The sequence below is a fragment of the Rhizobium sp. R635 genome (assembly GCF_002211285.1).
Lineage (GTDB): Bacteria > Pseudomonadota > Alphaproteobacteria > Rhizobiales > Rhizobiaceae > Rhizobium.
On record NZ_LOKX01000006.1, the window covers coordinates 1 to 114168 of the forward strand.

105 protein-coding genes and 1 pseudogene (1 of these 106 only partly in view) are annotated in these 114168 nt (G+C 62.2%); 63 read left to right on the top strand and 43 right to left on the bottom strand.

The window, feature by feature from the left end:
- The 4 genes from ATY78_RS06850 to ATY78_RS06865 all read left to right on the top strand — a co-directional run.
- Positions 1-1077: ABC transporter substrate-binding protein (locus ATY78_RS06850; RefSeq protein WP_141105628.1), on the top strand; the 1077-nt coding region annotated here is incomplete at its 5' end.
- A 98-nt stretch (positions 1078-1175) separates the two neighbouring features.
- Positions 1176-2129 carry a sugar ABC transporter permease gene (locus tag ATY78_RS06855; protein ID WP_088681595.1) on the top strand — a complete coding sequence of 318 codons (954 nt, stop codon included), beginning with the start codon at positions 1176-1178 and terminating at the stop codon, positions 2127-2129.
- Positions 2126-3067: a carbohydrate ABC transporter permease gene (locus ATY78_RS06860; RefSeq protein WP_088681596.1), complete on the top strand. Its 942-nt coding sequence runs from the start codon at positions 2126-2128 to the stop codon at positions 3065-3067. Before ATY78_RS06855 ends, ATY78_RS06860 begins: the two co-directional genes overlap by 4 nt.
- Before the next feature lie 3 nt (positions 3068-3070).
- A complete protein-coding gene (locus ATY78_RS06865; RefSeq protein WP_088681597.1) occupies positions 3071-4186 on the top strand; it encodes an ABC transporter ATP-binding protein in 1116 nt (371 codons plus the stop codon).
- Between the two features lie 61 nt (positions 4187-4247).
- On the opposite strand, the gene ATY78_RS06870 is transcribed toward ATY78_RS06865, so the two are convergent.
- From ATY78_RS06870 to ATY78_RS06885, 4 genes are all read right to left on the bottom strand, one after another.
- On the bottom strand, positions 4248-6494 hold the full coding sequence (locus tag ATY78_RS06870) for a glycoside hydrolase family 2 TIM barrel-domain containing protein (protein ID WP_088681598.1): 2247 nt from the start codon (positions 6492-6494) through the stop codon (positions 4248-4250).
- Positions 6495-6734: 240 nt separating this feature from the next.
- Positions 6735-7646 (bottom strand): SMP-30/gluconolactonase/LRE family protein, encoded by a 912-nt coding sequence (locus ATY78_RS06875; RefSeq protein WP_088681599.1) that lies wholly within the window; start codon positions 7644-7646, stop codon positions 6735-6737.
- A gap of 95 nt (positions 7647-7741) precedes the next feature.
- Positions 7742-8563 carry an SDR family oxidoreductase gene (locus tag ATY78_RS06880; RefSeq protein WP_088681600.1) on the bottom strand — a complete coding sequence of 274 codons (822 nt, stop codon included), beginning with the start codon at positions 8561-8563 and terminating at the stop codon, positions 7742-7744.
- A gap of 170 nt (positions 8564-8733) precedes the next feature.
- On the bottom strand, positions 8734-9921 hold the full coding sequence (locus ATY78_RS06885; protein ID WP_088681601.1) for a phytanoyl-CoA dioxygenase family protein: 1188 nt from the start codon (positions 9919-9921) through the stop codon (positions 8734-8736).
- Positions 9922-10014: 93 nt separating this feature from the next.
- Here ATY78_RS06885 and ATY78_RS06890 point away from each other — a divergent pair, with 93 nt between their 5' ends.
- Both ATY78_RS06890 and ATY78_RS06895 read left to right on the top strand, forming a co-directional pair.
- A complete protein-coding gene (locus tag ATY78_RS06890) occupies positions 10015-11040 on the top strand; it encodes a LacI family DNA-binding transcriptional regulator (protein WP_088681602.1) in 1026 nt (341 codons plus the stop codon).
- A 64-nt stretch (positions 11041-11104) separates the two neighbouring features.
- Complete coding sequence (locus ATY78_RS06895; protein WP_088681603.1) at positions 11105-12322, top strand: adenylate/guanylate cyclase domain-containing protein; 1218 nt, start codon at positions 11105-11107, stop codon at positions 12320-12322.
- Between the two features lie 21 nt (positions 12323-12343).
- On the opposite strand, the gene ATY78_RS06900 is transcribed toward ATY78_RS06895, so the two are convergent.
- The 4 genes from ATY78_RS06900 to ATY78_RS06915 all read right to left on the bottom strand — a co-directional run bounded on the left by ATY78_RS06900 (position 12344) and on the right by ATY78_RS06915 (position 15661).
- Positions 12344-13123, bottom strand: coding sequence for an SDR family NAD(P)-dependent oxidoreductase (locus ATY78_RS06900; protein ID WP_088681604.1), 780 nt, complete (start codon positions 13121-13123; stop codon positions 12344-12346).
- A gap of 70 nt (positions 13124-13193) precedes the next feature.
- Positions 13194-13589: a DoxX family protein gene (locus ATY78_RS06905; RefSeq protein WP_088681605.1), complete on the bottom strand. Its 396-nt coding sequence runs from the start codon at positions 13587-13589 to the stop codon at positions 13194-13196.
- A 97-nt stretch (positions 13590-13686) separates the two neighbouring features.
- Complete coding sequence (dgoD, locus tag ATY78_RS06910) at positions 13687-14835, bottom strand: galactonate dehydratase (RefSeq protein ID WP_088681606.1); 1149 nt, start codon at positions 14833-14835, stop codon at positions 13687-13689.
- Positions 14836-14899: 64 nt separating this feature from the next.
- Positions 14900-15661 (bottom strand): FadR/GntR family transcriptional regulator, encoded by a 762-nt coding sequence (locus ATY78_RS06915; RefSeq protein ID WP_190237409.1) that lies wholly within the window; start codon positions 15659-15661, stop codon positions 14900-14902.
- 202 nt (positions 15662-15863) lie between these two features.
- Between ATY78_RS06915 and ATY78_RS06920 the strand changes: the two genes are divergently transcribed.
- The 10 genes from ATY78_RS06920 (at position 15864) to ATY78_RS06965 (ending at position 28930) form a co-directional block, all read left to right on the top strand.
- Positions 15864-16847, top strand: coding sequence for an arabinose ABC transporter substrate-binding protein (locus ATY78_RS06920; protein WP_088681608.1), 984 nt, complete (start codon positions 15864-15866; stop codon positions 16845-16847).
- 69 nt (positions 16848-16916) lie between these two features.
- Positions 16917-18422 carry an L-arabinose ABC transporter ATP-binding protein AraG gene (gene araG / locus ATY78_RS06925; RefSeq protein WP_088681724.1) on the top strand — a complete coding sequence of 502 codons (1506 nt, stop codon included), beginning with the start codon at positions 16917-16919 and terminating at the stop codon, positions 18420-18422.
- Positions 18423-18439: 17 nt separating this feature from the next.
- Positions 18440-19390 carry an L-arabinose ABC transporter permease AraH gene (gene araH, locus ATY78_RS06930; protein ID WP_088681609.1) on the top strand — a complete coding sequence of 317 codons (951 nt, stop codon included), beginning with the start codon at positions 18440-18442 and terminating at the stop codon, positions 19388-19390.
- The gene (locus tag ATY78_RS06935) at positions 19387-20277 is read left to right on the top strand and encodes an aldose 1-epimerase (protein ID WP_088681610.1); all 891 of its coding nucleotides are present in this window, start codon (positions 19387-19389) and stop codon (positions 20275-20277) included. Before araH ends, ATY78_RS06935 begins: the two co-directional genes overlap by 4 nt.
- Entirely contained in the window at positions 20278-21057 is a 780-nt protein-coding gene (locus tag ATY78_RS06940) for an SDR family oxidoreductase (protein WP_088681611.1), read from the top strand.
- 198 nt (positions 21058-21255) lie between these two features.
- Positions 21256-21687, top strand: coding sequence for an OsmC family protein (locus ATY78_RS06945; protein WP_088681612.1), 432 nt, complete (start codon positions 21256-21258; stop codon positions 21685-21687).
- A gap of 199 nt (positions 21688-21886) precedes the next feature.
- Positions 21887-22495 (top strand): TetR family transcriptional regulator, encoded by a 609-nt coding sequence (locus tag ATY78_RS06950; protein WP_064694220.1) that lies wholly within the window; start codon positions 21887-21889, stop codon positions 22493-22495.
- 47 nt (positions 22496-22542) lie between these two features.
- Entirely contained in the window at positions 22543-23682 is a 1140-nt protein-coding gene (locus tag ATY78_RS06955; protein WP_088681613.1) for an efflux RND transporter periplasmic adaptor subunit, read from the top strand.
- A gap of 25 nt (positions 23683-23707) precedes the next feature.
- Positions 23708-26851: an efflux RND transporter permease subunit gene (locus tag ATY78_RS06960; RefSeq protein ID WP_088681614.1), complete on the top strand. Its 3144-nt coding sequence runs from the start codon at positions 23708-23710 to the stop codon at positions 26849-26851.
- A gap of 168 nt (positions 26852-27019) precedes the next feature.
- A complete protein-coding gene (locus ATY78_RS06965) occupies positions 27020-28930 on the top strand; it encodes a family 20 glycosylhydrolase (RefSeq protein WP_088681615.1) in 1911 nt (636 codons plus the stop codon).
- Here the strand turns inward: ATY78_RS06965 and ATY78_RS06970 are convergent.
- On the bottom strand, positions 28927-29844 hold the full coding sequence (locus ATY78_RS06970; protein WP_088681616.1) for an ROK family protein: 918 nt from the start codon (positions 29842-29844) through the stop codon (positions 28927-28929). The two genes, ATY78_RS06965 and ATY78_RS06970, sit on opposite strands and share 4 nt — an antisense overlap.
- Before the next feature lie 282 nt (positions 29845-30126).
- Here ATY78_RS06970 and ATY78_RS06975 point away from each other — a divergent pair, with 282 nt between their 5' ends.
- The 9 genes from ATY78_RS06975 (at position 30127) to ATY78_RS07015 (ending at position 40014) form a co-directional block, all read left to right on the top strand.
- On the top strand, positions 30127-30705 hold the full coding sequence (locus tag ATY78_RS06975) for an exopolysaccharide biosynthesis protein (RefSeq protein WP_190237411.1): 579 nt from the start codon (positions 30127-30129) through the stop codon (positions 30703-30705).
- 114 nt (positions 30706-30819) lie between these two features.
- Positions 30820-31773: a sugar-binding transcriptional regulator gene (locus ATY78_RS06980; protein ID WP_088681618.1), complete on the top strand. Its 954-nt coding sequence runs from the start codon at positions 30820-30822 to the stop codon at positions 31771-31773.
- Between the two features lie 145 nt (positions 31774-31918).
- Positions 31919-33229: a sugar ABC transporter substrate-binding protein gene (locus tag ATY78_RS06985; RefSeq protein ID WP_088681619.1), complete on the top strand. Its 1311-nt coding sequence runs from the start codon at positions 31919-31921 to the stop codon at positions 33227-33229.
- 136 nt (positions 33230-33365) lie between these two features.
- The gene (locus ATY78_RS06990) at positions 33366-34238 is read left to right on the top strand and encodes a sugar ABC transporter permease (RefSeq protein WP_088681620.1); all 873 of its coding nucleotides are present in this window, start codon (positions 33366-33368) and stop codon (positions 34236-34238) included.
- 3 nt (positions 34239-34241) lie between these two features.
- On the top strand, positions 34242-35072 hold the full coding sequence (locus ATY78_RS06995; protein WP_088681621.1) for a carbohydrate ABC transporter permease: 831 nt from the start codon (positions 34242-34244) through the stop codon (positions 35070-35072).
- A 16-nt stretch (positions 35073-35088) separates the two neighbouring features.
- A complete protein-coding gene (locus ATY78_RS07000) occupies positions 35089-36087 on the top strand; it encodes an ABC transporter ATP-binding protein (RefSeq protein WP_088681622.1) in 999 nt (332 codons plus the stop codon).
- Positions 36088-36169: 82 nt separating this feature from the next.
- The gene (locus tag ATY78_RS07005; RefSeq protein ID WP_088681623.1) at positions 36170-37651 is read left to right on the top strand and encodes a mannitol dehydrogenase family protein; all 1482 of its coding nucleotides are present in this window, start codon (positions 36170-36172) and stop codon (positions 37649-37651) included.
- A 90-nt stretch (positions 37652-37741) separates the two neighbouring features.
- On the top strand, positions 37742-38431 hold the full coding sequence (locus ATY78_RS07010; RefSeq protein ID WP_088681624.1) for an HAD family hydrolase: 690 nt from the start codon (positions 37742-37744) through the stop codon (positions 38429-38431).
- Entirely contained in the window at positions 38431-40014 is a 1584-nt protein-coding gene (locus ATY78_RS07015; protein ID WP_088681625.1) for an FGGY-family carbohydrate kinase, read from the top strand. The genes ATY78_RS07010 and ATY78_RS07015 overlap by 1 nt, the downstream gene beginning before the upstream one ends.
- 2 nt (positions 40015-40016) lie before the next feature.
- Here the strand turns inward: ATY78_RS07015 and ATY78_RS07020 are convergent, their stop codons facing one another.
- Positions 40017-40871, bottom strand: a complete 855-nt coding sequence (locus ATY78_RS07020) for a MurR/RpiR family transcriptional regulator (RefSeq protein ID WP_088681626.1) — start codon at positions 40869-40871, stop codon at positions 40017-40019.
- A 237-nt stretch (positions 40872-41108) separates the two neighbouring features.
- On the opposite strand from ATY78_RS07020, the gene ATY78_RS07025 reads away from it, so the two are divergent.
- Positions 41109-41813, top strand: a complete 705-nt coding sequence (locus ATY78_RS07025) for a sulfate transporter family protein (RefSeq protein WP_088681627.1) — start codon at positions 41109-41111, stop codon at positions 41811-41813.
- A 3-nt stretch (positions 41814-41816) separates the two neighbouring features.
- Here ATY78_RS07025 and ATY78_RS07030 read toward each other — a convergent pair whose 3' ends face one another.
- The gene (locus ATY78_RS07030; RefSeq protein ID WP_088681628.1) at positions 41817-42242 is read right to left on the bottom strand and encodes a VOC family protein; all 426 of its coding nucleotides are present in this window, start codon (positions 42240-42242) and stop codon (positions 41817-41819) included.
- Between the two features lie 81 nt (positions 42243-42323).
- Here ATY78_RS07030 and ATY78_RS07035 point away from each other — a divergent pair, with 81 nt between their 5' ends.
- Positions 42324-42905 carry a TetR/AcrR family transcriptional regulator gene (locus tag ATY78_RS07035; protein WP_190237410.1) on the top strand — a complete coding sequence of 194 codons (582 nt, stop codon included), beginning with the start codon at positions 42324-42326 and terminating at the stop codon, positions 42903-42905.
- Here ATY78_RS07035 and nth read toward each other — a convergent pair.
- Positions 42870-43676: an endonuclease III gene (gene nth, locus ATY78_RS07040; RefSeq protein ID WP_190237412.1), complete on the bottom strand. Its 807-nt coding sequence runs from the start codon at positions 43674-43676 to the stop codon at positions 42870-42872. The two genes, ATY78_RS07035 and nth, sit on opposite strands and share 36 nt — an antisense overlap.
- Here nth and ATY78_RS07045 point away from each other — a divergent pair.
- Both ATY78_RS07045 and ATY78_RS07050 read left to right on the top strand, forming a co-directional pair.
- Complete coding sequence (locus ATY78_RS07045) at positions 43675-44172, top strand: DUF2244 domain-containing protein (protein ID WP_088681631.1); 498 nt, start codon at positions 43675-43677, stop codon at positions 44170-44172. The genes nth and ATY78_RS07045 overlap by 2 nt on opposite strands.
- An 83-nt stretch (positions 44173-44255) precedes the next feature.
- Positions 44256-45128: a bifunctional helix-turn-helix domain-containing protein/methylated-DNA--[protein]-cysteine S-methyltransferase gene (locus ATY78_RS07050; protein ID WP_088681632.1), complete on the top strand. Its 873-nt coding sequence runs from the start codon at positions 44256-44258 to the stop codon at positions 45126-45128.
- A gap of 20 nt (positions 45129-45148) precedes the next feature.
- Here the strand turns inward: ATY78_RS07050 and ATY78_RS07055 are convergent, their stop codons facing one another.
- Entirely contained in the window at positions 45149-46132 is a 984-nt protein-coding gene (locus tag ATY78_RS07055) for a sugar-binding transcriptional regulator (RefSeq protein ID WP_088681633.1), read from the bottom strand.
- Between the two features lie 420 nt (positions 46133-46552).
- On the opposite strand from ATY78_RS07055, the gene tal reads away from it, so the two are divergent.
- From tal to ATY78_RS07070, 3 genes are all read left to right on the top strand, one after another.
- Entirely contained in the window at positions 46553-47518 is a 966-nt protein-coding gene (gene tal / locus ATY78_RS07060) for a transaldolase (RefSeq protein WP_088681634.1), read from the top strand.
- A 75-nt stretch (positions 47519-47593) separates the two neighbouring features.
- Entirely contained in the window at positions 47594-48277 is a 684-nt protein-coding gene (locus tag ATY78_RS07065) for a DUF1345 domain-containing protein (RefSeq protein ID WP_088681635.1), read from the top strand.
- Positions 48278-48359: 82 nt separating this feature from the next.
- On the top strand, positions 48360-48806 hold the full coding sequence (locus ATY78_RS07070) for a DoxX family protein (protein WP_088681636.1): 447 nt from the start codon (positions 48360-48362) through the stop codon (positions 48804-48806).
- 20 nt (positions 48807-48826) lie between these two features.
- On the opposite strand, the gene ATY78_RS07075 is transcribed toward ATY78_RS07070, so the two are convergent.
- The 8 genes from ATY78_RS07075 to ATY78_RS07110 all read right to left on the bottom strand — a co-directional run bounded on the left by ATY78_RS07075 (position 48827) and on the right by ATY78_RS07110 (position 57004).
- Entirely contained in the window at positions 48827-49000 is a 174-nt protein-coding gene (locus tag ATY78_RS07075; RefSeq protein ID WP_003552965.1) for a DUF1328 domain-containing protein, read from the bottom strand.
- Positions 49001-49110: 110 nt separating this feature from the next.
- Entirely contained in the window at positions 49111-50217 is a 1107-nt protein-coding gene (locus ATY78_RS07080; protein WP_088681725.1) for a helix-turn-helix transcriptional regulator, read from the bottom strand.
- Between the two features lie 193 nt (positions 50218-50410).
- Positions 50411-51838, bottom strand: a complete 1428-nt coding sequence (locus ATY78_RS07085; RefSeq protein WP_088681637.1) for a gamma-aminobutyraldehyde dehydrogenase — start codon at positions 51836-51838, stop codon at positions 50411-50413.
- A gap of 13 nt (positions 51839-51851) precedes the next feature.
- Entirely contained in the window at positions 51852-52664 is an 813-nt protein-coding gene (locus ATY78_RS07090) for an ABC transporter permease (protein ID WP_088681638.1), read from the bottom strand.
- Positions 52654-53616: an ABC transporter permease gene (locus ATY78_RS07095; RefSeq protein ID WP_088681639.1), complete on the bottom strand. Its 963-nt coding sequence runs from the start codon at positions 53614-53616 to the stop codon at positions 52654-52656. The genes ATY78_RS07090 and ATY78_RS07095 overlap by 11 nt, the downstream gene beginning before the upstream one ends.
- On the bottom strand, positions 53613-54599 hold the full coding sequence (locus ATY78_RS07100) for an ABC transporter ATP-binding protein (protein WP_088681640.1): 987 nt from the start codon (positions 54597-54599) through the stop codon (positions 53613-53615). Before ATY78_RS07100 ends, ATY78_RS07095 begins: the two co-directional genes overlap by 4 nt.
- A gap of 216 nt (positions 54600-54815) precedes the next feature.
- Positions 54816-55976, bottom strand: a complete 1161-nt coding sequence (locus ATY78_RS07105) for an ABC transporter substrate-binding protein (protein ID WP_088681641.1) — start codon at positions 55974-55976, stop codon at positions 54816-54818.
- 119 nt (positions 55977-56095) lie between these two features.
- Positions 56096-57004, bottom strand: coding sequence for a LysR family transcriptional regulator (locus ATY78_RS07110; protein ID WP_088681642.1), 909 nt, complete (start codon positions 57002-57004; stop codon positions 56096-56098).
- A 178-nt stretch (positions 57005-57182) separates the two neighbouring features.
- On the opposite strand from ATY78_RS07110, the gene ATY78_RS07115 reads away from it, so the two are divergent.
- On the top strand, positions 57183-57929 hold the full coding sequence (locus ATY78_RS07115) for a hypothetical protein (protein WP_088681643.1): 747 nt from the start codon (positions 57183-57185) through the stop codon (positions 57927-57929).
- Between the two features lie 67 nt (positions 57930-57996).
- Here the strand turns inward: ATY78_RS07115 and lysS are convergent, their stop codons facing one another.
- From lysS to ATY78_RS07140, 5 genes are all read right to left on the bottom strand, one after another.
- Positions 57997-59490 (bottom strand): lysine--tRNA ligase, encoded by a 1494-nt coding sequence (lysS, locus tag ATY78_RS07120; RefSeq protein WP_088681644.1) that lies wholly within the window; start codon positions 59488-59490, stop codon positions 57997-57999.
- A 179-nt stretch (positions 59491-59669) separates the two neighbouring features.
- Positions 59670-61136 (bottom strand): glutamate--tRNA ligase, encoded by a 1467-nt coding sequence (gene gltX / locus ATY78_RS07125; RefSeq protein WP_088681645.1) that lies wholly within the window; start codon positions 61134-61136, stop codon positions 59670-59672.
- Between the two features lie 243 nt (positions 61137-61379).
- Positions 61380-62129 carry a TerC family protein gene (locus tag ATY78_RS07130; RefSeq protein WP_088681646.1) on the bottom strand — a complete coding sequence of 250 codons (750 nt, stop codon included), beginning with the start codon at positions 62127-62129 and terminating at the stop codon, positions 61380-61382.
- A gap of 218 nt (positions 62130-62347) precedes the next feature.
- The gene (locus ATY78_RS07135; protein WP_088681647.1) at positions 62348-63187 is read right to left on the bottom strand and encodes an AraC family transcriptional regulator; all 840 of its coding nucleotides are present in this window, start codon (positions 63185-63187) and stop codon (positions 62348-62350) included.
- A gap of 105 nt (positions 63188-63292) precedes the next feature.
- Positions 63293-63973, bottom strand: coding sequence for a TetR/AcrR family transcriptional regulator (locus ATY78_RS07140; RefSeq protein WP_088681648.1), 681 nt, complete (start codon positions 63971-63973; stop codon positions 63293-63295).
- Between the two features lie 150 nt (positions 63974-64123).
- Here ATY78_RS07140 and ATY78_RS07145 point away from each other — a divergent pair, with 150 nt between their 5' ends.
- The 5 genes from ATY78_RS07145 to xylA all read left to right on the top strand — a co-directional run bounded on the left by ATY78_RS07145 (position 64124) and on the right by xylA (position 71148).
- Positions 64124-65332 carry an HlyD family secretion protein gene (locus tag ATY78_RS07145; protein WP_088681649.1) on the top strand — a complete coding sequence of 403 codons (1209 nt, stop codon included), beginning with the start codon at positions 64124-64126 and terminating at the stop codon, positions 65330-65332.
- Between the two features lie 26 nt (positions 65333-65358).
- Complete coding sequence (locus ATY78_RS07150) at positions 65359-66960, top strand: DHA2 family efflux MFS transporter permease subunit (RefSeq protein WP_088681650.1); 1602 nt, start codon at positions 65359-65361, stop codon at positions 66958-66960.
- Between the two features lie 207 nt (positions 66961-67167).
- Complete coding sequence (locus ATY78_RS07155) at positions 67168-68193, top strand: LacI family DNA-binding transcriptional regulator (RefSeq protein ID WP_088681651.1); 1026 nt, start codon at positions 67168-67170, stop codon at positions 68191-68193.
- A gap of 19 nt (positions 68194-68212) precedes the next feature.
- A complete protein-coding gene (xylB, locus tag ATY78_RS07160; RefSeq protein WP_088681652.1) occupies positions 68213-69667 on the top strand; it encodes a xylulokinase in 1455 nt (484 codons plus the stop codon).
- 170 nt (positions 69668-69837) lie between these two features.
- A complete protein-coding gene (gene xylA, locus ATY78_RS07165) occupies positions 69838-71148 on the top strand; it encodes a xylose isomerase (RefSeq protein ID WP_088681653.1) in 1311 nt (436 codons plus the stop codon).
- Between the two features lie 63 nt (positions 71149-71211).
- Here xylA and ATY78_RS07170 read toward each other — a convergent pair whose 3' ends face one another.
- Positions 71212-72243 (bottom strand): LacI family DNA-binding transcriptional regulator, encoded by a 1032-nt coding sequence (locus ATY78_RS07170; RefSeq protein ID WP_088681654.1) that lies wholly within the window; start codon positions 72241-72243, stop codon positions 71212-71214.
- Between the two features lie 272 nt (positions 72244-72515).
- Between ATY78_RS07170 and ATY78_RS07175 the strand changes: the two genes are divergently transcribed.
- The 5 genes from ATY78_RS07175 (at position 72516) to ATY78_RS07195 (ending at position 78867) form a co-directional block, all read left to right on the top strand.
- Entirely contained in the window at positions 72516-74042 is a 1527-nt protein-coding gene (locus ATY78_RS07175; RefSeq protein WP_088681726.1) for a sugar ABC transporter ATP-binding protein, read from the top strand.
- A 77-nt stretch (positions 74043-74119) separates the two neighbouring features.
- The gene (locus ATY78_RS07180; RefSeq protein WP_088681655.1) at positions 74120-75124 is read left to right on the top strand and encodes an ABC transporter permease; all 1005 of its coding nucleotides are present in this window, start codon (positions 74120-74122) and stop codon (positions 75122-75124) included.
- 85 nt (positions 75125-75209) lie between these two features.
- A complete protein-coding gene (locus tag ATY78_RS07185) occupies positions 75210-76157 on the top strand; it encodes a substrate-binding domain-containing protein (RefSeq protein WP_088681656.1) in 948 nt (315 codons plus the stop codon).
- A gap of 247 nt (positions 76158-76404) precedes the next feature.
- Positions 76405-77457, top strand: a complete 1053-nt coding sequence (locus ATY78_RS07190) for a sugar phosphate isomerase/epimerase (protein ID WP_012759029.1) — start codon at positions 76405-76407, stop codon at positions 77455-77457.
- A gap of 222 nt (positions 77458-77679) precedes the next feature.
- Positions 77680-78867, top strand: coding sequence for a Gfo/Idh/MocA family oxidoreductase (locus tag ATY78_RS07195; RefSeq protein WP_088681657.1), 1188 nt, complete (start codon positions 77680-77682; stop codon positions 78865-78867).
- Between the two features lie 84 nt (positions 78868-78951).
- Here ATY78_RS07195 and ATY78_RS07200 read toward each other — a convergent pair whose 3' ends face one another.
- A complete protein-coding gene (locus tag ATY78_RS07200; protein WP_088681658.1) occupies positions 78952-79353 on the bottom strand; it encodes a DoxX family protein in 402 nt (133 codons plus the stop codon).
- A gap of 251 nt (positions 79354-79604) precedes the next feature.
- On the opposite strand from ATY78_RS07200, the gene ATY78_RS07205 reads away from it, so the two are divergent.
- Entirely contained in the window at positions 79605-80978 is a 1374-nt protein-coding gene (locus ATY78_RS07205; protein WP_088681659.1) for a GH1 family beta-glucosidase, read from the top strand.
- A 96-nt stretch (positions 80979-81074) separates the two neighbouring features.
- Positions 81075-83288 carry an EAL domain-containing protein gene (locus ATY78_RS07210; RefSeq protein ID WP_088681660.1) on the top strand — a complete coding sequence of 738 codons (2214 nt, stop codon included), beginning with the start codon at positions 81075-81077 and terminating at the stop codon, positions 83286-83288.
- A gap of 12 nt (positions 83289-83300) precedes the next feature.
- Here ATY78_RS07210 and ATY78_RS07215 read toward each other — a convergent pair whose 3' ends face one another.
- The 4 genes from ATY78_RS07215 to ATY78_RS07230 all read right to left on the bottom strand — a co-directional run bounded on the left by ATY78_RS07215 (position 83301) and on the right by ATY78_RS07230 (position 86257).
- Complete coding sequence (locus tag ATY78_RS07215) at positions 83301-84230, bottom strand: rhodanese-related sulfurtransferase (RefSeq protein WP_088681661.1); 930 nt, start codon at positions 84228-84230, stop codon at positions 83301-83303.
- 69 nt (positions 84231-84299) lie between these two features.
- Positions 84300-84776 (bottom strand): VOC family protein, encoded by a 477-nt coding sequence (locus ATY78_RS07220; protein WP_088681662.1) that lies wholly within the window; start codon positions 84774-84776, stop codon positions 84300-84302.
- Between the two features lie 106 nt (positions 84777-84882).
- A complete protein-coding gene (locus ATY78_RS07225) occupies positions 84883-85791 on the bottom strand; it encodes a CHAD domain-containing protein (protein WP_088681663.1) in 909 nt (302 codons plus the stop codon).
- Positions 85769-86257, bottom strand: coding sequence for a CYTH domain-containing protein (locus ATY78_RS07230; protein ID WP_088681664.1), 489 nt, complete (start codon positions 86255-86257; stop codon positions 85769-85771). Before ATY78_RS07230 ends, ATY78_RS07225 begins: the two co-directional genes overlap by 23 nt.
- 153 nt (positions 86258-86410) lie before the next feature.
- Between ATY78_RS07230 and ATY78_RS07235 the strand changes: the two genes are divergently transcribed.
- From ATY78_RS07235 to ATY78_RS07250, 4 genes are all read left to right on the top strand, one after another.
- Positions 86411-87049, top strand: a complete 639-nt coding sequence (locus ATY78_RS07235) for a 2-dehydro-3-deoxy-phosphogluconate aldolase (RefSeq protein ID WP_088681665.1) — start codon at positions 86411-86413, stop codon at positions 87047-87049.
- A 113-nt stretch (positions 87050-87162) separates the two neighbouring features.
- A complete protein-coding gene (locus ATY78_RS07240) occupies positions 87163-87882 on the top strand; it encodes a tellurite resistance TerB family protein (RefSeq protein WP_088681666.1) in 720 nt (239 codons plus the stop codon).
- 76 nt (positions 87883-87958) lie between these two features.
- Positions 87959-88654, top strand: a complete 696-nt coding sequence (locus tag ATY78_RS07245; RefSeq protein ID WP_088681727.1) for a GNAT family protein — start codon at positions 87959-87961, stop codon at positions 88652-88654.
- On the top strand, positions 88651-88857 hold the full coding sequence (locus ATY78_RS07250; RefSeq protein ID WP_088681667.1) for a hypothetical protein: 207 nt from the start codon (positions 88651-88653) through the stop codon (positions 88855-88857). Before ATY78_RS07245 ends, ATY78_RS07250 begins: the two co-directional genes overlap by 4 nt.
- A 1-nt stretch (position 88858) precedes the next feature.
- Here the strand turns inward: ATY78_RS07250 and ATY78_RS07255 are convergent, their stop codons facing one another.
- The 3 genes from ATY78_RS07255 to ATY78_RS07265 all read right to left on the bottom strand — a co-directional run bounded on the left by ATY78_RS07255 (position 88859) and on the right by ATY78_RS07265 (position 91554).
- Positions 88859-89935 carry a nickel/cobalt transporter gene (locus ATY78_RS07255; protein ID WP_088681668.1) on the bottom strand — a complete coding sequence of 359 codons (1077 nt, stop codon included), beginning with the start codon at positions 89933-89935 and terminating at the stop codon, positions 88859-88861.
- A complete protein-coding gene (locus ATY78_RS07260; protein WP_088681669.1) occupies positions 89929-90570 on the bottom strand; it encodes a DUF1007 family protein in 642 nt (213 codons plus the stop codon). Before ATY78_RS07260 ends, ATY78_RS07255 begins: the two co-directional genes overlap by 7 nt.
- A 90-nt stretch (positions 90571-90660) precedes the next feature.
- On the bottom strand, positions 90661-91554 hold the full coding sequence (locus ATY78_RS07265; protein ID WP_088681670.1) for a LysR family transcriptional regulator: 894 nt from the start codon (positions 91552-91554) through the stop codon (positions 90661-90663).
- Positions 91555-92083: 529 nt separating this feature from the next.
- Here ATY78_RS07265 and odc2 point away from each other — a divergent pair.
- The 5 genes from odc2 (at position 92084) to ATY78_RS07290 (ending at position 97539) form a co-directional block, all read left to right on the top strand.
- Positions 92084-93217, top strand: coding sequence for an ornithine/lysine decarboxylase (gene odc2, locus ATY78_RS07270; protein WP_088681671.1), 1134 nt, complete (start codon positions 92084-92086; stop codon positions 93215-93217).
- Between the two features lie 94 nt (positions 93218-93311).
- Positions 93312-93902 carry an N-acetyltransferase gene (locus tag ATY78_RS07275; RefSeq protein ID WP_088681672.1) on the top strand — a complete coding sequence of 197 codons (591 nt, stop codon included), beginning with the start codon at positions 93312-93314 and terminating at the stop codon, positions 93900-93902.
- 213 nt (positions 93903-94115) lie between these two features.
- Positions 94116-95141 (top strand): serine hydrolase, encoded by a 1026-nt coding sequence (locus ATY78_RS07280; RefSeq protein WP_088681673.1) that lies wholly within the window; start codon positions 94116-94118, stop codon positions 95139-95141.
- A gap of 121 nt (positions 95142-95262) precedes the next feature.
- On the top strand, positions 95263-96417 hold the full coding sequence (locus tag ATY78_RS07285) for a GGDEF domain-containing protein (RefSeq protein WP_088681674.1): 1155 nt from the start codon (positions 95263-95265) through the stop codon (positions 96415-96417).
- Positions 96418-96561: 144 nt separating this feature from the next.
- Complete coding sequence (locus ATY78_RS07290) at positions 96562-97539, top strand: phosphodiester glycosidase family protein (RefSeq protein ID WP_088681675.1); 978 nt, start codon at positions 96562-96564, stop codon at positions 97537-97539.
- Positions 97540-97635: 96 nt separating this feature from the next.
- Here the strand turns inward: ATY78_RS07290 and cysE are convergent, their stop codons facing one another.
- The 5 genes and pseudogenes from cysE to ATY78_RS07315 all read right to left on the bottom strand — a co-directional run bounded on the left by cysE (position 97636) and on the right by ATY78_RS07315 (position 101705).
- Positions 97636-98454: a serine O-acetyltransferase gene (gene cysE / locus ATY78_RS07295; protein ID WP_088681676.1), complete on the bottom strand. Its 819-nt coding sequence runs from the start codon at positions 98452-98454 to the stop codon at positions 97636-97638.
- An 87-nt stretch (positions 98455-98541) separates the two neighbouring features.
- A pseudogene (locus ATY78_RS07300) lies at positions 98542-98637 on the bottom strand (GNAT family N-acetyltransferase); the annotation flags it as partial.
- A 49-nt stretch (positions 98638-98686) separates the two neighbouring features.
- Entirely contained in the window at positions 98687-99676 is a 990-nt protein-coding gene (locus ATY78_RS07305) for a WD40 repeat domain-containing protein (RefSeq protein ID WP_088681677.1), read from the bottom strand.
- On the bottom strand, positions 99676-100776 hold the full coding sequence (locus ATY78_RS07310) for a GTP-binding protein (RefSeq protein ID WP_088681678.1): 1101 nt from the start codon (positions 100774-100776) through the stop codon (positions 99676-99678). The genes ATY78_RS07305 and ATY78_RS07310 overlap by 1 nt, the downstream gene beginning before the upstream one ends.
- A gap of 146 nt (positions 100777-100922) precedes the next feature.
- Positions 100923-101705, bottom strand: a complete 783-nt coding sequence (locus ATY78_RS07315) for a creatininase family protein (RefSeq protein WP_088681679.1) — start codon at positions 101703-101705, stop codon at positions 100923-100925.
- A gap of 85 nt (positions 101706-101790) precedes the next feature.
- Here ATY78_RS07315 and ATY78_RS07320 point away from each other — a divergent pair, with 85 nt between their 5' ends.
- The 3 genes from ATY78_RS07320 (at position 101791) to ATY78_RS07330 (ending at position 104432) form a co-directional block, all read left to right on the top strand.
- Positions 101791-102303 carry a MarR family transcriptional regulator gene (locus ATY78_RS07320; RefSeq protein ID WP_088681680.1) on the top strand — a complete coding sequence of 171 codons (513 nt, stop codon included), beginning with the start codon at positions 101791-101793 and terminating at the stop codon, positions 102301-102303.
- Between the two features lie 120 nt (positions 102304-102423).
- Positions 102424-103446, top strand: coding sequence for a LacI family DNA-binding transcriptional regulator (locus tag ATY78_RS07325; RefSeq protein ID WP_088681681.1), 1023 nt, complete (start codon positions 102424-102426; stop codon positions 103444-103446).
- Positions 103447-103475: 29 nt separating this feature from the next.
- Positions 103476-104432, top strand: coding sequence for a 2-hydroxyacid dehydrogenase (locus ATY78_RS07330; protein WP_088681682.1), 957 nt, complete (start codon positions 103476-103478; stop codon positions 104430-104432).
- A gap of 36 nt (positions 104433-104468) precedes the next feature.
- Here the strand turns inward: ATY78_RS07330 and ATY78_RS07335 are convergent, their stop codons facing one another.
- Complete coding sequence (locus ATY78_RS07335) at positions 104469-105248, bottom strand: gamma-glutamyl-gamma-aminobutyrate hydrolase family protein (protein WP_088681683.1); 780 nt, start codon at positions 105246-105248, stop codon at positions 104469-104471.
- A gap of 292 nt (positions 105249-105540) precedes the next feature.
- Here ATY78_RS07335 and ATY78_RS07340 point away from each other — a divergent pair, with 292 nt between their 5' ends.
- A complete protein-coding gene (locus ATY78_RS07340) occupies positions 105541-106647 on the top strand; it encodes a TRAP transporter substrate-binding protein (RefSeq protein WP_088681684.1) in 1107 nt (368 codons plus the stop codon).
- A gap of 103 nt (positions 106648-106750) precedes the next feature.
- Here the strand turns inward: ATY78_RS07340 and ATY78_RS07345 are convergent, their stop codons facing one another.
- Positions 106751-108241, bottom strand: a complete 1491-nt coding sequence (locus tag ATY78_RS07345) for a TRAP transporter large permease subunit (RefSeq protein WP_088681685.1) — start codon at positions 108239-108241, stop codon at positions 106751-106753.
- Between the two features lie 21 nt (positions 108242-108262).
- Positions 108263-108802, bottom strand: coding sequence for a TRAP transporter small permease subunit (locus ATY78_RS07350; protein WP_088681686.1), 540 nt, complete (start codon positions 108800-108802; stop codon positions 108263-108265).
- Positions 108803-109131: 329 nt separating this feature from the next.
- Between ATY78_RS07350 and ATY78_RS07355 the strand changes: the two genes are divergently transcribed.
- The 5 genes from ATY78_RS07355 to ATY78_RS07375 form a co-directional block, all read left to right on the top strand.
- Positions 109132-111435, top strand: coding sequence for an EAL domain-containing protein (locus ATY78_RS07355; protein ID WP_088681687.1), 2304 nt, complete (start codon positions 109132-109134; stop codon positions 111433-111435).
- Between the two features lie 144 nt (positions 111436-111579).
- Complete coding sequence (locus ATY78_RS07360) at positions 111580-112332, top strand: hypothetical protein (protein ID WP_088681688.1); 753 nt, start codon at positions 111580-111582, stop codon at positions 112330-112332.
- A gap of 222 nt (positions 112333-112554) precedes the next feature.
- Positions 112555-112779 (top strand): aa3-type cytochrome c oxidase subunit IV, encoded by a 225-nt coding sequence (locus ATY78_RS07365; RefSeq protein ID WP_088681689.1) that lies wholly within the window; start codon positions 112555-112557, stop codon positions 112777-112779.
- A gap of 150 nt (positions 112780-112929) precedes the next feature.
- Positions 112930-114078, top strand: a complete 1149-nt coding sequence (locus ATY78_RS07370; protein ID WP_088681690.1) for a Re/Si-specific NAD(P)(+) transhydrogenase subunit alpha — start codon at positions 112930-112932, stop codon at positions 114076-114078.
- Positions 114078-114168: the 5' end (the start) of a proton-translocating transhydrogenase family protein gene (locus tag ATY78_RS07375; protein WP_088681691.1), read on the top strand. 308 nt of this gene lie beyond the right edge of the window; 91 of the gene's 399 nt are visible here — the first part of the coding sequence; the start codon lies at positions 114078-114080; its stop codon lies off the right edge, out of view. The genes ATY78_RS07370 and ATY78_RS07375 overlap by 1 nt, the downstream gene beginning before the upstream one ends.

Genomic DNA, 114168 nt, shown 5'->3' on the forward strand with positions numbered 1-114168 from the left:
CCGGTTGCCGGCGGCGGCGGTGATGCGGCGATGACGGCGCTGAAGGCGATGGTGGCGGCGGGGACCTATCCGACGGCCTCGCAGATGCTGGGCTATACCGTGCTCGATTATGCCCAGGCCGGTGTCATGGGCGACCTGACCGAGACGGCGAAGAAGGAAGGCTGGGACAAGTCGGTGCCGGCCGCACTGCAGAAGTTCTCCGTCTATGACGGCAAGTGGGTCGCAGCCCCGGTCAACGTCCATTCGGTCAACTGGCTGTGGATCAACAAGGCCGTGATGGACAAGATCGGCGGCAGTGAGCCGAAGACCTTCGACGACCTGATCGCCCTGCTCGACAAGGCGAAGGCCGCAGGCGTCATCCCGCTGGCGCTCGGCGGCCAGAACTGGCAGGAAGCGACGATGTTCGATTCCATCGTGCTGTCGACCGGCGGACCGGAATTCTACAAGAAGGCCTTCAACGATCTCGACGAGGCGTCGCTGAAGTCGGACACGATGAAGAAGTCCTTCGACAACCTCGCCAAGATCGTCCAGTACGTCGATCCGAACTTCTCCGGCCGCGACTGGAACCTTGCGACCGCCATGGTCATCAAGGGTGACGCGCTGGTGCAGGTGATGGGCGACTGGGCCAAGGGCGAATTCGTCGCCGCCAAGAAGACGCCGGATACCGACTTCCTGTGCTACCGCTTCCCCGGCACCGACGGCAGCGTGATCTACAACTCCGACATGTTCGGCATGTTCAACGTTCCCGACGACCGGAAGGCCGCCCAGGTGGCGCTGGCGACGGCGACGCTGTCGAAGAGCTTCCAATCGGCCTTCAACGTCGTCAAGGGTTCGGTTCCCGCCCGCACCGACGTTCCCGATACCGACTTCGACGCCTGCGGCAAGAAGGGCATCGCCGACCTGAAGGCGGCCAACGAAGGCGGCACGCTGTTCGGCTCGCTCGCCCAGGGTTACGGCGCGCCTCCGGCGATCGCCAATGCCTATAAGGACGTCGTCTCGAAGTTCGTCCACGGCCAGATCAAGACCTCCGACGAGGCCGTCACCCAGCTCGTCCAGGCGATCGACGACGCCCGCTGAGACCGCTGCCGATGAACAAGGCTTCCCCGCGTTTTCGCGGGGAAGCATCAGACCCGCGACCATGCGGGCCTGACGATGCAGGGAGGAGATGACATTCCATGAGCACAGTTGCGACCACCGATCCGGCTCTGACGCCGGAGCAAGCGACGCGGGTCTCGCTCAGGGGCCGGCTGCAGGATGCGCTGCCGAAGATCGTGCTGGCGCCGAGCTTCGTCATCACGCTCGTCTTCGTCTACGGCTTCATCGTCTGGACGGCCTATCTCTCCTTCACCAATTCCAAGACCTTCCCCTCCTACCAGCTGACGGGGGCGCGCGCCTATCAGCGGCTGTGGCGCTGGACCTTCGAGAGCGACCCGCCGTCCTCGTGGTATACCTCGATCACCAACATGGCGATCTTCGGTTTCCTCTATGTCGGCATCTGCCTGGCGCTCGGCCTGCTGCTCGCCATCCTGCTCGACCAGAAGATCCGCGGCGAGGGGTTGCTGCGGCCGATCTTCCTCTATCCGATGGCGCTTTCCTTCATCGTCACCGGGGTCGCCTGGAAGTGGTTCCTCGACCCCGGCCTCGGGCTCGAACAGACGCTGCATCACTTCGGCTGGACGAGCTTCCACTTCGACTGGATCAAGAACAAGGACTTCGTCATCTACACCGTCGTCATCGCCGGTGTCTGGCAGGCGTCCGGCTTCGTCATGGCGATGTTCCTCGCCGGTCTGCGCGGCATCGACGGCGAGATCATGAAGGCGGCCCAGATCGACGGGGCCTCGCCCTTGCAGCTCTATCGCCGCATCATCATCCCGCTGCTGCGCCCGGTCTTCCTGTCGGCCTTCATCGTGCTCGCCCATATGGCGATCAAGTCCTATGACCTCGTCGTGGCGCTGACCTCGGGCGGGCCGGGCGGCTCGGCCTGGCTGCCGTCGAACTTCATGTATGAATATACCTTCAAGCGCAACGAGATGGCCGTCGGCTCGGCCAGCGCCATCATCATGCTGATGACGATCTCGGCGATCATCGTGCCCTATCTCTATTCCGAACTGAAGGAGAAGGCCCGATGAGCATCTCGGCTTCCTCTCCCTCCCACTCCCAGTCCAGCAATGCCCGCTGGATCGGCCGCATCGTCATCTACGGCCTGCTTGTCATCTTCGCCGTCCTCTATCTGATGCCGCTCTTCGTCATGCTCGTGACCTCGTTCAAGACGATGGACGAGATCCAGAGCGGCAACATGCTGGCGCTGCCGCAGGCGCCGACCTTCGATCCCTGGATCAAGGCCTGGGGCGAGACCTGCGTCGGGCTGACCTGCGCCGGCATCAAGGGCTACTTCTGGAACTCGATCAAGATGGTGGTGCCGGCCGTCGCCATCTCCACCATCTTCGGGGCGCTCAACGGCTATGTCCTGACCAAATGGCGTTTCCCCGGCCACACGCTGGTGTTCGGGCTGATGCTGTTTGCCTGCTTCATCCCGTTCCAGTCGGTGCTCTTGCCGATGGCGACCATCCTCGGCTCGTTCGGCCGCTTCGGCATGACGCTGCAGAACGCCACCGGCCTTACCTTCGGCTTCGGCAATCCGACGGTCAATCTGGTCTTCGTCCATGTCGTCTATGGCCTCGGCTTCACCACGCTGTTCTTCCGCAATTTCTACGAGGCGTTTCCGACCGAGCTGGTGCGGGCCGCCCAGGTCGACGGCGCCAGCTTCTTCCAGATCTTCCGCCGCATCATGCTGCCGAACTCGCTGCCGATCATCGTCGTCACCGTCATCTACCAGTTCACCAACATCTGGAACGACTTCCTGTTTGCCTCCGCTTACGCCGGCACCGGCGATTCCATGCCGATGACGGTGGCGCTGAACAACGTCGTCAACACCTCGACTGGGGTGGTCGAATACAATGTCAACATGGCGGCGGCGATGATCGCGGCCGTTCCGACGCTCATCGTCTATATCCTCGCCGGCCGCTACTTCGTGCGTGGCCTGATGGCGGGCGCAGTCAAAGGGTAAGTCATGGCCTTCCTGGAAATCTCCGGTCTCAGAAAGCGCTTCGGCGCCGTCGACATCCTCAAGGGGATCGATCTCGAACTCGAAAAGGGCGGCTTCCTGGTGCTGGTCGGCCCGTCCGGCTGCGGCAAGTCGACCCTGCTCAACACCATTGCCGGGCTGGAGACGATCACGTCCGGCGAGATCAGCATCGACGGGCGGGCCGTCAACGGCCTGCATCCTTCCAAGCGCGACATCGCCATGGTGTTCCAGTCCTATGCGCTCTATCCGAACATGACGGTGGCGGGCAACATCGCCTTCGGCATGGAGATGCGCGGCGTGCCGCCGGAAGAACGTAAGCAGGCGATCGACAAGGTCGCCAAGGTGCTGCAGATCGGCCATCTCCTCGACCGCAAGCCGTCGCAGCTGTCGGGCGGCCAGCGCCAGCGTGTTGCCATGGGCCGGGCGCTGGTGCGCGATCCCAAGCTCTTCCTGTTCGACGAGCCGCTTTCCAACCTCGACGCGAAACTGCGCGTCGACATGCGCATCGAGATCAAGCGGCTGCATCAGGCGACCGGCAAGACCATCGTCTACGTCACCCACGACCAGATCGAGGCGATGACGCTGGCGACCCGGATCGCTGTCATGAAGGACGGCATCGTCCAGCAGTTCGGCACGCCGGCGGAGATCTACAACAATCCCGCCAACATGTTCGTCGCCGACTTCATGGGCTCGCCGGCGATGAACCTGGTCAAGGCCTCGGTCGAAAACGGCGCAGGCGGCCTCGCGGTCTCGCTCGAACGGCCGAACGCCGCCCCGCTCAGGCTTCCCGTCGCAACGACCGGCAACGGCCTTTCCTCCTATGCCGGCCGGCAGGTGATCTTCGGCATCCGGCCGGAAGCGCTGACCGACCCCGACGGCGCCGACCGCAACGCCCGTTCGCTGACCGAAGGCGACTGCCTGATCGAAGTCGTCGAACCCGCCGGCTCCGACACCTTCGCCGTCACCAAGCTCGGCGGCAAGGAGGTCGTCGCCCGTCTGCGCGCCGATGCCGGCATCGCACCCGGCCAAAACACACGCCTCGCCTTCAATCTCGACAAGGCCGTCTTCTTCGATCCCGAAACGCAGGCGCGGATTTCGTAAGCTCATCAGAGCATCGCGCGTCTGATAAGGCGCGCGATGCTCCAACATTTTGAGTCATGCGTCAGGCGACGGCCGTTACGGCAAGTGTTACCGGCGCAAAACGCGAAGAGACCGCCTCGACGGTGATTTCGCCGGTCAGCCCCGTCGCTTCCAGCCAAAAGCCCGCGGTGCCACCCTGCAGCGGCACATTTGTCGGCCCGACGATTTTTGCCGGGCCATGCACCTTCAGCGAAATACTGTCGTTCATGAAGGGCAGGCGCTGGCCGCATTGATCCAGCGCGCGGATGATGACGCGGGTGCTGTCGCGTTCGCGGGCTTTCAGCGTGAGGCTGTCGGCAACGATCTCAAGCGTCGTCGGCAAGGGATCGGCCGCCAGTGTCAGGCTCGTCACCGGCTGGCCGCCGATATAGCCGATCAGGGTGCCGTCGATCCATTCGAGACCCCAGGTGCCGAGTTCATCGGCAGTGAAGTGCCGATGGTCGAGCACGACCGGCGGATGCGGCAGATGCGGATAGTTCTCGCGGTCCGGACCGATGCGCTTGGAAAGCGCGCCGTATTGCAGCTCGATCTCGTCACAATTGGTCAGGATGATCAGCGGCAGCACGCCGCCGATATTGCGCTCGCCGCGCGCCCAGAAGGTCGCCGGCTTCATGACTATCTCCTCGGAGGGATCGCACTGGCTGATATAGGCATAGGCGGCGAATTTCGGCTCGCGGAACATGTCCATGACGCCGTGATAGCAGATGCGGTCGCCGGAGCCGAAATCCTTGTGCGTGTTGTAATCGAACATGCACCAGCCGATGGCGCCCGAAATGTCGGGGTCGCCGTAGGCGGCGTTCAGCACATCAAGGTGTCGGCGCACATGCTCGGCCTGGCGCTGCTCCTGATCGTAGATCTTCGTCGGGTGCATATGGCCGTTGAACTCGGTGATGAGGTACGGCACCTTCTGCGACAGGCCGGTGTTTTCCTGCTGGCCGCGCAGTGCGGTGCGGGGGCGGTTGGAGCCCGGCAGCTCCTCGTTGCCGAGGATGAAGTCGTTCATCGTATAGACGTCTTCGAGCAGCTCGCTCTCGGTGATATAGCGCACGCCGCCGGTTTGGCGGGTGCTGTCGAGTTCGCGGGCCAGGCGGTTGGTCTCGACATAGAAGTCGTGGCTATCCTGGGACTCGTTGATGCGCACGCCCCAGATGATGATCGAGGGATGGTTCCAGTCACGCTCGATCATGCGGCGGACGTTTTCGATCGATTCCTTCTGCCAGTCTGCATCGCCGATATGCTGCCAGCCGGGGATTTCCTCGAAGACGAGCAGGCCGATCGCGTCGCAGCGGTCGAGGAACCATTTCGACTGCGGATAATGAGAGGTGCGGACGATATTGCACTTCAGTACCGTCTTCATGATGTCGGCGTCGCGCTCCTGGGCGGAGCGGCCGGCGGCGTAACCGACATAGGGGAAGGCCTGGTGGCGGTTGAGACCGCGCAGTTTCAGCGGCTTGCCGTTCAGCAGGAAGCCTTCCGGCGTGAATTCGGCGGTGCGGAAACCGAAGCGCGCGGAGAGACGGTCGGAACCGTGTGCGGTCCTCAGTTCGACCGTAACCTCGTAGAGGTTGGGATCGGTAATGTCCCAGAGGGCGATGCCGGTAAGGCCGCCGAAGGAAAGCCGGGTGCTGTCGCTGATGGTTTCGGTTGCGGCGGTGGCGATGACGGTACCGTCTGCCTGCTTCAGCGTGGCGGTGACGGTCGCCGCAAAGCTGCGGCTTTCCGGATTGGCGATATCGACGCGGATGCTTGCCGATTTCTCCAAGGCGAGAACGTCCGTGGTTTCGATCTTGAGATTGCGGATCGAGACCGGGTCGGTGACTTTCAGCCAGACGTCGCGATAGATGCCGGCATAAGTGAGATAGTCGATGCGGCCGCCGAAGGGTGGAATGGCGGGATTTTCACTGCCGTCGATCTTCACGGTCACAAGGTTTTCGCCCTTCACCAGCTTGCCGGTCAGGCGGGCCTCGAAGGGGGTATAGCCGTCCTTGTGGGCGATGATTTCCTCGCCGTTCAGATAGACCACGCTGTCGGCCATGGCGGCGTCGAAGATCAGTGAAACCTCGCGGCCCTCGAATTCCGGCAGCCAGCGCAGCATCTTCTGATAGGTGAAGGCGCGCTGATAGCTGGTCTCGTCGAAATAATTGAAGGGCAGCTCGACGGCGGTGTGCGGCAGACTGACCAACTTGGCGGCGTCGAAGCTTTCGAGCAGGCGCTGGCCGAAGCCTTCGTGAAAACTCCAGCCTTCGTTGAAGGAAACGACGGAACGCATTCAGGCTCTCCAGGTCATGGCATCAGGAGTGGTGCGGCGCCATTGAGCGCATGAAAATCGGGTCATCCTGTATTCCTCCTTGATGCAATAAGGCGCGGGCGGCTCGAGCGCTTCGCGTCAAATCTGATTCATGCGATGCGCTTTAGCTTTTTTCATGCATGCCGTCATCTGGAACCGCCTCACACTTCCTGATGGCATGCATCCGGCGGGCGTAATCCTGTGCGGGCCTTCGATCGATCCTTACGGATACTGCGCGCCGTTCGTCTTGATATAGATCGAATAGACCGAGCGCGTTGCGGTGATGAAGAGCCGGTTCTTCTTGGGGCCGCCGAAGGTGAGGTTGGACACCGTCTGCGGCACCTTGATCTTGCCGAGCAGTGTGCCATCAGGCGAAAAGCAGTGCACGCCGTCGCTGGCGCTCGTCCAGAGATTGCCGCTGACATCGAAGCGAAAGCCGTCGGGATTGCCGACGTCGAGGCTGCAGAAATAGCGGCTGTTCGTCAGCCTTCTGCCGTCGACGACGTCGAAAACTCTTATGTGGCGCGGCACTTCATGTTTTGCCGAGCCGGAGTCGGCGATATAGAGCCGCGTCTCGTCGGGCGAGAAGGCCAGGCCGTTCGGCTGGATGAAATCCTCGACGACGGCCTCGACCGCGCCGCTTGCGGGGTCGATACGGTAGACGTTGCGGGTCGCTTGTTCAGGCTCGGCCTTGTGGCCTTCGTAGTCCGAGAGGATGCCGTAGGTCGGGTCGGTGAACCAGACCGAGCCGTCGGAATGCACGACGACGTCGTTCGGCGAGTTCAGCCGCCTGCCCTTGTAGCTGTCGGCGAGAACCGTGATCGTGCCGTCCGGCTCGGTGCGGGTGACGCGGCGGCCGCCATGCTCGCAGGAGACGAGCCGGCCCTGCCTGTCGCGGGTATTGCCGTTGACGTAGTTGGAGGGCGAGCGGAAGACGGAGACCGTACCGTCAGGCGTCCAGCGCATGATGCGTTCATTCGGGATATCGCTCCAGAGCAGGCAGTTCAGGTCGGAAAACCAGACCGGGCCTTCCGTCCAGCGGCAGCCGGAATAAAGCTCCTCGAGCGCCGCGCTGCCGATGACCAGAGCGGCGAAACGTTCATCGCGGATGTCATAAAGCGGATTGTCGGCCACGCCAGTTTCCTCCCTGAATGCTGCCGCTCCTTCCTATCCACAAAAATCCGGTGGTGCCAGAGCCCGGCTGCCGGAATTGCCGGGCTCCGGGTTTCTCACAGCGCCGCGACCGGATGCGGCGAGCCGTCATAGGCGCCCCAGATCGACTGGTCGAAGCAGATGACCGAGCCGGTCATCAGGCCGGATTCGGAAGACGACAGGTAGGCGCAGGCGCGCGCCACTTCCTGCGGATCGACGAGACGGCCGAAGGGCTGGCTGGCGGCGGCCTGTTCCAGCCAGTCGGCGGGTGCACCGTGATATTCGCGCTGGATGCGGTCTTCGCCTTCGGAGGCCATCCAGCCGATGTTGAGGCCGTTGACGCGGATGCGGTTGCGCAGCAGTGCGTAGGCGGTGTTTTTCGTCAGCGTTTCCAGCGCGCCCTTGGAGGCGCAATAGGCGGCGATGAAGGGCTGGCCTGCCCTGGCCGACATCGAGCCGATGTTGACGATCGTGCCCTCGATCTTTTCACGTCGCATGACCTTCACCGTTTCCTGCATCAGGAAAAATGGGGCGCGCACGTTGACGGCGAACATCGCATCGAAGAGTTCGGGGCTGGTATCGAGGATGGTGCCGCGATCGGTGATGGCGGCGGCATTGACCAGTGCGTCGATGCGACCGAAGACCTCGTCGCAGGCGTGCACGACATTGCTCGCATCCTCGACCTTGGCGAGGTCGGCTTTGACGTAGACGACCTTCACGCCGGTCGCAGCCGAAATCTCTTCCGCCTTCGCCTTGCCCTTCGCTTCGTTGCGGCCGCAGATGACGATGCCTTCCGCGCCGCGTTCGGCGAAGAGGCGGGCAATGGTGGCGCCCAATCCCTGGGTGCCGCCGGTGACGATGGCGATCTTGCCGTCGAGGCGGCCGTGGTCTGTGCTCATGTGGTTCCTCCCTTATGATGATGTGTGAATTGCCTCCCGTGGGGCGCGGGAGGCTGTTAGATTGATGCCGTGTGGCCCCCTCATCCGCCCTACGAGCATCGACCGGGGTGAGACCCGTGGCTCACCCCGGTCGATGCCGGCAGGCGGATGAGGGGGCTCCGATTTCCAAGTCAGCTCAACTTCTTTCGGGCCTGTTCGGCAAGTGCTGCCACAAAGGTTTCGTCGCTCCAGCCCTCTTTCAACGCCTCATGCATCAGCTGTGCCTGTGTCTTCGGCGCCAGGCCGCCGAGTGGCGGGTCGCGGTCGAGATTGGTGGGGAAGGAATAGCCTTCGGCGCAGGCGGCGACGGCATTGGCGATTTCGCCGGGTGAGAGCCTGCCCTGCAATGTTTTCAGCGCGGGAAAGAGCGTCGCGCTCATCCGCTCGCGATTGACGGTTTCCATGGCGCGGCCGAAGGCGGAGGAGACCTGCAGGAGGTTGGCGACCCGCTTGATATCCGTGGAGCGGTTGGTGCCGGCGGCGTGGAAGAGCGCGGGGTTGAAGAAGACGACGTCGCCCTTTTCGAGCGGCAGCTGGACATGGTTGGCCTCGAAATAATCCCGGAACTCCTGGCGCTTCAGCGCGAGATAACCCGGCACATAGGTCTGGCTGTGCGGCAGGAAGAGCGTCGGTCCGCTCTCGAGCGGCATGTCGCAATGGGCAACCGCGCCCTGCAGCGTCAATACGGGCGACAGCCGGTGCACATGGGCCGGAAACTGTTCGATCACATCGGAGGACTGGAAGCCGAGATGGTAGTCGCGATGGGCCGATTGCGCCGCGCCGCCCGGATTGACGCGGTTGACTTGGGCCGTCATCTGGTAGCTCGGGCCGAGCCAGGCTTCGCTTGCCAGCGCGATGATGGCGTTGCCGTAATATTCGGCGAAATTCGCGGGATCGGCGAGGCAATGTTTTTCCAGCGAATTCCAAATGCGGTCGTTGGCGCCGGGCTTGGCGAAGTGATCGCCGCCGCCGGTCGCGGTGCGGTGCTGTTCTTCGATGATCCCGTCGAAGATGGCGCTGGCGCGGTCGATGATGCCGGTATCTTCGAAGGCATGCTTGAACACGACGACGCCCGGCCCTTCGCCGAAGGCCTCGCAGATCTCGGCCAGAACGGCACGCCGGCCTTCACAAGCTGCGGCCGCCTCCATGACCTTGCGGCTGTCATAGATCAGGATGTTTTTGTCGACCGCCGACGCCAAGGGATAATCGGAAAGCGCAGTCGTCTTTTCCGCAAGCCGGCGAAAATCGCCGAGATCGCAGGTCTCTTCGGTCAGCCACACGCGGTCGGCGCGTCGTTTCTGCTGGTTGTCGGTTTTCATAGCGGCTCCTCCCTGGTTCCGATGGAGGCACTATACGCCGGGCTGCCAGGTGATATAGATCAAGAATCCATCAAAAAACCATCAGGACGGCCAATGGCCCATACCTTTCTCGTCAAGGACATCGCCTTCCAGGCGGGGCTCAGCACCGCGACCGTCGACCGGGTGCTGAACGGCAGGCCGGGCGTGCGCCGGCAGACGGAAATGCGGGTAAGGGCGGCGATCGCGGAACTTGAGAAACAGCAGGCGGGTACGATGGGCAGCGGGCGCATGCTGGCGATCGATATCGTCATGGAGACGCCGCAGCGGTTCAGCGATGCGGTGCGCGCCGCTTTCGAAGCGGAGATGGCGGCTTTCCTGCCGGGCGTCTTCCGCTGCCGTTTTCATTTCGCCGAGGTGATGAGGCCGGCCGAGCTGGTGCAGCTCCTCGATCGCATCCGGCTGCGCGGCACGCATGGCATCGTGCTCAAGGCGCCTGACGTTGCGGAGGTGGCCGCCGCCGTTGCCCGGGCGGATGCGGCCGACATCCCCGTGGTGACGCTGGTGACGGACCTGCCGAATTCGGCACGCATTGCCTATGCCGGCGCCGACAACCGGACGGCGGGGGAGATGGCAGCCTATCTCATCGGCGAATTCCTCGGATCTGACGGCGGCAAGGTGCTGGTGACGCTGTCGAGCGGACGGTTCCGCGGCGAGGAAGAGCGCGAAATCGGCTTTCGCCGCGTCATCCGCGCCCATTATCCCGGGATCGGCATCACCGAAATCAGCGAGGGACACGGCACCGATGCCGCGACGGGAACGCTTGCGGCGGCTGCACTTGCGGCCGATCCTGCCATCAATGCCGTCTATTCGATCGGCGGCGGCAATCGCGCGGTGCTGGCGGCGTTCGATGCGGCCAGGCGTTCGGCTCGCGTCTTCGTCGCTCATGACCTGGATGCGGATAATCGAGCCCTGCTTGCCGCGCGCCGGATCGGCTTCGTGCTGCATCACGATCTCAGAACCGATGCGCGTTCGGCCTTCAGGGCGATCATGAGCCGGGCTGCGGCATCGGGGCGAGCGGTTTCGGCCTCGCTTTCATCGGTCGAAATCCTCACGCCTTACAATATGCCCGCGGGCGACTGAGGCATCGGCGTTCCTTCCGCGGTGAATTTGGGCTACAGCTTCGGAACGTACAAAGGTGAGCGGCATGGATTACAGCGACGTCAGCAGTATCGCGGCCTGGGTCACGGAGCAGGGACTGAAGGGCGCCTCGGAAGCCGAGCTCATGACCGGTTTCTGCGCGGCCTGTCGGGATGCCGGCCTGCCGCTCGACCGCGGCATGGCGCTGATGGACACGTTGCATCCCGTGCATGAGGGCCGCGCCTTCCGTTGGGACAGCGTGGAGGAAATAGAGACGGAATTCGAATATGGTCCGACGAGTTCGGGCGAAGCGGCGTCGAGTTGGCAGCGTTCGGCCTTCTACCATCTTTGGGCGGGCAACGAGCGGGAGGTGCGCCGACGCATCGGCTTTGGCGATCCAATCGATTTCACCATGCTCGACAAGATAGCGGAAGCGGGCCACACCGATTTCGTCGCAATGATGCATCGTTTCAGCGAAGCCGGTACGATCGGTGAAATGGATTGCTTTTTCTCGCATTTCGCAACCAAACATCCCGAGGGCTTTTCCGACCACGATCTCGCCATCCTGCGCAAGCTGGTGCCTGTTCTGGGGCTGGCGATCAAGTGCGTCGCGCTCGGGCGCATCGCCCGCACCATTGCCGAAGTCTATCTCGGCGAGGATGCGGCGCGCCAGGTGATGGAAGGCAAGATCAGCCGCGGCAAATCGGAGCGGATTTCGGCCGCACTCTGGTTTTCCGATCTCCTGAACTACACCAAGATTTCCGACCGTGTGCCGCCGGAGGAAATCATCCCGCTGCTCAACGATTACAGTGAGATGGCGATCTCGGCGATCCACGAGGCCGGCGGCAACGTGCTGAAGCTGATCGGCGACGGTGTGCTCGCCATCTTCAAGGGCGAGGTGCCGGCAGAAACCTGCCGGGCGGCGCTCAACGCCGAATCGTTGCTGCGCGAAAAGCTCATCAAGCTCAATGCCGCGCGCGCAGCCGACGGCCGGCCAACGACCGATGTCTATATCGGACTGCATATCGGCGATGTCTTCTACGGCAATATCGGCAGCCAGGACCGGCTGGACTTCACGGTCATCGGCCCCGCCGTCAACGAGGTCAGCCGCATTGCCTCCATGTGCCGTTCGGTCGATCTCAACCTGCTGATCTCCTCCGATTTCGCCGCTGTGATACCTGAGGAACAGCGATCGGCTCTCGCCTGTGTCGGACGTTATGCGCTGCGCGGTGTACAGCGCGCGCAGGAACTCTACACGCTCGACAGCGCCCGGCTGAGCGCCTGATCCGTCGAGGCAATTTCAGCTCTATCGCAGCAGGCCCTGGCCGCCGTCGATCCAGATCGGGGTGCCGGTAATGTGGCGGGCGCGTTCGGAGGCGAGGAAGAGGATGGTTTCGGCGACGTCCTCACTCTTGCCGGCCTTGCCGCCGGCGATCGGGATATCGCCCTCCGGCCAGATGACCGGGACCTCCGTCTCTTCGCGATGGCGGCTGTCGGTATTGGCGCTGATATTGGTTTCGATCTCGCCGGGGCAGACGGCATTGACGCGGATGCCGTGCCGGCCGAGTTCCAAGGCGAGTTGCTGGACCATGGCGACCTGACCTGCCTTGGTTGTGGTATAGGCGGTGGCGCCCGGCGTCGTGAAGGTGCGGGTGCCGTTGATCGAGGAGACGACGACGATCGAACCGCCGCGGCGCTTGAGATGCGGAACCGTCAGATGCAGGGTCAGATAGGTGCCGCGCAGATTGACGGCGATGGTCTTGTCCCATTCTTCCGGCGTCAGATCGTCGATCGGCGCCCAGACACCATTGATCCCGGCATTGGCGATAACGATGTCGAGGCCGCCGAAAGTCTCCGTCAGTTTCTGTACCGCGGCGCGCATTTGGGATTCGTCGCTGGTGTCGGCCGTCAGCGCGATCGACTCGCCGCCGGCGGCCCTGATCTCCGCGCAGGTCTTTTCGACCTCGTCTGCCGTGCGGCTCAGCACTGCGACCATCGCTCCTTCGGCGCCGAGCTTCAAAGCGGCTGCTTTGCCGATGCCGGAACCGGCGCCGGTGACCAGCGCGACCTTTCCCTTCAGTTCCATGGGCAACCCTCCATGACGTTCTGCCGATAGGCCAATGTTCGGCGCGGCAGTTGGTTCCGGAGGGAAAAGGCTAACGGAGGAGTGTGTGCCTCAAGGCCCATTTCTCCGGTCCGTGGACGGCGGCAAAGAGCAGGCCGGCGAGGAAGGTGAAGTGATCGACGAAAAAGCCGAACTCGGCTTGGTTCTGCTGCCAATGGGATGGCCCGTGGAAGGCAAAAGCGAGGAAGATCACATAGATGCCGGCGAGCAGACTGGCTTCGGAAAAGAAGGCGCCCGAGATGAAGGCGAGCGCGAGCGCAATCTCGAAGAAGGCTGCGACCCAAGCAAGGAAGGTCGCCATCGGAAAGCCGGCAGCGGTGATATAGCCCGCCGTCGCGCCCATATCGGCGAACTTGAAGCCGGCTGCCATGAAGAAGATGAAACTGAAGATGATACGGGCGACGATGATTGCGATTGCTTTGGCCATATCGAAACCTCCTGTTGAGCTTCCATTATGACGCATGAACTGCCAGCGATCCGACACCGCGAATGAAAAAAGGGCCGCTTGCGCGACCCTTCGATTTTCACCACTCGGCGAAGCTGCCGTCGGCATGGCGCCAGATCGGGTTGCGCCAGCGATGGCCCTCCTTGGCGCGCTCGATGACATAAGCCTCGTCGACCTCGATGCCGAGACCCGGCCCCTGGGGGATGGAAACGAAACCATCGGCATAGTGGAACACCTCCTTGTTGGAGATGTAGTCGAGGATGTCGTTGCCGGTGTTGTAGTGGATGCCGAGGCTCTGTTCCTGAATGAAGGCGTTGTAGCTGACCGCGTCGACCTGCAGGCAGGCGGCGAGCGCGATCGGGCCGAGCGGGCAATGCGGCGCCAGAGCGACGTCATAGGCTTCGGCCATGGCGGCGATCTTGCGGCATTCGGTGATGCCGCCGGCGTGGGAAAGATCCGGCTGGATGATGTCGACATAGCCGTCCGAAAGGACCTGCTTGAAGTCCCAGCGTGAATAGAGCCTTTCGCCGAGCGCGATCGGCGTCGAGGTATGGTTGACGATGTCGCGCAGCGCTTCCTTGTTTTCAGACAGCACCGGTTCCTCGATGAACATCAGCTTGTAAGGGTCGAGCTCCCTGGCGAGAACCTTGGCCATCGGTTTGTGGACGCGGCCGTGGAAATCGACGCCGATGCCGATATGCGGACCGATCGCCTCGCGGATGGCGGCGATGGTCTCGACTGCCCTTTCCACCTTCTCGTTGGTGTCGACGATCTGCATTTCCTCGCAGCCGTTGAGCTTGATCGCCTTGAAGCCGCGGGCGACCACCTCTCTGGCATTGTTGGCGACGTCAGAAGGACGGTCGCCGCCGATCCAGGAATAGACCTTGATGCGATCGCGCAGTTGGCCGCCGAGCAGGGAATGGATCGGCTGGCCGAGCGCCTTTCCCTTGATATCCCAGAGCGCCTGGTCGATGCCCGAGATCGCGCTCATATGGGTAGCGCCGCCGCGATAGAACCCGCCGCGATACATCACCGTCCAATGGTCCTCGATCAGGAAGGGGTCCTTGCCGATCAGGTAGTCCGCCAATTCGTGGACGGCGGCCTCGACGGTCAGTGCGCGGCCTTCGACGACCGGTTCGCCCCAGCCGACGATGCCTTCATCGGTCTCGACCTTCAGAAACAGCCAGCGCGGCGGAACGATATAGGTGGTGAGTTTGGTGATCTTCATCTCAGGTCTTAATCTCTTCTCGGATTTGCGATGGGACAGCGCGTCCACGGCCTCTCGTGATCGATCATTTCGTTCTGCCGATCGCCTTCTCGGCGGCGGCAAGGTCGCGAACCGCAAGGTCGAGCATGCGATTGGCGCATTCCCTGGCGCTTGCCTTGTCGCGCATGCGCAAGGCCTCGACGAGTTCGCCATGAACGAGCACCGCATCCTCCCGGTTTTCGACGGCGATATTGGAGGCATGCAACGCATATTTCAGCGCAGCATGGATGGCGCTGGACAGACGGCGGAACACCTGGTTGTGGCTGGCGGTGAGCAGCACCGTATGAAACATCACGTCGGCGTCGGTGAAGCTTTCCGGATCGCCTGCGCTATCGCGCATCTGCCGCCAGGCCTTGTCGAGATCGGCGATCTCCTGGGCGCTGGCGCGTTCGGCGGCATATTCGGCGGCTGCCGGCTCTATGGTGCGCCGGGCTTCGAGAATGCATCCCAAAAGGTCGAAGTCCTTGATGTAAGGCCCCATCCAGTCGAGCACCTCGGCATCCAGGATGTTCCAGTCGTCCCTGTCGCAGACGGTCGTTCCGACTCGCGGTTTACCGCGCACGAGCCCTTTGGATTCCAGCACTTTCAGCGATTCACGAATGACGGTGCGGCTGACGCCATAGAGGTCGCAAAGATCGTTCTCGCGGGGCAACGGCGAGCCCGAGGGATAGCGGTCCGCGCAGATATCCTGAGCGATTGCCGCCGTGACGTTGCGGCGTACCCGCGGCCGGCGTTCGCTGCCTGAGCTTTCCGTTCGGCCTTGTTCCTCAGTCGATTCCAACTTCACCTCTCCGCGCTCACTCCCGGGCAGCAACCGAACCTGATTATCCGAATTCGATCCGCTTTGCGACGGGTCCATCCGGCTCCCATGACTATCCTATTATCTAAATCATCATACATTGGCAATTGACTGGTATGATGATTTAACATAATTCATTGGACGCTGCCGGGGAGGCAGTTGCTCGATTTCAGAGTTTAGGGAGAGAGACATGCGCTTGTTCAAAGCAGCTATTCTGGCTGGCACTTTCGCCATTCTGACAGCCGGCTCGGCATTTTCCGCAGACGTCAAGATCGGTTTCATCGTCAAGCAGCCGGAGGAGCCGTGGTTCCAGGACGAATGGAAGTTCGCGGACCAGGCCGCCAAGGAAAAAGGTTTCACGGTCGTCAAGATCGGCGCGGAAGACGGCGAGAAGGTTCAGTCGGCGATCGACAATCTCGGAGCCCAGGGTGCGCAGGGCTTCATCATCTGCACGCCCGACGTCAAGCTCGGTCCCGGCATCGTCGCCAAGGCTGAAGCCAATCAGCTGAAGCTGATGACGGTCGACGACCGCCTCGTCAGTGCGGACGGCAAGCCGCTGGAAGATGTGCCGCATATGGGCATTTCGGCGACCAAGATCGGTGAGACCGTCGGCCAGGCGATCGTCGACGAAATCAAGAAGCGCGGCTGGGACATGAAGAATGTCGGCGCGATCCGGGTCTCCTACGACCAGTTGCCGACCGCTGTCGACCGCGTCGAAGGTGCGATCTCGGTACTGAAATCCGCAGGTTTCCCGGCCGAGAACATCTATGATGCGCCGCAGGCGAAGACGGATACGGAAGCAGCGCTCAACGCGGCGACCACCGTTCTCAACAAGCATGCCGACGTGAAATACTGGGTGGCTTTCGGACTCAACGACGAAGCCGTTCTCGGCGCCGTCCGCGCTTCGGAATCGGTCGGTATTCCAGCAGCCAACGTGATCGGTGTCGGCATCGGCGGCGCGGAATCGGCGATCAACGAGTTCAAGAAGCCGGCAGCGACGGGCTTCTTCGGCACGGTCATCATCTCTCCGAAGCGTCACGGCTATGAGACGGCGCTCAACATGTACGACTGGATCGCCAACGGCAAGGAGCCGGAAAAGCTGACCTTGACGTCAGGTTCGCTGGCGCTGCGCGGCGATTATGAGAAGGTCCGCAAGGAGCTCGGCATCGAATAACCATCGCCCGCGATGATGCATCTCCGGCGGCCGCTTGGGCATGCCGCCGGAACCTTCGGTGGAGCGACGATGGCTTTTCTCGAATTCAAACATATTTCCAAGGGCTATCCAGGCGTACAGGCGCTGTCGGGTGTTTCCTTCTCAGTGGAGAAGGGCGCCGTCCACGGGCTGATGGGTGAGAACGGCGCGGGTAAATCGACGCTGATCCGTGTGCTTTCGGGCGATCAGGCCGCCGATGCCGGCGACATTCTCATCGATGGCGAAGAACAGAAATATGCCTCGGTCCGTGACGCCTTCCACGCCGGCGTCATCGTCATCCATCAGGAACTGCAGCTCGTTCCGGAGCTGACGGTGGCAGAAAATCTCTGGCTTGGCCGTTTTCCCGCCAAAGGCGGCGTGATCCATGCCAAAACCCTGATCGAGACGGTGCGCTCGAAGCTCGAAGAGATCGGCATCGATGTCGATCCCTCGGCCAAGGTTGCTTCGCTTTCGATCGGCGCGCGGCAGATGGTCGAGATCGCCAAGGCCGTCATGCTCGAGGCGCGGGTGATCGCGCTCGATGAGCCGACCTCCTCGCTTTCCTCGCGCGAAAGCGAAATCCTGTTTTCACTCATCGAAAGGCTGAAGGCGAAGGGAACGGTCATTCTTTACGTCTCACATCGGCTCGATGAGATCTTCCGGCTTTGCGACAGCCTGAGCGTGCTGCGCGACGGCAAGCTTGCCGCCCATCATCCTCAGATTGCCGGCACGACACGCGAACAGGTCATCTCGGAAATGGTCGGCCGGGAGATCAGCGATATCTGGGGATGGCGCGAACGCCCGCTCGGCGACGTCAGGCTCGAGGTCAAGGACCTATCCGGATCACGATTGCGCAATCCCATCAGCTTTTCGGTCTGTCGGGGCGAGATCCTCGGCTTCTTCGGCCTGATCGGCGCCGGCCGCAGCGAGATGGCGCGGCTGCTCTACGGCGCCGATGCGAGGCATCAGGGCCAGGTAACGATCGACGGCGCCGCCGTTTCGCCGGACGATCCGAAAGCGGCGATCGATGCCGGCATGGTGCTCTGTCCGGAGGATCGCAAGTCCGACGGCATCGTCCAGGGACGGTCGATCGAAGAAAACATCGCCATCTCGTCGCGCCGGCATTTCTCTCCTTTCGGGATTTTGAACCCGAAAAGGGAGGCGGCGCTGGCGGATGAATTCATTTCCCGTCTGCGGGTGCGGACGCCCTCGCGCAAGCAGGACATCATCAATCTCTCCGGCGGCAACCAGCAGAAGGTCATTCTCGGCCGCTGGCTTTCCGAACAGGGCATCAAGGTTCTGGTGATCGACGAACCGACGCGCGGCATCGATGTCGGGGCGAAGTCGGAGATCTACGAAATCCTTTATGAGCTGGCGGCGGGCGGCATGGCGATCGTGGTGATCTCGAGCGAGCTGCCCGAAGTGATGGGCATTTCCGACCGCATCATCGTGATGTGCCAGGGCAGGGTGGCGGCCGATGTCGCCCGCCCGGATTTCGACGAGCGCAGCATTCTGACGGCGGCGCTTCCCGACAAGAATGCCGCAGGCACCATTTAAGACTGGGAACACCGACGATGAATTCGTTGAAAAAAATCCTTCTCGGCGAACAGGGGCTGGTGGTGATTTTCACTGCTGCCTTCGTGATCGTCTCGCTCTTCGTGCCGAACTTCCTGACCGAGCGGAACATGCTGGGGCTACTGCAATCGGTCGTCACGATCGGCATCGTCGCCTGCACGATGATGTTCTGCCTGGCCTCCCGCGACTTCGATCTTTCGGTTGGATCGATCGTCGCCTTCTCCGGCATGGCCGCCGTGATGGTCTCGAATGCGACCGGCTCCATTCCCGTCGGGCTGCTGGCAGCCCTGCTGTGCGGCGCCGTCGTCGGTTTCGTCAACGGCATCGTCATCGCCCGGTTCCGCATCAACGCGCTGATCACCACGCTTGCGACCATGCAGATCGTGCGCGGGCTGGCGCTGATCGCTTCGGACGGGCGCGCCGTCGGCATCAACGATCCTGCCTTCTACCAGCTTGCGCTCTCGCGTTTCCTCACCGTGCCGACACCGATCTGGATCATGCTCATCCTTTTCGTCTTCTTCGGCTTCGTGCTCAACCGCACCGTCTTCGGCAAGAACACGCTGGCGATCGGCGGCAATCCGGAAGCCTCGCGGCTTGCGGGCGTCAATGTCGTCAACATGCGCGTCTGGATCTTTGCGCTGCAGGGTCTCGTCTGCGGCATTGCCGGCATTCTGCTCGCCTCGCGCATCACTTCCGGCCAGCCGAATGCGGCGACCGGGCTCGAGCTCTCGGTGATCTCGGCCTGCGTTCTCGGCGGCGTTTCGCTTGCCGGCGGCCGGGCGGCGATGAGTGGCGTCATCGTCGGCGTGCTGATCATGGGCATTGCCGAAAACGTTATGAACCTCCTGAATATTCAGGCATTCTATCAGTATGTCGTGCGCGGGCTGATCCTGCTGATCGCGGTGCTGCTCGACAATTTGAGATCTTCGGCTGCGGGGCGACGCGGATGAACCAGGGACGAGCGGAGGACGAAATCGAGCTGAGGCGCGGTGATCTCGCCGTCCGGGTCAGCCGTCGGGGTGCAGCCGTTGCCGCCGCGACCTATCGGGAGACGCCCTTTCTCGTCGCGGCCGGCGGCCTGGATGGCACGATGGCGAATTTTGCGATGGTGCCGTTCGGCAATCGTGTGGAAGGCAATGCCATGTCCTTTGCCGGACGCGGCTATGCTTTCCAGTCGAATACGTCCGATCCGCTCTATCGGCACGGCGATGGCTGGCTCGGCCTCTGGGAGCTTGAAGAGGCCAGCACAGAGCATGCGCAGTTCTCCTTTTCCCGCAGCGCCGACAAGATTTCACCCTATACCTATCTGACTCGCCAGGAGATCCGTCTCGCCGGCGACGCCCTGGTGCTGACGCTATCCGTGGAAAATCGGGGCGAAACCACACTTCCCTTCGGGCTGGGCCAGCATCCCTTCTTCGTTCGGACTCCGAAGACGAGGCTGACGATTGCGGCCGATCGCTACTGGAACGAGCGGCCCGACCATCTTCCCGATATGCCCGGCCCCGTGCCTGACGATTTCGATTTCAGGTCGGGCAAGCTGTTGCCGCAGACATGGATGAACAATGCCTTCGAGGGCTGGAACAGGCGGGCGGCAATCGCCTGGCCGGAGCTTGGAATTCAGGCGGCGCTGAAAGCCGAGGGCGCGCTTGACCGCTTCATGCTCTATATGCCGATCAATCGCAGTGACTTCTTCTGCCTCGAGCCGATGAGCCACCTTCCGAACGGCCATCACCTGCCCGAATTCGGCGGGCTCGCGCCGCTTGCGCCGGGTGAAGCACTCGTCGGCAAGATGACGATCGAGCTGTCTGCGCTGCCGGTTCAACCGGAGGGGAGATAGATGGGCGATCGCCTGCAGGGCAAGAACATCCTGATCACCGGCGCTGCGCAGGGTATCGGCCTTGCGATCGCCAAGGCCTTCATCAAGGAGAATGCCGCCGTCTATCTCGTCGATCGCGATGGGGCGCTGCTGGCGCAGGCAGCGGGAGAGCTCGCAGGCACCGGCGGCCGGGTTGGTTATCTGCCGGCCGATATAACCGATGCCGGAACAATCACGAGGGCGGTTGCGCAGGCGAATGACGAGATCGGGCCACTGAATGCGCTTGTCAACAATGCCGGAGTCAACGTCTTCGCCGAACCGCTCGATACGACGGACGAAGCGTGGAGCCGCTGCTTCGACATCAATCTCAAAGGGGCATGGAATTGCTGCAAGGCAGTGCTGCCCGGCTTTATCGAGCGGGGCGAGGGCGTCATTCTCAACATCGCCTCCACGCATGCCTTCACGATCATCCCGCACACGTTTCCCTATCCGCTGGCGAAACATGCGCTGCTCGGCATGACGAAATCGCTCGGCCTGGAGTACGCGGCCCGCAATATCCGGGTCAACGCGCTGGCGCCCGGCTATGTCTCGACGCAGAAAGTGATCGACTATTGGAACAGCTTCCCCGATCCGGCGGCAGCCAAGGCCGAGACGATGCGGCTGCATCCCGGTGGGCGGATCGCGACACCGGAAGAGATCGCCATGGCGGCGGTGTTCATGATCTCCGACGAATGCCCTTTCATGAACGCCACCTGCCTGACGATCGACGGCGGTCTCAGCGTGCAGCAGCATCCCGTCTGAGCGGCGATGATTTTTACAAGCCTGTCGTCTTCTGCAGATAGAGCGTTATATTGCCTGTCGGGAAGGCCAACCTGATCTTCCGCAGGCGTGGAGCGGCGGCGCCGCTGCCGGAAATAGTTGGAGCATGATGTTGTCCGAAAACCGTTCACAGTTTTCGGCATCATGCTCTGAAAGCTCAATCGAAAACAGGAGGATGGCATGCAGATCAATCGCACGGCTTCGGCTCATTGGAGCGGCGGCCTCAAGGACGGCAAGGGCCTGATCTCGACGCAGAGCGGCGCCCTGAAAGATTATCCCTACGGCTTTGCCAGCCGCTTCGAAGGTATTCCCGGCACCAATCCGGAAGAGCTGATCGGTGCCGCCCATGCCGGCTGCTTCACCATGGCGCTGTCGCTGATCCTCGGCGAAGCCGGCTTCACCGCCGAACACATGGAAACCTCCGCCAAGGTGACGCTCGAAAGCGTCGAGGGCGGTTTTGCCATCACCGCCATCCATCTCTCGCTCTCCGGCCGCATTCCCGGCGCCGACGAGGCAACCTTCACCGAACTGGCCAACAAGGCGAAGGCCGGCTGCCCGATTTCCAAGGCGCTTGCCGCCGTTCCGATCACGCTCGACGTCAAGCTCGCCTGATTTTCTCCTGTTGCCGATGAGGTGCCGCGCGTTTAACGTCGCGGCACTTTTCATTGTGTCGGCGTTCATCGTCACATCGCTCCGAAATGACCATGCTCAAGCCACGGGTATCTGCAGGCGGCATTGACAAATGACGCCTGATATTTTACGACTGACGAAATTCAAAATTCGTCAGTCGTAACTCGAGGCATCGAAACTCATGAACGACATCGCGGAAAATACGCTCGACGTCACGCGGCAGGAGAATGTCACACGCATTCTCGACGCGGCCGAGCGGCTGTTCCGTCACTACGGTTACAGCAAGACGACGGTGGCCGACATCGCCCGCGATCTCGGCATGTCGCCGGCCAATATCTATCGCTTCTTCGCCTCCAAGGTGGAAATCCACCAGGCCCTCTGCGGGCGCATGCTCGCGACCGCTTATCAGATCGCCTATGACATCCGCCATCAGCCGATCAGCGCCAGTGAGCGGTTGCGCCGCTACGTCGAGACCCAGCATCAGCTGACGCTGGATCTGATGCTCGACGAGATGAAGGTGCATGAGATGATCATCGTCGCGATCGAGCGCGATTGGCACGTCATCGAGAAACATATCGACCGCGTCCATGATCTCATCGCCGAAATCATCGCCGAAGGCATCGCCGCCGGCGAGTTCGCCGAGCAGGACCCGGTGGTCGCCTCGCGCTGCTTCGGTGCGGCGACGATCAATCTCTGCCATCCGCAGATGGTGGCGCAATGTCTTGCCAAAACCAACCGCGCAAGCGTCGACGAACTGATCGACTACGTGATCAGGGCGCTGAAGAAATAATGGACGGCAGCCGCCGGAACCCCCGAAACGATCCAGGAGTGCGGACGATGTTTTCGCTCAAGACCCTCAGCAACCGCATGCCGTCCGTCGCCGGCCTCGTGCTCGTCGGCGCCATCGGCATCGGCCTTTCCGCCTGCTCGGAGGAAAAGGCCGAGGTGAAGGAGGTCATCCGGCCGGTCAAGGTCGTCGAGATCGCCAAGGCCGGCGATACCCGCAAGCTCGATTATTCCGGTTCGGTCAAGGCGCGCACGGAGATGAACCTCGGCTTTCGGGTCGCCGGCAAGATCACCGAACGTCTCGTCGATATCGGCGACCGGGTGAGCCCGGGTGATGTTCTCGCCCGCGTCGACGCCACGGATTACCAGCTGGCGGTCAAGACGGCGGACGCCAATCTCGCCGCTGCCGAAAGGGGCGTCGAAACCGCCGATCTCGCCAACAAGCGCGCCGAGCAGCTCTTCGACAAGAGCGTCGCCCCGAAATCGCAGCTCGAACAGGCCGCGCTCAGCCACGACCAGGCGATCTCGCAGCGCGATGCCGCGCTTTCGGCGCTCGACCAGGCGAAGAACCAGGTGAGCTATACCGAGCTCAAGGCCGGCCAGACCGGCATCGTGACAGCGATCAATGCCGATATCGGCCAAGTCGTCGGCTCCGGCACCCCTGTCGTCACCGTCGCCGTCGATGGCGAGAAGGAAGTGCAGATCGCGGTTCCGGAAAACGACATCGCCGAATTCAAGCCGGGCAAGACGATGAAGGCCAGTTTCTGGGCCGATGACAAGCTGGTGCTCGACGGCAAGGTGCGGGAGGTTTCCGGCAGCGCCGACCAGCAGTCGCGCACCTTTGCGGTTCGGGTGAGCCTGCCGAACGATCCGCGCATATTGCTCGGCATGACGGCGACGATCGAGGCCGCCGTCAGCAACGGCAACAGCTACGTCTCGATCCCGCTCAGCGCGCTTGCCGAGAAGGACGGCAAGAAGATGGTTTGGACCGTCGACCGCGACACGGCGACGGTGCACGGCCGCGACATCAAGGTCGCCGATTTCACCGGCGACGGCGTGCATGTGACCGAGGGTCTCGACAGCGGCGATCTCGTCGTTGCCGCCGGCACGCAGTTCATGCGCGAGAACCTGAAGGTGAAGGTGCCGGAGCAGCAGTCGGCCTCGGCCGATACGGACCAGACCGTCCGCTGATCGCGTCACGAGAGGGAATAGAACCATGGACGCCAACACCGAAAAGCGGCCCTTCAATCTGTCGCGCTGGGCAATCGGACATCCGAGCATCGCCCGCTTCCTCTTCGGCCTGATCATCATCACCGGCGTGCTCGGCCTGATGCGCATGGGCCAGCGCGAGGATCCCGAATTCACCTTCCGCGTCATGGTCGTCCAGGCCATCTGGCCGGGTGCTTCCATTCAGGAAATGGAAGACCAGGTCGTCAACAAGATCGAGCGCAAGCTGCAGGAAACGCCGCATATCGACTGGGTCAAGTCCTATACGCGGGCGGGCAGCGCCATCATCACCCTGCAGGTCAAGGGCGATACGAATTCGCAGGAGGTGGCGGATGCCTTCTACCAGGTGCGCAAGAAGGTCGGCGATATCGCGAGCGAGTTGCCGCAGGGTCTGCTCGGCCCCTATTTCAACGACGAGTTCGGCGATACCTTCATCACGCTGCATTCGATCAGCGGTGACGGCTATTCCTATCCGGAGCTGAAGAAATTCGCGATCCAGGCGCGCGACATGCTCTTGACGACGCCTGGTGTCGAGAAGGCCGTCATCATCGGCGACCAGCCTGAGAAGATCTATATCGACGTCTCGTCCAAGGCGCTCGCCGAGCGCGGCCTGACGATCCTCGACCTGCAGAACGCCATCAAAGGCCAGAACAATGTCGATCCGGCAGGTTCCGTCGATACCGGCCTGCGGTCGGTGCGCATTTCGGTCGAAGGCGACGTGAAGAAGGCGGCCGATATCCGCGAACTCCGCCTTCGCGCCGGCGGCCAGGTGACGCGCCTCGGCGATATCGCCACCGTCAGTTCCGGGCTCGAAGATCCCTACCAGCGCAAGTACCGGTTCAACGGCCATGAAAGCGTTCAGGTCGGCGTCGTCATGGCCAAGGGTTTCAACGTGACCGATGTCGGCAAGGACGTGGAGGCGACCTATCACCGCTTCGAGGAAGCACTGCCTTACGGTGTGGCGGTCGACCAGATCGCCAACCAGCCTGACGTCGTGACGGATGCAATCAGTGAATTCATGCATGCGCTCGGCGAAGCCCTCGTCATCGTGCTCGTCGTTTCGTTCCTGTCGATCGGCTGGCGCTCGGGTCTCGTCATCGCCATCGCCATTCCGCTGGTGCTCGCCGCCACTTTCGCGCTGATGTACGAACTCGGCATCGACCTGCAGCGCATCTCGCTCGGCGCGCTGATCATCGCGCTCGGCCTGCTGGTCGACGATGCGATGATCGTCGTCGAGATGATGGAGCGGAAGCTGGAGGAGGGGCTGGTCAAGATCGAGGCGGCAAGCTTTGCCTATTCCTCGACCGCCTTCCCGATGCTGACCGGCACGCTGATCACCACGGCCGGCTTCATTCCCGTCGGATTCGCTGCGTCGACGGCGGGTGAATATGTGCGCTCGCTGTTCTATGTCGTCGGCATCGCGCTCGTGACCTCGTGGTTCGTCGCGGTCTATTTTACGCCATGGCTCGGCTACATGATCCTCAAGCAGCGCCATCACGCCGGCGAGCATCACGATGCCTTCGACACCGGCTTCTATCGCCGGCTGCGCGGCACGGTCGGCTGGGCGGTTCGCCACCGGGTCATCGTGCTGCTGTTGACGCTCGGGACATTCGTCACCAGCCTCTGGGCCTTCCAGTTCATTCCGCAGAATTTCTTCCCGCAATCCTCTCGGCCTGAGATCCTCGTCGATCTCTGGTTGCCCGAGGGCACCAGCATTCGGGAAGTCGAAGTGCAGGCAAAGGCGCTCGAAGCGAAGATGATGGATGATCCGGACAAGCGGTTCATCGCCACCTATATCGGCGAAGGCGCGCCGCGCTTCTTCCTGCCGCTCGACCAGCAGCTGCGCAATCCGAACTTCGCCCAGCTTCTCGTCATGGCGAAGGACGAGCCGGCGCGCGAACGGCTGATCGTCAAGATGCGCACGATCCTTGCGGAGGACTTCCCCGACATTCGCGGCAAAGTCGACCGCCTCTTCCTCGGCCCGCCCACCGGCTGGCCGGTGCAGATGCGCGTCATGGGGCCTGACCGCCAGGAAGTGCGAGCGATCGCCGATCAGGTGAAGGCGCGCTTCGAAGCCAACCCGATGCTCGGCGCCATCCATGACGACTGGCTGGAACAGGTGCCGGCGATGAAGCTGGTGATCGACCAGGACCGCGCCCGGGCGCTCGGCGTCACCTCCCAGCGCGTGCGTCAGATGCTGCAGACCGCCATGTCCGGCGCGCCGCTCGACGATTTCCGCGACGGCGAGGAGACGGTCTCGATCGTCGCCCGCGAGCCGGATGCCAGCCGCTCGCTGCTGTCGGCGGTCAATTCGGTCTACGTGCCGACGGATTTCGGCGGCTTCGTGCCGGTCTCGCAGGTCGCCAAGGTCGTGCCTGTGATGGAGCAGGGCATCGAATGGCGGCGCGACCGGTTGCCGACGATCACGGTGCGCGCGACGCTGCCGGACGGCGTGCAGCCGAACGACGTCGTCATGAAGATGTATGCCGACATGAAGGACCTGCGCGACAGCCTGCCGGCCGGCTATAATGTCGAGATCCAGGGCGGCGCCGAGGATGCGGCGGAAAGCCAGATGTCGATTGCCGCCAAGGCGCCGATCATGCTCGCCGTCATCGTCGTGCTCTTGATGGTGCAGTTGCAGCATTTCGGCAAGGCGATGCTGGTGCTTGCCACCGGGCCGCTCGGCATCATCGGGGCTGCCGCCGCCTTGCTGATCAGCGGTGCGCCCTTCGGCTTCGTCGCGATCCTCGGCGTCATCGCGCTGCTCGGCATCATCATGCGCAACTCGATCATCCTGGTCGATCAAATCGATCAGGACATCAAGGCCGGCATGCACCGGCAGGAGGCGATCGTCGGCGCTGCCGTGCGTCGTTTCCGGCCGATCATGCTGACGGCGCTGACGGCCGTGCTCGCGCTGATCCCGATCTCGCGCGGCGTCTTCTGGGGTCCGCTCGCCTTTGCGATGATGGGCGGCATCCTCGTCGCCACAGTGCTCACCATTCTGGTTCTGCCCGCCGGTTACGCCCTTTTCTTCGGCCGCGAGCCGAAGGCGAAGGACGAGCCAGGCCGGGATGCCGACGCCATCCAGGAAGAGGCGGATGACAGACATCCGCCGGCGTTGGCAGCAGAGTGAGGACGGCGCGGCGAAAGTCGCGCCGTTTTCCTTACGGGCCACTGGTCGCTGGCCGCTAAGTCCGTGTTCGCGCCGATTCCCTTGCCGCCCCGAAAAAGTTAAGCTCGGGAAACCATGCCGGGAGAGCCGCCGAGACCCCGGCCGCTCACGGACGGGGAGGGTGCGACAATGGCCGATTATCGTCTGGAAACAAGCTGGCGCCCGGTCGAAGGCAGCTTCGGGTGCTTGAGCTTCACGCTCTTCAACCTTTCGGCCGAGCCTCTTTCCGGCTTCTCGCTCGCCTATACGTCGGAGACGCGGGTTGCCGCCAATCACGTCTGCGACGGCGGCAGCCTCAAGCGGCAGGTGGCGCATTTCCATGAATTCCTGCCGCCCGATGGGCTGAGCGTGCCGCCGGGTGGGCACTGGCGGTTTACCGTCGAGGGGCTGACCCGGGAGCCGAGACATGCGACATCAGGCGTCAAATCGGCCTATCTTACACTTGGCAACGGACGCCATGTTCCCGTCGCCTTCGGCGATCTCGTTCTCGAAGGCCGGGATGGCGGCGTGGCGCCGCCGCTTCTGCCGCCCGGCCGGGTTCAGGAGCCCTATTCGCTGCTGCCCTGGCCGCTGGTGCTCGGGCTGAAGGCGGGAGAGCTGCCGGTCGTCCTCTATCCGGCGGGGAAGACGCGGCCCGATGCGATCAAGGCGCTTTCCCTGGTTATCGAGCTTTACCAGCGGCTCTATCCGGCCGACAATGCGCCGTTTTCGCTCTCTGCCGTCGAAGGCGGGCGGGCTGTCCGTTTCGTCACCGAATCGTCGATCGCCGAATTCTCCTATGAATTGCGGTTTACCGCGCATGAGATCGTGCTTTCCTCTGCCGATGCGACGGGGCGACACTACGGGCTGATCAGCCTGGCGCAGCTCATGCACGGCGCGCGCGCCGATCGGGAGAACTTCAAATTCCCCAATTTCGGCACCATCGCCGACCAGCCGCGTTACGACTGGCGCGGCTGCCATCTCGATGTGGCCAGGCAGTTTTATCCCGTTGCGGACGTCATGCGGCTGATCGATATCCTTGCCTGGAACAAGCTCAACATCTTTCATTGGCACCTGACCGATGACGAGGCCTGGCGGCTGGAGATCAAGGCCTATCCGGAGCTTACGGAGATCGGCGCGCGGCGCGGGCCGGATGAAGTGCTCGTGCCGCAGCTCGGTGACGGGGCGGAGCCGCGCTCCGGCCACTACACGCAGGAGGATGTCGGGCGGATCGTCGCGCATGCCGCCGCGCTGCATGTCGAGGTGGTGCCGGAAATCGACGTTCCCGGCCACAGCACCGCGACGCTGTTCTCGCTGCCCGCGCTCGTCGACGGGCAGGAGGCGCCGGACAGCTACCGCGCGGTGCAGGGTTATCCCAACAATGCCCTCAACCCGGCGGTCGAATTCACCTATGAATTTCTCGGCAGGGTCTTCGACGAGATGGTGGCGCTGTTTCCCGGCGACTATATCCATATCGGCGGCGACGAGGTGGCGAACGGCGCCTGGCTTTCCTCGCCGCTTTGCAAGGCATTGATGGAACGGGAGAAACTTGCCGGTACGGCCGAGCTGCAATCCTATTTCCTGAAACGCATCAAGGCGATGCTGTCGGAGCGCGGCAGGAAGCTCGCCGGCTGGAACGAGGTCTCGCACGGCGGCGGCGTCGATCGCGACGGCACGTTGCTGATGGCCTGGGAAAAGCCTGCGGTCGGGATCGAGCTGGCGCAGCAAGGCTACGATGTGGTGATGACGCCGGGGCAAGCCTATTATCTCGACATGGCGCAGGCCGAAGCCTGGGACGAGCCCGGTGCGAGCTGGGCGGGCCATGCGCCGCCGGAACATACCTATGCTTACGAGGCCGAGGGCGAATTGCCGGAAGCGTTGCGGGAGAAGATACGCGGCGTTCAGGCCTGTATCTGGACAGAAAACTTCCTCTCTCGCGCTTATTTCAACCGGCTGGTCTTCCCGCGCCTTCCTGCCGTCGCCGAAGCCGCATGGACACCCTTGGAACGCAAGGACTGGGATCGGTTTGCAGCGATCGTGCGGATGTGGCCGGAGCTTTAGGAGGCAGCGGCATCGGCTTTCAGCCCCAGAAGTGCGGCGCCGATCAGGCCGGGTTCGATGCGGCATTGGCTCGGCACCACCAGCGGGCGGTCGAATTTGCGCAGGATGCGGGCGCGCACCGCATGGTCGAGTTCGGCAAGCAGGGGCTCGACATTGGAAAGCCCGCCGCCGACCGGGACGATGGTGGCGCCTGTGATGTTGATGGTCAGCGCCAGCGGCGAGGCGACGAGATCGACATAGACGTCGATGGTGCGCGTCGCTTTTTCCTCGCCGCGCCCCCAGGCATCGATGATCTCTTCGCTCGAAAGGTCGAGATCGTGCAGCGTCTTGTGCAGGCGCTCCAGCCCGCGGGCGCCGCCGACGGTGTCGACGCAGCCCTTCTGCCCGCAGCCGCAAGCATAGGCGGGAATGGCGACGGGCGGATTGCCGGCCGCCGATGCGATGATCGGGCCGTGACCCCATTCGCCGGCAAAGCCGCCGGCCTCGTTGACGAGACGCCCATCGGCAACCAGCCCGCCGCCGACACCGGTGCCGAGGATGGCGCCGAAGACGATGCGGTGGCCGCAGCCTGCGCCGAGACCGGCTTCGGCCATGGCGAAACAGTCGGCATCGTTGGCGATCAGGACAGGCAGAGCAAGTTCGGTTTCGAGGTCGGCTGCGAGCGTGCGGCCGTGGATGCAGGGAATGTTGGCGCAGGTCAGGCGCTGCGTATCGGGATCGACGACGCCGGCGATCGACAGGGCGATGCGGCTCGGCTGTTCGCCGGTCTCGGCGATGATGCTGCGCAGGGTCTCGACGAAAGCGGCAAAATCATCCCTCGGCGTCGGGCGGCGGCCGAGGGGGACGATGTCTGTCTCGGAGCGGGCGATGCCGCCCTTGATGGCGGAACCGCCGATGTCGAATGAAATGATCATTGCGCCCTGCCGTTTCTCTGCTCTTGCAGCGTCTGCTCGCACTGTTGATGGGGAATTACAAGCCTTCATTCGCAGTGCCCTACGAGATGAAGGAGGTGGACGGGAGCGACGCCCCGCCACAATTTCTAACCCGATAAGTCATTCAATTGGCATATTGCATCGCCAGAATTCAGCCCTACACTTCCATCGCTCACCGGTATCATGATCATCGAAAACGCCGATTCCCGCAGACCCCGCAGACCGCGTCCGCCACGTCCCAAAGGCCGCCGCCTCTCAGCCGTCCTGCGGCAGCTGGCAGGCGACCGAAGCCGGGAGTGGATTTCGATCGGCGACCTTTTCCAGACGATGGGCGACCGCGCGATCAGTGCTCTGATGCTGATCTTCGCGCTGCCGAACGCCTTTCCTACCCCACCCGGCACCTCGGCCGTGCTCGGCGCGCCGCTGGTTTTCCTGGCGGTGCAACTGACTTTCGGGCTCAAACCCTGGCTGCCGAAGGCGATCGCGAACCGCTCCATGCGGCGGGAGGACTTCGAGACCATCGTCGTGCGCATCCATCGCTGGCTCGCCTGGGCCGAACGCATGCTGAAGCCGAGGCTTGCGATCTTCGCCGAGCCGCCGGCGGAGTATCTCGCCGGTCTCGCATGCCTGCTGCTTTCGATCGTGCTGGTGCTGCCGGTTCCGCTCGGCAACATCCTGCCGGCGATCACGATCTCGGTCTTCGCTTTCGCCATCATGGGACGTGACGGGCTCTTCGCGCTCATCGGTTTCCTCATGACGACCGTGTCGCTCGTCGTCGCGGGCGGCGTGATTTACGGTTTGGCGAAGACCGCGATTTATCTCGTCATGCAGTGGTTTGCCTGAGCGATGGCGTCAACGGGCTCGACATTTTCAGGAATTTTGTTTTGATCTGGCGATACAGACTCAAAATCATGTTCGACGGCGACAAGCCGGCTCACTTTGCGCGGTAGGCATTCAATGGCAAAAAGATCCGAGACCCCTGGACGGCTCGACGATGCGGCACGTGCCGGCTGGCTTTATTACGTCGCCGGGCGCACGCAGGATGAAATCGCGGCTTCGATGGGGATCTCGCGCCAATCGGCGCAGCGGCTGGTATCGCTGGCGGTCGCCGAGCGTCTGATCAAAGTGCGGCTCGACCATCCGATCGCCGCCTGCCTCGAGCTTGCCAATCAGCTGCGGCGGAAGTTCGGGCTGAAACATGTGGAGGTCGTGCCGAGCGATCCCGGTTCCTCATCCACGACAGTCGGCATCGCCGAGGCGGCTGCGGCCGAGATCGAGCGCTGGCTGAAGCGGCCGGAGCCGATCGTGCTTGCGGTCGGCACGGGCCGCACGCTGAAGGCGGCCGTCGACCAACTGCCGGCAATCGAATGTCCCGGCCACCGCATCGTTTCGCTCACCGGCAACATCGCGCCTGATGGATCGGCCGCCTATTACAACGTCATCTTCAGCATGGCGGATGCGGTGAAGGCGCGGCACTACCCGATGCCGCTGCCGGTGCTCGTCACCTCGGCGGAGGAGCGGGAACTGCTGCACGGCCAGCAGCTCGTGCGCTCGACGCTCGACATGAGCGCCCAGGCGGACGTCACCTTCGTCGGCATCGGCGAGCTCGGCATCGACGGCCCGCTCTGCGTCGATGGTTTCCTCGAGAAGGACGAGATGATGGAGCTGATGCGCGGAGGAGCTGCCGGCGAGATCTGCGGCTGGATCTTCGACGCCGACGGAAGGCTGATCGACAACCCGATCAACGAGCGCGTGGCGTCCGCGCCGATCCCCTCACGCGAGTCCTCGACGGTCATCGGGCTGGCCAAGGGCAAGCGGAAATACAAGGCGATCAGGGCGGCCGTCGTCGGTCATCAGATCAATGGGTTGATCACCGACGAAGACACGGCTGAGTTTTTGCTCAAGAGCTGAGCAAAAAATTCACATTCCAGATCAATGAGATAGGCATGGCCTTCGGCATCGCAGCATCGAATGCCGATTGACATTTTTCGCGGCTTGGTGAGTAATTGCCCATGAGCAAAGCGAATGCTCACATCTCATCTTCTGGGAGGAAGATATGACATTGAGAACTTTTCTGCTGGGCGCCTGCTCGGCACTGGCGTTTGCCGGCATGGCTTCGGCCGAGACGCTGACAATCGCGACCGTCAACAACGGCGACATGATCCGGATGCAGAAGCTGACGGATGATTTCAAGGCGAAGAATCCCGGCATCGACCTCGAATGGGTCACTCTCGAAGAAAACGTGCTGCGCCAGAAGGTCACGACCGACATCGCGACCAAAGGCGGCCAGTACGACGTCCTGACGATCGGCACCTATGAAGTTCCGATCTGGTCGAAGCAGGGCTGGCTGCTGCCGCTCGACAATCTCGGCGCCAATTATGACGTCGATGACCTGCTGCCGGCAATCCGCAGCGGCCTGACCACGGACGGCAAGCTCTATGCGGCGCCGTTCTACGGCGAAAGCTCCATGGTCATGTACCGCAAGGATCTGTTCGATGCCGCCGGGCTGAAAATGCCCGACGCTCCGACCTGGGACTTCATCGCCGACGCTGCGAAGAAGATTACCAACAAGGATAAGGAAATCTACGGCATCTGCCTGCGCGGCAAGGCCGGCTGGGGCGAGAACATGGCCTTCCTGACGGCTATGTCGAACTCTTTCGGCGCGCGCTGGTTCGATGAACAGTGGAAGCCGCAGTTCGATCAGCCCGAGTGGAAGGACACGCTGAACTTCTACGTCAACCTGATGAAGGAAGCCGGCCCTCCGGGTGCTTCCTCCAACGGCTTCAACGAGAACCTGGCGCTCTTCCAGACCGGCAAGTGCGGCATGTGGATCGATGCGACCGTTGCTGCCTCCTTCGTCAGCAACCCGAAGGAATCCACCGTCGCCGACAAGGTCGGCTTCGCGCTCGCACCGGACAAGGGCCTCGGCAAGCGCGGCAACTGGCTCTGGGCCTGGAACCTCGCCATTCCGGCAGGCTCGCAGAAGGTCGAAGCCGCCGAGAAATTCGTCGCCTGGGCAACGAGCAAGGATTACACCAACCTCGTCGCCGAGAAGGAAGGCTGGCTGAACGCACCTCCCGGCACCCGCACCTCGCTCTATGCGAATGCTGAGTACCAGAAGGCTGCTCCCTTCGCCAAGATGACGCTCGACTCGATCAACTCGGCCGATCCGACCAAGCCGACCGTCAAGCCGGTCCCCTATGTCGGCGTCCAGTTCGTGGCGATCCCGGAATTCCAGGGCATCGGCACGGCGGTGGGCCAGCAGTTCTCGGCAGCCCTTGCCGGCCAGATCTCGGTCGACCAAGCGTTGCAAAGTGCACAGCAGCTGGCAACGCGTGAAATGACCAAAGCCGGCTACATCAAATAAAACCTCCTGAGCAAGAGGCGGATCCTTGACAATCCGCCCCTCTGGGCCGCCGATTGCCCGAACCGCATCGGCGGCCTCTTTTCAGACACAGCTGCCTTGCGGCCGCTCCCCGCTTCAGTCCAGATCGGTGATTGCCATGGCAACGTTACACACTCGTTCCGCCGCGCGCCTGATGATCGCGCCCTCCGTGCTTTTCCTGTTTGCATGGATGATCGTCCCGCTCGCGATGACGATCTATTTCTCGCTCTTGAATTACAATCTGCTCAATCCGGGCATGGAAAGCTTCGTCGGCTTTCTGAATTACGAATATTTCCTTTCCGATCCGGCCTTCTTCGCGGCGCTGGTCAATACGCTGCTGCTCGTCGCGGGGGTGTTGCTGATCACGGTCATCGGCGGCATCGCCTTTGCGCTGCTGCTCGATCAGCCGATGTACGGGCAGGGGATCGTGCGCATTCTCGTCATCGCGCCGTTCTTCGTCATGCCGACTGTGGCGGCACTCGTCTGGAAGAACATGTTCATGAACCCGGTCAACGGCCTCTTCGCCCATCTTGCCAAGGCGTTCGGCCTGCAGCCGATCGACTGGCTGGCGAATGCGCCGCTGTTTTCCGTCATCCTCATCGTCGCCTGGCAATGGCTGCCCTTTGCCACCCTCATCCTGCTGACCGCATTGCAGTCGCTCGACGAGGAGCAGAAGGAGGCGGCCGAAATGGACGGCGCCGGGGCGATCTCGAAATTCATCTACATCATCCTGCCGCACATGGCCCGCGCCATCACCGTGGTGATCCTGATCCAGACGATCTTCCTGCTTTCGGTCTTCGCCGAAATCCTCGTCACCACCAATGGCGGGCCGGGCACTGACAGCACCAACCTCACCTATCTCGTCTATGCCCAGGCCCTGCTGCAATTCGATATCGGCGGCGCTTCGGCCGGCGGCATCGTCGCGGTCGTGCTTGCCAATATCGTCGCGATCTTCCTCGTCCGCCTCGTCGGCAAGAATCTGGAGGCTTGAGAGATGGCCAGAAAAGTCACAACTCAGCGCAAGGTCATCGTGACCGCGATCGCCTGGACGCTCGGCATCCTGATCTTCTTCCCGATCCTCTGGACCTTCCTGACGAGCTTCAAGTCGGAAGCCGATGCCATCGCTTCGCCGCCACAGTTCCTGTTCTTCCACTGGACGACGGAGAATTATGCGGAGGTGCAGAGCCGGTCGAACTATCTCAGCCACTTCATGAACTCGGTGGTCATTTCCTTCGGCTCGACGCTGATCGGCCTGATCATCGCCATTCCGGCCGCCTGGGCGATGGCGTTCGCACCCACCAAGCGGACCAAGGACGTGCTGATGTGGATGCTCTCGACCAAGATGATGCCGCCCGTCGGCGCGTTGATCCCGATCTATCTGATGTTCCGCAATTCGGGCCTGCTCGATACGCGCACCGGTCTGGTGATTGTGCTGACGCTGATCAACCTGCCGATCATCGTCTGGATGCTCTACACCTACTTTAAGGAAATCCCCGGTGAGATCCTCGAAGCGGCGCGCATGGACGGCGCATCGCTGATGAAGGAGATCGTCTACGTGCTGACGCCGATGGCGGTGCCGGGCATTGCCTCGACGCTGCTCCTGAACATCATCCTTGCCTGGAACGAGGCGTTCTGGACGCTCAACCTCACCGCCTCGAAGGCGGCGCCGCTGACGGCCTTCATCGCTTCTTATTCCAGCCCGGAAGGCCTGTTCTATGCCAAGCTCTCGGCGGCCTCGACCATGGCGATCGCGCCGATCCTGATCCTCGGCTGGTTCAGCCAGAAACAACTCGTCCGCGGCCTGACCTTCGGCGCGGTGAAATAAGAAAAGGGAGAGAAACATGGGCAGCATTACCCTTCAGAAGGTTTCCAAGGTCTTCGGCGAAGCCAAGGTCATCCCTTCGATCGATCTCGACATCAATGACGGCGAATTCGTCGTCTTCGTCGGCCCTTCGGGCTGCGGCAAGTCCACGCTGCTCAGGCTGATCGCCGGCCTCGAGGATGTCTCCGGCGGCAAGATCGTCATCGACGGCAGGGACGCCACCGAGAAAGCGCCCTCGGAACGCGGCCTTGCCATGGTGTTCCAGTCCTACGCTCTCTATCCGCATATGAGCGTGCGCAACAACATCGCCTTCCCGCTGAAGATGGCAGGCGTCGACAAGGCGGAAATCGACCGGAAGGTGACGGATGCCGCCCGCGTGCTGAACCTGACCGATTATCTCGAGCGCAAGCCGCGCCAGCTTTCCGGCGGCCAGCGCCAGCGCGTCGCGATCGGCCGCGCCATCGTGCGCCAGCCTTCGGCCTTCCTGTTCGACGAACCGCTGTCGAACCTCGATGCCGCTCTGCGCGTCAACATGCGCCTCGAAATCAGCGAGCTGCATCAGCAGCTGAAGACGACGATGGTCTACGTCACCCACGACCAGGTCGAGGCCATGACCATGGCCGACAAGATCGTCGTGCTGAACAGGGGCAATATCGAGCAGGTCGGGTCGCCGCTCGAACTCTACAGCCGCCCGCGCAACCTTTTCGTCGCCGGCTTCATCGGCTCGCCGAAGATGAATTTCATCAAGGGCCAGAATGCGGCCGAGCTCGGCGCGCATACGCTCGGCATCCGTCCCGAACACGTGCTGCTGTCGATGGAGAGCGGCGACTGGAAGGGCAGGGTCGTCGTCGCCGAGCATCTCGGCTCCGACACCTTCCTCCACATCGATGTCGAGGGGATCGGCATGGTGACGGCGCGCGGCAGCGGCGATTTCGCCGCCAAGGCGGGCGACATGGTCTATCTGACACCGGACCGTTCGCGCATTCATAAATTCAACGAGGGCGGCCTTGCCATCTGAGCAGGCGGCCGGCTGGGGGCAGGCATGCGAGCCGGGCGATGGCGCCCGGCCGTCTCGGCAAGACCTTCAAGAGGACTGAAACATGACGTGCAAACTATCGCTGGCAACGCTTTCCGACGCGGCGCGCACCGCCGCCATCCCTGGATATGACAGGGCGTCGCTGAAAGCCGGCATCGTGCACTTCGGCGTCGGCAATTTTCACCGCGCCCATCAGGCGATCTATCTCGACGATCTCTTCAACCAAGGCGCCGATCACGACTGGGCGATCGTCGGCGCCGGCGTGCTGCCGTCGGACGCCGCCATGCGCGAAAAGCTCGCGGCCCAGGATTTCCTGACGACGGTGGTCGAACAGGACAACAACAAGACGGCGGCGCGCGTCACCGCGCCGATGATCGACATCCTGCCGGTCGGCGATCCCGCCGCGATCATCGCCAGGCTTGCCGATCCGGAAATCCGCATCGTCTCGCTGACGATCACCGAGGGCGGTTATTTCATCGATGCTTTGGGCACGTTCAATCCGGCCCATCCGGCGATCGCCGCCGATGGGCAAAATCCCGGCGCGCCGAAGACGGTTTTCGGGCTTGTTGTCGCCGGCCTGAAGGCGCGCAAGGACAAGGACATCGGCCCTTTCACCGTCATGTCCTGCGACAACATTCCCCATAATGGCGTCGTCACCGCCAATGCCGTGATCGGCACGGCCGCGCTTTCCGATCCTGCGCTGGCCGACTGGATCCGGGCCAACGTCGCCTTCCCGAATGCGATGGTCGACCGCATCACGCCGGCGACCGGCCAGCGGGAGATCGATTTCCTGAGGGACAATTTCGAGATTGAAGACAACTGGCCAGTCTATTGCGAAGAATTCAAGCAATGGGTGCTCGAAGACAAGTTCACGGCCGGCCGGCCGGCACTGGAAAAGGTCGGCGTGACCTTCGTTCCCGATGTCACGCCGTACGAGCATATGAAGATCCGTATCCTGAACGGCGGACACGCGGCGATCGCCTATCCGGCGGCGCTGATGGACATTCACTTCGTTCATGATTCCATGGAAGATCCGCTGATCCGGGCCTTTCTCGCCAAGCTCGAAAAAGACGAGATCATCCCGATCGTGCCGCCGGTGCCGAACACGTCGTTGACCGATTATTTTGCCCTGATAGAGCATCGCCTGCTCAATCCGAAGATCGCCGACACCATTCCGCGGCTGGCGCAGGACGGCTCGAACCGCCAGCCGAAATTCATCCTGCCGTCGACTCTCGACAATCTCCGCCAGGGCAGGGACATCGTCGGCCTGGCGCTGGTTTCGGCGCTCTGGTGCCGCTACTTCGCCGGCAAGACCGACAGCGGCAAGGATATCGTTTTCAACGATGCCAGCGCCGATCGCCTGCATGCGGCGGCGCTGAAAGCCAAGGACGATCCATCAGCCTTCCTCGTCTTCGACGACATTTTCGGCGAGGTGGCAAAATCGGAACTTTTCCGCAAGCGTTTTGCCCATGCTCTCAAAACCCTGTGGGAAAAGGGCACGCGGGAGACGCTGCAGCTCTATCTCGACGGCAAGCTCGCAGTGTAGGAATCGGGATGGCGGCAGCAATTGCCGCCGTCCATCCGGCTTTGCGGGCGAAGCTGGGCGCGTCCGAATCGAACTCAGGTTGGGTCTTTCATGGCTGATGCTGAACCAGGGCTGGTCATCTTCGATTGCGACGGCGTGCTCGTCGACAGCGAGCCGATCTCGATCAGCGTTCTCGTCGGGGCGATGAGCGATTTCGGCGTCTCGATCACCGAGGACCAGGCCTATGAACGTTTTCTCGGCCGCAGCCTCTCGACGGTCATCGATACGCTGGAAACCGAATTCAACGTTCATGCCGGAGAAGAATTCCTCGAGCGTATCCGCACCGATCTCTACGCCCGCTTCCGCACCGAATTGAAGCCGATCGAAGGAATTGCCGCGACGATCGACGGGCTCGGCATTCCCTGCTGCGTCGCTTCTTCAAGCCAGATGGAGCGTATCCGGCTGTCGCTGTCCGTCACCGGGCTTCTCGACAGGCTGCCCGACATTTTCAGCGCGACGATGGTCAAGCGCGGTAAACCGGCGCCCGATCTCTTTCTGCATGCGGCCCGGCAAATGCATGTGGAGCCTGCAGCCTGCGTCGTCGTCGAGGACAGTCCGGCCGGTATTGCGGCCGCCAAGGCGGCGGGCATGACGGTCTTCGCCTTCACGGGCGGATCGCACGCCAACTTCGCCGGATACCGCGCCGAATTGGACCGGCTTTCGCCTGATGTGGTGTTTGACGCCATGCCGGATTTGAGACACCTTGTCCGCAAACACAAGCTGGACGGGACGAAGCCTTGATGCGTGATCATGTGGTTGCGGTGGATATCGGCACGGGCAGCGCGCGCGCCGGCGTCTTTAATGCAAGCGGCAGGCTGCTTGCCAAGGCCGAGCATCCGATCGTCATGAACCGGCCGCGTGAGAATCATGCCGAACATGATTCCGAGGACATCTGGTCCGCCGCCTGCACGGCGGTGCGCAGGGCGATGGAGCAATCGGGCATTGCCGCCGCTTCCGTTGGAGCGATCGGGTTCGACGCCACATGTTCGCTCGTCGTGCGCGATGTCGAGGGTCGGCAGATCAGCGTTTCCACGGGCGGCGAGAAGCGTTTCGACACGATCGTCTGGCTCGATCACCGGGCGCTGAAGGAAGCCGATTTCTGCACGGCGACGGAGCACAGGGTACTCGAACATTCCGGCCACGTGATGTCGCCTGAGATGGAGATGCCGAAGCTGATGTGGCTGAAGAAGAAGCTGCCCGCCACATGGGAAAAGGCCGGCTATTTCTTCGATCTCGCCGATTTCATGACGTGGAAATCGACCGGGTCGCTTGCCCGTTCGCGCTGCACGCTGACGGCGAAGTGGAACTATCTCGCCCATCTCGAAACGGGCTGGCAGCAGGATTTCCTGGAGCGGATCGGCCTCGAGGACCTTCAGGCGCGCGGTCATCTGCCTGACGAAACCGCGCCCGTCGGAGACAGCGTCGGCCGGCTGACGCCTGACGCGGCCGAGGCGCTCGGGCTGACCACCGATTGCCATGTCTCAGCCGGCATGATCGACGCCTATGCCGGTGCGCTCGGCGCGCTCGGCGGTTATGCCGCCGATCCCGTGAAACGCGAGCATCAGTTGGCGCTGATCGCCGGCACGTCGAGCTGCATCGTCGCCTTCTCGCAGGAGCGTAAGCCGAGCCATGGGATGTGGGGTCCCTATTACGAGGCGGTCTTCCCGCAATGCTGGCTGGTGGAGGCCGGGCAATCGGCGACCGGTGCGCTCCTCGACCATATCGTGCGCATGCATGCGGCCGGCGGCGAGCCGACCTCGGCGCTGCACCAGAAGATCGTGGCGCGGATTGCCGAATTGCGGGCCGAGGAGGGTGACGCCTTCGGGGAGCGCATTTTCGTGCTGCCGGATTTTCACGGCAATCGCTCGCCGCTCGCCGATCCGCATGCGGTCGGTGTCGTCAGCGGGCTGACGCTCGATGCCTCCTTCGACGGGCTTTGCGCGCTCTATTGGCGCACGGCGGTGGCGATCGCACTTGGTATCCGCCACATCCTGGAGAAGATGAAGGAATACGGCTACGTGCCCGACACGCTGCATATCGCCGGCGGGCATGTGAAAAACCCGGTGCTGATGGAGCTCTATAGCGACGCCACCGGCTGCAAGGTGGTGGTGCCGAAGATGAACGAGGCGGTGCTGCTCGGTACGGCGATCGCGGCGTCGGTCGCCTGCGGCCTGCACGAGGATCTGGCGGCGGCGGGCGAGGCGATGTATCCGGGCGGCGAGGAGCGGCTTCCCGACAGGACCAAGCAAGCGCTCTACGACCGCGACTATCGCCGTCTGCTTGCCATGCACCGGCACCGCGCCGAACTGGAAGCGATGCAATAGGTTTAGTGGTTTGCCGTCTCGCCGAGGACGGTCGCGAATTCCAGCATGCGGCGGCGGCGGAGCGCTGCCTCCTCCCCGACTTCGAGAATGACGGCTTCCGACAGGCAATCGAGCAGCGCGATCAGCGGCGGAAGATTGTCGAGATCGGGAGCGCGGGCGGCCGGCAGCGGCAGCATGACGTTCGACTGGTCGGCCATCCAGTCCGCCTGCTGCGGCGAAATGAGCACGACCTTGTAGCCGTAGCGCCGTGCCGTGCGGGCAAGCAGCCGCGCCTTGGCGAAGCGGCGACAGTCGATGATGACGAGCAGCGCATCGTCGACCGCCGGCCGGGCGAAGAGGTCGGCGAAACGGTTGTCGGCGCCGTCGAGCGCGCGCACGCCGTCGCGGGCCTGAGTCAGCCGCTGGCAAAAATGGTTGGCGAGGCTCGCAAGGCGCGCATGCGTGGCGATCGACACTTCGCGGGCCGTGCTGATCAGACTGACGGCTTCCGACCAGTTCGGCTGTGCGGTCAGGTGATAGATGTGATGAAGCGCCTGGATCTGCTCGGCAACCAGCACGGCAAGCGGTTTGCCTTCCGCCGCGTCCTGATGCAGTTCCGTCATCGCGCTCTGCAATTGCGCCGGCGATGTCGTCACCGTCTCGCGAATCTCCACCTTGACGCTGTCCAATCCCTGATAGCCGAGGGCCCGCAGGAAGCGCCCGACGGTCATCGGCGACAAATCCAGCCTGTCGGCGACGGATGCGGCCGTCTCGAATGGCAGGTCGTTCAGGTGTTCGGAGAAATATTTCGCGATACGACGTTCGGCGGGTGTCCCCGTTTTAACGTATTGTCTCAGTTTGTGCACAAAGTCTTCCACATCAGCCTCCCCCCGTATTTCCTCAGAGGCGTTCCGTGGATGCGCTGTTGCGACCCCTTGTCTTTGCAACTATTTCGGAAGCTGCTTCTCAGGTCCATGCATATTCTGCCATCACACAATATTATATTAGCATTTATTTTGCGACAAGTTTTCTAGTAAAGCATGCAATTTTATTCTCTCTTGCCGGTGGCATTCGCTATTCCTACATCTTACGCGCAACCGGAGACGCCTTAAGACATGATCCTTGACGCTGCACGACTTTCCCTGGTCAATCTGTTCGCCGCCGAGACACGTTCGGTCTTCTGGAAAGTGCTCGGGCTGACGATTCTGGTGCTGACCGGCCTTTGGTTCGCATTGCGCGGAGCCTTCATGGCCTTCGTCTTTCCCTGGCTGACCAGCTTCTTTCCGGATCTGCCGGATTGGGCGGGATGGTTTGCCCTGGTCTTCGCGATCCTTGCCGGCATCGGTCTTGCGCTCCTGCTGGCGCTGCTGCTTTCGCCGGTGACGGCGCTCATTGCCGGCCTGTTCCTCGACGATGTCGCCGATGTCATCGAAAAACGCGACTATCCCACGGATGCGCCGGGCACCGCCATGCCGATCGTGCCGGCGATGGCAAGCTCGCTCAAGTTCCTCGGCGTGGTGATCGTCGGCAATATCGTCGCCTTGCTGCTGCTGTTCATTCCCGGCGTCAATCTGGTCGCGTTCTTTCTGGTGAACGGCTATCTGCTCGGACGGGAATTCTTCGAATTCGCCGCCATGCGTTTCCGTCCGCCGCAGGAGGCGCGGCTCTTCCGCGCCAAACATGCGCCCACCGTCTTTCTCGGCGGGCTGGTGATCGCGCTCTTCCTGATGATCCCCTTCGTCAATCTCCTGACGCCGCTCTTTGCCGCCGGCATGATGGTGCATCTGCACAAGCTGATATCCGCTCGCGAAGCTCGGTGAGACTCAATCGGGCAGGGCGGAGGCGTCGTACATCGCCGCGAATTCCGCGCTCGGCGGGATCGGTTTGATGATGTCGATCAGCACGCCGTTCGGATCGGCGGTGATGAAATGCCTCTGGCCGAAATCCTCGTCGCGGATCTCCCTCAAGATCGGCAGGCCGGCATCCCTGCAGGCCTCATAGATGCGATCGACATCCTCGACCTCGAAATTGAGCAGCAAACCGCGAACTTCGCCGCGTGCGACGGCCGGAATGGTCTCGTGGCTGCCGTCGAGAATGGCGAGAGCGACATGCTCCGCCTCGGCGGATTGCAGGTGAACGTACCAGTCGTTTTCGAAGAGCGCCTTGAAGCCGAAGTGGGCGCAGTAGAAGGCGGCGGTGCCCGGAACGTCGCCGGTCATGATGACGGGATAGTAGCTGGTCGATTTCATTTTTCGCTCCTTCGCGATTTACATACAGTCTGTATGTTTTTATCTCTTAACATACATGCAGTTTGTATGTAAATGACTCTCATGAGCCGCAGCAATCGCGAGAGAACGGAACAGACGAGGCAGGCCCTGATCGACGCCGGACGGCGCATCTTTGTCGAGACAGGTTATGCCGAGACGGCGACGCCGGAGATCGTCGCGGCGGCGGGAGTGACGCGTGGCGCTCTCTATCATCACTTCGAGGACAAGAAGGCGCTTTTCCAGGCGGTGATCGAGTGCGAGGCGCGGGAGGTGGCCAAGGCGATCGAGGCCTCTCCGTTGCCGGCGGACGACCCGCGGGCCGCGCTGATCGCAGGCGCTTCGGCCTATTTCACGGCAATGGCGCAGCCGGGCCGAACACGGCTGTTGCTGATGGAAGCCCCTGCCGTTCTCGGGCTGCCGGCGGTTGCGGCGCTGGATGCCGAGAATGCGGAAGCGAGTTTGCGTGCCGGGCTTGCAGCGCTCGTGCCTGAGGCGGGGGCGGCGCTGCTCGGCCCGCTGACATCCCTGCTGTCGGCGGCCTTCGACCGCGCGGCGATCGCGATCGAAGCGGGTGGGGAGAGGCGGGATTACGAGCAGGCGATCGCGGCCCTACTCGACGGCCTCGCCGATCACCTGCGGCGGTAGCTCGACGAGCGGTGCGGGAATATCGCAGCTCTTTTCCGGCGACTTGCAGATATCGGCGATGACGCAGCGTTCGCATTCCGGGCGGCGCGCCTTGCAGGTATAGCGCCCATGCAGGATCAGCCAGTGATGAGCGTGATAGAGGTAGTGTTTCGGCACCACCTTCATCAACCGCTCTTCCACCTCGTCGGGCGTCTTGCCCGGCGCGAGCTTGATGCGATTGGCGATGCGGAAGATATGGGTGTCGACGGCCATGGTCGCCTGGCCGAAGGCCATGGAGAGCACGACATTGGCGGTCTTGCGGCCGACGCCCGGCAGGCGGATCAGTTGCTCGCGCGTTTCCGGAACTTTGCCCGCGAATTCGTCCACCAGCATCTGCGACAGCGCGATGACGTTCTTGGCCTTGTTGCGATAAAGCCCGATCGTCTTGATGTAGTCGCGCACCTTCTCCTCGCCGAGATCGAGCATTTTCTGCGGCGTATCGGCGATTTTGAACAGCGCCCGCGTCGCCTTGTTGACGCCGGCATCCGTGGCCTGGGCGGAAAGCGCCACTGCGACGACGAGCGTGAAGGGGTTGGTGTGCTCGAGCTCGCCCCTCGGCTCCGGCCGCTGCACCGAGAAACGGCGGAAGATCTCTTCGCGCTCGGCCGGGGAATAGGCGGTTTTGACCGCGGCCGCCGGTTTGCGGCGGGCGATCACATTCGAGTTTTGCGAGGGTTTGCCAACGGATTTGAGTTTCGGATTCGCCATGGAGAATCTATACTCAACGCCCATGATGGAAAGCAACGCAGACAGCTTCAACGAAAAGCCTGTTTTCGCCGCCGAGCTCTTTCCCCACCGGTCGCTCGGCCGCAAGGGCTTCAAGGTGCTGCTCATTTTGTCGGGCGCCGTCTGCTTCCTCTACGGCATGTTCTTTATCGTGTCCGGCGCCTGGCCGATCGGCTTCTTCTTCGGGCTGGACTTCATGCTGCTTTACGGCGCTTTCTGGCTCAGCTACCGCTCCGGAAGGGCGCGCGAGGAGGTCACGGTGTCGCGCACCGATGTTTCGGTGCGCAAGTTCGCTCCGTCGGGACGAATGGTGGAGCATCATTTCAATCCGTTCTGGGCACGGTTCCTCGTTCGCCGGCATCAGGAGATCGGCATCCTCTCGATGCAGATTTTCGGCGAGGGCCGGCGCACGGATATCGGCTCCTTCCTCAATCCCGATGATCGCGAGAGTTTCGCCAAGGCCTTCAAAGGGGCGCTCGCCACGGTCAAGCAGCGTATTTGAGACATTGCATATGTGTCGGGGCGCAAGAATCGGGTGGTTTGGCTGCCCGCCCTTGATTATCTCCTGCCTAAAGGAGAAAAACGATGAATATGATCGCGAAGCTCGACACCGATATCACCCCTGACGGCCCGGATTACGATACCGTGCGCCAGGTCATCGAACTCATCAGCGAAGAATATCGTGACCAGCCCTCGCTGGAAGCGATCGCGGCGCGGCTGAACCAGTCGCCGACGCAGCTTCAGAAGACCTTTACCCGCTGGGCCGGCCTTTCCCCGAAGGCGTTCCTGCAGGCCGTCACGCTGGATCACGCAAAGCGGCTGCTGCGGAGCGAAGAGATGCCGCTGCTCGAAACCTCGATCGAAGTCGGTCTTTCCGGCCCGAGCCGCCTGCACGACCTATTCGTCACCCATGAGGCGATGTCTCCTGGTGAGTGGAAGGCGAAGGGCGGCGGTCTGACGATCCGCTACGGCTTCCACAACTGCCCCTTCGGCACGGCACTCGTCATGGCGACGGATCGCGGCCTTGCCGGCCTCGCCTTCAGCGATACCGGCGACGAGAGGGCGTGTTTCGAGGACATGAGCTGCCGCTGGCCGAATGCAGACTATATCGAAGACCGGCAGGCGACCGCTCCCTATGCCGAACGCATCTTCCAGCCGGGGCGCTGGACCTCGGACCGGCCGTTGCGGGTGGTGCTGATCGGCACGGATTTCCAGGTCAGTGTCTGGCAGAGCCTGTTGAAGATCCCGTTCGGCAAGGCTGTGACCTATAGCGATATCGCCCGGGATATCGGCCGGCCGACCGCGATGCGCGCCGTTGGCGCTGCCGTCGGCGCCAATCCGATCTCCTTCGTCGTGCCCTGCCATCGCGCGCTCGGCAAGAACGGAGCATTGACGGGATATCACTGGGGTCTGACCCGCAAGCGGGCCATGCTCGGCTGGGAATCGGCGCACGCCTGAGCGGCGGCGCCAAAAGTAAATCAAGCCTGCTCCGCCAGTTCCAGCAGTGCCCGCGCCGCACTTTCATCCGTGATCAGCGTGTTGCAGCCGATGCGCTTGATCGTGGCGCGGATGGCGACGGCGCGGTGCGCGCCGCCGGAGGAGAGCACGATATGCCTCGCCTCCTTCAGCGTATCGAGATCGACGGACATGACGCGCCGATTGATCGAATGGTCGACCGAATTGCCGTCCTTGTCGAGGAAATTGAACATGGTGTCGCAGACGCAGCCGGCATCGATCAACTCCTGCAGCTCGGCCTTCGATATCCAGCCTTCCGACAGCGAGGTCGAATGCGGGCCGATGTCGCCGCAGCTGACGATGGCGAGATCGAGGTTTTCGGCAAGACGATAGATCGTGTCCAGCCCGCATTTCTCGATGAGATTGCGCTTGGTTTCGACGGAATCGACGAGAAGCGGCGCCAGGAACATGTAGCATTCGGCGCCGAGCTGGTTTGCCAGGCGCCAGGTATAATCGATCGGGTTCGTCTGGTGCACGGCGACGATGCCGCCGAGCAGGGAAACGATCTTGCAGTTGTCGCGGCGCGGCGGGCGGAAGCTTGCCAGCGAGGCCGTCATGGTGCGGCCCCAGCCGACACCGATCGTATAGTCGTCGGGAATGGCTTCCGAGAGGAACTGGCCGAGCGCCAGGCCGACATTCCTTGCCAGTGAATCGACGTCGCATTTGACCGGCGCCGGCACCACGATCGCCTCATCGAGGCCGTAGGCGCGCTCCAGCTTCACCGAAAGCTCGACGCAGTCGCCGATCGAATCGTTGATCCAGATCTGGACTTCGCTGCGCTTCATCGCTTCGTCGAGCAGGCGGATGACGGTGGTGCGGCTGATGCCGAGCTGTTCGGCAACGTCTTTCTGCGTCAGGCCCTCATTGTAATAGAGCCATGCGGCCCTCAGCCGAAGCGAGGACGCTTCGGAATAGGCCGTATGCGTGCCGCGTTTGAGTTTGACCACATCTCCTCCCGCACGATTCCTGTCCTCTTGGGGATAGAGGCTTTGACGATGCGCTTGCTGCCGGGATAATGACGGGTGTGACACTTATGTCAATTGAAATGCACAAATGTCCTTGACTTTTCCATCGCCGGGCGTTGATAGTCCTGACGACATCAAGTCGTTCCTGTCCGTCCGAGGAGGACATAGTGCGGGCATGCCGAAAGTCACGACCGGCCTTTGAGCCGCAGGCGGCGCCGCTTGCGTTCGATCGGCCGTTCGCACGCGGCCGGAACACGTCGACTGTCCTTCACGTTTATGAATCATCCGTGACGGATGCGCGTATTTTCGCCTGCAGCATGCAAACCATCTGTCCCTAGATCACCTCTTTGCCGGGCGAACTCGCGCCGGTCCGCAGCCCAAATTCAACAAGGATTACCGACCATGACATCCAAGCTTGACCAACTCCGCGAGATTACCACCGTCGTCGCCGATACCGGCGATATTCAGGCTGTCGCCCGCCTGAAGCCGGTCGACTGCACGACCAACCCATCCATCGTCCTCAAGGCGCTCGGCACCGACATGTTTGCCGACGACATGAAGGAAGCGATCGCCTGGGGCAAGAAGCTCGGCGGTGATGCGAATGTTGCCGCCGCAGCCGTTGCCGACCGCCTTGCCATCTCCGTGGGCGCCGCCCTGGTGAAGCTCGTTCCCGGCCGCGTTTCGACTGAGGTCGATGCCGACCTGTCCTTCGATACCGAAGCGTCGCTGAACAAGGCGCGCAGCATCATTGCCGCCTACAAGGAGCGCGGCATCGAGAAGGACCGCATCCTCATCAAGCTTGCTTCTACCTGGGAAGGCATTCGCGCAGCTGAGATCCTGCAGAAGGAAGGCATCGACTGCAATCTGACGCTGCTCTTCTCCAAGGCACAGGCGATCGCCTGCGCCGATGCCAAGGTTTTCCTGATTTCGCCCTTCGTCGGCCGTATCCTCGACTGGTACAAGAAGTCGACCGGCAAGGATTTCACTGCCGAAGAAGATCCGGGCGTCCTGTCCGTCCGCGACATCTACAACTACTACAAAGCCAACGACATCAAGACAGTCGTCATGGGCGCATCGTTCCGCAACACCGGCGAAATCGAAGCGCTGGCCGGCTGCGATCGCCTGACCATCGCTCCGAACCTGCTCGACGAGCTTTCGAACGATCAGGGCAAGCTCGAGCGCAAGCTGTCGCCTGAAACGATCAAGCCGGCCGCAAAAATCACGGTCGACGAGAAGACCTTCCGCTGGATGATGAACGAAGACGCGATGGCGACCGAAAAGCTCGCCGAAGGCATCCGCGCTTTCGCCAAGGATCTGGGGACGCTGCGCACCATGGTGCAGAAGGAACTGCAGCTCGCCGCCGCCTGATAGGGTAAGGCAAACGATCGCAGGAGCGGCGGCCCACTGGCAGCCGCGCCTTTTTCATGCTGTTATCAAGGGCCTATGCGGCCGGAGGCGAAGATGGAGGAGGAACGGGCAACATCTCTGGCGGCGCTTTTCTCCCGGCATGCAAGCTTCATCATCGCCGCCCTTGCCGGCCTGGCGGTCTTCCTGGCCGTGACCTCGCGCGATGTCAGCGCCCGCAACGTGCTGTTCGGATGGAATGCCAGCGCCGGCCTTTTCGTTGCGCTCAGCTGGCGCAAGATGCTGCGGGCGACGGTCGAGAGCATCCGGAAACGCGCCGAAGACCTCGATTTTTCCGATACGGTCCTGCTGGCTCTTTCGATCGGTGCTTCGCTCGCAAGCATTGCCGGCATCGGCCTCGAGCTTCATTCGATCAAGGAGGCGGCGCCCGATGTCGCCCTGGCGCGGGCGGGCGGCGCGGTGCTGACGATCCTGATCTCCTGGGTTTTCCTGCACACGCTCTTCACCATCCACTATGCCCACTATTTCTACGGCGGAGCGGACGATGAGGGCGGCCTGAAATTTCCCGACGGGATCGACGAGCCCGGCTACTGGGATTTCCTCTATTTCTCCTTCACCATCGGCGTTGCGGCGCAGACGGCGGACGTGGCAGTCAGTTCGACCAGCATGCGCAAGCTGACGCTGCTGCATGCCGTGCTGTCGTTTCTGTTCAACACGACGATACTGGCGCTGGCGATCAATGTCGGGGCAAGCCTGCTGTAGGGCGAGCCGTGCCGGGCAATAAGGAGTATGGAAGAAGGCCTGAACGAAAGAGCGGGCCTGCCTGCTCGGCAAACCGGAGGATATGATGGAAAGCGCCTCAAGCCGGCCGAGCCTGGCCGATTTCATTCTTCTCCTGGGCAGGCTTCTCTTGTCCCTGATCTTCCTGCATGAAGGAGCGACGCTGGCGGCAGATCTTCCGGCGACCATCGAAACGTTCGAAAAACTCGGCCTCTCGGCGCCGGTCACCCTTGCCACCATCGCGCTTCAAATCGGCGCCGGCCTTTCCGTCGCGGCGGGCTTGCTCTGCCGGCTCGGCGCATTGGCGCTGGCGCTTTTCTGCCTGGCGACCGCCTTGCTCTTTCATACCAATTTCGAGAGCCAGAACGAGTTGCTGCACTTCGAAAAGGACCTGGCGATTGCCGGCGGTATGTTCGTTCTCGCGGCCGTCGGCGCGGGATCGATATCGATCGATCATCTGCTGAAACGGCGGGCTGATAGCATGCATCCCTTGTTCAGGGCCGTCCTGTAGCGGATTTCGTCCGCAGCCGTTCAGAGGATCGCCTGGCCCGCCATCAGCGCCAGGACGAGGAAGATCAGGAAGATCACCAGCGCGATGCCGAATAGAACGCGTGCGATCGTCGCGGTGGCGGCGGATACGCCGGAGAAGCCGAAGAAACCGGCGATGATCGAAATGACGAAGAATATCAGAGCCCATTTGAGCATGGCATCATCCTTTGCGTTTGCTTGAGAAGACGCCGCAGCAGGGAAATTGTTCCCGGATGGCTGGAAGGATGCTTCGTCATGCGCGGGCGGAGGGTTGCCGATGTCCGGCGCTAGATTTTCACGGCGGAGAGAAGCGAGATCAGCTGCGACTGGCGCTGCGTCCCGGTCTTGGCGAGTACCTTCTTGACGTAGCCGCGCGCCGTTTCATAGCTCAGGCCGCAAATCTCGGCGATCTGGCGCGGCGAGGAGCCTTCCGTCAGCAGACGGGCGACGGTCGCCTCCTGCGGCGTCAGGGCGAAGAGCCGCCGCAGGAGGTCGCCGTCCGTTCTTGCGCGTTCGGAAAGGTCGGTGATGATGGCCACGGCGCGCGAGTGGGCGAAGATGTCCGCGGGCAGGCCTCGCAGCGCTTGAGCGCGAATGACGAGCGGGGCCTTGCCGGCGCGCGAGAAAAGCACCGGCGTCGAGACGGCAGGGCTGACGAAAGGGTCTCCCGCAAGAACCGCTTTCACATGCTGCCGCAGAAGGCCGGTCTCTTCCTGGCTTGCGGACACCAGTTCGCGGTCGACGATGCGGATGTCGCCGTTGAGCAGCCTTTCGGCCCGATTGTTCAGATGGCTGACACGGCCGGTACGGTCGAAGAAGACGGCAGCGGTGCCGCTGAGCTCGAAAGCCTCGCTCATGCCGTCGATCTTTGCGGCCTGCAATGAACGGATGATTTCGGCCGAAGTGGTCAGCTTCGATTGCATGGAGAGCAGGATGCGCTCGTCCTCCCGGTCAAAGGGAGGATCGTCGATCCGGCGCTGGAGGTTGAGGCTGAGCAGCGTATCGCCCGAGGTAAAGGCGATCATGGCGGAATAACGCAGACCGAAACGGCTGAGGAATTCGGTATAGAATTCATGGTGCCGAAACTCTTCTTCCGAGGCGATGTCGTGCTCGATGATGACGCCCTTGGCAAGCGCGACGGGAAGTCCGCGCTCGCGGTAATCCCGCTTATGCCAGCCCTCGGCGAAATAGACGTCGAAGGCTTCGAGCAGGTTGGGCGTCGTCAGGAAGCCGGGTGAAAACTTGCCGACCGCCGGCATGATGTGGGCGCCTTCCGAGCTGGTCGCCCGGCAGATCGCTTCCAGCGTGCCGGTCCATTTTTCTGGAACGAGGGCGGATTCCAGTAATCCGTCCGTGGCCTTTTCGAGTTCGGAGATATCGATGCGCGTCGCCATGAATAATGCTGCCTCACCGAGATCCGTTGCGGAGCCGGCAATCGAGCCGGAAATCACGATTTACCTTCATTATTGCTGCAATGGATATGACAATAGCAGGCAATATTTGGCGATATGTTGTTTTGCCGCAGAAGGTTCGCCCCGTTTCTACGCGCGAACCTGATCTTTATGCCACATCTTTTCCTTTCGTCGTTCACCCGTGATTGATCATCACATGGCGAACGGCGGTATAGTCTTCCAGCGCATAGACGGACATGTCCTTGCCGTAGCCCGATTGCTTGAGGCCGCCATGCGGCATTTCGTTGACCAGCATGAAATGCGTGTTGATCCAGGTGCAGCCATATTGCAGACGGGCGGCGGTCTTCATGCCGCGGCCGATATCCTTGGTCCAGACCGAGGATGCGAGACCGTAATCGCTGTCATTCGCCCAGGCGATGGCGTCATCGGCTTGGGAGAAGCGGGTGACCGAGACGACGGGGCCGAAGACCTCGCGGCGGACGATCTCGTCGTCCTGAAGAGCGCCCGCAATGACGGTCGGGGTGAAGAAGAAGCCCTTGTCGCCGGAGACCGAGCCGCCGGTGGTGATTTCCATGTGCTTGTGTTCGGAAGCACGGGCGACGAAGCTTTCGACGCGGTCGCGCTGGCGCCTGGAGATCAGCGGGCCGATCTCGTTTTCGGTATCGTCGGCTTGGTTGAAGCGGATGCTCGATACGGCAGAGGAGAGATCGGCGACGAAATTGTCATAGACCTTGGCGTCGGCATAGATGCGGCAGGCGGCGGTGCAGTCCTGGCCGGCATTGTAGTAGCCGAAGGTGCGGATGCCTGACACGACGGCGTCGATATCGGCATCGTCGAAGACGATGACCGGGGCCTTGCCGCCGAGTTCGAGATGGGTGCGCTTGACGGTCTTGGCGGCGGCTTGGAGCACCTTCTTGCCGGTCGCGACGTCGCCTGTGATCGAGACCATGCCGATCTTGGCATGATTGATGAGCGCGTTGCCGACGCTTTCGCCGCGGCCGAGGATGACGTTGACGACGCCTTCGGGAAGAATGTCGGAAAGCAGTTTCGCCATCTTCAGCGCCGTCAGCGGCGTCTGTTCCGACGGCTTGAAGACGACGGTATTGCCGCCGGCGATCGCCGGCGCCAGCTTCCAGGCCATCATCATCAGCGGATAATTCCAAGGCGCGATCGAGCCGACGACGCCGATCGGATCGCGGCGGATCATCGAGGTATGTCCGGGCAGGTATTCGCCGGCGGCCGGTCCGTGCAGGTTGCGCACCGCGCCTGCGAAAAAGCGATAACAATCGACGATCGCCGGGATTTCGTCGTTCAGCACTGAATTGATCGGTTTGCCGCAGTTCAGCGCTTCCAGCGCGGCGAAACCGGCGGCATCTTTCTCGATGGAGTCGGCAATCTTCAGGAGATAGCCGGAGCGCTCGGCGGGCGTCGTCTGCGACCAGCTTGCAAAGGCCTTTTCGGCGGCATCGACGGCGGCGTCGACCTGGGAGAGCGAGGCTTCGGGAAGGTCGACTACCGTCTCGCCGGTCTTCGGGTTCAGGATGTGCTCCTCCGTCTCCGTGCCCTTTTCGAAGCGGGAACCGATCAGCATTTGGGTGTCCATGATGTTCTCCCTGTTATTTGCCGGCGCCGGCGATCTGGTCGCCGTCGCGGGTGAGGTAGTAGGCTGCCAGGATCGGCAGGAAAGTGACGAGCACCACGACCATGGCCACTACATTGGTGACGGGGCGCTGGCGCGGGCGGATGAGTTCTTCGAGCATCCAGATCGGCAGGGTCGATTGCTGGCCGCCGGTGAAGGTGGTGACGATGACCTCGTCGAAGGACAGGGCGAAAGCCAGCATGCCGCCGGCCAGGAGGGCGGTGCCGATATTCGGCAGGATGACATGGCGGAAGGTCTGGAAGCCGTCGGCGCCGAGATCCATCGAAGCCTCGATCAGCGAGCCTGACGTGCGGCGGAAGCGGGCGACCGCATTGTTGTAGACGACGACCACGCAGAAGGTGGCGTGGCCGAGCACGATCGTCCAGACCGAGAACGGAATGTCGAAAAGGCTGAAGGCAGAGCGCAGCGCAATGCCGGTGATGATGCCGGGAAGGGCGATCGGCAGGATGACCAGCAATGAGATCGCTTCGCGGCCGAAAAATTTGGTCTGGCTGACGGCGGCTGCGCAGAGCGTGCCGAGGACGAGCGCGATCGCGGTGGCGATGACGGCGACCTGCACGGAAAGGCCGAGCGCCGACCAGACATCCGGCCGGTTCCAGGCGACCGCGAACCATTGCAGCGTCAGCCCCGGTGGTGGCCACTGGTAGCTCTTCTCTTCCGTCGTGAAGGCATAGACGAAGATCAGCAGGATCGGCAGGTGCAGGAAGAGCAGGCCGATCCCGGCGGCGATCTTCAGGGGCAGCGGCGCCGTCTTGAGGTCAGAGCGCATCGAAGGCTCCCTGTTTCTTGGCGATCCACAGATAGAGCGCCATGATGACGATCGGCACGACCGAGAAAGCGGCCGCCAGCGGCACGTTGCCGGCCGTTCCCTGCTGGGCGTAGACGGCCTGGCCGATGAAGAGCCTGGAGGAGCCGATGATCTGTGGGATGATGTAATCGCCCAAGGTCAGCGAGAAGGTGAAGATCGAGCCGGCGACGATGCCGGGGAGCGCCAGCGGCAGCAGTACCGTGCGGAAGGTCTGGCGCGGCGTGGCGCCGAGATCGGCCGAGGCTTCGATCAGGTTGCCGGGCACGCGCTCGAGCGCCGCCTGGGTCGGCAGGATCATATAGGGCAGCCAGATATAGACGAAGACGATGAAGGTGCCGAGGTAGCTCACCGAGAGCGAATTGCCGCCGACGACGGGCAGGTTCAGGATGCCGTCGAGCAGCCAGGAGAGATGGAGCTTCTCGAAGATCCAGGTGAGGATGCCTTCCTTGGCAAGGATCAGCTTCCAGGCGTAGATCTTGACGAGATAGCTCGACCACAGCGGCAGCATGACGCCGAGATAAAACAATGCCTTCCATTTGCCCTGCGCATACCGCGCCGCGTAATAGGCGATCGGGAAAGCGATCAGCGCCGAGGCGATGGTGACGAGGGCTGCCATCACGACGGTGCGGACGATGATGTCGAAATTCGTCGGGCTCAGGAGCTGGGCATAGGTCGCGAGCGTGAATTCGTAATTCACTAGCCCGGAAAAATCGTCGATCGAGAAGAAGCTCTGCAAGAGCAGGGCGATCAGCGAGCCGATATAGATGATGCCGAGCCAGAGCAGCGGCGGCGTCAGCATCAGGAAGAGCAGGAGCTTCGGATGCCGCCAGAAGGCCTCGGACATCAGGCCGAAGAACCCGCCGCGTCGCGGAAGGATCGATGTCTTGCCGCCTGACATGGTGAGCGCCGTCATGCCGCGTCGTCCATGTAGTGGATATCGGCAGGCTGCCAGGCAAGCCGGATGCCGGCGCCGACATCGGGCACGGATGCGCCGGCCGGCAGCATGACATGCAGCCGGCTGCCCTTGAGATCGACGCTGAGGCGCGTCGCCGCACCGAGGAAACTTGCATTTTCGACCTTGGCCTCGACGCCGTCGCTTGCGAGCCGGATCGCTTCGGGGCGCAGGCTCGCCCAGCGCTTCTCGCCGCCGAGTGACGCCATCAGATCGGGCGCGATCACGTTGGACGAGCCGACGAAATCGGCGACGAAGCGGGTCTTCGGGCAGCGGTAGATATCCTGTGGCGTGCCGTGCTGGACGATGTTGCCATTGTTGAAGACGGCGACCCGATCGGCCATGGACAGCGCCTCGCCCTGATCATGGGTGACGAAGACGAAGGTGATGCCGAGCGCCCGCTGCAGGCTCTTCAACTCCTCCTGCATCTGCTCGCGCAGCTTCAGGTCGAGCGCGCCGAGCGGTTCGTCGAGCAGCAGCACTTTCGGCTTGTTGACGAGCGCGCGGGCGAGCGCCACGCGCTGGCGCTGGCCGCCCGACAGCTGGCCGGGGCGGCGGGCGCCGTAACCCGGCAGCTTGACGAGTTCGAGAGCGTCATTCGCGGCCTTCATCCGTTCCGTCTTGCCGACGCCCTTGACCATCAGCCCGTAGGCGACATTGTCGAGGATGTTGAGGTGCGGGAAGAGCGCATAGTCCTGGAACACCGTGTTGACGTTGCGCCGATAGGGCGGAACACCATCGGCCGTCTCGCCGAAGATCTGGATATGGCCCGCGGTCGGCTGCTCGAATCCGGCGATCAGCCTGAGGCAGGTCGTCTTGCCGGAGCCGGACGGGCCGAGCATGGCGAAGAATTCGCCCGGCGCGATGTCGAGATCGACACCATCGACGGCGCGAACCTGGCCGAAATGGCGTGATACCTGCTGGAAACGGACGGCTGACGTCATGGGAGGACTCCGGGTCTTGCATGTTAGAGAGGGCTTTGGTCCTGGCCAATAAAGACCCCGCCCCAAACCCCTCCCCACAAGGGGGAGGGGCTTAACCTGCCGTACCCTTTCGCAAATACCTTGGTGTTTCGGCAGGATTCGGCGGCGCCACTCCTAGCCCCTCCCCCTTGTGGGGAGGGGTTGGGGAGGGGATTTTACGCATAGGAGCGGATCGGCTCACCGCCCGCCGATCACGCCGATATAATCCGAGACCCAGCGATGATAGGGCACGCATTCTCCCTGCGTCGTGCATTTGGCGACCGGGGTCTTCCAGAACTTGATCTTGTCGAAGTGATCGAAGCCGTTTGTGGTGCAGCCGGCGTCGCCCATCAGCTCATTGCCCTTGCAGGCAGCGGGAACGGAGGGCACGGCGCCGAACCAGGCGGCGGCATCACCCTGGACCTTGGCCTTCAGCGAATGTTCCATCCACATATAGGCGCAGTTCGGATGTTCGCTGTCGGCGTGCAGCATTGTCGTGTCGGCCCAGCCGGTGACGCCTTCATCCGGGAAGGTGGAGGCGATCTTCTGCTTGTCGGCCTGGAGCAGGTTCACCTGGAAGGGCCAGGAGCCGGAGGCGACGACACCTTCGTTCTTGAAGTCGTCGATCTGGATCATCGCATCGTGCCAGTAGCGGGAGACGAGCTTGCGCTGGCCGCGCAGCAGGTCGAGGGCCGCCTTATACTGGTCTTCGGTCAGTTCGTAGGGGTCCTTGATGCCGAGATCCGGCTTGTGGGCCATCAGATACATGGCAGCGTCGGCGATGTAGATCGCGCCGTCATAGGCCTGGACGCGGCCCTTGTTCGACTTGCCGTCGGGCAGGGTCTGCTCTTCGAAGACGACGTTCCAACTGGTCGGCGCCTTGTCCTTGAAGGCATCGGTATTATACATCAGTACATTCGGCCCCCAGAGATAGGGCACGCCGTAATGCACGCCGCCGACCGTGTACCATGGGCCGTTCTGCAGGCGCTCGTCGACATTCTTGAAGCTCGGGATCAGATCGGTGTTGATCGGCTGGACACGCTTGCCGGCAATGAGGCGGAGCGACGCGTCGCCCGAGGCGGTGACGAGATCGAAGCCGCCCTCGTTCATCAGCGAGACCATTTCATCGGAGGTGGCGGCGGTCTTGACGGAAACCTTGCAGCCGGTCTCCTTTTCGAAATCGGTGACCCAGTCATAGTTCTTGTCGGTTTCGCCGCGTTCGATGTAACCGGCCCAGGCGACGATGCTGACCGCGCCTTCGCCCTTGCCGAGGGCCTTCAGCGGTTCGGCGGCGACCACCTGCGTCGCAAAGCTCAGGCTGGCAAGCGCTGCCGTGCAGGATTTCAAGAGATTCGTCATCATCCGTCTCCCGGTTTGGTGCCACTTCTGTGGCTGTTCGTTCCCAGTTAAGAAGGTGACGCCAAAATGCCGCTTTCGCAAATTCATTTAACAGAAGGGCGATATCGGAAATTCCGATATCAACGGACGCGGCCCGACCGCATGCTTTCGGCAATACCGACGAAATCGCGTGCTGCCTGCGGCAGGCTGGAACCCTTGCGCCAGACCATGCCGACCTGCACGACCGGCAGCGAGCCGGAGACGTCCCGGCTCTCGATGCGGTCGCCTTCCAGCGACCAGGGGCGATAGACGAGATCGGGAAGCAGCGCGACGCCGGCGCCTGTCGCAACCAGGCTGCGCACTGCTTCGACAGAGCGGGTGCGGAAGGCGACATGCGGGCGGGCGCCGAGCGCGGAAAGCAGCTTGCCGGTGTTCTCCTCGATTTCGTCGACCGTCAGCATGATCAGCGGTTCGCGGGCGATATCGGCGACCGAGATGATATCGGCCGACACCAGCGGATGGCCCATCGGCAGCCATAGCCGGTAGGGCGAGGTTTCGAGGATTTCCGCCTGCAGCGCCATGCGGTCGCGCAGGTTCGATATGACCATGACGGCGACATCGAGTTCGCCGCCGACCAGCAGGTGTTCGAGATAGCCGCCATTGTCCTCGATGGCGCTGACCTCGATGCCCGGGCAGGCGCGCCGGTATCGCGCCAGGAGATCGGAGAGCACGTAGCCGGCGACGAGCGAGGTGACGCCGATGTTCAGCGTGCCGGAAAGAGCGCTTTGCTGGCCGGAGAAGCTGGTGCGCGCATCGGAGACGGAAGCCAGGATCTTCGTCGCGTGACGCAGGAATTGGTGGCCGTTATGGGTGATCGTCAGCCCGCGCGGATGGCGCTCGAAGAGCGCCACTCCAAGGTCCGTTTCGAGTTCCTTCAGCGCTTCCGTCACCGAGGATTGCGAGATCGAAAGGTTCTGTGCGGCCCGCGTCACCGAACCCTGCTCGGCGACGGCGACGAAATACTGGATCTGGCGAAGCGTGAAGGCCATGGGCGTTTAGAGCATGGCGGAATGTGCCGTGGCAAGCAGCCGAAAAATTCAGACCTTTTTTGGGATTTTCCTGAAATGGGGCGCGCTTGGCGTGTCCACTTAAACTTTCCGAAACGTCATTTCTCTAGCATCTCGGCACTTGTCCTGCGTTGGAGTTTCAGATGGCGGAGCAGTTGGCGTGAAGGCCTTACTGCGGATATTCCGGCCTTCCCGGAAATTGACGATCATCATCGGCGGAGTCGCTCTTCTGGCGGGCGTTTCCGGCGGCGCGGCAGTCTATGTCGGCAAGGACAGGCTGATCGGCTCCTCCGACCGGGTCTATGGGCTCGAATGCAGCGACGTCAACCTAGTGACGATCAAGAAGCAGGATCATGTCTGGGTCCGGAAATATATCAAAACCGAACCGACGGACGGGATGACGCGGGTCAGGACCGCGCTTCGCGTCGCCCAGGCCGTCTATGCAGCGCAGAAGCCGGACCTGGTGCAGGTGGTGGTGCTCGACGAGAACGGCCCGACGCTGCGCGCGGACATTCGCGGCCGGGCGATCGGCGCCGACGTCATCTATATCCCGCATCCCGACAAGACCGTTCCGGGCCTCGACGACAAGACCTATACCGCCCGTTACTATGACGGCGAGGCCAGCGAAAACGGGCTGTTCTTCGGCGAGCGCATCGAACTGCCGACCGATGAGATCGCGATGATCAGCGGCGCTTTCAAAGATCCCGAGGATTGCGTCGATCCGGTCGCGGTCGGCTCGACGAAGAACGAGGAAAAAGGCAAGGAGAAGAAGGCCGAAGGCGGCGGGCATGGCGCAGCGCCGGCCGCCGAGAGCGAAGCCGCGCCCGCTGAGGAGGGCAACGGCGCCGAGGTGGTGGCCGAGGCGCCGGCCGAAGAGCCGCCGGCGGAAGCTGCCAAGACCCACTGAACCAACGGCATGAAAAAAGCGGAGCGCCGGCCGGCACTCCGCTTTGTTTTTGCTGCAATTCTTCCTGTCAGTCGGCCTTGTTGCGGCGAGCCGGGAAGAGAATGACGTCGCGGATCGACGGCGCGTTGGTCAGAAGCATGATCAGGCGGTCGACGCCGATGCCGAGGCCGCCTGCGGGCGGCATGCCCTGGTCGATCGCATCGAGGAATTCCTCGTCCAGCTGCTTTTCCTTTTCGCCGCGGGCATGGGCCTGCTCGAGCTGCTCGACCATGCGGCGGCGCTGCTCTTCGGGATCGTTGAGTTCCGAAAAGGCGTTGCCGAGTTCCCAGGCGTTGCAATAGGTCTCGAAGCGCTCGACGAGGCGCGGTTCGCCCGGCACTTCCTTGGCGAAGGGCGAGATGTCCTTCGGGAAATGCGTGACGTGAGACGGCTGGATCAGGGTGGCTTCAACCTTTTCCTCGAAGATGAAGGCGAGGCATTCACCCCAGGTCCAATCCTTCTCGACTTCGAAACCGGCACCCTTGGCGGCAGCACGGGCTTCTTCGTCGGTCTTCATCGCCAGGAAGTCGATACCGGTGGCTTCCTTGACCGCGTCAGGCATCGGAACGCGCTTGAACGGACCCTTGAAGGAGAGCCGCTTGTCGCCGAAGTCGAATTCCGTCGTGCCGTGAATGGAGAGCGCCAGGTCCTCGAACAGCCGCTCGACGAGGTCCATCATGTCCTCGTAGTCGGCATAGGCCCAATAGCACTCCATCATCGTGAATTCCGGATTGTGCCGGGTGGAGACGCCTTCGTTGCGGAAGTTCCGGTTGATTTCGAAGACCTTGTCGGTGAGGCCGGAGACCAGCGTGCGCTTCAGGAACAGTTCCGGCGCGATGCGCAGGTACATGTCGAGCTTCAGCGTGTTGTGATGCGTCTTGAACGGCTCGGCGGTGGCGCCGCCATAGATCGATTGCAGCATCGGTGTCTCGACTTCCATGAAGCCGTCATTTTCCATGAAGCGGCGGATGCCGGAGACGATCTTCGAGCGCTGCTGGAAACGAAGCTTCGAATCCTCATTGGTCATGATGTCGAGATGGCGCTTGCGATAGCGCAGCTCAATGTCGGAGAGGCCGTGCCACTTCTCGGGCATCGGCAGCAGCGACTTGGTCAGCATTTCAATCTTCTGCGCGTTGATCGTCAGCTCGCCGCGCTTGGTGCGGCGCACGATGCCGGTGACGCCGATGATGTCGCCGATGTCGATCATCGGCAGCAGGGCGCGGGCCTCTTCCGGCGTCGTGTCCTTGTGGCTGAAGATCTGGATCTTGCCGGAAGCGTCGCGGATATCCATGAACATGCCGGAGTTGCGCGAGGAATAGACGCGGCCGGCGACGGTCACGACATCCTGCGTCTCGACGTCGGGTTCCAGAGATTCATACTTGGCGCCAAGCTCGGCATTGGTCAGCGTCCGGTGGAAATGCGCCGGATAGACCTCGCCGATCTGTTCGCGCAGCAGCTTCAGCTTCTGGGCGCGCACTTCGGTCGCGTCGGAGGAAAGGGTGTTTTCGGTCTTGTCGTTCATGTCTTTTGCCTCATCGATGCGGCATGAATTCTAAAATCAGCGTTCGTGGCCCGAAGCGCGGCGTCTGGCTCTGCGCTAACCCTCCCCCTTGTGGGGAGGGTCGGAGCGAAGCGGAGGGGAGGGGTTCCGGAAAAGTCCCCTCCCCAACCCCTCCCCACAAGGGGGAGGGGCTTCCGCTGTCATTTCGAGCCGACGAGGGCGGCGACCGCCTGGGCGGCGAGCTTCAGGCGCTGGCGCACGACGGAGCGTCCGAGGATCGCCATGGAATCGAAGAGCGGCAGCGAGCGCGACGAGCCGGAGACGGCGACGAAGAGCGGCGAGACCACGACCTTCAGCTTCTTGCCCATGCGATCGGAAATCGCGCGCAGCTCCGCTTCGATGGTCTCGACATTCCATTCCAGGATCTTTTCGAGATCCGGCTGGACGGTGTTGAGGATCTCCAGAATCTCTTCCGGCGGCGACTTGATCTTGGCGAAGTCGGAAGGCTGCAGGCCGAGATCTGATTTCAGCAGGAAGCCTGCGAGATCGGGCAGTTCGCCGAGCTTGGAAATGCGCGTCTGCGACAGGCGCAGGCCCGCCATCAGGCGGTCGTTTTCCATCGCCCAGGTCAGCACGCGGGCCTGGAATTCTTCTTCGGAAAGCTTCTCGCGGATCCAGCGGCCGTTCAGCCAGTCGAGCTTCTGGATGTCGAAGATCGCGCCTGCTTTGGAGAGGTTTTCCGGATCGAACTTTTCGGAGAGCTCGTCCATATCAAGAAGCTCTTCGCCTTCGGCGATCTGCATGAAGAACAGGCCGAGGAAGTTCATCAGCGCTTCGGGGATGTAACCGAGCGCGGAGTAATAGGAGATCGAGGTCGGGTTCTTGCGCTTCGACAGCTTCGACTTGTCGGCATTGCGCATCAGCGACAGATGCATGAAGACCGGCTGGTCCCAGCCGAAATAGCGATAGAGCAGGATGTGCTTCGGCACCGAAGCCAGCCATTCCTCGCCGCGCGCCACATGGGTGATCTTCATCAGATGGTCGTCGATGACGTTGGCCATGTGATAGGTCGGCATGCCATCGGCCTTGATGAGGACCTGCATGTCTACCGAATCCCACGGGATGCTGACATCGCCGTAGACGCCGTCGGTGAAGTCGCAGGAGCCTTCGGCCGGGATCTTCATGCGGATGACCGAGGCTTCGCCGGCGGCCGTGCGCGAGGTGACTTCTTCAGCGGTCAGGCCAAGGCAGAGGCCGTCATATTTCGGCGGCTTGCCGGCGGCGCGCTGCGCCTCGCGCATCTGCTCCAGGCGCTGGGGCGTGCAGAAACAGCGGAAGGCATGGCCGTTGTCCAGCAATTCCTGTGCGTAGGGCTGGTACATCGGCTTGCGGTCGGACTGGCGATAGGGGCCGTAGGGGCCGCCGATATCGGGGCCTTCCTTCCATTCCAGCCCGCACCATTTCAGCGCGTCCAGCACCTTCGTTTCGAATTCCGGGGTCGAGCGCGTCGCATCGGTATCCTCGATGCGCAGGATGAACTCGCCACCGTGCTTCTTGGCGAAGAGGTAGTTGAAGAGAGCGATGTAAGCGGTGCCGACATGCGGCTCGCCGGTCGGCGAGGGAGCGATGCGGACGCGGACGCCGGTAGCTGTCCCGGAAACTGTCATTGTATGTGCCCGTCAATGAATGCCGGACGGTATTCGCGGGAAAGCGAGGTTCGGCCGGAAGGATGCAGATATCTTCATCGGCAAACCGGCCGAAAAAGGGCATTCGCCCGCACCATTCGCCGATCGTCCGTTCGGCTGGCCTTAGGCCATATTCAACCGGGCGCGTCAAGAAAAACCGCGTCCGCAGAGGCTTGCCGGCGCTGGGAGGGCGCGCCGGTTGCAGCGCGCCCTCCCATATCAGCCTCAATGCGCGCCTTCGCGTTTCCGCTTGCGGGCGTTGCGCGCGAACATGTTCAGCACCTCGACCAGCGCCGAGAAGGCCATGGCGGCGTAGACGTAACCCTTCGGCACATGGAAGCCCATGCCTTCGGCGATCAGCGTTGTGCCGATCATCAGCAGGAAGGCCAGCGCCAGCATCACGATCGTCGGGTTCCTCTCGATGAAGTTGGCGAGCGGGTTGGCAGCGACCAGCATGACGGTGACGGCGGCGATGACGGCGATCACCATGATCGGCAGATGCGGTGTCATGCCGACGGCGGTGATGATGCTGTCGACGGAGAAGACCAGGTCGAGCAGCAGGATCTGGCCGATGGCCGACGCAAAGCCCGTCGTGACGGATTTCGCGATGAAATCCTCCTGATGATCCACCGGATCGACCGTGTGGTGAATTTCCTTGGTGGCTTTCCAGACCAGGAACAGGCCGCCGGCGATCAGGATCAGATCCTTCCAGGAGAAGCCGTGTCCGAAGGCCTCAAACAGCGGCTCGGTCAGCTGCACGATCCAGGCGACGGTGCCGAGCAGCGCTAGGCGCATGACGAGGGCCAGACCGATGCCGATCTTACGGGCTTTCTCCCGGTGCTCGGGGGGCAGTTTGTTGGTGAGAATGGAAATGAAGATCAGGTTGTCGATCCCGAGAACGACTTCCATCACCACCAGCGTGATGAGCGCCACCCAGGCGGCCGGATCCTGAATGAGCGTCATAATTTCCTGCATCAGCGTATATCCCCTTTGCGTCACGTGAGCGATGACGCCCGCAATGTAGTGTCCGCGGTCTGCTGCGCAAGCACCGCAAGGGGATATACGAAATCGATGTGACTTTTATTCCCTAGAACAGGATGATTTAAGGCAGGGTCGGCCTTAAATTTGAATCCTGTTCTAAATTAAAAGGTTAGAGCATGATGTCGCCCGAAAACCGCTCACACTTTTCGGCATCATGTTCTGATAGGTAGCCAGATTTCAGTGACGCCCATGCCGGTATAGGGATCGAAGCGGTCGTCGTAACGTTCGAACATGTCGGGCATGTCGCCGTGCTCCAGGCCCGATGTCGGCCACCACGCGCCGAAAATCCGGTTCATGGTCGACGAAATGCCGGAGACATGGCCGCGATGGGTGAAGACGGCGTAGCGCTGGCCCGGAAGCCTGAGCGTCGTAAAATCCGGCGGCAGGTCGCCGGCATCGGAGATCTCGACGCCGGCCATGTAGCGGAACTTCTCCGCTTCGCCGTCGATATGCGTGCAGACGCCGTAGGCGACATTGCCCTTCTGGCCGGAGATATGGCCGAAATGGGCATTGAACTTCTGCCAGAGGGAGGGAATGGCGGCATTGCCGCCATAGGCGTAAATCTCCTGCAGGCCGGCAAGAAGCATCGGCTGAAGGGTTTCGAAGCGGGGCGGTTCGAGGTCGTTGAGGTGGGCGGGTTCCATTCTGATCGGCTCCAACAAGACAAGATTGCGGGCGTGCCCCTGTTTGCGTACCGCATCCGGCGTCATGCCGAACTGGTCGCGGAAGGCACGGGTGAAAGCCTCGTGCGAGCCGTAGCCCGCGCAAAGCGCAACCTCGAGAATGGTGGATGAACCGCCGACAAGCGTGGGCACGGCGCGGCTGAGACGCCGCCCCCTGATATAGCCGCTGATCGAGTGGCCGGTGACGAGCCCGAAGACGCGCGACAGATGGTAGCGCGACAATCCGGCGGCTTCCGATATCTCTTCCAGCGATATATCGCTTTCGAAATGGCTCTCTATGAACCATATCGCCCGTGCGATGGCGCTCATTCTCACTCCCCTGGTTGCGGCTTCTTCCTTAGAGAAAAGCCGGCAGCCGGGTTTGATCGTTCTTGCGGAGTTTTGGCCGGTGTGCGGCGGCAGTCAAGGATGCGGTCAGGCGGTCTCGTGCCGGCGTACGCTGTAGGCGGCCATGAAGACCCGGATCGCGCCGCGGATGACGCGCTCGATTTCGTCGCGATGCGGCGGCTCCTCCATGGTTCCGAACAGGCGCAGCTTGAAGAAACTGCCGCTGGCGAGGTCCAGGAACTGGCCGGCGGCGAGATCGATGTCCTCAATCTTGAGCGTGCCTTCGGCGACATGCCGTTCCAGGAAGTCGCGCATGATGGTGCGCAGATTGACCGGACCCTTGAAGAAGCGCTGACAGAGCACCGGCATGCGCTCGCGCACGCCGAGAACGGTGCGCATCGCGTTGATGACCTTTTCGTCGGTCATATGGGTGACGAAGCTTATCCCGAATTCATACAGGCCGGCCTCGGGATCGTCATGTTCGGCAAGCGCCGTACGCACGGCCGCCACGAAGGCGGCGCGCTCGGTCTCGATCATCGCCGAGAACAATTCTTCCTTGTTGGTGAAATAGACGTAGAGCGTTCCTTTGGAGACACCGGCCTCGCGCGTCACGTCGTTCATGCTGGCGGCGTCGAAGCCCATCTTCATGAAGACACGTTTTGCGCCGGCAAGAATCTGCTGGCGCTTGGCCGGATCTTCGCCCGCGGCAAATCTGCCTCCGGCGGCGGGAGGGCTGAAGACGGCGTCGTCGTCGGGTTTTAGCGTCATGTCTCCTTAACCGTGTTTACGGTTTCGCATTTTGCTTAAAGAAATCGAACCGATTGGTTCTATACATCTTGATATGACGATAAAACAGGTTTATGTCAACTGAACCGAACCGTTCAGTTCGATGAATTACTCCAAGATCGGTAAGTGGCCATGTCGAGCAACCAGAAAAGCAACGTCGCGCGGATCGTCAGCGAAAACGCCGAAGCCGAAGAGGCAAAGGCCGAGATCGTGACCGTTGCGGAGGCTCCAACGGCCGAAGCCCTGGAAAAGCCGTCTGCCCCGGCGCAGTCGGCTCCGGTTGCCGCACCTGCGGCCGCGAAGAAGCGCCGCAGCCCGGTGCTGCCGATCGTCGTGCTCGCTCTTCTGGCGGGCGGCGGCTGGTATGGTTACGAATGGTGGACGAACGGCCGCTTCATGGTGTCGACCGACGATGCCTATATCGAAGGCGATATCGCAACGATTTCGCCGAAGGTCACGGGCTACGTCGCGAAGGTGAATGTGGTCGCCAACCAGGAAGTCAAAGCGGGCGACGTGCTTGCCACGCTTGATAACGGCGACTATCAGAACGCCCTCGATCAGGCGCAGGCCCAGATCGCCACCGAACAGCTTTCGCTCCAGCGTATCGACGCGCAGATCGAAGGCGCCAATGCCAGCCTCGTGCAGGCGCAGGCGCAGAAAGTGGCACTCGAAGCGGCCGTTCGCGGTGCCGAGATCACCCAGAAGCGCCAAAGCGAGCTCCAGGCGAAGTCGGTCGGCACGGCCGCCGATCTAGACAGCGCCAATATCGCGCTCGACCAGGCCAAGGCCAACCTTGCCGGCGGCGATGCCAATATCACCGCTGCGCAGGCCAACATCACCATTCTTCAGGCGCAGCGCAAAGAGGCCGAAGGCTCGGTCCGATCGCTGGAAATCTCACGCGACAAGGCCGCCCGCGACCTCTCCTTCACCGTGCTCAAGGCGCCCTATGACGGTATCGTCGGCAACCGCTCGGTCCAGGAAGGCGATCTCGTTTCGCCCGGTCAGCGGCTGATGGCGCTCGTTCCGGTGCGCGAGCTCTATATCGACGCCAATTTCAAGGAAACGCAGATCCAGCATCTCGTTTCGGGCTCGAAGGTCAACGTCCATGTCGACGCCTATGACGACCATCCGATCGTCGGCACCGTCGAATCGATCTCGCCGGCTTCCGGCTCGGTCTTCTCGCTGCTGCCGCCGGAAAATGCGACGGGTAATTTCACCAAGGTGATCCAGCGCGTGCCGGTGCGCATCGCGCTGCCAAAGGATGCGCTCGACAGCGGGCGTCTGCGCGCGGGCCTCAGCGTCGTCGTCGACGTCGATACGCGTACGGCGCCGAGCAAGTAAAGCCTTCAAAAGGCGGAGGTGGTCCAATGGCCGGAAGCGCGACAGCGACAGCGGGGACGATTCCGGCAGTGTCCGCTCACGCCGACGAGCGCATGGATCCGAAGAAGCTCATCGCCTTCTTCGCGATGGTGCTCGGCATGTTCATGTCGATCCTCGACATCCAGATCGTCTCGGCCTCGCTGGCCGAAATCCAGGCCGGCCTTTCGGCCGGCAGCGACGAAATCGGCTGGGTGCAGACCGCCTATCTGATCGCCGAAGTGATCATGATCCCGCTGTCGGGCACGCTGGCGCGCATCATCTCGACGCGTTATCTCTTCGCGATCTCGGCCGCCGGCTTCACCATGGCGAGCGCGCTCGCGGCGACGGCGACGAATATCGACCAGATGATCGTCTACCGCGCCATCCAAGGCTTCATCGGCGGCGGCATGATCCCGTCGGTCTTCGCGGCCGCCTTCACCATCTTCCCGCCGTCGAAGCGCAGCATCGTCTCGCCGATCATCGGGTTGATCGCGACGCTGGCGCCAACCATCGGCCCGACCGTCGGCGGCTATCTCAGCCACGCCTTCTCCTGGCATTGGCTGTTCCTCGTCAATATCGTTCCCGGCATCATCGTCACGATCGTCACCTGGAACTTCATCGATTTCGACAAGCCGGAACTGTCGCTCTTCAAGAAGTTCGACTGGTGGGGGCTGATCTCGATGGGCGTCTTCCTCGGCACGCTGGAATATGTGCTCGAAGAGGGTAATTCGAACGACTGGTTCAACGACAGCTCGATCGCCATTGCGGCCGTGGCTTCCGGCGTCGCAGCGATCGTCTTCTTCTACCGCGCCTTTTCGGTGGAATTCCCTGTCGTCGATCTCAAGGCCTTTGCGAACCGGAATTTTTCCTTCGGCTCGGTGTTCTCTTTCGTCATGGGGATCGGTCTTTACGGCCTCACCTATATCTATCCCGTCTATCTCGGGCGTATCCGTGGCTATGACTCGCTGATGATCGGCGAGACGATGTTCGTCTCGGGGCTTGCGATGTTCTTCACCGCGCCGATCGCCGGCCGGCTGTCGACCAAAATGGATCTGCGCCTGATGATGGTGATCGGCTTCATCAGCTTCGCCGCCGGCACATACATCATGATACACCTGACGGCGGATTGGGATTTCTACGAGCTGTTCATCCCGCAGATCCTGCGCGGCTTCGGGCTGATGATGTGTATGGTGCCGATCAACAACATCGCGCTCGGCACGATGCCGCCCTCGCGCATTCGCGGCGCGTCCGGCCTGTTCAATCTGACCAGAAACCTTGGCGGCGCCGTCGGTCTCGCGGTCATCAACACCGTGCTCACCAACCGGCAGGACGTGCATTACGAGCGGCTGCGGGAGAATATGGACTGGGGCAATCCGGCAGCGATCGACCAGATGAACAACATGGCCGCCAATTTCAACACCTACGGCATGGACGGGACGTCGGTCGCGATCAAGCAGATGGTCGGCCTTGCTACCAAGCAGGCGGTCATCCTCTCCTTCAGCGACGTATTCCTGATCCTGACCGCGCTTTTCGTCGCGATGATCCTCGGTGTCGCGATGATCAAGAAACCCGCGCCGCAAGGCGGGGGAGGAGGTGGCGGCGGCCACTGACCTCCGGCCCCGCCCCTCGAAAAGGCCCTCTCCGGAGGGCCTTTTTATTTGCCGTTTTCCAGCCTCTGTGTCATCAGCTGCTTGATCGCTTGTCGAATCGATGTCAGCGGGCCGGCAATGCCGGAAAAATAATGCGGAAATCGCCCCGTTCGATTTTTTGATTTACGTACATCAAATTTGGCGCTAATGGTCTCGTCAGGAGGAATGATGAGGCCAACCGTTCACGATATCGCCGCTGCGGCGGGCGTCAGTCTCGCGACTGTCGACCGGGTTCTCAATCAGCGTCCCGGCGTGCGCCACGTCACGCGGGAGAAGGTCGAGACCGCAATCCGCGAGCTCGGTTATATCAGGGACGTCGCCGCCGCCAATCTCGCCAAAGGCCGCACCTATCCGCTGGTCTTCATCCTGCCGGCCAGCGACAATTCCTTCATGCACGGGCTCAATGCCGAGATCCGGCAGGCGATCCTCCGCTCGTCGGCGGAGCGCACCGATATCCGCACCATCGAAGTATCCGCCTTCGACCCGGCGGCGCTCGTCTCGGTGCTCGAAGGGCTTTCCCAGGAGAAGCGTTGCGGCATAGCGATGGTCGCGACCGATGCGCCCGAGGTACGCGATGTCGTCGACAGGCTGGTGCGGGCGGGATTTTCGATCGTCACCCTGGTTTCCGATCTGACGGGGTCGCTGCGCCATCACTATGCCGGCATCGACAACATTGCGGCCGGCCGTACGGCCGCCCGCCTGCTCGGCCGGTTTCTCGGAGCCAGAAAAGGCGAGATCGCCGTGCTTGCCGGCTCCATGCTGGTGCGCGACCATCGTGAGCGGCTGGAGGGCTTCACCTCCGTCATCGCCGAGGAATTTCCCGATCTTGCGATCCTGCCGGTTCTCGAAGGCCGCGACGATCCCGAGGTTGCCCATATGCTCGTTGCCGACGCCCTGTCGAGGAATGCCGGTATCGTCGGCGTCTACAGCCTCGGCGCCGGCAATCGCGGCCTCGTCCGGGCGCTGAAGGAAAAGGCCGTCGACCGGACGCTGACCGTCATCGCCCACGAACTGACCGTGCATACGCGTGCGGCGCTCATCGACCATACGATCGATGCGATCCTCAACCAGGATGCCGGTCATGAGGTGCGCAGCGCCATCCGCGTGCTGAAAGCCAAGGCGGACGGGCTCGCGGTTATCGAAGCGCAGGAACGCATCCGTCTCGACATATTCCTGAAAGACAATCTGCCGTAACGGCAAAGGAGAATACCAGATGTATCTCGGTCTCGATCTCGGAACCTCCGGCGTCAAGGCGATGCTGATCGACGGCGATCAGAAGATCGTCGGCTCTGCCAATGGTTCGCTCGACGTCTCGCGCCCGCATTCCGGCTGGTCGGAGCAGGAGCCGGCCCATTGGGTGCGCGCCACGGAAGAGGCCGTCGCCGGGCTCAAGGCGAAACATCCGAACGAGCTTGCCGCGGTCAAGGGCATCGGCCTTTCCGGACAGATGCACGGCGCGACGCTGATCGATGCGAGCGACAAGGTGCTGCGTCCCTGCATCCTCTGGAACGACACGCGCAGCCATGTCGAGGCCGCGGCACTCGATGCCGATCCGCGTTTCCGCGCGCTGACCGGCAATATCGTCTTCCCCGGCTTTACGGCGCCGAAGCTTGCCTGGGTGGAGAAGCATGAACCCGATGTCTTCGCCAAGATCGCCAAGGTACTGCTGCCGAAGGATTATCTGCGCCTCTGGCTGACCGGCGAATATATCTCGGAAATGTCGGATTCGGCCGGCACCTCCTGGCTCGATACCGGCAAGCGCGGCTGGTCGTCCGAACTGCTTGCCGCCACCAACCTGACCAAAGAGCAGATGCCGGCGCTCGTCGAAGGCACTGAGCAGGCCGGAAAGCTGCGGCCCGAGCTGGCGGCGCAATGGGGCATATCAGGCACTGTCGTCGTGGCCGGCGGCGCAGGCGACAATGCGGCATCGGCCTGCGGCATGGGCACGGTCAGCGACGGCGCGGCCTTCGTCTCGCTCGGCACTTCGGGCGTTCTCTTCGCCGCCAACGGCTCCTATCTGCCGAAGCCGGAAAGCGCCGTACACGCCTTCTGCCACGCACTGCCCAACACCTGGCACCAGATGGGCGTCATCCTGTCGGCCACCGATGCGCTCAACTGGCATTCCGGTGTCACAGGCAAATCGGCCGCTGATCTCACCGGCGAACTCGGCGAAACGCTGAAGACGCCGACCGGCGTCACCTTCCTGCCCTATCTCTCCGGCGAGCGCACGCCGCATAACGACGCCGTCATCCGCGGCGCCTTCATCGGCCTCGGGCACGAAAGCAGCCGCGCGGTGCTGACCCAGGCCGTGCTCGAAGGTGTATCCTTTGCGATCCGCGACAATCTCGAAGCGCTGCGTTCGGCCGGTACCGGCATTTCGCGCGTGACGGCAATCGGCGGCGGTTCGCGCTCGCATTACTGGCTGGCGTCGATCGCCACCGCACTCGGCGTTCCAGTCGACCTGCCGGCCGACGGTGATTTCGGCGCGGCTTTCGGTGCGGCCCGCCTCGGCCTGATCGCGGCAACGGGGGCAGATCCGATTGCCGTCTGCACGCCACCGGTAACGGCGGGCACGATCGAGCCGGTCGCGGCGCTGAAGGGCGCTTATGAGGATGCTTACAAGCGCTATCGGGCGCTCTATCCGGCGATCAAGTCGCTGGTGCATTGAGAATTGGAGCCAGCGGCCCCCTCATCCGCCTGCCGGCACCTTCTCCCCGCTGGGGAGAAGAGGCTCGGGGATAGCGTCTTGCTCCCCCTCTCCCCAGCGGGGAGAGGGTAGGGTGAGGGGGCTTCTGGATCGATAGCGTAATAATCAACTGAAACCCTAGGAGACCCAACATGAGCACCGGATTTTTCGGCGATATCCAGAAAATCAAATATGAAGGCCCGGACAGCACCAATCCGCTGGCCTTCCGCTATTACCAGCCGGACGAGATCGTTCTCGGCAAGCGCATGGAAGACCATCTGCGTTTTGCGGTGGCCTATTGGCACACCTTCACCTGGCCGGGCGGCGATCCCTTCGGCGGCCAGACCTTCCTGCGCCCCTGGTTTGAAGACACGATGAAGGCTGCCAAGCTGAAGGCTGACGTCGCTTTCGAATTCTTCTCGCTGCTCGGCGCACCCTACTACTGCTTCCACGACGCCGACGTGCGCCCGGAAGGCAAGAACTTTGCCGAGAACACCAAGAACCTCAACGAGATCGTCGACTATTTCGCCGAGAAGCAGGCTGCCACCGGCACCAAGCTGCTCTGGGGCACAGCGAACCTCTTCTCCAACCGCCGCTATATGTCGGGTGCGGCGACCAATCCCGATCCCGATGTCTTTGCTTTCGCCGCCGCGACGGTCAAGACCTGCATCGACGCCACGCAGAAGCTCGGCGGCGAGAACTACGTGCTCTGGGGCGGCCGCGAGGGTTACGAGACGCTGCTCAACACCGATCTCAAGCGCGAGCTCGACCAGCTCGGTCGCTTCCTCAACCTCGTCGTCGAATACAAGCACAAGATCGGCTTCAAGGGCACGATCCTGATCGAGCCGAAGCCGCAGGAGCCGACCAAGCACCAGTATGATTACGATGTCGCGACCGTCTATGGCTTCCTCAAGAAGCACGGTCTCGAAAACGAGGTGAAGGTCAATATCGAGCAGGGCCATGCGATCCTTGCCGGCCATTCCTTCGAGCACGAGCTGGCGCTTGCCAATGCTCTCGGCATCTTCGGCTCGATCGATATGAACCGCAACGACTACCAGTCCGGCTGGGATACCGACCAATTCCCCAACAATGTTCCGGAAATGGCGCTCGCCTATTACCACGTTCTGGCAGGCGGCGGCTTCAAGACCGGTGGCACCAACTTCGATGCGAAGCTGCGCCGCCAGTCGCTTGATCCGGCAGACCTCTTGATCGGTCATATCGGCGGCATGGATTGCTGTGCCCGCGGTCTCAAGGCAGCTGCCAAGATGATCGAGGACAAGGCGCTGTCTCAGCCGCTCGCCGACCGTTATGCCGGTTGGGAGTCGGCCGAGGCGCAGAAGCTCTTCCGCGGCGAGTATTCGCTGGATGAGATCACGAGCTGGGTCGAGAGCAAGGACGTCAACCCGCAGCCGAAATCCGGCAAGCAGGAACTGCTCGAAAACGTCGTCAACCGTTACGTCTGATGACAGGCGCCGGCGGCCATCGGTCGCCGGCGCATTTTTTGTAGCCGGCTATTCCATCTCCGTTCAGCGCTTCAGCCAGTTGCGCGACGGCGCGGAGACGGAGTTTCGAACCACCAGATCCGGTCTCAGCAGAATTTCCGTCTCGGCCGGCCGTCCATCGGACAGAAGTTCCAGCAGCAGCGCCATCGCCTGCTTGCCGATCGCCGTTCTCGGCTGGCGGATCGTCGTCAGCGCCGGGGATATGAAGACGGCCTGCGGCACGTCGTCGAAGCCGGTTACCGAGAAATCCCGTGGAATGTCGTAGCCTCGCGCGCCGAGCCCGATCATGACGCCGATCGCCGTCTGGTCGTTGACGCACATGAAGGCCGTGGGAAGCGTGTCGCGCATGAAAAGCTGCTCGACCGCATGCCGGCCGCTTTCGATCGTGCCGTCGCCTTCGAGCACGATCCGCAAGTCGGGCGGAACGCCGGCGGCATCGAGGCCGGCATCGTAGCCCATGCGGCGCCTGGTATAGGCAAGCCGGGTGCGGGAATCGCCGATGAAGGCGATCTTGCGATGGCCTTCGGCCAGCAGCAGATCCACCGCCTTTCGCGCGCCCTCGGTATCGTCGACGCCGACATAGGGAATGCCGCCGTTGAAGACAGGCTCGAAAACGCCGACGCTCGGCGGCAGCCGCGCCGTCATCGTCTGGTGCCCGAAGGGCAGGATGCCGGTGAAGAGGATCAGCCCGGCCGCCTGGTTGGAGTTGAAGAATTTCAGATATTCGAGGCCGCGCTGAGCATCGTTTTGCGTGTGGCCGATCAGGACGCCGTAGCCATGCGCGCGCGCCTCGTTCTCCAGGCCGACGAGGATGTTGGAGAAATTGGGGTCGCCGATATCGGGCGCCACGACGAGGATCATGTTGGAGCGGCCGAGCCTCAGGCTGCGCGCCATGGCATTGGTGGTGTAGCCGGTGACAGCGATCGCCTGGTTGACCTTGAGCCGCGTCGAGTTGGCGACCTTCTCCGGCGTGTGGATCGCCCGCGAAACCGTCGCGATGGAGACCTCGGCGATCCGGGCGACGTCTTCGATGGTTGCGGGCGTGGAATTCGACACTGCGCTCTGCCTTGGGGCTGTCTTCGCCGCGACACTACACAGACTTGCCGAGAGGTCAAAGGCAAGCTTCAACTCATCTGTGTTAATCCACGATGTAAACCTTTACATGCCTGATGTAAAGGTTTACATAAGGCTCTAAGCGGACGGGAGCCGCATGCGCATGCCTGTTGAGGACCCGATACGGTTTTCAGATGGAAAATGTGCGCTAGTTCAGGTGATGGAGCGTTGCCGGTGCATGATGCCGGGTGCGCGGCGCTCCAGGGGAGGGCATGATGACCGTGGAGATCGCCGACGCCGCGCCTGTGGTGCTGTCCGCCAGGCGCATATGCAAATCCTTCAGTGGCGTGCAGGTCCTCTTCAGCGTCAATTTCGATCTCCGCGCCGGCGAGATCCATGCGCTCATGGGCGAAAACGGCGCCGGCAAATCCACGCTCGTCAAGGTGCTTTCGGGCTTCGAACAGCCGAGTTCCGGCGAAATCCTGCTCGACGGTAAGCCTTTGGTGCTGCCGCCGAATGGTGCCGCGGAAGCGCTCGGCATCGTCATCATCCATCAGGAATTCAATCTGGCCGACCATCTGACCGTGACCGAGAGCCTTTTCCTAGGGCGCGAGGTGACGCATTTCGGCGTGCTCGACCGCAAATACATGCGTGCCGAGACGCGCAAGGTCCTCGACGTGCTCGGTTCGCATGTCGATGAGAATGCGTTGATCAGCACGCTTTCCATCGCCGACAAGCAGATGGTCGAGATCGCCAAGGCGATCAGCCGCGATGCGCGTGTGGTGTTCATGGATGAGCCGACCGCGGTGCTGTCGCGGGAAGAGACCAATATGCTCTTCAAGCAGGTCCGCAAGCTTCGCGACCAGGGCACGAGCTTCGTCTTCGTGTCCCATAAGCTCGACGAGGTGATGGAGCTGACCGATCGGGTGACGGTGCTGCGCGACGGCCAGTGGATCAAGACGTCGCCGACCTCCATTCTGGATGGGGAATCGATCGCGCAACTGATGGTCGGCCGCGAACTTTCCAGCCTCTACCCCGCCAAGGTCGAGCCCGATGTCGACGAGGAGGTCGTCTTGAGCGTCTCTTCGGTCTCGACGGGCTATGTCCAGGATGCGAGCTTCGAGGTTCGCAAGGGCGAGATCATCGGTTTTTCCGGCCTGATCGGCTCCGGCCGTACCGAGTTGATGGAGGCGATTGCCGGGCTGCGGCCCCGCCTCGAGGGCGAGGTGGTCATCAAGGGGCAATCGGTCCCCTCCGGCGACGTGCATGCGGCCAATCGCTGCGGCCTCGCCTATATGACTAAGGACCGCAAGTCGAAGGGGCTGCTGCTGCGCTCCGGCATGGCGACCAATCTGACGCTGCAATCGCTCGGAAGGCATTCGCGTCACGGCTATCTCAGCCCAGGCAGCGAGGCGGCTGCGCTGGCGAAAGCCAAGCGCCGTTTCGACATCAGGGTTCGTGACACCAATATCGTCGCCGGCCGCATGTCGGGCGGAAACCAGCAAAAGCTGCTGCTCGCCAAGGTCATGGAGACCGATCCCGACATCATCATCATCGACGAGCCGACGCGCGGCATCGATGTCGGCACCAAGCAGCAGATCTATCATTTCATTTCGGCGCTCGCCCGGGACGGCCGCTCGATCATCGTCGTTTCGTCGGAAATGCCTGAAGTCATCGGGCTCTGCACGAGAGTGGCCGTCATGCGCGAGGGGCGGATCGTCGGCGTGCTGGAGGGAGACGAGATTTCCGAGCAGGAGATCATGCGTTACGCCGCCGGGCTCAAGAAGAAGGCGGCCGCGTGAGGGCGGAGCGGGACTTCGCCCACGCGGACAATAGATAAGATGCCCAGGCGGTCTGGGACGGGAGGTTGGTTTTGGACATGAGTATTAACGAGGACACCAGGGAGATCCGGCGCAGGTCCTGGCGTGACGTTGATCTGCGCGCGGTTGCGCCGTTTGCCGCCTTGGCCCTGCTCCTGATCGTCGGCGCATTGGTCAACCCGAATTTCATCGGCATCACCAATCTCGCCAATGTCGCGACACGCTGCGCTTTCATTGCCATCATCGCGGTCGGCGCGACTTTCGTGATCTCGGCCGGAGACCTCGATCTTTCCGTCGGCTCGATGGTCGCCTTCGTCGCCAGTCTGATGATCCTGCTCATCAATTCGGGCGTCATTGCCGATCCGGTGCTGATGCTGACGGCTGCCGTGGTCTTTACGGTGATTGCCGGGGCTCTCTGCGGTCTGGCAAACGGCCTCATCACCACCGTCGGAAAGATCGAGCCGTTCATCGCCACGCTTGGCACGATGGGCATTTATCGCGGCCTGACCACCTGGCTGTCGCAGGGCGGCGCGATCACCTTGCGTTCGAGCGAAATCCAGACGCTCTACCGTCCGGCCTATTTCGGCAATATTCTCGGCATCCCCGTGCCGATCGTGGTGATCCTCGTGGTGACCGCGATTGCAGCCTTTATCCTGTACCGCACCCGTTACGGCCGCCATGTCGTGGCTGTGGGTTCGAACAGCGACGTCGCGCGCTATTCGGGCATTGCCGTCAACCGTGTGCGCACCATTGCCTTCGTCATCCAGGGGCTCTGCGTGGCGATCGCCGTGCTGCTCTATGTGCCGCGTCTCGGTTCCACCTCGGCAACGACCGGTATCCTGTGGGAGTTGCAGGCCATCACCGCCGTCGTCGTCGGCGGCACGGCTCTCAAGGGCGGCGCCGGCCGGGTCTGGGGCACGATCTGCGGCGCCTTCATTCTCGAACTCGTCGGCAACATCATGCTGCTGTCGAATTTCATCAGCGAGTATCTCATCGGCGCGATCCAGGGTGCGATCATCATCATCGCCATGCTGGTGCAGCGGTCGCTGGTTCGCAAATCCTAGACAAACGGCTTCTCGGATTGGCCGGGCTTCACAGGGCACCCGGCTCGGATTGGACAAGTCCCTGATATTTTTGGGAGGAAATAGCATGCGCAAGCTCATGTTGGGTCTGGCGGTTGCGGGGGTGGCTTTTGCCGGCGCAGCCTATGCCCAGGACAAGAACTACACGATCGGCGTCTCCATTCCGGCCGCCGACCACGGCTGGACCGCGGGGGTCGTGTTCCATGCCGAGCGCGTTGCCAAGAAGCTGATGGCGGAACATCCGGGCCTGAACGTCATCGTCAAGACCTCGCCGGATGCCGCGACGCAGGCAAACGCCGTGCAGGACCTCGATACGCAGGGCATCGATGCGCTCGTCATCCTGCCGTCGGATCCGGATCCGCTCGTCAACGCCATCAAGGAAGTCAAGGACAAGGGCAAGTTCGTCGCGCTCGTCGACCGTGCGCCTTCGAATAACGACAATTCCGTGCGCGATCTCTATGTGGCCGGCAACAATCCGGCGCTGGGCGAAGTCGCCGGCAAGTACATTGCCGAAAAGACGCCGGAAGCCGAGGTTGTCGTCATCCGCGGTCTGCCGATCCCGATCGATCAGCAGCGCCAGGACGGTTTCGACAAGGGTATCGCCGGCTCCAAGGTCAAGATTCTTGACCGCCAATACGGCAACTGGAACCGCGACGACGCGTTCAAGGTCATGCAGGACTATCTGACGAAGTATCCGAAGATCGACGTCGTCTGGTGCCAGGACGACGACATGGCCGTCGGCGTTCTCCAGGCCATCGAGCAGGCCAAGCGCACCGACATTCAGTATGTCGTTGCCGGCGCCGGCTCCAAGGACATGGTCAAGAAGGTCATGGATGGCGACAAGCTGATCCCGGTCGACGTTCTCTATCCGCCGGCAATGGTCGGCACGGCGATGGAACTGACGGCGGCTGCCCTCTACGATCAGGTTCCCGTTCACGGCAATTACATCCTCGACGCGACGCTCGTCACCAAGGAGAATGCCAAGAACTTCTACTTCCCGGATTCCCCGTTCTGATCCGATGACCGAAAGACGCGCCCATTCGAAAGGATGGGCGCGTTTTTATGCGCGCATGCGGCGCGTCGCCGAAAATGCTGCACGTACCTCTTGCCCGCCAACGCCCATCATGATTAGCTCGCGATCCTATCGCTCTGGCCTCGCGCCAAATCCGCGAGCCAATGCAAGGAAGCGCCTTGCACCCGCCAAATTGCGTGCTACAAGTTTTCAGAAACGTTTACGGTCGATATTCAGGGAGGAATCTGACATGAAGACGATCAAGGGTCCCGGCCTTTTCCTTGGCCAGTTCGCGGGCGATACCGCGCCTTTCAATTCCTGGGACGCGATCACCAAATGGGCGGCCGACATCGGTTACAAGGGCGTCCAGGTGCCGACCTGGGCAAGCCAGCTGATCGATCTGAAGAAGGCCGCGACGTCGAAGGATTATTGTGACGAATTCGCCGGCAAGGCCCGCGAAAACGGCATCGAGATCACCGAACTTTCGACCCATCTGCAGGGCCAGCTCGTCGCCGTTCACCCGGCCTATGACGAGGCTTTCGACGGCTTTGCGGCGCCGGAGGTGCGCGGCAATCCGAAAGCCCGCCAGGAATGGGCGGTCGAGCAGGTCAAGATGGCGCTGACGGCATCGAAAAACCTCGGCCTCAAGGCGCATGCGACCTTCTCCGGCGCGCTTGCCTGGCCCTTCATCTATCCCTGGCCGCAGCGTCCCGCCGGTCTGGTCGAGACCGCCTTCGACGAACTTGCCCGCCGCTGGACGCCGATCCTCAACCATGCCGATGAAAACGGCATCGACGTCTGCTACGAGATCCACCCCGGCGAGGACCTGCATGACGGCATCACCTTCGAGATGTTCCTGGAGCGGGTGAAGAACCATCCGCGCGCCAACATGCTCTACGACCCCTCGCATTACGTCCTGCAGTGCCTCGATTATCTCGACAACATCGACATCTACAAGGACCGCATCAAGATGTTCCACGTCAAGGATGCGGAGTTCAATCCGACCGGGCGCCAGGGCGTCTACGGTGGCTATCAGGGCTGGGTGGAACGCGCCGGCCGCTTCCGCTCGCTCGGCGACGGCCAGGTCGATTTCGGCGCGGTCTTCTCGAAGATGACCGCCAATAATTTCGACGGCTGGGCCGTGGTCGAATGGGAATGCGCGCTGAAGCATCCGGAGGACGGCGCCCGCGAAGGGGCCGAATTCGTGGCCGCCCATATCATCCGCGTCACCGAAAAGGCCTTCGACGACTTTGCCGGCAGCGGCACGGACCAGGCGGCCAATCGGCGCATGCTGGGGCTCTAGTTTCATTTTCCCTTCTCCCCAGCGGGGAGAAGATGCCCGTTAGGGCAGATGAGGGGGATGAGGAGCGATAGCGACGAATGCCTTGAGCGACAAGCGAAAGGCACCTGCCGCGAAGCCCCCTCATCCGACCCTTCGGGCCACCGACCAGGGTCGAGCCACAGGTCTCGACCCGTCCTTCGAACCCCCGCTGGGGAGAAGGGAAGAAAGATTGAGGAGGAATCAATGGCAATCGAAGCATCATCCGAACAGACCCGCGAGCCGCGAATCCGGCTCGGCATGGTGGGCGGCGGCGCGGGCGCATTCATCGGTGCGGTGCACCGCATCGCCGCGCGCATCGACGATCAGTACGATCTCATCGCCGGCGCATTGTCGTCAACGCCTGAGAAGGCCGTTCAGTCCGGTCGCGACCTCGGTCTCGACCCGTCGCGGACCTATTCCAGCTACCGCGAAATGGCGATCCGCGAGGCGAAGCTGAAGAACGGCATCGAGGCTGTGGCGATCGTCACGCCGAACCATGTGCATTACGACGCGGCCAAGGAATTTCTGAAGCGCGGCATTCATGTCATCTGCGACAAGCCGCTGACATCGAACCTCGCCGATGCGAAGAAGCTGAAGAAGGTGGCCGATGAAAGCGGCGCGCTCTTCGTGCTGACGCATAATTACACCGGCTATCCGATGGTCCGCCAGGCGCGCGAGATGATCGCGAACGGCGAACTCGGCGATATAAGAGTGGTCCAGGCCGAATATCCGCAGGATTGGCTGACGGAAGCGGTCGAGCAGACCGGCCAGAAGCAGGCGGCCTGGCGCACCGATCCGGCGCAGTCCGGTGTCGGCGGGTCCACAGGCGATATCGGCACACATGCCTATAATCTTGCCTCCTTCATCACCGGGCTGGAGCTCGACAGTCTCGCCGCCGATCTCGACAGCTTCGTTCCCGGCCGCCGGCTGGACGATAACGCCCATGTCATGCTGCGCTTCAAGGCGAAGGGCTCGGAGAAGCCGGCTAAGGGCATGCTCTGGTGCAGCCAGGTGGCGCCCGGCCACGAAAACGGCCTGATGGTGCGCGTCTACGGCACCAAGGGCGGGCTTGAATGGACCCAGAAGGACCCGAACTACCTCTGGTACACGCCTTTCGGCGAGCCGAAGCGGCTGATCACCCGTGGCGGCGCCGGCGCCGGAGCGGCCGCGGGCCGTGTGTCGCGCGTGCCCTCAGGGCATCCGGAAGGTTATCTCGAAGCCTTTGCGACGATCTATACGGAAGCCGCACATGCGATCAACGCCCGCAAGAAGGGCAAGGACGTGGACAAGGCGGTGGTCTATCCCACCGTCGACGAGGGCGTGAAGGGTGTCGCCTTCGTCGAGGCTTGTGTTGCCTCGTCCAAGAAAAACGGCGCCTGGGTCAAGGTCTGATCTTTGGTGATCCGCGCCTCGCATGGCGCGGAGTTGCTGGAAATGCCGAGGCAGCCCAAGGCCGCCTCGGCTTAGCGTCATGTCTCAGGCCACAGCGCGGTTGCGCTTCATGAGGCCGTCGACGCTGAGCGGCCCGGCGCCTGCCGCCACCAGATAGAGAAACACGAAGCAGAACAGGATCGCGGCGACGCCGCCGTTCTGCGCGGGATAAAAGCTCTTTCCCGCATGGCCGATGAAATAGGCGAAAGCCATCAGGCCCGAGAGCACGAAGGCTGCGATGCGGGTCTGGAATCCCACCAGGACGAGGAAGCCGAGGATGAGTTCGATCAGCCCGGCAATCCAGGAGAGCGAGCCCATCGGCGGCACGCTTGCGGCGGCGGGAAAGTGCAGGATCTTCTGTGTTCCGTAGCTGAAAAGCACGAGCGAGGAGACGATGCGCAGCAGGCTCAGCAGATGCGGTTGCAGCAGATGGATCGAAGACGGCATGGGATTCCTTTCATGTTCGCGATGTCTTCGCTGTGTAGTGATCATGGGCTCGGCAGCAAGTCACGACTGCTGACATTCGCGTTATGAGAGCGGTGGGGGCGGAAAGCATGCGACGAAACGATGCCGTCACAGCCGCTCTTTCGTTCTTACTGCAACGTTGCAGTTTTTCTTCCCGGGGACCTATACTTTGCTTTCCGGCTTGGCTAAATCCGGCCAACGTCAGTCCACATGCCGAGAGACGGGGATTACAGATGATCGATGCGAAGACGCTTGCAAGCCGCTTTCCCGGTGATTTCACCTTCGGCGTTGCCACCGCCGCCTTCCAGATCGAAGGCGCCAGCAAGGCCGATGGCCGCAAGCCGTCCATCTGGGATGCCTTCTGCAACATGCCGGGCCGCGTCTATAATCGCGATAACGGCGACATTGCCTGCGACCACTACAACCGCTTGGAGCAGGATCTCGATCTCATCAAGGATATGGGCGTCGAAGCCTATCGGTTTTCCATTGCATGGCCGCGCATCATTCCCGATGGCACAGGCCCGGTGAACGAGGCGGGTCTCGATTTCTACGATCGGCTGGTCGATGGCTGCAAGGCGCGCGGGATCAAGACCTTCGCGACGCTTTACCATTGGGACCTGCCCCTGCTGCTTGCCGGCGACGGCGGCTGGACGGCGCGTTCGACCGCCTATGCCTATCAGCGTTACGCCAAGACGGTGATGAACCGCCTCGGCGACCGTCTCGACGCCGTGGCGACCTTCAACGAACCCTGGTGCATCGTCTGGCTGAGCCACCTTTATGGCATCCATGCTCCCGGCGAGCGCAATATGCAGGCCGCCCTTCACGCCATGCATTACGTGAACCTCGCCCATGGCCTCGGCGTCGAGGCAATCCGCTCGGAAGCTCCCAATGTGCCGGTCGGACTCGTGCTCAACGCCGCCTCGGTCATCCCGGGCTCCGACAACCCGGCCGATCTTGCCGCCGCCGAACGCGCGCATCAATTCCACAACGGCGCCTTCTTCGATCCTGTCTTCAAGGGCGAGTATCCGAAGGAATTCGTCGAGGCGCTCGGCGATCGCATGCCCGTCATCGAGGATGGCGATATGAAGCTCATCAGCCAGAAGCTCGACTGGTGGGGTCTGAATTACTACACGCCCGAGCGCGTCACCGACGATGCCGAACGCAAGGGTGATTTCCCCTGGACGGTGAAAGCGCCGCCGGCAAGCGACGTCAAGACCGATATCGGCTGGGAAATCTATGCGCCGGCATTGAAGCTCCTGGTCGAGGACCTCTATCGCCGCTACGAACTGCCGGAATGCTACATCACCGAGAACGGCGCCTGCGACAATACCGATGTCGCCGACGGCGAGGTCGACGATACGATGCGGCTCGACTATGTCGGCGACCATCTCGATGTCGTGGCCGGCCTCATCAAGGACGGCTATCCCCTGCGCGGCTATTTCGCCTGGAGCCTGATGGACAATTTCGAATGGGCGGAAGGTTATCGGATGCGCTTCGGTCTCGTCCATGTCGATTACGAAACCCAGGTCCGCACGGTGAAGAAAAGCGGCAAGTGGTACAGCGAACTCGCGGCGCAATTCCCCAAGGGGAATCACAAAGCGGGTTGATCGTTGCCCTTGGGGCCGCGGACACAAAGATCTGCAGTGTTTGCTTAAACGTTTTTGAACGCTTGACTGGCAAAGTCTGGCGGTCAGGGAGCCGTGATGCAGACAGTCGGGAAGTCGCAGAGCAAGGGATCGGGAATAGGCCGTCACGCGACCGTCACCGGCGTGCTTTTCTCCTTCGCAGTCATCGTCGCAGTCGTCGCCATCATGGTGCTGACGGCGCTCGAGCGCGTGGCCGGAAATGCCAATCTTCTCGATGACGAGCGCTCGCGCGAGACGACCATCGGCGCGGTGAAGACCTTCGAGGATCAGCTCGGTGCGACCCTCGACGACTATGCGGCCTGGGACGATGCCGCCGCCAACGTCTACGCGCCCGACGGCATGGCCTGGACGGTCAGCAATTACGGCGAGATGTCGGTCAACAGCCCGCTTTTCGACATGGCGATCGTCATCGACGATGAGAAGAAGGCGATCATCGCCTATCGCGACGGTCAGCCGATGGAAGAGTCGCTCACGGATTTCTTCGCGCCCTCGCTTTGGACGCTGTTCGACAGGGTAAAGTCAGCAGGCCCTGCCGACCGTCCGCAGGCGGTCGGCTTCGTTACCACCAAACGCGGTATCGCCGCAGTGGGCGTGGCGCTGGTGCGGAAAAAATCCGGTGCGCTGGATGCGCCCGCCGGCCAGCATCGCTATCTCGTTTTTGCCCGCCATCTCGACGGCGAAAAGGTGGCAGCGCTCGGCCGGACCTATGTCATCGGCGGACTGAAGCTGGCGCCGCCGGCTTTCGAAGCCAGCTATTCCGTACCGATCGTCGATCCGGTGGGGACGACGCTCGGCAAGCTCGTCTGGACTTCGCGTCTTCCCGGCGATGTCGCTTATGCGCAGGTGTGGCCCATGGTCATCCAGGCGCTCGGGTTGATCGGGCTGTTCTTCATCGTGCTGCTGGTCATCGGCTGGCTTGTCGGCCGCCGGCTGAAGGGTGAGGAAAACAGCGCCCGCGAGGAGGCGCTGCGCGACAGGCTGAGCGGGCTCTCCAACCGCGATGGTCTCGGTCTCGCCGTCGATCGCTTCGTCGCCGAGGCACTCCATACCAAGCGCAATGTGCTGCTCCTCTATCTCGATCTCGATGGCTTCAAGGAAGTCAACGACAGTTATGGCCATGGCACCGGCGATCAATTGATCCGCGCGGTCGCGGCCGGCCTCGATGTGCTCATTCCGCAAGGCGCGGTTCTTGCCCGCATCGGCGGAGACGAATTCGCGATCGCCTTTCTCTCCGACGGCGAACATGCCGCCGCCCTGCAGCTTTCCGAACAGATTCTCGATTTTCTTGCCGATCCGCTGGAGATCGGTCGCCGCGTCGTGGTCGTCGGGGCGAGCATCGGCATCGCCATGTCGCCCGCCGGCGCAATCGGCCGCGAAGAGCTGGTGCGGCGCTCAGACCTTGCCATGTACAAGGCGAAGGAGGCCGGCCGCGCGCGCATGACGCTCTACGATCCGTCGATGGATGCCGACCGGGAACAGCGCAACGCGCTGGAGATCGATCTCCGGGTTGCGATCGAAAGCGGCGACCTGACGCTCGCCTACCAGCCGCTGGTCGATGCGGGAACACATGCGCTGACCGGCGTCGAGGCACTGGTGCGCTGGAATCGCCCGGGCCATGGCCCCGTTTCACCTGATGTCTTCATCCCGATCGCCGAGACCAGCGGGCTCATCGAATCGCTCGGCCTGTTCGTGCTGCGCAAGGCCTGTGAAACGGCCAAGCAATGGCCGGGGCTCGCCATCTCGGTCAACGTCTCTCCCGGCCAGTTCCGCAATCCCGCCTTCACCGACTATGTGCGTTACGTGCTGAAGCAGACGGAAATCGAAGCCGGCCGCGTCACGCTCGAGATCACCGAAGGCTACATGATCCAGAATCCGCAGCGCACCCGCCAGTCGATCGAACGGCTGAAGGGGCTGGGGGTCAAGGTGGCGCTCGACGATTTCGGTTCCGGCTTCTCCTCGATCGGCTATCTCAGGCAGTTCGGCTTCGACCGCATCAAGATCGATCGCTCGCTGGTCATGGGCGTCGACGAGGACAAACGGCAGCGCGAGATGCTGCAGGCGACGGTGGCGCTTGCCCGCTCGCTCGACATTCCCGTTACGGCCGAAGGCATCGAGACCGAGGCCCAGGCCGTCGCCATGCGCCTTTTCGGCTGCGATTGCCTGCAGGGTTATTTGTTCGGGAAACCAATGACGGCCGACCACATCAGCGCAATGCTGAACGAACGGCGTCTAGGCGAACCGGCAGCGCAGCGCCGTCTTGGTGCGGCCTGACCGGCATTGAATTCAGCTGCCGATGTGGCGCTGGCCGCGTTTCTTTGCGAGCGCGATCTGATGCTGGCGCTGACGGTAACGCAACCGGTCTTCTTCCGTACGGGTGTGATAGCAGTGGCTGCAGGAAACGCCTTCCTCATAGAGCGGTGAGGTGATTTCCTCTGATGTGATCGGGTTGCGGCAAGCGTGGCATAGCTTGTGTTCGCCTTCCTTCAATCCGTGCTCGACGGAGACGCGTTCGTCGAAGACGAAGCAGGCGCCGTCCCAGAGGCTTTCCTCCTGCGGCACTTCCTCCAGATATTTCAGGATGCCGCCCTTCAGGTGATAAACCTCGTCGAAGCCCTCAGCCTTCATGAAAGCGGTGGCCTTTTCGCAGCGTATGCCGCCGGTGCAGTACATGGCGATCTTCGGCTTGTTGTGCAGGCCGGTATTCTGCCGCACCCAATCGGGAAATTCGCGGAACGTCTTCGTCTTGGGGTCGAGCGCACCGCGAAAGGTGCCGATCGCCGTCTCGTAGTCGTTGCGGGTGTCGATGACGATCGTATCGGGATCGGAAATCAGCGCGTTCCAGTCCTTCGCCGCTACATAGGTGCCGACCACTTTGTTGGGGTCGATGTCCTCGACGCCCATGGCGACGATTTCCTTCTTCAGCTTCACCTTCATGCGCAGGAAAGGCATTTTGGAGGCGCGGCTCTCCTTGTGCTCCAGGTCGGAAAATTCAGGCTGGGCGCGCAGGAAGGAAAGCACGGCGCCGATGCCGGCATCCGGGCCGGCAATCGTGCCGTTGATGCCCTCATGCGCCAGAAGCAGCGTTCCCTTGACGCCGTTCTCCTCGCACAGCGCCTGCAGCGGAGCCTGCAGGCTCTGAAAGCGCGGTACGGAAACGAAATGGTAAAGCGCCGCCACGAGGAACGGGCTGGTGTGTGTCAGGCTGTCGGTCATGGGCCGGAAATACAGAAAATCGGCGGGCCGCGCAATTGCCTTCCCCGATGGCAGTCTTGAGTGGCGAGATTACGCTCGCTCGCGCCATTCGGAAAACGGCCGTATGCCGAAGCTTCGGTCGGGCGCGTCGTCGAGAATGCCGATGAATTCGATCGAGTGCCCGTCCGGATCCTTGAAATAGATCGACAGTGCCGGCATCCAGCCGAAAACCACCGGTTCCGTTGCCGGTTCGCCGCCAAAGCCGAGAGGTTCAACGCCCTTTGCCTTGAGAATGGCGGGTGCCTGCAGCACGCCGTCGATGGTCATACGGAAAGCGATATGCAGCCGCATCTTCAACGGACCGGTTCCTGTTTCCCAAAGGCCGAGCATGCCGGTCTTCCTGTCGTCCACCCAGAGGAAGGCGACCTTGCGCTCCTCGAAAGAGGCGGCCGGTTCGAGCCCGACGACATCGCGGTAGAAATCGACGGAGGTCTTGAGATCGGCAACGGTCAGATGGGTCTCGTAGAGCCCGAGCACCTTCGGCATCACGGCATTTTCGGCGGTCATTACTTCCTCGCGGTCAGATCTTTGTTGGTCGACCATCGGAGGCTAGGACCTCAAGATTGGTTGAGGTCAATGAGCTTTCACGATATTTTTCCGGATGTGCCGTTTCTCAGTTCGCGACCGCCAGCCAGAGAAGTTCGATGCGCTGTGCTTCTTCATCGGGATCGTCGGCGAAGACGGCCTCGGCTTTGACGAGCGCTTGCCGCCGGTCTTCCTGCTGGCGGAAGATGATGGCGTCGAGCAGATGGGCCAGATCGTCATTACGGGTGAAGAGCTGCGGTTCGGCTTCGACCAGTTCGGAAAGCACGGCGAGATCGTGAATGTGGCCGAGATCTTCGACGAGCTCCTTGGCCGCGTCGCGTTTGGCCTTCATCGCACCGGGCCAGACATCGCGCAACAGCGCGTGGTAAAGCCGATAATCATAGGTACGTTTGCGCAGTTCGTGAAAATCGTCGGCCGATGCGTCGCCGTGGCAGGCTACGAGCGCGGCCTTGGCTTTCCGCGCCGTGCGGCGCCAGCTCTTCGCCAGCATGCGGGCATTCTTGCGATGGCTGCCGTCGAAGGAGGCCGTGTCCAGCGCGGTTGTTGCCTCCTTCAGAATGCCTGTCGTTTCCGTCAGCCGCTCTTCCAAGCCTCGCTCGGCTTCCATCATCCAGTCGCGGCGTCCTTCGAGAATGGTGACGATGCGCCCAAGCGCTTCGCTTTCCTCTTCGTCCCGGGCGGTCTGCCGCAGATATTGCGCGGTGCCGATGAGGGCGGCGGCGTCACGGATGGCCGAAAGCGATCGTGCGGCATCGCGCAGCCGCGCATTTTCATGCGCCTGGAAGTCCGGCACCTCGCGGCTCACGAGCCGGTAGAGCGAGCGCAGACGCTTCAGGTTCTTGCGGAAGGAATGGATCGCCTCATGCGCACCGTCCGGCCGTTCATCGAGAATCGTGACGGCGTGTTCCAGCTGCTCCGTCGCGACGCTGCGGAACTCCTCGGTGAAATCGGCGTCAGGCCGTATGCGATAGGCCATGCCTGTCATGCCCATATTCTGTGGCAAGGGCCTGGTTGGAATAGCGGAAATCGCCGGTCACTTCACGGCCAAGCCAGGCGGGCAGCGCCGGCTTGTCGGTTTCGGCGGTCATTTCCACCTCGGCGATGACCAGGCCGCGATGTTCACCGGCAAAGACGTCGACCTCCCAGACGAAGCCTTCATGCGGAACGCGGTAACGCGTTTTCTCGATGACGATGCCGATCGCGTTCTGCAACAGCTCTTCGGCGTCGGCCACGGGGATATCGTATTCGAATTCGTCGCGGGTGATGGCGCTGCGGCCGATCTTGATCGTCAGCCTCGCTTTCCTGCCGTCGAGGATGCGCACCCGGAGAGACCGGTCGTCCATCGAGGCGATGTAGCCCTGCCTGAGAACGGACTTGGTCTCGACGGCGGAACGCCATCCATCGCTGCGTACCAGGAACTTCCGTTCGATCTCTTTCGCCATGCCGATGAGCCTTTTGTGACGATCATGGCACGGTAGCCCAATTTCCACGCCTTTCCTACCCATCTTGTCATATGAGCTGGTTTTATCTCGACAAGCCTCGGTGAGGGCGTTATTCCGGGTCGAATTCAATCGTTTCAAGGAAGTCGCACGACCATGGGCGAGAAAACAGAGAAGCTCCTTTCCATCCTGAAACTCCAGCCGGTCGTTCCGGTGCTGATCGTCGACGATGCGAAGTCAGCCGTGTCACTGGCGCGCGCACTTGTGGCCGGCGGCCTGAGGGCGATCGAGATCACCATGCGCACGCCGGCGGCACTCGAGGCCGTGCGCGCGGTTGCCGCCGAGGTCGAGGGGGCGGAGGTCGGCGCCGGTACGATCCTGAACGCTGCGCATTGGGAAGCTGCCGTTCAGGCCGGTTCGAAATTCATCGTCAGCCCGGGCACGACGCAGGAACTGCTGGATGCCGCCGCCGATTCCGACGTGCCGCTGCTTCCGGGAGCCGCGACCGCCAGCGAAGTCATGGCGCTACGCGAAGAAGGCTATCAGGTGCTGAAGTTCTTCCCCGCCGAGCAGGCCGGGGGTGCTGCCTATCTCAAGGCGCTCTCTTCGCCGCTCGCCGGCACGCTGTTCTGCCCGACTGGCAGCATTTCGCTGAAGAACGCCAGGGATTATCTCTCGCTGCCGAACGTCGTCTGCGTCGGCGGTTCGTGGGTTGCGCCGAAGGAGCTGGTCGCAGCCGGCGACTGGGCCGGCATTACCAAGCTTGCGGCGGAGGCCGCGGCACTGAAGGCCTGAGGTCGGATGGGCCGGGGATGAGCGTCAGGCACAATCCCCGCACCCTCTTATTTGTATTTCAGCCGTCGCAAACCTATGTTCTCCTCCGGCCTCAAACACGGAGATGACGAGGAATGTTCGACGCAAAGAAGCTTCTCGACCAATTCTTGGGTTCGCAGGTGCCGGGTCTCGGCGGCTCGGTCCGCGACAGGGCGGGCGAGGCCGTACAGACGGCAAAGAACAATCCGATGAAGACCGGTGCGATCGCAGCCGTGCTTCTCGGCACCAAGACGGGCCGCAGCATTGCTGGCAATGCGCTGGCGATCGGCGGTCTTGCCGCTATCGCCGGCCTTGGCTACCAGGCCTACAAGAATTACCAGGCGGGCCAGGCGCCCGCAGCCCCCTCGGATGCGCCGTCGGCAAACAATCCGGTTCTCCTGCCGCCGCCTGCCGAATCCGGTTTCGGGCCGGCATCGCCTGCCGGCAGCAATGAATTCGTGCTGGTGCTGATCCGCGCGATGATCGCCGCCGCCAAGGCCGACGGTCACATCGACGACGCCGAACGCGCCCTCATCATGGACAGGATCAAGGTCGCCGACGTCAGCGGCGAGGCTGCAGCCTTCATCGAGAAAGAACTCGCTTCGCCGACGGACATCGATGCGCTCGTCGCGGCAGCGGTGACGGAAGAACAGCGCGTCGAGCTCTACACCGCTTCGCGGCTCACCATCGAGCCGGATTCGCGCGCCGAGCGCGGTTATCTCGATCTGCTGGCAGGCCGGCTCGGCCTTGCCGATCAGCTGGTCGACCATATCGAGGCGACGGTATCCTCCGCCAAAGTTACCTTGTCACAGTAGCATCCAGGCCGGTTGCCTTTGTCGGGCGGCTGGCCTATCCACTCCCCGGGGAAGGCTCTAGAAAAGGGGAGTGAAGATGCGTGATCTTGCAAATTTCAAGGGCTGCCCGGCGCCGAAGCCGGTCACGCTGAAAGGACGTTTCGTCACGGTCGAACCCTATCGGCGCGCGGAACATCTCGAGGCGCTGTGGGACGGGCTGGGCGGCATGGGGATCAACCCGCTGCTTCTTTATTTCGCGCAGGACGATTTCTCCGGCATTGAGGATTTCGCCAACTGGCTGGAAAACGTCTATACCAAGTCCGGCTGGCTCACCCATATCTTCCGTGACAACGCCACCGGCAAGATTGTCGGCATGGCGAATTACATGCGCGCCGACCCGGCAAACGGCGTCATCGAAATCGGCGGGGTGGCGCATGGTCCCGACATGAAGCGCTCGCCGCTTTCCACCGAAGCGCACTACCTGATGGCCAAGCACGTCTTCGAGGATCTCGGCTACCGTCGCTACGAATGGAAATGCGACAACAAGAACGAGGCGAGCAAGACGACGGCCCTGCGCTACGGCTTCAGCTTCGAGGGCGTCTTCCGCCAGCACATGATCTCCAAGCACCGCAACCGCGACACCGCCTGGTTCTCGATGATCGACAGTGAATGGCCGCTGATCAATCAGGCCTTCGAAGCCTGGCTTTCGCCCGGGAATTTCGACGCTGCCAGCAGCCAGATCCGCCGCCTGGAGGATATCCGCGCCGATCTGGAAAAGGAGCGGCTCGTATGAGCCCGGAAAGCCGCTCGCAGGCAGTTGCCGCCGCCATCATCCTGCTCGGCGCCGGCCTCGTTTTCTATTTCCTGCCGACCATTGTTCTATGGATCGGCAATTTCTCGCCGACGCTCGGGATACTCGTCGGCATCTGCCTGATCATGGCGTTTTTCGCGGTCTTCTGGCTGCGGGCGCGCTATCAGCGGGGCAGGGGAAAATAGCCTAACCTTGCAGCGAGGCACCGAGCAGCAGGGCGCCCATCAGGATGACGAGCACGGCGCCGAGGATTTCGATGGCGTTGCCGACCCAGACCGAGGCCGTCGAGCCGCGTCCTGAGAGGCGCACGGCCGCACCCTTGGCGGTGACGGCAAGCGTCGCGAGCAGCGATACGGTGATCGCCGTACCGAGCGACATGGCGGCGACCGAAAGCACGCCGCCGAGATAAAGGCCGTTCAGCAGCGAGAAGGTCATCACCAGCAGCGCACCGGAGCAGGGACGGAGGCCGACGGCGACGATTGCCGACCATGCCTCGCGGGCGCTGAACCTGTCGCCGCCGAGCAGCGCCGGATCGGGCACATGGGCGTTGCCGCAGGTTTCGCAGACCATGCCGGGAACGAAGGTATGGCCGGCTTCCACGGCCTGAGCCTTGCCGTTGAAGGCATAGGCCTGGCGTTCGGTCGCATTGTCCTTCCAGTCGAGCATCATGCTGACCGGACCGGCCGGCGTTGCCATCAGGCGGCGGCGCGGCAGACTGCCTATCATCGAGCGCAGTTTGCGAAAGAGCAGCCAGCCGCCGAAGAGGATGACCACGACGAAGCTGGCGATCTCCATCGCATGGGTCGCGGCCGTCAGCGTGATGCCGGTGCCGCGCAGCACCAGCCAGGCGCCGCCGACCAGCGCCACCGCCACCACGCCCTGGACGAAGGCCGAGATGAATGAGATCACCACGCCGCGCTTCAGCTCGACCTCGTTGGCGATCATATAGGAGGAAATCACCGCCTTGCCGTGGCCCGGGCCGGCGGCATGGAAGACGCCATAGGCGAAGGAAAGGCCGATCAGCGAGGCAAGCTGCCAGGGATCTTCACGCATCGCCTTCAAGGAGCCGGTCAGCGCGCGGTAGAAGGCCTGCTGCTCGTAGTTCACATAGAGCAGCAGCGGGGCGAGCGGACCGCCGGTCGGCTGGAAGCTCGGCTCCGCCGTGCCGATGCCGAGCGGCGATTGCGCATGGGCGAGGCTTGCCGCCGTCAGGAGCATGAGGCCCGTCGCGGAAAGGATCAGGGGCAGGCGTTTCGTCAGCATGTGACCTCCAGCCGGGTGGCGAAGAGTTTGGACATGTTGGTGCCGGTGGGATCGTTGAAGAAGGCGTCCGTCAGCGACTGCTTGTTTTGCGAGATCACCTGGTCGGCATCCGGCCGCACCACTTGATGCTTGCAGGCCTTGAAGCCATCGCCGACCATTGAAAGTTCGTTGTCTGTCGGAAAATCGATCGAGGTATAGAGTGTCGGGTCGTAGACGCCGAAGGTCAGCCTGCCCTTGAGCGGCATCTTCTCGACCGGCTTGACCGCGAAGAACATCAGCAGCTGGCCGTCCTTGTAGTCGACATGGATGATGTCAGGCTTCTGGACGGTGATGTTCTTTCCGTTGATCGTCAGGTTCATGTAGTAGTCGTAATCGGCAAGCGACTGCTTCACCGTCTTTCCGACCTCGGCGAGCTCGTTCGGCTCCAGCTTCAGATCGGTGTTCTTGTCGAAATCCATGACGACGGAGGAGGAGAAGACCTCGTCGAAGCGCCAGACATTGCGCAGTTCCTCGACGCTGCCGTCCTTGCCGGCCACGACTTCGAGACGCGCCTCGACGAAAATGTGCGGATGTGCAAAGGCGGCGGCCGGCGCGAGGGAAAGAAGCGCGGCCATCAGTATCGTCGAATGTCTCATCTATTCCGCTGCCGTTTCGGTGCCCGTGACTTCTCGCCAGAAAATGGGACGGAATTGGGACCGGATTCCGTCGCTCCCGCAAGCGCCGCCCTAAGGATGCTTCTTGAACCAGTTGTGCAGGTAATCGACGAAGATCCTCACCTTGGCCGGCAGGTAGCGCCGGTGCGGATAAACGGCATAGATGCCGCGATCGGTCGGGATGTAGTCGTTGAACAGCGTCACCAGTTCGCCGCTCTCGATCGACTTGCGCGCGATGAAGTCCGGAACGAGGGCGATGCCGATGCCGGCGAGTGCTGCGCGTAATGTCGCATGCGGGCTGTTGACCTCCATCGGCCCGGAAACGGTGACCGCGAAGGTGGTGTTATCGGGATTGTAGAAACGGATGCTCGCCTGGGTGCGGGAATTTGTGTCGACGATGAAGGGGACGTTGGAAATATCGCTGGGATGCTCGAGATCGGGATGGCGCTCGAGGAATTCGGGAGTGGCGCAGATGTGAACGCGGAAATCGGAGATCTTGCGGGCGATCATGCCGGAATCCTCGAGCTTGGTGATGCGGATCGCCACGTCGAAGCCCTCCTCGATCAGATCGACGAAGCGATCGTCGGCCGCGATCTCCAGCGAAAGGTCGGGGTTCTCCCTGGCAAAATCGATCAGCGACTGGCCGACGTCGGCATCGACGAAGGTGCGCGGCACCGAGACGCGAAGGCGCCCTTTCAGCTGTGCATTGTTCTCGCGCACGAGATCGGCGAGATTGTCGATTTCCTTCAGTATGTCGGAAGCAGTGCGATAATAGGTATGGCCGGCCTCCGTCATGGAGAACTGCCGGGTGGTGCGGTTGAGCAGCAAGGCGCCGAGCTCATCTTCCAATTCGCGCACATATTTGGAAAGCAGCGCCTTCGAGCGGCCGGTGCGGCGCGCCGCGGCGGAAAAGCCCTCAGCCTCGACGACATCGATGAAGGCGCGTATGCGGGTCAAGGTGTCCATGAAATCCTCACGGCTGTTTTGGAATGTTGAACAAATCGGGCCGTTTTGTTCAATTATTTTTTTGACCCCAAGATCAAAAAAACGCTTGATTATGAAGGCGAATATTCTTATTTCCCACTCAGCCCAAAGTCGCACGTGCCCATGGGTGTCCGCCGAACCCTCGAATTGGTGAGGAAATCGGTAAGGTACCTGGAATTAACCCCTCCAGTCGCTATTCCGGCCAACCGGAAAATGCGAGGACGCCTGAAGCAACGACGGTGCGGGCCTTTTTGTTCTCTCCCTGCTTTCCATCAGCGGGGGTTACTGAAGAGGCACACCATCATTGCCGGAAGTGCGGTTGGGATTCTCCCTCCAATCCATGGCAGACAAAGCCGAACTTACACCGCGTCCGCGGCGTTGGTTCACTATCCGCGCATCGAGCGCTTGCTATGGTTCCGGGGTCTCCACCGGCTGGTTCCAAGGCGAGTTCTCGTATGCCCTTTGTCCTCCGGTTGACGCCGGAGCTCTGGAACTGGAAGAGGGAACTGATATGACCACCCAGCGCATCCGCGACTTTCTCGCAACCCGACGTCCCGACGGTCCCTGCCTCGTGGTCGACCTCGATGTCATCAGAGATAATTTCCACGCCTTCCGTCACGCCATGCCGGACAGCGCCATCTACTACGCCGTCAAGGCCAACCCGGCTCCGGAAGTGCTGAAGCTGCTCGCGGGCCTCGGCTCCAATTTCGATTGCGCATCCGTTGCCGAAATCGAAATGGCGCTCGAAGCCGGTGCGACCGCTGCCCGCATTTCCTACGGTAACACGATCAAGAAGGAGCGTGATGTCGCTCGCGCGCATGCGCTCGGCGTCAGCCTCTTTGCGGTCGACAGCCACGAGGAAGTCGAGAAGATCTCGCGCGCCGCTCCCGGCGCCCGCGTCTTCTGCCGCGTGCTCACCGATGGCGAAGGCGCCGAATGGCCGCTGTCGCGCAAGTTCGGCTGCGTTCCGCAGATGGCCGTCGACGTTCTCGTCTACGCTCATCAGCTCGGCCTGCAGTCCTACGGCGTCTCGTTCCATGTCGGTTCGCAGATGACCAAGGTCGATGCCTGGGATTCGGCGCTCGCCGATGCCAAGCGCGTCTTCGTATCGCTTGCCAAGCAGGGCATCCACCTGCAGATGGTCAACATGGGCGGCGGCTTCCCGACCAAGTACCTGCGCGACGTTCCGTCCGCGGAAGCTTACGGCAAGTCGATCTACCAGGCGCTGCGCACGCATTTCGGCAACCAGATCCCGCAGACAATCATCGAGCCGGGCCGCGGCATGGTCGGCAATGCCGGCGTCATCAAGGCTGAGGTCGTGCTGATCTCGAAGAAGTCGGACAATGACGATGCGCGCTGGGTTTTCCTCGACATCGGCAAGTTCGGCGGTCTCGCCGAGACGATGGACGAAGCCATCCGCTATCCGATCCGCACGGAGCATGACGGCGACGAGATGGAGCCCTGCGTCATTGCCGGCCCGACCTGCGATTCGGCCGACGTGCTCTACGAGAAGAACCTCTATCCGCTGCCGATCTCCCTTTCGATCGGCGACGAGGTTCTGATCGAGGGCACCGGCGCCTATACGACGACCTATTCGGCGGTTGCGTTCAACGGTTTCGAACCGCTGAAGGCCTACGTCATCTAAGGTCGTTTCCGCCGGCCCCGTAACCAGCCGGGGCGGCAACTTCACAATTTTCCTTCATCGCCGCTGATAACGGTATTGGGTACGGGAGGCCAAGATGGCCGCTGTTCTTGATTCTGTCCGCGCATTTTTTGCGCCCACCACCTTCACCATCGATGCCGAAAATCCTTCGGACGTCGTTGCCCGCGAAAACCTGCTCGACCGCGTCATGGGTCCGGGCCGCCGGAAGAAGTCGTCCGAGAAGATCCGCCGCAACCGCGTTCCGGCCGAGGGTCTTGCGCTCGTCGCGCGTGATCGCGACGGCCATCTCATCGGCTCGGTGCGGCTCTGGAACATCGAGGCCGGCGTCAATGCGGAGGGCACGCCGATCAACGCGCTGCTGCTCGGCCCGCTCGCCGTCGATTCCCGTCACGGCGGCAAGGGCATCGGCTCTGCGCTGATGCGGGCGGCGATCCTCGAAGCGAAGAACCGCGGACATGGCGCCGTCCTGCTCGTCGGCGATGCAGCCTATTACGAGCGTTTCGGGTTCTTTGCCGAAAAGGCTCGTCACCTTGTCATGCCGGGTCCGTTCGAACGCTCGCGCTTTCTCGCGCTCGAGCTCACGGAAGGTTGGCTTGACGGCGCGGCCGGCATGATCGTCCCTTCGGGGCGCATGCTGGCCAGCGCGGCGGTTCGCCGCGCAGCTTGATGCTGCGCGCCTGCCGGGCGGGTGGGAAATCTTCCCCCCGGCCGGCAATATCCGCGCCGCTGATCATGCAGGCAGGCGGGCCTGCCGTGGTTGCGGCGCGGATTGCCATCCATGCCAAAGCGTGAGCCGTGATCGGCTCACCAGCAGACACAATCGCGTGAAAAGTGCTGCCGGCACGCGCACATATCGCGGCGATATCCTATCTTGCGCCGCATGATCCGCCTTATCCCATGTCTCTTTTTCCTGTGCCTGTCGCTTGTCGCAACGGGCCCGGCGTCGGCCCAGAGCACGGCGTCCGCCGCTCGGCTTGGTCCGCGCCTCGACCAGGCGGCGAGCGATCCGGCGCTGCGGCCGCTCAAGACGGTGATCGTGGCCCGTGACGGACGCGTGCTTGCCGAACGCGGCTTCCGGGGTCATTCCCCGTCGGAATCGACCAATATCAAATCCGCTTCGAAATCGATCATTTCGGCGCTTGTCGGCATTGCGATCGGCAAAGGACTGCTGGATGGGCCGGACCAGAAGATCGCACCGATCCTGAAGGCCGATCTTCCCTCATCGCCCGATGCGCGCCTCAACGACATCACCATCGGCAACCTCCTCTCGATGCAGACAGGGCTCGGCCGCATGTCGGGGGCGAACTACGGCCGCTGGGTCTCCTCGCGTAACTGGGTGCGCTTTGCGCTCTCGCAGCCCTTCGTCGATCAGCCCGGCGGGGAGATGCTCTATTCCACCGCGTCCACGCATCTGCTTTCGGCCATTCTGACCAAGGTCAGCGGCCGGTCGACCCTGGCGCTCGCCCGCGAATGGCTCGGCCCGGTCGAGGGTTTCCGCATCGGCGCATGGGAGCGCGACCCGCAGGGGATCTATCTCGGCGGCAACCAGATGGCGATGAGCGCCCGCTCCCTGCTTGCCTTCGGCGAGCTCTATCGCAATGGCGGGCGCACGGCGGACGGAGTGCAGGTGGTGCCTGCCGACTGGATCGTGCAATCGTGGCAACACCGAACCAATTCACGCTTCTCCGGCGACGAATATGGCTATGGCTGGTTCACGCGTGAGATCGGTGGCGAGCGGGTGCATTTCGCCTGGGGTTATGGCGGGCAGATGCTCTACATCGTGCCGTCGCTCGATCTGACTGTCGTCATGACCTCGGAAGAGAGTGGCCCCTCGGCCCGAAACGGCTATCGGGACCTGCTGCACGGTCTGCTGGCTGATATCATCGGCACGGTGCGGGCCGCTTGATTCCAGCGCCGCGCCGTTTCAGACGCGCAAAATCCGGCGATCGTTCAATTTTTAACGAAGGCTCCAATCAAACCGCAAAATGCTTGCTGTAGGTTCCGCAACCAGAACCTCGGAAAGCCCCATGCTGCTGGATCTCAGGACGATCTATTTCATTGTTGCCGTGAGCTGCTTCGTGCTGGGCATTCTCCAGCTTGCAGCCTATGCAACTGGCCGCTTCGAGAGGTGGCCGCTTTGGTGGGGCTTGAGCAACCTCTTCGTCGGCGTCGGCTCCTTCCTCGTCGCGCTGCGCAATTTCGTTCCCTACGCGGTCTCGGTCGACGGCGGTAATGTCGTGACCATCGCAGGCTATATGCTGATGTTTTTTGCCGTGCGCATCTTTTCAGGACGGGTTCTCGACCAGCGCATTTTCTGGCTTGCCATCTTTCTCGTCAGCGTTCCCGTCCTGCTGATCGTCAGCGATCCCTCGGCGGTCTCGGCAAGGCTTCTTTACGTCTCCGTCATCTGCTGCTTCTGCGATCTTGCCGTCGCACGGGAGGCGATGAGCATCGTCCGCCGCGAGAAGCTCTATTCAGCCGGTCTGCTCGTCGGCCTCTATGTCTGCACCGCCATGATCTTTGCGGTCCGCAGCATTCTTGCGGCGACCGGTGACATCGGCGGCCCGGATCCCTTCGGCGGCAGTGCGGTTCATAGCTGGATGGCGGTGTCGGCGGTCGCTTTCGTCATGCTGCGCAGTATGGCCATGGTGCTGATGGCGGCCGAGCGCAGCCGAAATCAGCTGATGGAACTCGCTCATCACGATCCGCTGACCGGCGCGCTCAATCGGGGCGGTCTTGCCCAGCACGTGCCCGCTTTCGTTTCTCAGCCGATATCGCTGCTGATCATCGACATCGACCATTTCAAGCAGCTGAACGACAGGCATGGCCACGCTGCCGGCGACGAGATCCTGCGGCTCTTCGCCGACGTTTCGAGAGGCATCATGCGCTCAGGCGATCTGCTCGCCCGGCAAGGCGGGGACGAATTCCTGGCGGTGCTGAAAAATGTCTCCCGGGAAGATGCGGTGGCGATTGCCGAGCGCCTCCGTCTCGACTTCGCCGCCGCCGTCATGCAGCGGCCGGATCTCGCCGTCTTCCCGACGCTGAGCGTCGGGGTCGCCGCACGGGAAAGCGGCGGAGAGTTCGAACGGCTCGTGCACAAGGCCGATGAGGCGCTTTATCGCTCGAAGCGCGAAGGGCGCAATCGGGTTGAAGCCTTCGGAGAAAATCAGCAGGCTGCCTAAGGGCCGTACTTATCGGCGAAGCCTCAGGGGCCGCCGTTGATGTATTTGGACGTCGTAGAAAAGCCTCACTTGAAATCGCATTTGCGCAGGGCGAACGCACCGCGTCGCATACTGAACCTAACTATTTGCTTATAGAGAATTTTGATGTCGGTAATTCGCAAGCTCCTATTCGGGCTGGCCGCAGCTTTGGTCGTTATGATTGTTGTCGGTGCCGGTTGGCTTTGGCAGGTCGCCGGCGTTTATGGGTTCAACACGATATTGCGCCGTGGCGGAACCTACTGGATCACCGTGAAGCCTGACGATGAGCGGCTGTCGGCCTCGATGCAACTGGCGCTGAAGAGCCCAGTCCCGGCCGCGCAGCCGGGGGCGCTGGTCTGGCAAGAACCTGAGGTTGGCTTCGAGGTGGCGGAGCTGCCGGTGCTTGCCGATGGTCGCGAAGTCGATCGCATTTTCGTCAGCAGGATCGATCCCACGCGCTTCCGCTTCGTCGTCCACAATGCGCACAGGGGCGATAGGGGCATTGACGAATGGGAGCATGCCTTGCCCCAGGCCGTGCTGATCGTCAACGGCAGCTACTACGACATGCATGGCCGGCCCGACACGCCCTTCATCAGTGAGGGTGTAGCGATGGGTCCCCAGCAGTATGATGCGAAGGCCGGCGCCTTCGTCGCGGACGCTGCCTCCGCCGACATCCGTGACCTGACCCATCAAGATTGGGGAAGCGCCTTTGCCGGGGCGACCAATGCGATGGTTTCTTATCCGCTCCTGATCGGCGACGATGGTCAGACTCATGTGAATGTGAAAAGCCGCTGGCTGGCCAATCGAACCTTTGTCGCTAGGGATGGCTCAGGTCGCATCGTGATCGGCACGACGAAGGAGGCGTTCTTTTCTCTCGATCGGTTGGCGGAATTTTTGAAGGCGTCGCCGCTGGATCTCAAGGTAGCCCTTAACCTCGACGGCGGACCCCTCGCGCACCGTAGCGTCCGGCTGAACGGGTATAGCCAGAAATTTCATGCGCGATGGGAGGCGCAGGTCGAGGATGACAACGTCAAATTGCTACGTTGGCCGATTCCTGAGGCCACTTGGGCCATGCCGATGGTTTTGACGGTCGAGCGGAGATAGTTTGAGGTCGAAGCCGCAAGTCGAATACTTGTCGTCTCCGCCGACATTCGAGATCCGTCGTCACATCGCAATCGATCATCGATCGGAGGATTGGCTCTAAATATTCTGATCCATCGTCTCGGCCGGGATCTCATCGCCGCGGTGGATGCGCACGACAGTGGCCGGAACGCCGGCGACCGTGCAATGTTCGGGAACCGGCTTCAGCACGACACTGCCGGCGGCGATTTTGCTGAAGGCGCCGATTTCGATATTGCCGAGGATCTTGGCGCCGGCGCCGATCATGACGCCGTGGCGGATTTTCGGATGACGGTCGCCCGTTTCTTTGCCGGTACCGCCGAGCGTGACGTTCTGCAGGATCGATACTTCGTCCTCGATCACAGCCGTTTCGCCGATAACGATGCCCGAGCCATGGTCGAGCATGATGGAAGCGCCGATCCGTGCTGCCGGATGGATATCCGGACCGAAGACCAGCGAGGCGAGATTGGCGAGCCAGGTGGCAATCTCCGGGCGGCCGGCGCTCCAGAGCGCATGGGCGATGCGATGTGTCTGCAGCGCATGAAAGCCCTTGAGGTTTAGAAGCGCGTGCAGAAATGTCGTGCAGGCCGGGTCGCGCTCGCGCACGGCGGCGAGATCGGCCTCGACTTTCCGCATGATATCGTCATCAAGCGTGGACAGGATGAGATCGAACAGATCGCCCGCTTCAACGTGCGCCACCGAGAGCCGCGCGGCCAGCACACGGGCAAGAATTTCACGGCTGCCGGCCGCGTCCGTCACCTGCTCGGCAAGCAGCCGCTGCAATATCGGCTCGCGCGCCGCAAGCTCGCCCGCCTCGGCGCGGATCACGGCCCAGACGGATACGCCGCCCAAGGACTGCGGCTGTTGCTCGGCCAGACCGAGGCCGGTCGATTTCGGCATTGACGTTTCCTCTGTCAGTCACCGCTCAGCGGTCGCTGCGTGGGTTTCATGTTTCGCCCGGCCAAGGCATTTGGCAAGCCCGATCTTCTAGCCGGGCGGTTTCAGGCTGAGCGTCGGTTTGGGAAGACGGCGCCAATGATAGAGCACGTCGGGCTCTCTTTCCTCGTTGCCGGCGCCGAGCGTTACGAGTTCGGGTTCCGTCAAGGCGCCATCCATTGCCGACAACGCGGCCTCAAGCCGAAATGTCGACGACACCGCAATCGCCGGCTTCCGAGGCGAAGGCAAGCAGCTTGCCGTCCTTGCTCCAGCTCATCGCGGTGATCGCGCCCTTGCCGGGGCGGCGCAGCAGCGCTTCCTTGTTGTCGGCAACGCGCACGGCGAGGATCATGCCGTCGATGAAGCCGATGGCGAGGATATCCTCCAGCGGATGGAACTTCACCGAGGTCGCCATGACGTTGGCGCGGGTGCCGAGCTCCAACGGCGCCTTGCCCATCGGACCGTCCTTGCCCTGGAACGGCCAGACGATGGCAGCCGGCGCGCCCGAGGAGGCGAGCCATTTGCCCTTGACCGACCAGGAGAGGGATTTCACCTTGGAGGGATAGCCGGTCATGCGCATGTGCCGGGCTTCCGCGCCGGGTTTGCTGTCGAGTTTCCAGCCATGCAGGGCGTTTTCCTGCATCGAGGTGACGAGGAAATTGCCATCGGGCGAGAAGGTGACGGCCGTATGCGCGCCCTTCCATTCGAGATCGACCGGTTTGGCGCTCATGCCGACCCAATGCAGCGACACGCCGTTGTAACGGGCAGCCGCGATGCGCAGACCCTTCGGCGCGAAGGCAAGGCCTTCGACGGTGCGCTCCTCCGGGAATTCCTTGGTCGTGCCGTCGGCAAGGCGCACGAGCGAACTCTTGCCGTAGGAATAGGCGATGGCGCCCTGCGGGCCGGCCGCGACCTGCGAGATCCATTTGCGCGGGGCGGTCGCGAGCTCGCTGACGCTGCCATCGGCTGTAATGCGCAGGACCTTGCCGTCTTCACCGCCCGAGATCAGGCTTTCGCTGTAGGGATCGCGGATCGCGGTGAGCATGCCCTGATGGGCTTCTGAAACCCTCTCGCCGCCGTCCAGCCGGTGAAACGTGCCGTTGGCGCTTGCGAAGAAGGGAACATCACCTAAAAATTCGACGGCCAGAACGTGGCCGTCGAGATCAAGCGGTGCAACTGTCGGCATCAGGCGGCTGCCTCGCAGGCCTTGAAGGAAGACTCGAGCTTTTCACGGTCGAGATCGCGGCCGATGAAGACGAGACGGCTTTCATGCTTCTCGCCGTCCTTCCACGGACGCTGGTGATCGCCCTCGATGATCATGTGCACGCCCTGGACGACGTAACGCTGAGGGTCGTCCTTGAAGGCGATGATGCCCTTGAGGCGAAGAATGTTCGGGCCCTGCACCTGGGTGACCTTCTGAATCCACGGAAAGAAGCGCTCCGGGTTCATCTCGCCGCCGCGCAGCGACACCGACTGCACCGTCACATCATGGATCGCCGACATCGCGCCATGATGATGGTCGTGCCCATGATGATCGTGATCATGGCCATGATGGTGGTGGTCGTGATCATGATCGTGGTGATGATGATCGCAATCCGGACCGCAGACGTGGTCGTCATGGCCGTGTTCCAGGAAATGCGGATCGTTTTCGAGCGCGCGCTCCAGGTTGAAGGCGCCCTGATCGAGCACGCGGGCGAGATCGACGCCGGAGCGGCTGGTCTTGTAGACGCGGGCGGCCGGGTTGATGGCGCGGACGATGTCTTCGATCACGTCAAGTTCGTCCGGGGTTACGAGGTCGCTCTTGTTGATGACGACGACGTCGGCGAAGGCGATCTGGTCTTCGGCCTCGCGGCTGTCCTTCAGGCGCAGCGGCAGGTGCTTGGCGTCGACGAGGGCGATGACGGCGTCGAGCTCGGTCTTGGCGCGCACGTCGTCGTCCATGAAGAAAGTCTGAGCGACCGGCACGGGATCGGCAAGGCCCGTGGTCTCGACGATGATGCCGTCGAAACGGCCGGGGCGGCGCATCAGGCCTTCGACGACGCGGATCAGGTCGCCGCGCACCGTGCAACAGACGCAGCCGTTGTTCATCTCGTAGATCTCCTCGTCGGACTCGACGATCAGATCGTTGTCGATGCCGATTTCGCCGAACTCGTTGACGATGACCGCATATTTCTTACCGTGGTTTTCGGAGAGGATGCGGTTGAGCAGCGTCGTCTTGCCGGCGCCGAGATAACCGGTGAGCACGGTGACGGGAATGGGCTTCTGTGTGGAGATCGCGTCGGTCATGAGAACCTCTAGGATTAGGCGTGCGGCCGAACGGCTGGGGATCGGCTGCTTGAACGGTTGGTCTCATATAATGGCATGGGCACGGCAGTTCAAAGGATTTTATATGTTATAAGATCACGTCGCCGCCCGATACAGATGATCCCTCCTCAACGGAGCGCGCTGACGTCGAAGGCATCGACATCCTCCAGCAATTCCACCAGTCCCTTCACCGCATGCGCAATCAGCGCCTCGCCCTTTTCAGCCGTTGCGGCCGCGGCATTGCCTGCGACGCCCGATCCATTGAGATCGGACATTTGCCAACCGAAGGCGTGCGGACCGTAGGCGCGCAGGTGCTTGAAGCGAGCGGCGAATTCCGTCTGCCGCGAGGGAAAATCCTTTGCCTTCGCCATATCGACCTTATCAGGATGAAGCGCCAGCATCACCGAGGTCTCGATATCGCCGCCATGGATGCCGATCGCCTTTTCTTCCGGCGCGATCACGCCATCGGGCAACCCGAAGCGGGTCCAGCTCGTCGCCACCGCCAGCATGGCAAAGCGGACCCGCGCCTCGGTCGCGACGATCGTCATCAGAGGCGAATTGCCGCCATGGGCGTTCAGCATCACGAATTTGCGGGTCCCCTGCTTCGCCAGCCCTTCGGCGACGGCGAGCCAGCGGTTGACCGCTTCGTCGAAGGCGAGCGTCTTCGTTCCTTCAACATCCATATGCTCTATGGAGTAGCCGACCGATTCGGCGGGCAGAAAGGTGACGGCGAGGCCGGCGGGCAGGGCCGCCTTCAATCGCCCGGCGATGCCTTCGGCAATCAGAGTGTCGGTCTCGAAGGGCAGGTGAGGGCCGTGCTGCTCATGGGCGCCGAGCGGCAGCACGGCGATCGGGTGACGCCGGTGAGGGGCCGGGTCGCGGCCCTCGAAGCGGGGCGAAGGCGTCATCATCCTGTGGTTGCCTCTTGTTTATGACGAGATCCTGGGCAATGTCATATCGCAGCGGCGCCAGGGCTTAAAGATCAAAGGGATGGCTATGGGAAAGAAGCACAAGGACGGCAAGAAGAACAAGTCCAAGAAGAAGGACCAGACCGAGTATACGCTCGTCGACCTTTCTCCGGCGCTGACCCAGGCGGCTCGTTCCATGCGCACGGTGCTTTCGCGCAACCTGCTGGAAAGCGGGCTTTATGCCGGCCAGGACGGCGTCATCCTCTCGCTTGCCGAAAGCGACGGCATGACGGCCGGCGGCCTCGCCCAGAAGCTCGGCGTCAAGGCGCCGACGATGACGCGCACCATCGGCCGCATGGAGGCGCAGGGTTTCCTGGAGCGCAAGCCCGATGCCGAGGATGCGCGCCTCACCAAGGTCTACCTCACCCCGCTTGGCCGTGACAGCGTGGAGGCGATCGAGATGGCGGCTTCCGCCTGCGACAGGCTGGCGACGCTGGAATTTTCCGAAAAGGAAATCCGCAATCTCGTCCGGCTGCTGAAGGCGATCGATGCCAATCTGCAGGCCGAAGCCCTTCATATCGAAGAACCGGACGAAGACTGAAATTTCTCCTGAAAGACGAATTGCTTCCGCCGGTTAAATCTTTTAATTAAACATTTTAAGGGACCGTGCCGGTTTGCCGGTGCGGTCTTGCTGTCTTGCGTGCTGCCTGGAGGAGGACACGTGGCCCAGAAGATCAAGCTTTCGACAATCGCCGAAACGCTCGGCATTTCAACGGCGACCGTATCGCTCGCCTTACGCGACAGTCCGCTCGTTGCCGGCAATACGCGGGAGAAGATCAAGGAGCAGGCGCGCGCGCTCGGCTATATCTACAATCGCCGCGCCGCCAGCCTTCGCACCTCGCGTTCCGGCATCATCGGCGTCGTCGTGCACGACATCATGAACCCCTTCTACGGCGAGATCCTGAAAGCGATCGAAAGCGAGCTCGATCGCAGCCGCCACACCTTCATCCTGTCCAACCATTACGACAACGTCGAGAAGCAGCGCACCTTCATCGAGACGCTTCTGCAGCTCGGCGGCGACGGCGTCATCATGTCGCCGGCGATCGGCACGCCGCCTGAGGACGTGCAGCTGGCGGAAGAAAACGGTATGCCCGCGATCCTGGTCGCCCGCTCGATGGAAGGGCAGGACCTGCCGACCTATCGCGGCGACGACAGTTACGGCATTTCGCTTGCCACCAACCACCTGATCGGCCTCGGCCATCGCTCGATCGCCATGATCGGCGGCACGGACCAGACATCCACCGGCCGCGACCGTTACCAGGGCTATGTCAATGCGCTGCGCAAGGCGGGCATCGAGGTCGATCCGAACCTGCGCATTCCCGGCCCGCGCTCGAAACAGGGCGGGTTCGAGGCCGCGGTGCATTTCCTCTCGCTGCCGCAGAAGCCGACGGCGGCCGTCTGCTGGAACGATCTCGTCGCGATTGGGTTGATGAACGGTATTGCGCGCGCCGGCCTGGTGCCGGGCCGAGACATTTCCGTCACCGGTTATGACGATCTTGAGGAGGCCTCGATCGCCACCCCGGCGCTGACGACCGTCTGGAACGGCCAGACCGAGGTCGGCCGCCTGGCCGCCCGCGCGCTGCTCGATCGTCTTGCCGGCAGCCATGAGCCCGACGGCATGCATCTCATCAAGCCGGAAATGCGCATTCGCCAGTCCACCAGTCCCCATCGCCCCCGCGACTGAACCAAGACCGTCACCCAAGAGGAAAAGCCATGTCCCGCATCGCCATTCTCGTTCCCGGGAAGATACACGATCGTGTTCTCGAAAGGCTGAAGGATCGTTTTGAGATTGTCGCCGTCCCACGCGGGGAAAGGCTTGCTCTCGACGGCGAGACCGCCGGCCGCATTCGCGGCGTCGCGGTCTCCGGCGCTTTTCCCGGCACCTGGATGGACCAGCTGCCGAATGTCGAGGTGATCGCCAGCTTCGGCGTCGGTTACGACGGCATGGATGTGAAGCGTGCCGCCGAAAAGGGCATCATCGTCACCAATACGCCTGATGTTCTGAACGACGAGGTCGCCGACACGACGATCGGCCTGCTCTTGAACACGATCCGCGAGTTGCCGCGGGCCGAAGCCTGGCTGCGTGACGGCAATTGGAAGCCCGGCGCGGCCTATCCGCTGTCACGCTTCTCGCTCAAGGGCCGCCATGTCGGGCTCTACGGCCTCGGCCGCATCGGGCTCGAAATCGCCAAGCGGCTGGAGCCGTTCAAGGTGAAGATCAGCTACCACACCCGATCGCGCCATGCGGACGTATCCTACGACTATTACCCGACACTGAAGGGACTGGCGGAAGCGGTGGATACGCTGATCGCCATCGTTCCGAAGACGCCGCAGACGCATAAGACGATCAATGCCGATATTCTGGCCGCCCTCGGTTCGGACGGTATTCTCGTCAATGTCGGCCGTGGCTGGACGGTGGACGAGGAGGCGCTCGGCGCTGCGCTGGCATCCGGCGCGCTCGGGGCAGCGGGTCTCGACGTCTTTTACGAGGAGCCGATCGTGCCGGCCGATTTGCTTGCGGCCGAGAATGCCGTGCTGCTGCCGCATGTCGCCTCGGCGTCGGTGCCGACGCGCAATGCCATGGCGGATCTCGTCGCCGACAATCTGATCGCCTGGTTCGAGAAGGGGTCGGCGCTGACGCCGGTGCCGGAGACGCCGCAGAAGGCTTAGAGCGCTACGCGTCCTTTCGGCCGCACGAAGGACGCGCTAGGCGGTCGCCTGCGCCGAAACCGTCGGCAGCTTGCCGGCGGCATAGGTGCGAACGGCATCGCCGAAGGCGGCGAAGAGCTGGTTCGAGGGCTTGTCGGTTTCGGCCCAGTATTCCGGATGCCATTGCACGCCGACGGCAAAGGCCTTGGCATCGACGACGGAGACCGCTTCGACCGTGCCGTCTTCGGCGATGGCTTCCACCTGCAGGCGGGGCGCCGTCCTGGCGATCGCCTGGCGATGGAGCGAATTCACGCGGACTTCACCCGGGCCGAGAATGCCTGCAATGCAGGAGCCCTCCTTGATGTGGACAGTCTGGCGAATGGCGTACATGCCGTCGCGGTCGACGCCGTCCGGCCGGCGGTGATCCCACATGCCGGGCTGTTCCTGTATCTCGCTTGCGAGCGAACCGCCGAGAGCGACGTTCAGTTCCTGGATGCCGCGGCAAATGGCAAGCAGAGGGATGGCGCGCTCGATGGCGCGGCGGATGAGCGGCAGGCTGGTGGCGTCGCGGGCGGGGTCGAAGGGGCCATCCCTTTCGGTGGCCTCGGCGCCGTAGAGGGAGGGATGCACGTTGCTGGCCGAGCCGGAAACCAGAAGGCCGTCGACGCGGTCGAGGATCGCGTCGGTGTCGTAACCTTCCTCGAAGGCTGGAATGATGAAGGCCGTGACGCCGGCCGCATTCAACGCGGCACGGAGATATTGATGCTGCACGGCATGCCAGGTGGCGCCGTCGAAGCTGCGGATATCGGCGGGGATGGCAACGATCGGTTTCGTCATGTTCGGCCCGGTGAAAGCTTTCTGTTTGCCGTTTTGCCGTCAGAACGGCCGGCAAGTCAACGCTTGGCCGTATCCGATGGCCAAATTGCGGCGGAAGCGGTTTGGGCGCCCGCCCGATCTGCCGCTAAGCTGCTGATTTTGATTGATGTGCTCGGCTTGTCTTATTGTCGTCTTGATGCCAAAGGCTAATAGACTAAAGCTTGAATCGCGGCCTTCGCCATGCTTAGCTCTGCCCTCGCTGCGGGTAGGGGTGAAGATCACCGCGCAGTGCCATCTATATGGGAGGTTTTTGATGGATCGTCGTTCGTTTTTCAAGAAGGCGGGGACCGCCGGCGCCGGAGCGGTTGCCGCAACGGCATTGGCAGCGCCTGCGATCGCGCAGGAAAATCCGAAGATCGCATGGCGCATGACGTCGTCGTTTCCGAAGAGCCTGGACACGATCTATGGCGGCGCCGAGGACATATCGAAACATGTCGCCGCCGCTACCGACGGCAATTTCACGATCCAGCCTTTCGCAGCCGGTGAAATCGTGCCCGGCCTGCAGGCCGTGGATGCGGTAGCCGCCGGCACGGTCGAGGCAGCGCACACCACGTCCTATTATTTCGTCGGCAAGGACCCGGCCTATGCCTTCGGAACGGCCATTCCCTTCGGGCTGAATAGCCGCCTGACCAATGCCTGGTTCTTCGAGGGCAACGGCAACAAGCTGATGAACGAGTTCTACGCCACCCAGGGCATGTATGCCCTGCCGGCCGGCAATACCGGGGCGCAGATGGGCGGCTGGTTCCGTAAGGAAATCAACACGCTCGACGATCTGAAGGGCGTCAAGATGCGCATCGCCGGCCTTGCCGGACGCATCATGGAGAAGGTCGGCGTCGTCCCGCAGCAGATCGCCGGCGGCGACATCTATCCGGCGCTCGAAAAGGGCACGATCGATGCGGCTGAATTCGTCGGCCCCTATGACGACCTGAAGCTCGGCTTCCATAAAGTGGCGAAATACTACTATTACCCGGGCTGGTGGGAAGGTGGCCCGACGGTGCACGCCTTCTTCAATCTCGAAAAATGGAGCAACCTGCCGAAGCACTATCAGGCAGCGCTCACCGACGCCTGCGCCTTCGCCAACACCAACATGCTGGCGAAATACGACATGAAGAACCCGACGGCGCTGAAGCAGCTGGTTGCCGAAGGCGCGACTCTGCGTCCGTTCAGCCAGGAGATCATGGAAGCCTGCTTCCAGGCGGCGACCGGCATCTACGGCGAAATCTCCGCCACGAACCAGTATTTCAAGAAGATCTACGAGGACCAGACCGCCTTCAAGCGGGATGCGTATCTCTGGATGCAGCTTTCGGAATACACCTTCGATACGTTCATGATGATCCAGCAGCGGGCCGGCAAGCTCTAAGCTTTTCGCCAGCGTTCAATTTCGGCTGATGAAAAACCCCCGAAGTTGGGTGTCCAACTTTCGGGGGTCAGTTCATTTCGGTCCGGGGGTTTTCTTTTCCGCGCTATTTGCCGGGCGCCGGCGTTGTTCCTGGCAGGCCGTTCAGCGGCGGCAGGGTGAGGCCCGGGATCTGCGGCGAGCCGTTGCCGCCACCCACCGGCGGCAGGCCGAGCTGACCGCCGAAGCCGGGGACTTCGATCTTGATCGTGTTCGGGTCCACCTTCGGGCCGCGGTCCAGCCAGTAGGTGACCGATTGCGGCCAGAAGATCACGATCGCGACGAGAATGAGCTGCATGCCGACCCAGGGGAGCGCGCCCATGTAGATATCCGAGGTCTTGACCTCCTTGCCGGCGATCGAGCGCAGGTAGAAGAGCGCGAAGCCGAAGGGCGGATGCATGAAGCTCGTCTGCATGTTGACGCAGATCAGCACGCCAAACCAGATCAGGTCGATGCCGAGGCTGGAGGCGACCGGGGCCAGCATCGGTATGACGATGAAGGCGATCTCGAAGAAATCGAGGAAGAAGGCGAGCACGAAAATGAAGATGTTGACGAAGATCAGAAAGCCGACCGGGCCGCCGGGAATCCCCGAGAGCATGTGCTCGATCCAGCGCGACCCATCCATGCCCTGGAAGACCAGGCTGAAACAGGTGGAGCCGATCAGGATCATCACCACCATCGATGTGATGTGCGTGGTCGAGGTCATCGCCTCGCGGATCAGCGGCCAGGTGAGGCGGCGGTTCAAGGCTGCCAGCGCCATGGCGCCGACGACGCCGAGCGCGCCTGCTTCCGTCGGCGTGGCAAGGCCCATGAAGATCGTGCCGAGCACGAGGAAGATCAGCACGATCGAGGGCACCATGCCCATCAGCACCTTTGCCAGCAGCGCCCAGTTGAAGTCGCCGCGCACCTCTTTCGGCAGCGGCGGCATCGATTTCGGCCGGATGACCGACATCACCAGGATGAAGAGCACGAAGATCGTCACCTGCAGGATCGAGGGGCCGATCGCGCCGAGATACATGTCGCCGACCGAGCGGCCGAGCTGGTCGGCGAGAACGACGAGCACGAGGGAGGGCGGGATCACCTGGGTGATCGTGCCCGAGGCGGCGATGACGCCGGTGGCAAGGCGCGGGCTGTAGCCGTAGCGCAGCATGATCGGCAGCGAGATCACCCCCATGGTGATGACGGAGGCGGCCACCGTGCCGGTGATCGCGCCGAGGACGGCGCCGACGAGGATGACGGCATAGGCCAGGCCGCCGGGAATGCCGCCGAAGAGCTTGCCGGTGCCTTCGAGCAGATCCTCGGCAAGCCCGCAGCGCTCCAACACCGCGCCCATGAAGGTGAAGAAGGGGATGGCGAGCAGCAGGTCGTTGGAAAGGATGCCGAAGAAGCGCAGCGGCAAATTGTGCACGAAGGCTTCGCTGAAATGGCCGGTGACGATGCCGATGATGCCGAAGAACAGGCCGACCGCGGCGAGCGAAAAGGCGACCGGAAAGCCATAGAGCATGAAGACGACCATGCCCAGGAACATCGCCGGCGGGATGATACCGAAGTCAAACAAATCCGTTCCTCCCGGTCCGCTTTACTGCAGCGGCTTTTCGTATGTGGTGTTGATGCTGATGCGGCCGGTGAGCGCTGCGATCCGCTTGATGAGCTCGGAAACGCCCTGGAGAGAAAGCAGTGCGAAACCGGCGACGAGGATCAGCTTAACGGGCCAGCGGATCAATCCGCCGGCATTGCCCGATATTTCCCCCTGCCGATAGGAGAGCGCAAAGAAGGGCCAGCAGACCCAGGTTAGGAAAATGCAGGTGGGAATGAGGAAGAGGAGGAGCCCGAAGATGTCGATCCAGATCTTTGCCCTGTCGGAAGCCGCGCCATAGATCAGATCGACCCGGACATGCTCGTTGTTGTTCAGCGCATGCGAAGCGCCGAGCATGACGATGAAGGCGAAGAGATACCATTGGATCTCGAGCCAGCCGTTCGAACTGTAATTGAAGGCATAGCGGACGATGGCGTTTCCGGCGCTGATCAGACAGCAGAACAGGACCATATATTCGGAAAATTTGCCCATGATCCGACTGATCGAGTCGATCAACCGGCTGACTGCCAGAAGTGCCGACATTCGCTCCCCTTTGTTTTTATCCTGCCGGTTTTCCGGCAGTTTTCCTTCTTTGCAATCGATGTAGACCACAGCCTTTGAAATTGGAAGGATAAATGCCTCCCGTTGGAGTATAGTCTTAGCCGAGACGGCCGGATCGCGCGATCAGCGGATATTTGGACAACCCAGGCGTGGATAAATTATTTCAGTAATCTCGCCGAAAGGATGCATTATCTCGCGCAGGATGTGGTGTTCGTCCTCTGGTTTTAGAAAATTTGACCAAATGTTTGATTCGATTGAAATCAATTTTTAAAGGGTTGGCCTTAGAATCCCCGCGCACAGGGAAAGTGTGGATGAAGCCAGATAACCCGAACAGGGTCCCTTTAGATGTGTATCTGTCGTTTGTGAGTTCCCTTTCCGGGAATCGCATGACGCTTCTTGCCGGCGTGATCGTCCATATCGCGACATGCCTCGCAGTTGCCGCCAAGACGCAGTATTCCATCTACATCCTGCTGTCGCTCGCCTTCCTCCTGGTCTTCAGCGCCCGCATGGCGATCTTCCGGCAATTCGATCGCGTCGACAAGGAGAGGCTGTCGCGCGCCGACATCGAGCGCTGGGAGCGGATTCTCGTGGCTGGTGCTGCCTGCACCACGGCGCTTCTCGGCTTCGCCAGCGGCTATGCGATCTTCGTCGTGCACGATTCCTTTGCGGAGCTCGCCTGCATATCCGTCACCATGGCGACCATGGTCTCCGTCGTCGGCCGCAACTACGGATCGCGCCTTGCCGTCGATCTCCAGACATTCTCCTGCTGTCTGCCGATGATCGTCTGCAGCCTGCTGGCGATGGATTTCTATCGCGGCGTGCTGTCGATCTTCCTCATTCCCTTCTGGCTGACGACGCGGGCCATGGCGAACGGCGTGCGCGAGTTCCTCTATGAGAATGTCATCGCGCGCCGGGAAATCACCATCATCGCCGACCGTTTCGATACGGCGCTCAACAACATGCCGCACGGCCTCGTCATGGTCGATGCCGAAAACCGCATCCAGGTCGTCAATCGCAAGGCCTGCGAGCTTCTGAAGATCGGCGCTCCCGAGCGGCTGAAGGACCGCGACCTCGGCGCCGTGCTGCGCTATGGCGCGCGCCACAGCTTCATGGATGCTTCGCAGCCGGAGCTCATCCTGCGCCAGCTCACCCAGGTGGCGGAAGGCAACCTGTCGCGCACGCTCATCCATTTCCCGGAAGGCCTGTCGCTCGAATTCTCCGCCAGCCGCAGGGCCGACGGCGGCGCCGTGCTGATCTTCGAGGACGTGTCGAGCCGGGTGAAGGCGGAGCAGAAGATCATGCACATGGTCCGCTTCGATGCGCTGACCGGCTTGCCGAACCGGGAGTATTTTGGCCAGCTCGTGCAGGAATATCTCGCCAAACATCCGAGAAAATCCGGCCCGCTCGGCTTCATGGTGCTCGATATCGACGAGTTCAAGCATGTCAACGACATGCGTGGCCACGTCACCGGCGACCATCTGCTTTGCGCCATCGCCGCCCGCATCAAGCAGGCCTGCGGCAACGCCGTTCTCGGCCGGCTGATGGGAGACCAGTTCATCCTGTTCTTCCCGCATGCGAAGGAGCCCACCTCGCTCGATCTCGAGATCCGCCGCGTCCATGCCGCGATCCAGGGCCATTACGAGGTCGATGAGCTGACCTTTCTCGTTTCGCTCAGCGCCGGCTATGCGATCCTCGAAAGCACCGCCTTTGCGCTGGACGAATGGAGCGTCAAGGCGGATCTCGCGCTCTTCGAAAGCAAGTCGCGCCTCAAGGGCGGCATATCGGGCTTCGAGCGGGAAATGGACGGCCGCTATATCGAGCAGCAGAAGCTGAAGGCGGACCTGCGCGAGGCGGTTTCGGCGCAGGCGCTGCATCTGGTCTTCCAGCCGATGTTCCGGGCCGATGGCTCGCGGATCGAATGCGCCGAGGCCCTGGCGCGCTGGGTGCATCCGGAGAAGGGCTCCATACCGCCCGACGTCTTCATCCGGCTTGCCGAGGATATGGGCATCATTTCCGACATTACCCGCTTCGTGCTGTTCAAGGCCTGCAGCGAATGCATGAACTGGCCTGATCATATCGCCGTCTCGGTCAATCTTTCGGCGCGGGACCTGCGCGATGCCGACATTCTCCAGGTGGTCGCCGATGCGCTTGCCCATTCCGGCCTCGATGCGGCGCGGCTGCATCTCGAAGTCACCGAAAGCTGCCTGATCGACGAGCCGCAGGCCGTGCGCGCCATCCTGGCGGAGCTCAGGAGCCGCGGCATTACCATCGCCATCGACGATTTCGGCACCGGCTTCTCCAGCCTCAGCTATCTCGACACGCTGCCGCTCGATATCGTCAAAATCGATCGCTCCTTCGTTCGCAACATCGTCGAGGATAACCGCCGCCTGAAGCTTCTGCGCGGCACGGTCCATCTGGCTCGCGAGCTCGGCCTGAAGATCGTCATCGAGGGTGTCGAGACCGAAGAGCAGCTCGCGCTGCTCAACAAGCACCGCAGCACCGATCTCGTGCAGGGCTATGTTTTCTCGCAGCCGGTGCCTTCCCAGAACATCGCCCTGCTGCAGCAGGGCGCCGGCCGCCGCGCCGTGCAGCGCCGCCGTCACAAGGTCGCCTGACCGCCCTCGGACGGCAAGTCTTCCCGCTGAAAATCTTGCGCGATATTAACCTTAATAAATCGTATTCGGCGAAGAATACCAGAACTACTTGCGTAAACGTTGCTGGCGTATGATTAATGATCCGTTAACGAGCGGATCAAGAGAATGTCAGAGTCACTGTTCAAGCGAAGCGATTTCAGCACCAAAATCCTGGAAATTCTGGACCATGTCGAATATCGCCGGGTCGAAAGCAGCGAAGACATGGAAGAGGTGGAGCGGCTGCGCTACAAGGCTTACAAGGCCCATGACGTGCTGGCGCTGGCCCCGAAAGGGCTGCTCGATGACAGCGATTTCGACAGTCATGCGTATATCTTCGGCCTGTATTATTATGGTGAGCTGGTCAGCACGATCCGGGTTCATTATGTGACACCTGAGCATCGCCTCAGTCAGTCCGGCGGCGCCTTTCCCGAGGCGATGGATGAACTTCTGGATGCAGGTCTGACTTTGATCGATCCGGCGCGTTTTGCCGCCGATCCGGAACTGACCGCCGATATGCCGTGGGTTCCCTACCTGACGCTGAGGCCGACGATCGTCGCGGCGGCTTATTTCCGCGCGGACCGCGTTCTTCAGTTCGTCCGGCCTCCGCATGCCGCTTTCTACAAGCGGGTCTTCTATGCCGATACGGTCGTGCCCGGCCGGCTGGCGAAGAATTACGGGATCGACATGACGCTGATGGCGACGAATGTGATCGAGGTCGGGCGCAAGCTGTTGACGCGCTATCCCTTCTTCATCTCCAGCGCCAGCGAGCAGCGAATGATGTTTTCGCGCAACCCCAACGACACGCTGCCGCCGCTCACCATCATTCCGACGGCGCGCTTCGTGCCGCCAGGCGAACTCGGCACCGACCTGCCGCTGTGATTTCCCCTGCTCTCCGAATGCGGAGAGGACAGGGGGTGACAATATCCGCAGCCGTCGCCCTCACGCTTTTTTCCTCGCGGGAGAAGGTGGTTTGGAACCCGCGGCTGCGGCATTCTCATGCATTGCGCTTTCGCCTGTCATTGTGTAATTCCTGCAGGCAGGGACTTCCCTCGGCCAAGAGGGAATCAGGCAGCGCAAAAGCATTTCAGGGAGACGATATTCATGGCCGAACATCATACCGGACCGGTCGAGACCGGCGCGCCGATGGATTACAAGGAACATGAGCAGACCTACAACATGTTCATTGCCGGCACGAAATACGGCACGATGCTTCTCGTCGCTCTCCTGCTCGCGATGACCGCCGGTTTCTTCGGCGGCGCCGGTCTTCTCGGCGGCCTCTTCGTTTTCATCATTCTTCTCGCCGCCGGCATCTTCCTGCTGCGCTGATCGCGTCGATTCTGGGAGTTGGAGCGTCTTTGTGTGTCCGGGGGGACGCGCGGCGCTCCAAGGGGACGCTTCTCCGAAGCTTTGTGAATTAGGTGCTTGGCCTGCGCAGGCGAGCCTGCGGCGGTCTGGCTGACCCGGAGGAGGGGGCAGTTGGGCAATATTGTTTTCGTTGCAAGGGAAATCACGGACGGGGAGACGCGTGTTGCGGCCTCTGCCGAGACCGTGAAGAAGATGAAGAGTTTCGGCTTCGATATCATCGTCGAAGCCGGCGCCGGTGCGGCTTCGCGCATTCCGGACGCCGAGTTCGAGGCCGTCGGCGCGAGAATCGGCAGTTTCGCCGATGCCGCCTCCGCCGACGTGGTGCTGAAGGTGCGCCGCCCGAGCCCATCGGAAATCGCGGGCTACAAGAGCGGCGCCGTCGTCATCGCCATCATGGACCCCTACGGCAATGACGAGGCGATCGCGGCGCTCGCAAGCGCCGGGCTTTCGGCTTTCGCCATGGAGCTGATGCCGCGCATCACCCGTGCCCAGTCGATGGACGTGCTCTCCTCTCAGGCCAATCTTGCCGGCTACCAGGCCGTCATCGAGGCGGCGGCGGTCTATGACCGCGCCATGCCGATGATGATGACGGCGGCAGGCACGGTGCCGGCCGCCAAGGTCTTTGTCATGGGCGCCGGTGTTGCCGGCCTGCAGGCGATCGCCACCGCGCGGCGTCTCGGCGCCGCGGTCTCGGCCACCGATGTGCGCCCTGCCGCCAAGGAGCAGGTCGCCTCGCTCGGCGCCAAGTTCATCGCCATCGAGGACGAGGAGTTCAAGGCGGCGGAAACGGCCGGCGGTTACGCCAAGGAAATGTCGACGGACTATCAGGCGAAGCAGGCGGCGCTCGTCGCCGAACACATCGCCAAGCAGGATATCGTCATCACCACGGCTCTCATTCCCGGCCGGCCGGCGCCGCGGCTCGTCTCGCGCGCCATGCTTTCCTCGATGAAGCCGGGTGCGGTCGCCGTCGACCTCGCGGTCGAGCGCGGCGGCAATATCGAAGGCGTCGTTGCCGGCGAGGTCGCCGATGTCGAGGGCGTCAGGGTGATCGGCTTCGCCAACATGCCAGGCCGGGTCGCGGCCAGCGCCTCGGCGCTCTATGCCAAGAACCTCGTCACCTTCCTCGAGACCATGGTCAACAAGGAAACGAAGACGGTCGTCGTCAACCTCGACGACGAACTCGTCAAGGCGACGATGCTGACCTATGCCGGCGATGTGGTTCATCCCGCCTTCGGCGGCGCGAAGAAGGGAGACATGTGATGGCCAGTGAAGCAATGGACAGGGCGCTGGAGCAGCTGAACGACGCGGTGACGGCCGTTGCCACCGCAGCTGCGCATGCACCCGAAGCGG

Bases quoted from the DNA above. Each gene is read 5' to 3' on its own strand.
- ATY78_RS06855 (WP_088681595.1), top strand. From the start codon at position 1,176: ATGAGCACAGTTGCGACCACCGATCCGGCTCTGACGCCGGAGCAAGCG.
- ATY78_RS06860 (WP_088681596.1), top strand. From the start codon at position 2,126: ATGAGCATCTCGGCTTCCTCTCCCTCCCACTCCCAGTCCAGCAATGCC.
- ATY78_RS06865 (WP_088681597.1), top strand. From the start codon at position 3,071: ATGGCCTTCCTGGAAATCTCCGGTCTCAGAAAGCGCTTCGGCGCCGTC.
- ATY78_RS06870 (WP_088681598.1), bottom strand. From the start codon at position 6,494: ATGCGTTCCGTCGTTTCCTTCAACGAAGGCTGGAGTTTTCACGAAGGC.
- ATY78_RS06880 (WP_088681600.1), bottom strand. From the start codon at position 8,563: ATGAGCACAGACCACGGCCGCCTCGACGGCAAGATCGCCATCGTCACC.
- ATY78_RS06885 (WP_088681601.1), bottom strand. From the start codon at position 9,921: ATGAAAACCGACAACCAGCAGAAACGACGCGCCGACCGCGTGTGGCTG.
- ATY78_RS06890 (WP_088681602.1), top strand. From the start codon at position 10,015: ATGGCCCATACCTTTCTCGTCAAGGACATCGCCTTCCAGGCGGGGCTC.
- ATY78_RS06895 (WP_088681603.1), top strand. From the start codon at position 11,105: ATGGATTACAGCGACGTCAGCAGTATCGCGGCCTGGGTCACGGAGCAG.
- ATY78_RS06900 (WP_088681604.1), bottom strand. From the start codon at position 13,123: ATGGAACTGAAGGGAAAGGTCGCGCTGGTCACCGGCGCCGGTTCCGGC.
- ATY78_RS06905 (WP_088681605.1), bottom strand. From the start codon at position 13,589: ATGGCCAAAGCAATCGCAATCATCGTCGCCCGTATCATCTTCAGTTTC.
- dgoD (WP_088681606.1), bottom strand. From the start codon at position 14,835: ATGAAGATCACCAAACTCACCACCTATATCGTTCCGCCGCGCTGGCTG.
- ATY78_RS06920 (WP_088681608.1), top strand. From the start codon at position 15,864: ATGCGCTTGTTCAAAGCAGCTATTCTGGCTGGCACTTTCGCCATTCTG.
- araG (WP_088681724.1), top strand. From the start codon at position 16,917: ATGGCTTTTCTCGAATTCAAACATATTTCCAAGGGCTATCCAGGCGTA.
- araH (WP_088681609.1), top strand. From the start codon at position 18,440: ATGAATTCGTTGAAAAAAATCCTTCTCGGCGAACAGGGGCTGGTGGTG.
- ATY78_RS06935 (WP_088681610.1), top strand. From the start codon at position 19,387: ATGAACCAGGGACGAGCGGAGGACGAAATCGAGCTGAGGCGCGGTGAT.
- ATY78_RS06940 (WP_088681611.1), top strand. From the start codon at position 20,278: ATGGGCGATCGCCTGCAGGGCAAGAACATCCTGATCACCGGCGCTGCG.
- ATY78_RS06945 (WP_088681612.1), top strand. From the start codon at position 21,256: ATGCAGATCAATCGCACGGCTTCGGCTCATTGGAGCGGCGGCCTCAAG.
- ATY78_RS06950 (WP_064694220.1), top strand. From the start codon at position 21,887: ATGAACGACATCGCGGAAAATACGCTCGACGTCACGCGGCAGGAGAAT.
- ATY78_RS06955 (WP_088681613.1), top strand. From the start codon at position 22,543: ATGTTTTCGCTCAAGACCCTCAGCAACCGCATGCCGTCCGTCGCCGGC.
- ATY78_RS06960 (WP_088681614.1), top strand. From the start codon at position 23,708: ATGGACGCCAACACCGAAAAGCGGCCCTTCAATCTGTCGCGCTGGGCA.
- ATY78_RS06965 (WP_088681615.1), top strand. From the start codon at position 27,020: ATGGCCGATTATCGTCTGGAAACAAGCTGGCGCCCGGTCGAAGGCAGC.
- ATY78_RS06970 (WP_088681616.1), bottom strand. From the start codon at position 29,844: ATGATCATTTCATTCGACATCGGCGGTTCCGCCATCAAGGGCGGCATC.
- ATY78_RS06980 (WP_088681618.1), top strand. From the start codon at position 30,820: ATGGCAAAAAGATCCGAGACCCCTGGACGGCTCGACGATGCGGCACGT.
- ATY78_RS06985 (WP_088681619.1), top strand. From the start codon at position 31,919: ATGACATTGAGAACTTTTCTGCTGGGCGCCTGCTCGGCACTGGCGTTT.
- ATY78_RS06990 (WP_088681620.1), top strand. From the start codon at position 33,366: ATGGCAACGTTACACACTCGTTCCGCCGCGCGCCTGATGATCGCGCCC.
- ATY78_RS06995 (WP_088681621.1), top strand. From the start codon at position 34,242: ATGGCCAGAAAAGTCACAACTCAGCGCAAGGTCATCGTGACCGCGATC.
- ATY78_RS07000 (WP_088681622.1), top strand. From the start codon at position 35,089: ATGGGCAGCATTACCCTTCAGAAGGTTTCCAAGGTCTTCGGCGAAGCC.
- ATY78_RS07005 (WP_088681623.1), top strand. From the start codon at position 36,170: ATGACGTGCAAACTATCGCTGGCAACGCTTTCCGACGCGGCGCGCACC.
- ATY78_RS07010 (WP_088681624.1), top strand. From the start codon at position 37,742: ATGGCTGATGCTGAACCAGGGCTGGTCATCTTCGATTGCGACGGCGTG.
- ATY78_RS07015 (WP_088681625.1), top strand. From the start codon at position 38,431: ATGCGTGATCATGTGGTTGCGGTGGATATCGGCACGGGCAGCGCGCGC.
- ATY78_RS07025 (WP_088681627.1), top strand. From the start codon at position 41,109: ATGATCCTTGACGCTGCACGACTTTCCCTGGTCAATCTGTTCGCCGCC.
- ATY78_RS07030 (WP_088681628.1), bottom strand. From the start codon at position 42,242: ATGAAATCGACCAGCTACTATCCCGTCATCATGACCGGCGACGTTCCG.
- ATY78_RS07035 (WP_190237410.1), top strand. From the start codon at position 42,324: ATGAGCCGCAGCAATCGCGAGAGAACGGAACAGACGAGGCAGGCCCTG.
- ATY78_RS07045 (WP_088681631.1), top strand. From the start codon at position 43,675: ATGATGGAAAGCAACGCAGACAGCTTCAACGAAAAGCCTGTTTTCGCC.
- nth (WP_190237412.1), bottom strand. From the start codon at position 43,676: ATGGGCGTTGAGTATAGATTCTCCATGGCGAATCCGAAACTCAAATCC.
- ATY78_RS07050 (WP_088681632.1), top strand. From the start codon at position 44,256: ATGAATATGATCGCGAAGCTCGACACCGATATCACCCCTGACGGCCCG.
- tal (WP_088681634.1), top strand. From the start codon at position 46,553: ATGACATCCAAGCTTGACCAACTCCGCGAGATTACCACCGTCGTCGCC.
- ATY78_RS07065 (WP_088681635.1), top strand. From the start codon at position 47,594: ATGCGGCCGGAGGCGAAGATGGAGGAGGAACGGGCAACATCTCTGGCG.
- ATY78_RS07070 (WP_088681636.1), top strand. From the start codon at position 48,360: ATGATGGAAAGCGCCTCAAGCCGGCCGAGCCTGGCCGATTTCATTCTT.
- ATY78_RS07075 (WP_003552965.1), bottom strand. From the start codon at position 49,000: ATGCTCAAATGGGCTCTGATATTCTTCGTCATTTCGATCATCGCCGGT.
- ATY78_RS07080 (WP_088681725.1), bottom strand. From the start codon at position 50,217: ATGGCGACGCGCATCGATATCTCCGAACTCGAAAAGGCCACGGACGGA.
- ATY78_RS07085 (WP_088681637.1), bottom strand. From the start codon at position 51,838: ATGGACACCCAAATGCTGATCGGTTCCCGCTTCGAAAAGGGCACGGAG.
- ATY78_RS07090 (WP_088681638.1), bottom strand. From the start codon at position 52,664: ATGCGCTCTGACCTCAAGACGGCGCCGCTGCCCCTGAAGATCGCCGCC.
- ATY78_RS07095 (WP_088681639.1), bottom strand. From the start codon at position 53,616: ATGACGGCGCTCACCATGTCAGGCGGCAAGACATCGATCCTTCCGCGA.
- ATY78_RS07100 (WP_088681640.1), bottom strand. From the start codon at position 54,599: ATGACGTCAGCCGTCCGTTTCCAGCAGGTATCACGCCATTTCGGCCAG.
- ATY78_RS07105 (WP_088681641.1), bottom strand. From the start codon at position 55,976: ATGACGAATCTCTTGAAATCCTGCACGGCAGCGCTTGCCAGCCTGAGC.
- ATY78_RS07110 (WP_088681642.1), bottom strand. From the start codon at position 57,004: ATGGCCTTCACGCTTCGCCAGATCCAGTATTTCGTCGCCGTCGCCGAG.
- lysS (WP_088681644.1), bottom strand. From the start codon at position 59,490: ATGAACGACAAGACCGAAAACACCCTTTCCTCCGACGCGACCGAAGTG.
- gltX (WP_088681645.1), bottom strand. From the start codon at position 61,136: ATGACAGTTTCCGGGACAGCTACCGGCGTCCGCGTCCGCATCGCTCCC.
- ATY78_RS07130 (WP_088681646.1), bottom strand. From the start codon at position 62,129: ATGCAGGAAATTATGACGCTCATTCAGGATCCGGCCGCCTGGGTGGCG.
- ATY78_RS07135 (WP_088681647.1), bottom strand. From the start codon at position 63,187: ATGAGCGCCATCGCACGGGCGATATGGTTCATAGAGAGCCATTTCGAA.
- ATY78_RS07140 (WP_088681648.1), bottom strand. From the start codon at position 63,973: ATGACGCTAAAACCCGACGACGACGCCGTCTTCAGCCCTCCCGCCGCC.
- ATY78_RS07145 (WP_088681649.1), top strand. From the start codon at position 64,124: ATGTCGAGCAACCAGAAAAGCAACGTCGCGCGGATCGTCAGCGAAAAC.
- ATY78_RS07150 (WP_088681650.1), top strand. From the start codon at position 65,359: ATGGCCGGAAGCGCGACAGCGACAGCGGGGACGATTCCGGCAGTGTCC.
- ATY78_RS07155 (WP_088681651.1), top strand. From the start codon at position 67,168: ATGAGGCCAACCGTTCACGATATCGCCGCTGCGGCGGGCGTCAGTCTC.
- xylB (WP_088681652.1), top strand. From the start codon at position 68,213: ATGTATCTCGGTCTCGATCTCGGAACCTCCGGCGTCAAGGCGATGCTG.
- xylA (WP_088681653.1), top strand. From the start codon at position 69,838: ATGAGCACCGGATTTTTCGGCGATATCCAGAAAATCAAATATGAAGGC.
- ATY78_RS07175 (WP_088681726.1), top strand. From the start codon at position 72,516: ATGACCGTGGAGATCGCCGACGCCGCGCCTGTGGTGCTGTCCGCCAGG.
- ATY78_RS07180 (WP_088681655.1), top strand. From the start codon at position 74,120: ATGAGTATTAACGAGGACACCAGGGAGATCCGGCGCAGGTCCTGGCGT.
- ATY78_RS07185 (WP_088681656.1), top strand. From the start codon at position 75,210: ATGCGCAAGCTCATGTTGGGTCTGGCGGTTGCGGGGGTGGCTTTTGCC.
- ATY78_RS07190 (WP_012759029.1), top strand. From the start codon at position 76,405: ATGAAGACGATCAAGGGTCCCGGCCTTTTCCTTGGCCAGTTCGCGGGC.
- ATY78_RS07195 (WP_088681657.1), top strand. From the start codon at position 77,680: ATGGCAATCGAAGCATCATCCGAACAGACCCGCGAGCCGCGAATCCGG.
- ATY78_RS07200 (WP_088681658.1), bottom strand. From the start codon at position 79,353: ATGCCGTCTTCGATCCATCTGCTGCAACCGCATCTGCTGAGCCTGCTG.
- ATY78_RS07205 (WP_088681659.1), top strand. From the start codon at position 79,605: ATGATCGATGCGAAGACGCTTGCAAGCCGCTTTCCCGGTGATTTCACC.
- ATY78_RS07210 (WP_088681660.1), top strand. From the start codon at position 81,075: ATGCAGACAGTCGGGAAGTCGCAGAGCAAGGGATCGGGAATAGGCCGT.
- ATY78_RS07215 (WP_088681661.1), bottom strand. From the start codon at position 84,230: ATGACCGACAGCCTGACACACACCAGCCCGTTCCTCGTGGCGGCGCTT.
- ATY78_RS07220 (WP_088681662.1), bottom strand. From the start codon at position 84,776: ATGACCGCCGAAAATGCCGTGATGCCGAAGGTGCTCGGGCTCTACGAG.
- ATY78_RS07225 (WP_088681663.1), bottom strand. From the start codon at position 85,791: ATGGCCTATCGCATACGGCCTGACGCCGATTTCACCGAGGAGTTCCGC.
- ATY78_RS07230 (WP_088681664.1), bottom strand. From the start codon at position 86,257: ATGGCGAAAGAGATCGAACGGAAGTTCCTGGTACGCAGCGATGGATGG.
- ATY78_RS07235 (WP_088681665.1), top strand. From the start codon at position 86,411: ATGGGCGAGAAAACAGAGAAGCTCCTTTCCATCCTGAAACTCCAGCCG.
- ATY78_RS07240 (WP_088681666.1), top strand. From the start codon at position 87,163: ATGTTCGACGCAAAGAAGCTTCTCGACCAATTCTTGGGTTCGCAGGTG.
- ATY78_RS07245 (WP_088681727.1), top strand. From the start codon at position 87,959: ATGCGTGATCTTGCAAATTTCAAGGGCTGCCCGGCGCCGAAGCCGGTC.
- ATY78_RS07250 (WP_088681667.1), top strand. From the start codon at position 88,651: ATGAGCCCGGAAAGCCGCTCGCAGGCAGTTGCCGCCGCCATCATCCTG.
- ATY78_RS07255 (WP_088681668.1), bottom strand. From the start codon at position 89,935: ATGCTGACGAAACGCCTGCCCCTGATCCTTTCCGCGACGGGCCTCATG.
- ATY78_RS07260 (WP_088681669.1), bottom strand. From the start codon at position 90,570: ATGAGACATTCGACGATACTGATGGCCGCGCTTCTTTCCCTCGCGCCG.
- ATY78_RS07265 (WP_088681670.1), bottom strand. From the start codon at position 91,554: ATGGACACCTTGACCCGCATACGCGCCTTCATCGATGTCGTCGAGGCT.
- odc2 (WP_088681671.1), top strand. From the start codon at position 92,084: ATGACCACCCAGCGCATCCGCGACTTTCTCGCAACCCGACGTCCCGAC.
- ATY78_RS07275 (WP_088681672.1), top strand. From the start codon at position 93,312: ATGGCCGCTGTTCTTGATTCTGTCCGCGCATTTTTTGCGCCCACCACC.
- ATY78_RS07280 (WP_088681673.1), top strand. From the start codon at position 94,116: ATGATCCGCCTTATCCCATGTCTCTTTTTCCTGTGCCTGTCGCTTGTC.
- ATY78_RS07285 (WP_088681674.1), top strand. From the start codon at position 95,263: ATGCTGCTGGATCTCAGGACGATCTATTTCATTGTTGCCGTGAGCTGC.
- ATY78_RS07290 (WP_088681675.1), top strand. From the start codon at position 96,562: ATGTCGGTAATTCGCAAGCTCCTATTCGGGCTGGCCGCAGCTTTGGTC.
- cysE (WP_088681676.1), bottom strand. From the start codon at position 98,454: ATGCCGAAATCGACCGGCCTCGGTCTGGCCGAGCAACAGCCGCAGTCC.
- ATY78_RS07305 (WP_088681677.1), bottom strand. From the start codon at position 99,676: ATGCCGACAGTTGCACCGCTTGATCTCGACGGCCACGTTCTGGCCGTC.
- ATY78_RS07310 (WP_088681678.1), bottom strand. From the start codon at position 100,776: ATGACCGACGCGATCTCCACACAGAAGCCCATTCCCGTCACCGTGCTC.
- ATY78_RS07315 (WP_088681679.1), bottom strand. From the start codon at position 101,705: ATGATGACGCCTTCGCCCCGCTTCGAGGGCCGCGACCCGGCCCCTCAC.
- ATY78_RS07320 (WP_088681680.1), top strand. From the start codon at position 101,791: ATGGGAAAGAAGCACAAGGACGGCAAGAAGAACAAGTCCAAGAAGAAG.
- ATY78_RS07330 (WP_088681682.1), top strand. From the start codon at position 103,476: ATGTCCCGCATCGCCATTCTCGTTCCCGGGAAGATACACGATCGTGTT.
- ATY78_RS07335 (WP_088681683.1), bottom strand. From the start codon at position 105,248: ATGACGAAACCGATCGTTGCCATCCCCGCCGATATCCGCAGCTTCGAC.
- ATY78_RS07340 (WP_088681684.1), top strand. From the start codon at position 105,541: ATGGATCGTCGTTCGTTTTTCAAGAAGGCGGGGACCGCCGGCGCCGGA.
- ATY78_RS07350 (WP_088681686.1), bottom strand. From the start codon at position 108,802: ATGTCGGCACTTCTGGCAGTCAGCCGGTTGATCGACTCGATCAGTCGG.
- ATY78_RS07355 (WP_088681687.1), top strand. From the start codon at position 109,132: ATGAAGCCAGATAACCCGAACAGGGTCCCTTTAGATGTGTATCTGTCG.
- ATY78_RS07360 (WP_088681688.1), top strand. From the start codon at position 111,580: ATGTCAGAGTCACTGTTCAAGCGAAGCGATTTCAGCACCAAAATCCTG.
- ATY78_RS07365 (WP_088681689.1), top strand. From the start codon at position 112,555: ATGGCCGAACATCATACCGGACCGGTCGAGACCGGCGCGCCGATGGAT.